The sequence below is a fragment of the Fructobacillus evanidus genome (assembly GCF_963580165.1).
In the GTDB taxonomy this organism is placed as follows: domain Bacteria; phylum Bacillota; class Bacilli; order Lactobacillales; family Lactobacillaceae; genus Fructobacillus; species Fructobacillus evanidus.
On sequence record NZ_CAUZLM010000004.1, the window covers coordinates 1 to 111566 of the forward strand.

Sequence of the window (111566 nt, forward strand, 5' to 3'; positions counted from 1 at the left end):
CTATTTGAATAACCGCTTGAATAAGTAACGGAAGTATTTGGACAATTGCGTTAACTAGCGCTATAGCAATTTGAACGATGGCTTGAATAATCGTTGGTAGATTCTGAATTATTGCTCCAGCTAAAGCAATAACTATTTGAATAACCGCTTGAATAAGTAACGGAAGTATTTGGACAATTGCGTTAACTAGCGCTATAGCAATTTGAACGATGGCTTGAATAATCGTTGGTAGATTCTGAATTAATGCCATCGACACTGCAATAATAATTTGAACAATTGCCTGAATGATGATTGGCAAATTCTGGATTAATGCTTGCGTAATCTGCATAATCAGTGGAACTAATGCTTGCAACAAGAGAGGTATTGCTACAACAAGTCCTTCAATCAAAGTGATGATAATTTTCATGCCTACTTCAATCAATTGCGGTAACATTTGAGTAAACGCCTGTACTAGCGAATTAATAGCTGGAATAATAGCATTGATAATCTGTGGAAGAGCACTGACAATCCCGTTTAATATACTTAAGATAATCTGAACACCAGCCATCAATAATTGCGGAATCGATTGCGAAATTGCATCAACTATCTTAGGAATCATTGGAACAATAGCGTTGACTACATCCGGTATCTTTTCGGACAAGCTAGTAATTAATTTAGTAATAACATCAGTAAATTTAGTAATTAAGATAGGAAGATTGTTAGAAATAACATCCGCCATCTTAGTAATAATATTTACCATTACATCAGTTATCTGATCAATGTGTCCTGAAATGTAGTCAGCAATTGAATTAATAACATTAACGATAATGTCACTGAACTTACTGATGTAGATAGTCGCATTATCAACCATTGACACCATATCGTTCGACACAATATCAACGGCTTGAGAAAAGTTACCAGTTTGAGCAAATGCAATTCCAAGCTTTGAAAGCAGGCCGATAACAATCGAAATTGGCAATGATATTCCCATCAATGATGTGGCAATTCCTACAAAAATAGAAGCAACAGCTCGAAATCCTTGAGCAGTCGATAAGAAGTTTGTCAACGATTCAATAGCTGGAGTTAGATAAATAACAACTTTTCCAATCGCTTCACCAATTTTTTCGAAAACTCCTGAACTTGATTGTCTAATCGAATCAAATGCATTACCTACATTATTCTTCATTTGTTCGAAACTGTTAGCAATTGAAGAACCGCTTGACTGGGCTGAATTCTTCATTGAATCCATCACTGTTCCCATTGATGTACCAGCATTAGACAACGTTTTTGAAATTGAATTTTTAACAGAGTCGAATGATTTTTTAGCAAATGAATCAATTGCTGAAAAAGCAGATGTAGTTACACTAGCCATTTTAGAAAAGATAGGTGCAACTGCTGAAGCAATTTTTTCCATTTCAGAAGCAATTTTTCCAGTCACTTTTGAAACGGTTTCACTTAATTTTTCCCATGCTTTTCGACCTGTTTCTGTTTTTGTAAAAAACAGTGTAAGAGCAACAATAATTGCCTGTAGAGCAAGTATTCCTGCGCCAATTAAGTTACCTCCAGTAGCTACATTGAAAGCAACCATCGCTGCTTTAGCAGTTCCAGCTTCCTTTCTAACGTTGCTAAATGCGAATGCAATAATTGACAATTCCTTTGATATATTGCCTGTTAACGCTACTAAATTAGCTGCAATAATGTATGCTTTGTAAGCTGCAGTAGCTGATGCAATACCTGCTGTCAACGGTAGCATCCAATCTTTATTGTCATCAATAAATTTAAATAGGCCAGAAGTTACAGATATAATTTGGGGAATGTATGTCTCAACAACACCGTTAATTTTTTGAAATCCATCATTAATGATATTCTTTGCATCATTAAATAATTCTGCAATACCGCCCTTTATACCAGCAGACTTAATACCATTATCAATAGCTGTAATTGTATTAGCCAGACCGTTGACAACAGCGTTTCGCATGTTGGTAAACGATGTTCCAATTCCACCAGTAGCAGTACGGGCAGTATTAGCAAAGCCATTGACACCACCATCTAATTCAATGAATTTCTGATTCAATTGGTCAGTAGTTATCTTGCCAGACTCCAAAGCATTATATAGGTCTTTCTGAGCAGATTTACCAGTAAATCCAAACGCCTTGGCCACTTCATTCAACGCATATGGCATTGTTTCAGTCAACGTTCGCCATGACTGCATATCAACCTTACCAGCCGCTAACATTTGACTATACTGTTGCACGCCTCGACTAGCATCAGCCGCACTCGCTCCAGATGCCAAGAACGCATCGTTCAATGCATTGGCGGTTTTAGCTCCATCTTTCGCTGAACCAGTTAATATCGCAAAGCTCTGGGAATTTTTCGTAATGTCTTGCAGTGACGTTGGCAGACCATCAATACCTTTTTTCAAAAGTTTAATCGACTCTTGCGTGTCTTGGGTAGAATAGCCCATTTGTTTCATCACTTTGGGATACGCATTCAACGTATCGAATCGGCCAACAGCACTCGATACACTGTCTTTAACAGCATCTAATCCCTTACTAATGACAGCAAAAGCACCAGCACCTTTAGCAATATCCATCAAGCTTGCCGTGAGCTTCTTAGGCTGTTCAGCAGTCTCTTGCATGTTCCGCTTAATCTTGTCCAATGGAGCTGAGAACATGTCCTTCAAACTAAATGTAGCGTTGATTGAATAGCTATCTGCCATTAATTACCTCCTTTCTTTAATTCTCTTATCGCTTCTTCTCGTGCCCTTTTAGCACGATCAGAAAGCTCTTTTAATTGATTAACCTTGGCCTCGTCTTTCTCAATTTCGCCAGTAATCTTCTTACGAATTTTTCTGAAATCAACAATTTGAGAAGGGTTCTTAACAACGTAATTACCATCTTTGTCAGCACCCTGTACTTTTCGATTTTCAAAAGCAAAATTAGTCAGCAACTCATGTTCATCAATAGAACGCAAATCATGTGCTTGCTCTCGTAAGCGAAGCTCTTCCATGGTCATCATTTCAACTTGTTCCATGGTGGCAGTAGGCCACACATAGAAAGCCCTGCGAATTAAGCTGGAGTATTTGAGCTTGCTGGCAGGCTCTTGTCTGCCATTGCTTCTTCCATCTTCTTGTCCATGTTGTCGAACGTGTCCTTGATTGGCTTGATAATCTTGGATACTGTCGTCTTCGTCAACGGACTTGTTACTAATAAATTTTCGACTGATTCAAAAGCTTGGTCTAAATCATCAGCGTTTTCAATATCAGATTGAACTGTTTCTTCATCTTTGCCAGACATGGCAGACAACGCCTTAACCAAAGCGTATGGATCACCACCGACAATACCCATCACAATGTTCCCCATTGTTTCGATGTTGTTTTCGAAATCATTCTTAACGATTCCAAATGCGGACAAGAACTTGAACGTTACTTTCAAATCGTATTGATTTCCGTTAATAGTGATAGTTGTTTGTGACATAATAAATCCCTTTCATATAGGCCGCCCCATAAGGTACTGTGCATTTACTTGGCGACATTTAGTTATTTTACTTAGATGGTGTAGTAGTTGATGAATTGGATGAAGAACCGTAATCAGGAGCTTCATCAATGGGGGCAACTTCTGTTGGATTCTTAACCGTGTCACGGAAGAAGTTCTTAACGGTAGCAACATCAATGGCCGATACCGTAGCGAGTCCCTTAACCAATTCGCCAGAAACTGTCAAAGTCGTCTTAATTGTCGTGTTGCTGTCAACTTCTGCTGGTACTTCCCAATCAGACAAATAACCAACTCCGTATTGAGACACATATTTGCCGTTTTGAGGTGCTTGAGAGAAGTCGATTTCCCATACTTCAACAGCAAGTCCCTTCTTCTGCGCATAGGCCAATACTTGGTTTGTCAAATCATCAGATGCAATAGCCTCAATGTCGATGCTAGTTTCCAACGCGCCGACAGAGACAATGTTCCCATCTTTAGTTGATGTTGAGTCATTCTTACGACTATTCTTAATAGAATGAGTCGTTTGCAAAGCCAATCGTGTTGCATCCGCCTTATCCTTGTCCTGAAACAAGCGGAACATTAAGACCTTGTCTTTACCCTTAAGTGGTGTATTCATTCTTGTATCTCCTTCTTATAAATACTGAATATCCAGTTCCAAAACACCGTGCCACAACGGGATGTCCGTTGATTGGTCAGCAATCATTTGTTGATTGGTATTAGTCACTTGATACTTGAAATTCTCTGTACGTTGGCAATCAATAACCGCAGCTTGCAAATCGTCCATGATATTCATTACTTCCGATCGATAGTTAAACTCGGCATACACATCGACTTGAATGTGTGTAGTGCCAAGTGTTCGACCCTTAGTAGGAATATCTGTGTTTTGCTGATTGCCGACAAAAACAAAAGGATATGACTGGTTTTCATCCGGCAAATAGTCGAATGTGTCATATCCTTTCTTCCTAGACAGTTTAATGACCGTCTGAAATATTTCGTTGTATGGGTTGTTCATTTTGCCAACCTCTTTAGCTTTGAAATAAAGCTATTTCTTTCTTTGATGAATGGCGTACCAAGATACTTACGTGCCGTTTGATAACGTGTTCCGTATTCCTGATAGGCTGCGTAGTCAGTATTGAACGAAATCATGCCAGTGTAGTCAGTAATCGTTATTTTTTGGCTACGCTTCAATGTTCCACCTACATATCCAGCAGGCTTCTTTGACTTAACAGGGTAGCGTTCTCCATATCCAACAGGGACAAGTTCTTGGCTCTTTCGTGCAACATTGACTGTTGACTCTTTGACAGCTTCTTTGGCGTCTTTCATCTTGCCAACTTCATCAATTCGCTTAATCAAATCATCAAAACCATCAAATTTTACTTCAAAGTCTGCCACGATATTCCACCCCATAAATGGTTGATGAGCGATCAGTATAGGTACTGTTCTCAATCTTAAAATTATCGCCATCGATTACCATGTATCCTGACCGGACATTCACCCTATTTTGGAAACGAACCGCAATTCGCCCCTGCTTGAACGACCCAAACACTAGATTCTGGGCTTTAACACCCATACTCGTGACGTTAACTGGATATACTTCCTGTTGCTTGATTAACTTGTCATCAATGAACTGTAGACGCTTGTTATACCGCATATAATCACCACATGATAATCTTTCCACGGTTTTGTTCGGCCATATAACGAGAGATTGTTGAGGAATACTCATCAAAGTCACTGCTTGGATATCTGATTGACTCTCCCTCTTGTGAATACGAAGAATAGCCCTCGTTACCTAATCGATTGAACCGAGCAAGCACTACATTCTTAACAATTGGTTCCAGCTTATCAGGAACAGACTGTTCATCTACCATCATTGCCAATTGATCACGGGTCATCAATTCTAGCGTTTGGATTACGTCATCTTGTAAATTGTCCTTAATGCCCGCCAATGTCTTGACTGTATCAAGGACACTTGGCTTATCAGTCATTTAAGGCCTCCTTACTTTGATTCAGTAGCGGGCTTTGCCTTAGTGTTAGCCTTTGCGTTCTTGTCATTAGAGTCTGTTCCTTCTCCAGGAACGGCACCAAGCACATCATCACCAGTGGTTACATTCAATGTTGCAAATGCATCCTGACGTACTGGCAATACGGCAACGTCCATTGTCACCTTCATGGCAACCATTTCTTGTTCGAACAAGTTGATAGGTGTACCATCTTCGTTCGTCAACGTAGACAACTGAGCTGACTTGTCAATTTCAACTTCCAAGTTACCTGGCAAGCCATAGTACAAATAGTCGAAGTTACCAAATACCAAATCGCCCTTGTTCAATACACCTGGCTGAGTGTCAACAACAGGCATACCATCTAATGTCTTGGCTGCTGAGTCATACAACTTGTCAGGGTACAATCCTGCATCCTTTTGGATAGCAGTACGTAAAGCTGGGTTGTTCGTCAAAGTTGACAAGAATGCGTTACCTTGCAATCCCTTGTCGTAGAGCTTGTTTTCCAAAGCCAAGATATTGTCATAGTTAATATCACCAGACAATACTGAACCGTTGGTCTTGGCAGCGTTAGTCAATGAATCAGCATAAGGAGTGTTAATTCCCTTGATAACAGCCAAGTCAATTGCCTTGTCCATTTGTTCAACGATCAATGGTGTTACTTCTGAGAAGAAGTTAGAGTATGAGTAGTTCAAGAATTCCTTAGACACAGGAATAATAACGGCCAACTTCTGGGCTTCCAACTTGGCTTGCAAGAAAGTAGGCTTTGAAGTAGCAATGCGTTGTGTTTCGCCTGTCCAGTAAGCACCGCCTACACCAGTCATGAATGAAAACTTCTTCGTCTTCTGCCCTTGCATTTCGACATTCTTAGCGACTTGCAAGATAGCTGATTGCCCCATGATTCGGTCAATGATAGTTGTGGCCACATCTGATGGAACAGATTGAGTGGTCATCACGTTGTTCGGGTTAAATTGTTGTACCATGTTTTATTCTCCTTTATTTAATTACACGGTTTTTTTGTGCCAATTCAGCAATTGAAACAGCACCACTTAGCTGGGTAGATGAAGCGTTAGGCGTCTTTTGCTTAGAAAGATCATCAACTCGCTTGTTAACAGAATCAGCAATAACCTTCTTGAGATAGTTGATGTTATTGTTCGTTGTCTCAACGTCATCGCTTAGAATCAACGACACCAATTCATCTTCGTTAGGTAATCCAGCTTCAGCCAATGTAGACTTGGCTTGAATTGAATATTCGAGTCGCTTCAATTCCTGCTCACGCTTCGACAATTCCTTATCTCGGTCAGCTTGTTCTGCCTTAATTCGATCGGCCTCTGTCATGCGGGCTAACTTCTTAGCCTTGTCTTCACGCTCTTTTGCTTCTTCTTCCCACTTGCTACGGGCCGTTTCAATTGCCTTGGCAACCTTCTTGTCCATGAAGCTGTCTAGTTCAGATTGTGATTCAAAGCTAATGCCTTCCGTCTTGACATCTTCTTGCTTTGATTCGTTCTGTTCTTCTACAACTTCGTTTTGCGGTTCATTGTTTTCCATGTTTTACTCCTCCCATACACACCTAATCGAAAGCAAAATAAAAAGACCCATACACGGCTCATTGAGCCCCATACACGTCTTTAAATTCTTATTGCTATCAAATACTAGTCCGTACACGATAATTGTTATTTAAACAGTTTTAGGACGTATTCAGGTCACATTTTAATCAATTAATGCTGGCATAATTGAACACATACAATTCGGGTGGAACGGATACATATTTTTCCCAACTTCTGCTTTTGACAGTTCATACGGTCCAGCTTTCGCTATACTAATGCAGGTCTGGCAAGCTCTTCGTTCATACACAATGTCGTACTTATCAATTCCTGACTGCTTGTAAGAATCACGCTGAACGTCACCTTGAACTCTGGCCGTCTCAGTGATTAACAAGCGCCCTGATTGTGATGGCTGAACATCGAATAAATCTCGAAATTCCTTGTTGAATTGGTTAGGATTCTTGCCCTGCAAAATAACCTTATTCAACGTCTCATTTAGCTTATTCTTAAGCTGTTCTGTGTTCTTCCAGATATTTGTGCTAAACGTGTAAGAACCTTCTCCAGCAAGCGAATAAGCTGTATTAACTAGTTGAGATGCAGATGCAGTTGTGTAGGCAATACCTTGCCCCAGTATTGTTGACTGGCGCTTGTATTCATCAATAGCTTGTTGCGTTAAATAATCTTCTGTACTGCTTGTTATTTGTCCATTTAATCTGTCAATTTCAAGTGACATCTCAAGCTGAAGTAGCTTAAGACGACTAACACGAATCTTAAGATTATAGATTTTCAAATCAGCATTGGCTTGTTCTGAGAAGTCTTTGTCAGCAACATATTGCTTCACTTTATCAACGAATCGATCCACGTCAGTCTTATCGGCTAACTTCATCGCTTCTTCCATCGTCATTCCTTGGCCTTTGGCGTACCGAATGAAGTTGCGGTTGATGTCATCAGTAATATCATTAAGTGCTTGTTCATATAGCTTGCTCAGCACTTTAAGCTGTTCCCCAGAAGACTTCTTGATATCGTCAGCGTGATCTAACTCACGTTGAACCCAATATGATTTACTCTTCTTGTCCGCCATCTACTTCATCTCCTTTGTCGGAGTCGAATTTTATATCATTCATTGGCTCTGACTGGTCTAGCTGTTCTTCTTTTTCGTTGGCTAGATTGTTCTCTTCGGTAGTAGCATCTGTGAAGTGTGTCTGGTCATACATTGTCTTTCGTGACAACGGAATACCAGCATTTGTAAGCATTTGAACCTCTTCGCTTACTGCATAAGGCAAGTTAGGTGTAAATGTGACATTGACTGGAACATAGTTAGACAAGCCACCCTTCAAGTTAGAAGTTAGTGTTCCTAACAATTCATACCGCCGACCAAGTGACCGCTTGAATGAGTTCATCGTCTGGGCAATTGCCTGTTCAAAGCCAAAAATCTTATATCTCATTGCGACACCACTCGCATTGCCACCAAATGATTCATCAGCCAGATTAGGCACATTGGACATCATGAAGATATCCTTGAACAGCCGTTGCTGATAATTCTCACTAGCCGTGGAATTAAATTCTGGATTAATGTATTTGGCATCAATACTGGTGCTGTTACCTTCTCGGTCAGTTCCTGACTGCAATGCCAACACACCATACTGCTTAATGTTGTTGATGAGTTGACTTACACCATCTTTTCCATTTGGTGCTTGGAAGTCACCGCTGATGACCAGCAACGAATTAACCACATCAGTCATATAGTTTGATGTGTCAGAATTAACAGCATCATAGGCATCAATCAGACTGATTACGTCCTCATACCAACCTGTGCGGTAACGATTGCTTGAATACTCAATAATTGGCACTTGATTGTAGAAGTGAGGCGTGCTGTCTGTTTCCTTCAACGAACCAACAGCCTGTGTAATGTTAGCGAACGTGATAATCTCATTATCTGTGTACAAGCTAACACTGTACTGTGTCTGGTTATTATCAAGCGTATCGATTTCAACCAGTCGAACGGCAGCTAATGGATTTCGTTCAATCGTGTTGTCATAGATAACAAAAGTTTCGAATACATTAGATAACTTAACGTTGTTGTTCGAGTTTTCATCACGATATTGCAATTCATATGCTCGTCCATACTTGGCTACGTCATACATCAGCTCATTATCAAGTGTCGCTACATCGTTATACTCATTGAATGTATCAATTAATTTCTGTTCGCTGTCATCGCCAACGGTGTACTTAACAGGAACTGACGTTGTATAACCAGCAACGAACTGGGCAATAATTTTGCCAAAGTTGTGTGCTCTACGATAATCAGCCTTGTTCTCTTCCTGGCGCTTAGGTCGGCTATAAATTGTTGAATTAAGTCCTTTTGAGTACTCATCTAGTACTTGCAACCGTGGAACTTGGTAATCTAAAAAATGCTTGATAATCTTACCAAGCATTAGATAGTTATTATTAGTTAGGTCATCTAACGAACTGACCAGATAATTGATATTGCTTGCCGTATCGAACGGGAATGATTCACCGTTCATAATCGACTTAATATCTCTTTCGAAATTGTTAACTACTGCCATTACATATATCCTTTCAGCTTGGCCAAATCAGTAATATCCATTGTGTTCTGTTCCATGGCTAGCTTGTCGTTGTAAATCACATAGCGGATAGCATCCATTAAGTGGTCATTTTCTTTCACCACATCACCGTTCTTACCCCAAACATAGCGGTATATTTCGCTCCTGAACGTTGGGCAGTCGTCATAGACAACGTTGAACTGATTGTTGTGAATCTTATCAGCCACCACTTCGATACCGTTAGCAACATTCTTGTTTGCCTTAACAGCCCTGATGCCATTCTGCTTCAGGTCATAGATATGTTCTGGGTTGGCAGTATCGCAATAGAAGATAATATCTCCATAGCGTTCTTGGACATCTTTAGCAACGTTGATCCAATGGTCAATCGATTTCTTACTATCAACATGCTCTTCCATCAGCGTGTATTTGCCGTCTTTGAATCCAATAACAGCAAACGCTGTTGGGTGATTGAACCCCCAATCGACGCCAACCATAAATCGTTCATAGCTTTGTTCAAACGCCTTATCACGAGTAACAATCATGGTGTCTTTGTTAAATTCAGGATAAACAGCGCCTTCTCCGCTGACCCACAAGCCCTTGATATAACGGTCATAGAACATGCCAGGTGGAACAGTCGCTTTGTAATTATTCTTGTATCCTTCATCTAGCATCTCATTGTCATCAAATTCAAAGTGATATGCCTGAATACCATCGTGTCCAGATTTCTCAATGTAGTCTTTCAACAACCAATGTTCTGGATTGTCAGGGTTTGTGTCGCAGATAACAACAGCACCTTTACCAGAACAACGGGAACGAATTTCATCAAAGACAACCTTATTGCAAAGGCTTGCTTCGTTAATGTAAGCACCAAATGCTGTCATACCACGAATGCGACCAATACCTGAAATTGAACCAGTAGATGTTTGTACGATACGAACACCCATCAATTCAAACTCGTTATACTTGTTCATTTGAATCTTGATACCCATGTTCTGCAATTCAGCAATGATGTTGCGCTGGATGTTAGCCATGGTATAACCAGCTAGAATGTACTGCGGGTGCGTTACGCCTACTTCATCAGCGTTCTTCTTGGCATTGGCGACTAGCATGATAAACAGAAGATTATCTAAGAATGTCTTGCCACTTCTCTTAGCGCCGTACAAAATTAGCAACTTTAATTCGCCTAAAGTACGGTTCACATCAGCAATTACTTGGTGCTGTTTGGTTGTCAACTTCATTCAACACCTCCTAGACTGTCTGCAATTCCTCGCAGCATGTCATCTTGATTGTCACCGCCTCCTTGCAACTCCTTAGCCTTTGCTTCCATCAAATCTGCTTCAGCTTTGTCTTTGCGTTGCTTATTTGTTTCGGCAGAAATCTTACCATCAGCTAATAGATACTCTAGCAACTTGTCACGAGCCTTATTGCGGTCATGTAGTTCAACAATAGGGCCATCTTTTCCGACTGTAACCTTCTTAATAGCCTTAGTATCGACCTTTGACTTATCTTTTAAGGCAACCCAAGACTTGTGTCCTATTAGCTCTTTTCCGGTCGCTTCATCAGTATATTGAAACTCATCAGAACCCCAATCGGCATACGTTCCAATATCAGCTTTGGCCTCTTTGGCCATATCGTCAACCAACGAAAAAACGTCTATGCCTAGCTCTGCTAATCGAGCCTGACGTAGACGTTTGATTTCGGTTTGAATGTTAGCATTTGTTAGCAATCTAGAAGCATTTACTTTTGCCGTATCGTAGTCAACATCATAGGCATTTATATATGCTTGTGTTTGATTGGCAAGTCTCACAACCTCACTAGCAAAGGCTTTTTGCTTGTCAGTAAGGTCGCTATCTTCCAACTCTTGAATAGCTGGATGTAGCTCTTTTTTGGTTGCAACCTTTTGCGACTTGGTTGCAACTTTTTTATCAGAGGTTGCAACCTTTTTTTCGTTAGACCAATATCGAGACTTCCATGACTTAACGGTACTTAGGCTAACATCATACTTGTCTGCTATTTCTTTGTACTTCATACCTGCTAAGTAATCATGCTTAGCTTCATCACGTTTTGTCATGTCATTGCAACTCCTCCTTTCTTCTTAATTTTATGTACTAAAAAAGACAGCCTAAGCACCTTTTTTAATGCTTTTTAACGTTATTAAATGTTAAAATCTAATAAAAATATTAAGGATGTCCAGTATGTTAATTACAGATGCGAAAATTGAGTTTTCTGACCAACCAGCAATTATCCAACATGTATCTATCCCTGAAAAATGCCCTCATTGTGGTAAAAATATGTCTCCGAGAATTTACTCAGGATTTTCTGAAGATAGCTATGACTATTGGGACAAAAACCACAATCATCATAACGGAACCAAACAAAAATTTTGTATAGTATTACAATGTGTTTTGTGTAACTCGTTCTATCTAGGAAATTTCAAAGCAGATCAATTCGATTCATATGGCAAGATACTTAATTATGGTTACATAGAAGTATCTTACATACCGCCAATATCAAACGACATTCCTGAAAACGTTAGTGAAATTTCTGAAAGATTTAGTGGAATATATAACCAATCTCTAAAAGCGAAAGAATACGGCCTGACTGAAATATACGGAATGGGTTTGAGAAAATCTCTTGAATTTTTAGTAAAAGACTTTGCCATCTATCTATCCAAACTAAATAGTGATGATTCTGCCAAAATTGATTCAATCAAGGCTCAATCACTTGGACAAGTAATATCAAGTAATTTTAGAGAATTTTCAAACTTTAGTAAGCTATTCCAGTCTGCCTCTTGGATTGGAAACGATGAAACTCACTATGTAAGAAAACATCCAGAAAAAGATGCTGAATTTTTGAACAGTCTAATTAAGGTATTAGCAAATAACGTCAGTAATACAGTAATTGAACAGGAAGCAATGAAACTAGTGGATGATAACTAATCATCATCTAGTTTCTTTTTTATTTCTTCAATAGCTTCAATAATATAATTCTGGTTCTTTAATATTTCGTTTAAAGTTACCATGATTAGCTCATTCTGCATCCATCCACCTCATATGTTTACCATAATTGATCGCACCATATCGAAATCCAGCCCGCATGTTAGCATGTCGATATTCACGCTTGTCAGGCTGTTCATCCGTTACAATAGCAAATTGTTTATTGACAGCAGTAGCCTGTTCTTTGTGCCGTCGTATTCTCGTATCTTTATCTTCATACACCATTAGAACGTTGCTCCAAACCAGGCAATCTTAATGCCTAAAGTAATAATACCGATTGCTCCAGTACATAAACCTACTGCTGTCATGTACAACGCACCTACACACAACCACTCAAACGTTCGACCTACATGATTCATAATTTTATTTTTCATAATTAACTCCAAAATAAAAACCACCGTTAGAATGAACTAACTAGTGGTTTATTATTTATTATTCAACTTTACTTATTAACGAACGATAGCAACATGTACCAGTTTAACTATACCAACTACTAGTAGCATAATTCCGAAGAACTCCCACAAGAACAGCCCACCAAATAATGGACTAAACACCAACGTTACTCCGGCAAGCAAACTGATTAAGGCAGAAATGAATGTCCATACTCGGTTACTTCCCCAGCGATTGATGATTGTCATTTGAATAATACCTTCAATAGCCCATGTCAAACCAGTTAATATTCCTACTACAACAAGAAGTGATAAGGTCGCCGTTTCGATATCAAGGAAGATAAACAGACCAGCTACCATGTAAAGAATTGACATGATAATACCGATAATACGGTTCGACTTTCCTTGGTCAGTATCACGAAGAGAAACTAGTAACTTCGACACCCCAATTGCCAAAAAAGCAAATCCAATCATACCCGCTACAAAACTGGCACTCTTTTCAGGCCACACAGTAATAAAAGTGCCCATGATTGTAGAAATCAAGCCATCAATCCCAATTGTGCGTCGAACTCGTGATGTAAAAGCATCCATTTCAAATATCTCCTAAACAATAATTTTTATTCACAATTATTATATATCAAATAATAAATCATTGTTATTTAATATCAAAAATGACCATTGCATGATTTGCAACAGTCATTATGTACCGCAGACATCTTCCGCCAGGAGATGACTACTACTCGCTACCAATTTCTTGGGTCTCGGCGAGCTATGGTTCTGGCTGGAGTCGAACCAACAACAGCGTCAGCATAATTGCTGATGTGCTCTACCAGTTGAGCTACAGAACCATCTGCCAACCATTCCAGGCTGACTATTTAAAGGAGCGTAGGTGTTTCCGCACCCCGCAGAAATTCTTTTACAAAATTTCTATACTACAAATATACCACCTTTTTTTAGGTCAAAAGTCGCATGATAGTCGCATGTTTTCAGAGGGTCAAGTTTTCCACAGGCCTTGACCAATGAGACTTGTAATACTTCTCTTTAGCATGTTGTACATCACGAATGCACTGGCTCTTCGACTTATAGACCATCTCGGCAATCTTAGGCCACACATAATTCTTTTGTTCGTCGTAATGATAATCCAACATCGTGACGAGCTGTTGGTCAATTGTTTGCATAAATTGCTTAACCGATTCATAGCGAATGGTAAGCTGAATCATTTCCGGATCAGACTCTTCCCTAATAATCTGATTATCAAGGGCCCGATTGATTTCATTTTGCTTTTTACCGCCACCAACATTTTCATCACGAACAGGGTTGTCAAATCGCAATTCAAATCGTCGCCAAGAAATCTGTTTCTTGATTGTTCCCGAGAAGTAATCAGTAAATAGCTGATCAACTGTGTATTTCAAATTTATTCCCCCCTAGAAACTAAATCACCGTATAACAATACATCGAATGAATACAAATCATCACTGAGTTCTTCAATCATTATCAATTGCCCTTTTGCATAACTGTCGCTTGCCTTGTCATCATAGATAATCCAAATTTCAAATACATTTTTTTCAAACAGTGTATTTTTAAACTTATTTAAAATATATTTATTATTCGGAACAACTGTAAAACTTAATACCTTACCATAAGAATCGATTCTTATTTTTTTTACACAGTCAGTTAGCAATTCAGCATCATTAGCCTCTTCGCCTTCTTTTCTAAAATATATTTTTTTCATCTTTTCACCCTAATCTCTACCCTTGGGTTGTTCTTATCAATCTCAAATGACTCATGAAATCCCGTCACATAATTCAGACTGTCATTGGGCAAGAATGTTTTTCCTCGCACGTTCGCCTTCTGCATGCCGTCTAGAATGAATTTCTTCATAAACGCCCAGTTGTCTGAATCAGTGCGCTTATCAGGTACATACCACCGCAATTCCAACATACATGGCCACTCGAATCGAACACCGTCTACCATGGCCTGCTGGACGACTAACTGGCAGTAATTGGTTGCCTGCTTCTTCATCTTTGAGCCAATGTAACGATTCTGTCTCTCAGCCCGAATGTATTTATTGAGCGTATATGATTTAAGAACGTTTAGATTGAACTCAATCATGGCCATTAAATTTAAAATCACGAAGATACTTAAACATCAAATAGATAAACGCCCATACTACGCTTCCTGCTAATACCGTTAGTACTGCTGCAAATAGCACCAACAAATAAATTCCAATCGTACTAATCATCTACATCACCCGTTTCATATCTACTGATTCCTAATACGACATAGCCATCTTTTTGTTCGTAATCAGTCATAAAGATGATTTCCCTTAAAATCGTTTCTGCTCGATGAATCGAACTAGTTTCAATCGTTGACCGTGACGAATAAGCTTTCCTTTTATAACTTTTGTTTTCTCTGTCATATCTTGAGAGAGCCAACAAATCTCCAACTTGATAGTCTCGGTCATTCTTACGAATTTCAAATGTTTTCACGCCGGTATCAACTAAATCGAAATATTTTTCGTCTAATTTAAGTTCATGTACTTTCATCATTTGCTCCAAACTGACACAAAACGTCCATACAGTGCAGTCATCAGGTAGAATGCCATCGTCAACAACATTGGTAGTGAACTTGCTGAGTACCCAGCAGACAATGCAGTAAACCATAGCGCGATATTGACAACGTCAGCCATCAACCAAAGCGTGTAACTGTCACCATAACCCAAGAATACATAAATAGATGCAAAAGCCCCAATAACCAACGTCAGCGAGTCCCAAGCTGGGTTCGTGTCGCCTAACCATGTGTAGACGATGATGAGTGGAATCCAGATAATTAACATCAATGCCACTGTTGACATCCAATTCCCGATACTCAAATGCTTCACACCGTTTTTAATTCGATGTCCCCAATTCTTCCACGTCACAATCAGTGGAATATCAATCAAAGTCACGAATACTAATTGATCTAACACACTGGCATAGTGTCCAGCCGTCCAATTGACGTAGATGAATCCCAGTGCGCTAATAAATCCAAGCAAACCATTGATAGGCTTTCCAATCATCATGTATACCGTACATGCTGACCCAACCAACGTTGCTACTAGCGTGATAATTGATAATCCTGTAATAGGTGCGACCATGAACAATGCCAACTGCACGCCGACCATAAATGCCAGCATAACTGCGCCAGCAGTGTTCAGTGACTTAATTTCTTGTCCTAACCATTTAATGTAATTACTCATTGTTCTTCCTCCAACAGTTCCGGGTTCTCGTGAACGTTGCCGATGATAGTTAGATATTCTTTTGTATCCTGGTAAGCAAAATCGCCAAAATTGTAATCATGATTGGCGGTTACAAACTGAATGTCTGGACAGAATGTAACGTATCCAACTCTTTTATTGCCGAAATCATCCCACTCGGCAATGTCCCCCTCATAGATTTCTTTTCCATTCTTGTCATGCAGGCCTGTGTATTGTTCCAAAATACGTTTATTTTTAAATTCTTCAGTTCCCTCGTAATCAATCGACTCTGTATGAGCAAATCTAAAACCAACCATGTCATCAAAGTCTTCTCGGTTCCCATAACTCATACCTGGAATATCTCCACCGTAAATTTCATGTCTGTTTTGATCCCATTCTCTAAACTTAATCTCTCTCATCACTTCTCCTCTTCTAATGCAACTGCTTTAAGCTTTATTCCATAATCTTTTTCCAAGAATAAAACTGCATTTTTAACAGATTCAATATCATCTGTTCCATCAGCGTATTCCTTTTTGCAAGTCAAAATAAATTTGCCTGTCGTTGAATCCTGACAACGAATGTACAGATTTTTTAATTCGGAATCAGCCTTTACAGCATCTGAAAATTGAAATTCCATAACTTTCATTCCGTATTTTTCCATCACTCAACCTCTTCCCGATAAAACATGTCTGGGTTATAGCCCCATTCACGGATTTCTGATTCAGTAAAAGCACCCGGTCTTGCGTTGATAAAATAACTATCTGTCGGATAACCAATGGGATGTTCAATAATCGTCTTACGAAGACCATTTCTGTCCGTCTTCTTTGATTTCCAGTAATACTTTTTCTCTTTCTCAACGAACTGGTCATGTGCCCAGTCACGATATTTTGGAAGGGCGATTAACAAAAGTTCTTGGTTTAGGTCTTTAATTTTTTCGCTTTCTACAGTTTCGTTGTAAAAAATATAATCATAAATATTTTTAAGATTAACGATTACAGCCTCTGATTTGTGTTGTTCAAAATATAAGTCAGCAATTTCAGCAATCTTCCGATATTCTTCTTCAGTAAATTTTTTATTCATCACTCCACCTCTTCATCAAGTGTGACTATTGCCACGTAATCATCTGAATAATTACCAGCTTCGTCATAAGCCTCTTCATAAGTTAAATCTCTGTATTCAAAAGTTTCAAAATCTCCATAAACTGTAACTTTATATTTTTCCATTTATTCCACCTCTTCTCGTTCAAACATGTCTGGGTTGTAACACCCTTCCCGTACTTCTGTTTCAGTAAATGAATCACATGGTTTAGATGATGGGTGGTACATATCAATTGGATGCCCATCTGAACTTTTCACCAAAACTTTATATTCACCATTGTTAAAACGTTTTTTAGAAATCCAGTGATACTTCTTCTCTTTCTCAACGTACTTTTCCTTAGCTTCTTCACGAGTAGCTGGGTTAGCAATCGCCATAATTTCTTGATTTTGCAAATTAAAATCTGGATAAAAAACGTTATCCTGATCTGGCGCTTCCATTCAACCACCTCAATCACCGTAATAGGCAAACCGCCACAGCTTCTGGCAATTCGTGTTTAACAATGCCCTTTTCAATCCGTCCTAAATCTTTTTCGTCAATTCCAATAATCTCGCTGGCATCAGCCAACTTTAACTTGGCACGCAAGCGTGCTTTTTTGTATGTCGTTGTCATTTTAAAAATTCCTTTAAATGTGTTTTCCTGAAGAGCAATATAGCCATCAATTCTTCTTTGCTGTCGTGCGGTTGCTTTTTGGCCATCTCCTGCAATTCAGCATTTTTGGCCAATTTTGGCTCTTTCATTCTCGTAAGTCCTCCATTCCGCCAAATATCAATTGATTCGATTCCTTCTTAGCAATTAGTCGGCTGATAATCTTGGGATTATACGAGCGGTCAAGACTGTTAGCATCTCCGCTAATCTTTTGGTTAGTCGTGACAATGTTTGTTTTGGTTCGTTTGCCAAACTCGTCCTTAGCTTGCCTTGCCTCCGCTAACTCATACATAAACTTCTGCATTGGCTCACTGGCCTGCTTGCCACTGTTGCCCATTCCGCCAGCTTCACTGCCGAAATCATCTAGTACCAGTACATCGACCTTTTTCATCAGTTCCTTGGCGTAACGCAATCGTTCTTGTTGCTGATAGTCGTTGAAGTTGTGTACTTTGTCTGATAGCGCCACGGTGCTGACAAACATAACGGTCTTGTCTGAATGTTCTTTTAAAGCCTGTATCATGGACAATGTTAGTGCTGTCTTACCTGTTCCAGCATTTCCTGCCATTAGAATATTAATACCTGGGCCATCAATCACTCGCTTGGTTAGCTTCCTAGCCTTTAGCTTTAATTCCTCTGCCTTGGACACATTCTCTTGTTGCTGTGGATCCCAGTGGTTGAAATCAAACTTCTGTCGGCCACCGCCACCCCAAATGCTCCAGGTTTCAAACTTCTTGTGTTCTGATGCCTTTAGCTTTTGATACGCTTCCTGGTCAGCCTTAGCCTCTCGCATCTTGATGTAAGTCTTCATCTCTTCGTCATTTAGTCCGCTTAGTTTCTGCTTAGCCCGCTTGTAAGCAGGAACCGTTTCAAAGCTTGATTCAATCCCTTTCATAGCATTAGCTAAACTTTCCATCTATCCTCCTAAAAGTCCCAATCACCATAGGCCTTGGTTAAGTCTTGGTTTCCAATTGTTCCTGATGATTGAGTCGTATACTCGTCTTCCCAACCAGCTTGATTGAACCAAGTATCAGCATTCTTGATGTACTTATTATCAGTTCCTTGAGCTTTTAGCTGTCTAATATAGCTGTTAAGTCCTGACTTAATGTCTTCGTGTTTAACTCCGTCTTTGATTGCCTTCTTGTATTTTGTAAATGAGGTCTTTTTATTTCCTCTTGGTCGTTTTGGATAGAGCGACCAAATATCTGAAAATTGATTTTTTAATTCAATCTCACTGTCAGCCTTCGGCTGACTGTTAGTGTTTTTAGTATTAGTATTATTAGTATTGGTATTAGTATTAGTTAAATTAGTATTAGTAGTTGCGGGTTTTCCGTTAACGGTTTTCCAGTTACTGGTTTCCCGTTGACGGGTTTCCAGTAACCGGTTATCAGTAAACGGTTCATCGTATACCGTGATGATTAAACTAGTAAATTTTCCTAATTCTCCATGTTCTTGCTTCGTTTCAACATATCCAGCATCCTCTAACTCTTTAAACGCTTTGTTAGTAGCATCACGCCCATTAGTTGCCCAATCTACTATGTTTGATTTATAAAATACCCAATCATCGGGCTTAGAAAGCATTTCTACTAACAATCCTTTGGCCTGTAATGAAAGATTTTTATTGTCAATAGCGCTATTACTTACCTGGGTAAAATTCCGCTTATTGCCACGTCTTAAAATTGATTTCTGCATCTACCGACTCCTAAAATGGCAGGTCATCAGCACTAATATCAATTTCGCCATTGTTTGCTGATTGGCCAGCAAACGGATTGAATCCAGTCTGCTCTGGTTGCTTACTTGCAAATGCGTTGCTTGATGGTGCTTGCGCATTTGGCGAACTATTCTTGGCCTCAAACATGTCACGAGTAATTCCATCTGGCTTTGATCCATCACTATCAATATGGGTCTTAGCTCGAACAGTCAGGTTAGTTTTACCAGTGTAATCACTTGTCTGCCATTCAACTTTGATGTTGATTGTCTTACCAATCATTGATTTCACGTATTGAGCAAGTGAACTGAATTGAACACCGCTCTTAGCTCCTGCAGCAATAGCCATGTTGTTGAAATTCTTGGTTGAGCGTTCAGCTTCTTCTGCTGTTCCGTCTTTCCAAACCATGTTGTCATAGCGGACTTTTCCGCCCTGATATTCGCCATCAATCACTTCATAATCAAAGACTGCCATTTCACTTCCAGTTGATGACGTTTTGGCCTCTGATGAATCCAAAATCTTCACGTTGTAAGTACCTGATTCTTGTACTGATTGACCAAATACGTTGTTCTCGTCTGTTGTAAATCCAAATGCCATAGTCTTATGCTCTCTTTCCTAATTCGTTAGCTACTTCTGCTACTTGTTCATCGAATGTTTTGTCGGCCTTTTTAGGCGCTTTCTGTGGCTTTTCAGTTGGTATCTCTTTCTTTTCAGCAGGTTCTACCAATTCGTTTGCCTTAATCAATATTCGCTCATCAATTCGGTTCTTACCGTGGTTTCCTTGTTCTGGATCAAAGTCGATAAATCGTTGACCATCTTGCTTGTAGATACGACCAACAATGTCGAATGGGGCTGACAAAGCATTAAAAGTCTTTTGGTTCATGTCAGCCTCAAAGCGTCCCTTGCCGTCTAATCCGCTTGCACCATTGTCAATCTGGTGGGCAGTTACAAGAACTGTCTTTCGGCTCTTGCGCAATTTCATTCCCAAATTTCTGAACCACGACTGCAACTTTTGATAATTCTGACGACCGTCTTTGCTTCTTCCATCAATGTTATCTAGCACCCAATTTTGAAGTGCAGTCACGTTGTCCAAGATGATGATGTCAAAGTTTGGACTACTAATTGCTGAATCCACATAGTAGTCAACCTGTGACTGTATATTCGGCGCATCAGAATCATCAAATGCAAATACGAATGTGTCTGTTGTGTCTGATAAAGCGTTGTATGATCCATCAAAAATGAAGCTTACTTTGTTACCTTTAAATAGCTTTGAAAGGCTTGTTTTACCAGTCCCACCATCTCCATAGATGAAATACATGTTCCCTGATGGAATAATCTTCCCTGGTTTGAACTCAATCATGGTTAGTCTCCTTTCTTACTTTTTGAAATTAACTTTTTCAGTCTTTTTGATAACTGTTACCTCATCAAATTCTTCTTCGTTGAGAATCTTTTTGAGTTCTGTCACGCCCTTGAATTGAAGCACATCTAATCCATATGCTTTCAAATACTTGAGCATAAGTTCAGGGTCATTAACTGTTACTCTTCGACTACCTTCATCCATCTCAATGTCATCAATGTGGCCACCGTCAATCATGAATTCTCGTGCGTACTTCTTGAATTTCTTGATGTTTCCTTCCATTTCTTGAATTTTGAAGTACACTTCGCTTTTCTGACTGGGCGACAATGATTTGAAAAAGTCTTCATTGCCCAAATCAACTGCTGATGTGATTTCTCCGTATGGATCTACAATTGATACGTCTCTCATAATTGAACCCCTAATTCTTCTAAGTAAGTCTCGAGCTCTTCCACTTCTTCGCTTACTTCAGACCGCTTGATATATAGTTTTTCCAACTTGTCTTGCACTCGTTCAATCTCGTCAGCGTTTCGATCAGCAATGTGGTATAACGCCATATCGTCTGCAACTCTATTACCTGTTGTTGCCATGCTTAGTCCTCCGTTTTTGAAAAACCTGAAACAACCACATCTGTGGCTACTTTATCTGTTAAATCATGTACCAATTCGCTAAGCGTATTAATTAACCCTGATTGATTGCTGATAACTTCTGCCTGTGATTTAATGGTTTTGATATATTGTTCTTCGTTCATTAGTCCTCCCACCCCACTAGATATGCTGGTGTGACTCCATAGAACTTGGCTAACTTTTCCCATGTTTCTAGTTTTGGCTCTCTTGAGCCGTATTCGTAATTTGTATATGTCTGTCTTTTCATACCCAGCTTTCTATGAACCTGTGATAGAGTTAGACCCTTGCTTTTCCTTAATTCGTTTAATCTGTTTTTACTCATGTGCCCTCCGTGGTATACTAGAGGCATAAATTATTTTTAGTTGGATAAATTTATGCCTAAGCTCGCTCTGCTAAGCGGGCTTTTTTTGCGCGCTTTAAATCTCGTTTTGCCAGCCGCTTACCCTGATGAGCAAGATCGTTGGTAATATCGTTCTCAATGTCATAGGCATCAAACAACGGTGCTCGCTTGTAGTATTTGTATGCCATGATTGACAGCGTTGTAACTCCTGTTCCAATCACAACCATAAATAAATCATTGAATTGCATTAGTGCCATGTTGTCGCCTCCTACATAACCTGTTCCGTTTCTAGGTTTTCAGCAATCCATTCGACTACCTTGTATTCCAGATAATATTTCCGTTTCTTTCCTGGTAGTCGGAAGTATTGAAAACCTGGTTGGTTAACCATTTCCTCAACTCCATCTCGTGACATTGACTCGATTTCATTTGTTAACTGAGCCACGTTTAGCAAACGTGCCCCATCTTTCATGAGCATATAACCACCCCCTTTCTGTTATCCTTTAACTACTGGCATTGCAGTGCCTAGTAAATTGAAAGGAGAATATTTATGAATAAATTTATTGTGTATTTTAATATGCCTTTGAATGGGTCTGATGAAAAAAGCATTGAGTCTCGTGGTTTACTTGAAGACTTGGTCGGACAAGGAAATTGGCTTCAGCTAACCGGTGAACTAATCGTTATCAAAACAAAAATGTCATTAAATGATTTTTCTCATGAATTTTTAGAGATGAATCCTCCCCGTGATTTTTTTGTACTTGATGTCCACGACTTTTATTCAAGTTATGATTCAGATTACAAGCGCAACTTGTTTAACGACTTGTAATTCGCTTAGCCAATTCATTCAGAATCGAAGCTAGTTCAGGGTCACCATTAAAGTTCATACCTCTAAAGTAGTTTTCCTGAATAACATTTGAGTCAGCCTTATCGTCTGTCTCTTTTGCATCTATCTCTAGTTGGTATTCTGTAACTTTGTTTGCTAAATGAATAATTCTTGCAGAAGTGGAGAGTAGTGTATCAGCACTGCTCTTTTTATTTACATCGATAATGTCGAACATATTTTTAATGTTCTCTAATTCTTGAGAGAGTTCTTGTTTTTCGTTCATGCTTTCTCCTTTAAGCCGTCTGCTCTTGGTTAGCTCCACGAATCGCTAATTCAAGCAAATTATTCGGTTCCCAATTAATCAAGAAGCGCTTGCCATCTTCAAAATACTTGCGTGGCAGTGCGTTATAACGTGGAACACTGAACTGTTGCTTGAAATCTTTGGCAATCGCATGAAATACTTCGCTAGAAAGTTCTTTGTATGCTTGGCTGTACTTTCCACCCAAGATTGCAAATACTCGATTGCGGCGCAACTGCAACAGTTCTGATTGTTCCCAACTGCGAATTTCCTGATCGTCTTCAAACTTGTCTAAGCGTTGTTCCAACTGATTCTGCTTATCTTCCTGCTGTTTCAATGCTTCGAAAGTTGTTGCTAAGATAGCCATTGGGTCTTTTTGAACTGAATAGCTACCAGTCTTGCGAATGCTTGGCAGGACTTCTGATGTGACCCACTTTTTAAAACGCTTAGCACTATTTAGCTTGCTACCAAAGATAAGAGCATAAACACCAGATTCATTAATCATTACCATTTCGCGTGTTTGACCTGAGTCGGTGAAACGCCGACCCAGCTTGTCATCTTCATCAACATGAGAACTGATAGCGTCCGCTGTTCTCTTATACCCGAGGGTTGTTGCTACATCTTTCCCTACGAACCATGGTTCGTTATCAATAAGCACCGTTCGCACTTCATTACTTTCGAAGTTGAAAGCTTTTACTTCGTTTGCCATGTTGGCCTCCTTTATGCTGGTTGATTTTGTTCTCTATTGGGAACGTTTGTTGTAAAAAAAATACCAAGTGTTCCTGAATCATAACCAAGAATTTCAGCAGCCTTAGCTAACTCATCTGCTCCAATTGGAATAATTCCTGATTCTCGTTTAGCATACGGTGAACGGGTTTTCCATCCCATTCGTTCTGCCATTTCGTCTTGCGTGAATCCTGCTGCTACTCGCTCAGCCTTCAAACGATTAAGATTAACAATCATATCTATCCTCCTTTCCGTTCCCTTTCGGGTACACTAATATATTATTATGTCCGTTCTCGTTTGTCAACAATTTTGTCAAAAAAAAATATTTTTGCTTTTTTTATCAATATTATTGTATCCAAACGGGAACGGTGCTATAATTTGGTTATTGATTCGAGAGGTACATATAATGAGAACTAATCAAGAAATCATTTCTATTTTAAAAGATAGAACAAATGAAAAAAATATATCTATGAGTGAATTAGCTCGCCAAGTAGACATGGCTAAATCAGCAATTTCAAGATATTTCAATGGAACAAGAGAGTTTCCTCTTAATAGAGTTAATGATTTTGCAAGAGTTCTTGGACTTACTCCTGAATATATATTGGGAGTTGGCGTTAGTCATAATGAGTTAATATCCGTTTATGAAAAGTTGAATCCAAATCGTCAGACAAATGTATATAATTACGCTAACGACCAATTAGAAGAACAAAACAAAGTTGTTCAAATGCCAACGACCAACACTGTTGAAGTGTATGGTGCTGTATCTGCCGGTACGGGTGAATACATGGTCGATAATCAACCTGAAGAAGTTGACTACAGTGGCACTGTTCCAGAACACGACTTCGCCGTTACTGTTAATGGTGACTCGATGACTCCCCTGTTCGATGATAAACAAATCATCTTCGTTAAGAAGGCACAGGAAGCTCGTTCAGGGCAGATTGTCATTGCTGACTATGATGGTCAAGCATATGTTAAGAAGTTTGTGCATGACAACAACGGTTGCCGTCTTGTATCTTTAAACAAGAAGTACAATGACATGCCAGTTAATGAACAGCACGAGTTCTCAATTTTTGGAATTGTCATTCTTTAAACCGCACAAGCGGTGTACATATTACGTGCAAGGCTGAACCACGTTAAACGGTATATTTTTTGGAGGTAATTTATATGAATTGTGCAATTTGTGGCAATAAATTAAAAATTTTTCGTAGTTATAAAGTAAATAAAGTTAGACTTGATTACATCAGGAGGATTTGTATTGATTGTGTCAAAAAACTAGGTATAACTAAAATTGATTCAGAAACAAAGCAATCATTATTGCTGTCTCACATTGAAGATTTAAAAAGACTAATTGAAAATAAAGAAAAGTTTAGTACACGTATTCAGTTAGAGAGGGCTTCAGTCGAAAAAGAAAATGAAATACAAATTAAAAATGAACAAGAAGAAAAATTTAAAGATGTAAAAAATGAATTTACTATTCACGGATCAATATATTCAAATGTATTTTTACGTGATGATAATAAACAAATTCTTTTAACAAAAAACAATCAAAATTGGTATAAAATTTTTAAATACTCTGAACTTGAAACGTTTGAACGTAATATTGATGAAGATGTTTCTTATAAAACAAATAAAAAACACGGTATCACAAGAGCAATTGCAGGTAATGCTATTGCTGGTCCAGTTGGAGCTATTATTGGTTCTGGGACTGCAAAAAGTAATTCAGTTGAAAATCATCGAATAAAATCAATTACTTTTTCAATTAGGTTCACATCAGGATATTTATATACAATCATTTTTTCAGGAATAGATAGTCAAATAAAAATTGCTGATTCGTTATATTTGCATCTAAACGGAATTATCAGTTCAAATCAAAGAGACAATAAAAAAACTATCATGTCTAACAACAACGAATTAAATAATTTAACTAAACTAAAAGAACTACTAGATGATGGTGTCATTACTGAAGAAGAGTTTACAGCTAAAAAGAAGCAAATATTAGGTATCTAATAAACGCCCTCTTGGGCATACATACACTTATAAGGCGCAAGCCTTTTTCTTTGTGCCAATTTTCAGAAAGGAGCAAAAATATGGCAGGAAGTATTGAAAAAACATCCACTGGAAGATACTGGGCACGTGTTCGAGTCAAGATTGATGGCAAATCTGTCCAACTTTCAAAAACGAAAGACACTAAAAAAGAAGCTCAATTATGGATAGCGCAACAGCTAACAACTAACCACGATTCAAAAGAAAATAAATATAAAAAAATGCTGTTAGCTGACTACTTTGAACAGTGGTATACCAGTTACAAATTTGATAAAGAATTTTCAACTGTGCACCAATACAAGTCAACGTTATCAGTAATTAAAAAATTAATTCCTAAAATGAAATTGGTTGACTTTGATCGCACCGAATTTCAAAAGTTCATTAACATTTACGGAGCTGACCACAGCAAGCAAACCGTTGCCAAGCGAAAAAACCACTTAACTCAGTGTCTTAAAAATGCCTATGCTGATGGCGCTATTAAAAAAGACCCTACCATCCTGATTAATTTAGTGGGCCAAAAAGGGCGTCCTTCCGATTCAAAATACTTAGAGGCAGATGATTTTTTGAAATTGGAACACTTTGTTGAAAATAAATTGGATAAAAACGCCTATTTAGCAATTTACATTGGCATTCATACAGGCGCACGAATTGGCGAAATAATGGCTCTAAATTATGAGGATTTCAATCAAGAAACAAAAGAGCTAACGATTAACAAATCAATTGACCCTAATGGACGTATCAAGAGCACCAAGACAGAATCCAGTAGACGAGTGATAGCAGTAGATGACAAATTATTAAATGTGGTACAAGGTAAGTCTGGGCGAATTATTACTGCTAGTAACAACTGGATAAATCGAACTTTGAAAAAGATAGCCAAAGAAATCAATATAAAGCCAATCACGTTCCACGCTCTTCGGCATTCTCATGGCTCATTTTTGATCAGTAATGGCGTATCAATTAATTATGTATCTCAACGACTTGGCCACCGTGATATTTCAATCACGCAGAAAATTTACACCCACCTTTTGATTTTGGAGAAAAAACCTCAAGAGCAAAAAACCGTTGCTCTTTTTGATTGATAGAATTTATCACACTTTTATCACACTTTATTTATAATTATTGGTAATTATTAGTATTTTTATATTAAAACGAAATAAACAAAAACCGCTACCTAATCACGTTAATGCGACTAGATAGCGGTTTTTAATTTTGTGTGATATTTTATGAAAATGCCGACGAAAGGATTTGAACCTTCGACCCCAGGTTTACGATACCCGTGCTCTACCAACTGAGCTACATCGGCATAACTCCGACTGCCGGGCTCGAACCGGCGACAACCTGATTAACAGTCAGGTGCTCTACCAACTGAGCTAAGTCGGAATGATTTGTCGTTTAAAACAACTATTACATTATGCCATTTACAGCGGGGGCTGTCAATCATTTTCACACATTATTTTACTAATTTTTTTAAAAATCAGGCTAAGCCTAGACCAGCATTCAAGGCCATCCTTTGACACTGACAAAGTGCCGCCTTACAATGTAGGCATAACCGGATAGAAAAGGAGACTTCACATGAATGTTACTGTTTTTGGTAAAGGAAATATTGGTTCAGCCGTTGGTGCCCAATTAGAAAAAGCCGGCAACCAAGTCGACTATGTGACAACCGAACATAAGGCGGACACGGTAGCCGATTTAGTTATCTTGGCTGTCCCCTATGTTGCTTTGGCAAGCATCGCCAAAGAATACCAGCAAAAATTTGCCGGAAAAACAATTGTTGAAACCACTAACCCTGTTAATTTTAAAACTTTTGACAGCCTGGATGTCCCAGCTGACTCTTCAGCGACTGCTCAATTACAGGCTGATTTACCAGACAGTCATGTCTTAAAGGCCTTTAATACCATCTTTGCAGCCAACATCACAACCGGTAAGGTCGGCAGCAATCCCACTGAAGTTTTGACCGCCGGTGATAACAAAGATAGTAAGGAATTGTTGCAAAAAGCCTTTGAGGGCAGCGACCTCGATGTTGTCGATGCCGGATCTTTGCGTCGCGCCCGTGAATTGGAATCGATTGGTTTCTTGCAAATGACCTTAGCCGTGACGAAGCAAATTGCTTGGACTGGTGGCTTTGCCGTTGTAAAATAACCTTATTCAAAAATTGTTTTTGCGGAGCTGGATACTAATCCAGCTCTTTTTTGTTGATGACTGAAAGACGCATTTACAATAAAAATCAGAACAACTTTCAATTCAAAAAAGACCAGACATTTCTGTCTGGTCTTTTTAATACTCCGACTGCCGGGCTCGAACCGGCGACAACCTGATTAACAGTCAGGTGCTCTACCAACTGAGCTAAGTCGGAATAAAGCGCTTGGCTCAACTATATTAGTATACAAAATTGGGCCAAGCGTGTCAACTATTTATTAGTAAAATAAAAAATTATTCTGGACGCATTGTTGGGAACAAGACAACGTCGCGAATCGAAGCTGCATCCGTTAAGAGCATGACCAAACGGTCAATTCCAATTCCCAAACCACCTGTAGGTGGCATACCGTATTCCAAGGCCTCTAAGAAGTCTTCATCAATCCCTTCGGCTTCGTCATTACCGTTATCGCGTTCAGCTGCTTGTGCTTCAAAACGAGCTCGCTGGTCGATGGGATCGTTCAATTCGGTAAAGGCATTGGCAAATTCAGAACCAACGATATACAGCTCAAATCGGTCCGTAAAGCGTGGGTCATCAGCATTCTTCTTGGCCAATGGTGAAACTTCCACTGGGTGGCCATAGACGAAAGTTGGCTGTTCCAACGTATCTTCAACAAAGTTGTCAAAGAATTCGTTGATGATGTGACCAACCTGCCAGTACTGTTCGTACTTGACATGGTGCTCGTCCGCCAATTGACGAGCTTCTTCAACCGTCATTTCTGGCCAGAAATCAACACCAGTCTTTTCCTTGATCAAGTCAACCATATGCTTACGAGCAAATGGCTTTGACAAATCAATATCAGTGCCTTGATAGTTCACTTGCAAATCAGGATGAACGACCTTAGCGGCCGCGCGGAAGATGCCTTCCGTTTCGTCCATTACGTCTGTGAAATCCCAATAAGCGGCATATGATTCCAAGGTTGTAAATTCAGGATTGTGCTTTGGATCCATTCCTTCATTTCGGAAAATCCGACCGATCTCATAAACCCGTTCCATACCCCCAACAACCAAACGCTTCAAATACAATTCAGTTGCAATTCGCATGTACATATCAATGTTCAAGGCATTGTGGTGGGTAATAAATGGCTTAGCGGCGGCACCACCGGCTTGCGTTTGCAAGATTGGTGTTTCCACTTCCAAGAAGTCATGACCATCCATAAAGGCCCGGATTGCCGAAACAATCTTTGAACGGTTTTGGAACCGAGTCAAAGATTCCTTGTTGGCAATCAAATCGAGGTAACGCTTACGGTAACGAGTTTCAACATCTGAAATACCGTGGAACTTATCGGGCATTGGACGCAAGGCCTTTGACAAGTGAGTCAAGTGCGTTACCAAGATGGTTAATTCACCAGCCTCAGTCTTCATCATCTGACCCTTAATTCCTAAGAAGTCACCCAAATCAGCACGCTTAATGATTGGATAGTTATCACCCAAGTCATCACGGCGAGCATAAACTTGAATTTCACCTGAGCGGTCACGGACGTCGGCAAAGATAACCTTTCCGGCGCCACGCTTGGCTACCATGCGGCCAGCAATGATGACCTCTACAGGGTTTGCTTCTAACTCTTCTTGTGTTTTCCCATCGTATTGTTCGTGGAGGTCCGCTGCAAGAGCGTCTCGGTCAAAACGATGTCCAAATGGATCAATGTTCAAATCATCAACCAGCGCCTTCATCTTTTGGCGGCGGGCGACCATTTGATCATTTAAGGCTTTTTCTTCAGCCATGTCTATCTACCTTCCTGTCGGCGAATATTCGCTCATTTATCTTGTTCCAGTATAACAAAACAACGGCCAAGACAAAAGGGCAAACCGCCTGGTTTGCCCGTCTCATCGTCTTTTTCCGCTTTTTAAAAACCGTTAGTCTTTATTTTTTTCGTTATCGGAAGCTGATTTTTCATCATCTTTTTCTTCTGCTTCGGCTTCGCGCTTTAAAATCTTACTTAAGATTCCTTCTAGTTCATTAGCTTCAAAATAGTGCTTCTTGCCTGAGAAACGACCCACGACTTCAGCCCCACCATCTTCATCAATCATTGCCTGCACTTCATGAGATGGCAACGTCGCTAACATTTCACCATAGGCTTCCTTTGGTGGCTCAGCGGCGATACCAACCGCGACAGAAGCCAAGGACGTATAGTTATCCTTACCCAAAAGGTCATCCAAAACTGCTAGAGGACCCTTCTTTTCAGACAATAACTTCGAAAGTGGTGTCATCTGCTTCAAATGCTCATCCAATTGATCCAACTGGGCATCTGTTGCTCCTGGCAATGCCTGGACCAAAAAACCACCGGCAGAAGCGACCGTGTCGTCCGGATTCATCGTCACACCGACGCCAATTACGGATGGAATCTGTTCAGATTGTGTCAAATAATAGGTGAAATCATCACCGATTTCACCTGAAACAATAATTGATTGACCGAGGTAAGGCTTCGAATAGGGTGCTAATTTCGTCACTTGGAAAGAACCGTGGTTGCCGACAGCACCAGCTACGTTCAACTTGTCGTCATCGTTGACGATTGGTTCCAATTGAGGGTTGGTTACGTAACCGCGAACCGCCCCATGGGCGTCCGCTTCCGTCACCACGTTACCAATCGGTCCCTTACCGTCCATCTTCACACCAAGACGCTCTTCACCCTTCAGGGTTGCCTGAGCCAAGATTTCAGTGGCTAGTAAAGCCCGGCCGAGGACAACCGTCGCAATCCGTGAGGCATGGTGCGCACTTGCTGCTTCCTGGACTAATTTTGTCCCGTCAATGGCAAAGGCACGGAAAGCCTCATCTTTTGTAATAACCTTAATTAATTGATCTGACATAAGAATTCCTTTATTTGTTCTTGTCTTTATTGTAAAAGAAAAAGCCGGCCTAAGCCAACTTTTTTAAAAAAACTTATTTATCTGAATCGGTCGTATCGTCTGCAGATTCTGCTTGGTCATCATTTTGATCAAGAGGCTTTGTTGGGTTGTCATCACCCTTTTGCTCTTCATCTTCCACTTCGTCTTCTTTGTGGTCCAAAGAAGCCTTGGTTTCATCAAATGACTTAGCATCATCTTCGTCTTCTTCACCCTTCTTGGTGAAGTGACCAGTTTCGTAGATGTCCTTGATTTGCTTTTCATCCAATGATTCAACATCCAACAAGGCATTAGCAATCGCTGCCAACTTATCCTTGTGTTCCGTCAAAATCTTGGTTGCTTCCTCAAAGGCTTCCTTAGTAATACGACGAACTTCTTCATCAATTAATGCAGCTGTTTCGTCTGAATATGACTGTGCACCGCCTTGTTCGCTATAACCAACAGAAGCATTTCCTTCAAGCTGAACCATGCCCAACTTTTCAGACATTCCATAGGCCGTCACCATTTGACGGGCCAAGTTCGTTGCCTGCTGGAAATCGTTCGCAGCACCAGATGAAGCTTCGTTAAATGTTACCAATTCGGCTGCACGTCCACCCATCAAACCAGCCAATTGTTCCTTGGCCTCTGAATAACGGATGTTGTAACGGTCCGTCTTTGGCGTCATCAAAGCATAACCACCAATGCGTCCACGTGGCACAATCGTGACCTTCCGAACAACAGAAGCGTTCGAACTAACCAAACCAACCAAGGCGTGACCGGCTTCGTGGAAGGCAGTTGTCTTCCGTTCCAAATCAGACATTGCCCGGTTTGCCTTAGCAGGTCCCTGGAAGATTCGATCTTCAGCTTCATCCAAGTCAGCAGAGTCGATTAACTTCTTGTCGCGACGAGCAGCCAACAAAGCAGCTTCGTTCAACAAGTTTTCCAAATCAGCCCCGACATAGCCAGGTGTTTGGTGGGCAATCGCCTTCAAATCAACGGCTGGTGCCAATGGCTTGTTCTTGGCGTGAACCTTCAAGATTGCTTCACGACCCTTAACGTCAGGAGCGCCAACTAAAATCTTTCGGTCAAAACGACCTGAACGAAGCAAGGCTGGATCCAAAACGTCAGAACGGTTGGTTGATGCCAAGATGATAACGCCTTCAGAGTTTTCAAATCCATCCATTTCGATCAGGATTTGGTTCAACGTCTGTTCACGTTCATCGTTGCCACCGCCAACGCCAGAACCACGACGGCGGCCAACGGCATCAATTTCATCAATAAAGATAATGGCAGGAGCAGCCTTCTTTGCTTGTTCGAACAAGTCACGAACACGTGAAGCCCCAACACCAACGAACATTTCAACGAAGTCTGAACCAGACATTGAGAAGAATGGTACAGAAGCTTCACCGGCAACAGCCTTTGCTAGCAATGTCTTACCAGTTCCGGGAGGGCCCTCAAGTAAGACACCCTTTGGAATGCGGGCACCCATGTCCACAAACTTCTTTGGTGACTTCAAGAATTCAACCACTTCAACCAGTTCTTCCTTTTCTTCGTCAGAACCAGCGACGTTTTCAAAGCGAATCTTGTTGTCCTTCGGATCAGAAGGCTTAGCCTTTGACTTACCGAAGTTCCCCATCATGCCGCCTTGACCACCCTTACCGCTTGATTGGGACATCATCAAGTAAAAGACACCAACAATCAAAAGTAATGGCACGATTGAAATAATCAAGTTCAACCAGAAGCCTGAAGATGGTGCTGGCTTCGTCGTCATATCCGTGTTGGTCTTCTTGGCCAAATCAGTAATCTGCTTCAATGATGAATCATTTTCCAAGACAGAAGTTGAGAACTTCGTTGTCGTCGTCTGATTTGCCAAAAGGCTATTCAAGCCTTGACCAGTCGATGAAGACTTTTGGCTATTCTTATAAGTTCCAGTCACTGTGTAAACATCGTTACCAGGCTGGATTGTGAAAGAGTCAATCTCTTTGTCGGACAATTGCTTAACGAAGTCAGACGATGATAGCGTCTTTGTTCCGCCATTTGACCCACCAACTAGTGAGTAAATTCCAGCAATAACCGCCAAGAAGATGATGACATATAGAAAGGAGCTTCTAAAGAAGCCACCGTTATTTTTTTTCATCGGGAGTCCTCAATCTTGATAAAAGTTGCTATGAATTATACGGGTTTGAGATTAAATGGATGTTAACTATAAATATCCTTCTTCAGGATACCAACATATGGCAAGTTGCGATACACACCTGCGTAGTCTAAACCATAGCCGACAACGAATTCGTTGCGGACATCGAAGCCAACGTAATCGGCATCGATTTCAATCTTTCTTCCACCCTTTTTGTCTAAGAACGTAGCGACTTGCACGGAGTTAGCACCACGATCTTTAAGTAAGTCCTTCAAAAATCGCAAGGACTGACCAGTATCAACAATGTCTTCTAAAATCAGGACATCGCGGCCAGCGACGTCTGATTGAACGTCCGTTACCAACTGAATTTCATTAGATGATGTCACCCCACCATGGTAGGAAGAAATCTTAATAAATTCTAAGTCGACGTACAAATCAATTTCACGGACCAAATCCGCCGTCCAAAGGTAAGCCCCTTTGAGCACTGACAAAACAAGGGGCTTTCTCCCCGCATAGTCTTTGGTAATAGTTTGACCAAGTCTGACCGCTGCTTCGTGGATCTGTTCTTGGTCAAATAATACTTCTTCGATATCGTTATTCACTAATTTTCCTCAATTCGCCATACTAACCATTGCTTAGCTACATTCGGACGATCACGTCCGGCGGGCAGGTACCAGCTTTGTTGACCTAACCAAACAGCCAAAACTGTCTGACTTTGATCTTTTAGCAACCAGGTCCTTTCCCGTAATGTGACCGGAATTTTTTTGTCAATCAAAAGCCGTCGCACTGATTTTGTTCCACTTTTCAGAGGGATACGGTCATCTTTTTTTGCCAAAGATAACGTCAAGTCACCCACTAGATGTTCGGGTAAAATCAGGGCCTGATCAGCTTTTTGCGGGATTTTTTGGGTCCACAAAAGCTGGCTACGGTCAAAAAATTGCCATTGGTCTAATTTTAACACAAGTTCTTCGGGCTTTCGGTCATTTTTTGCAGTTTTTTCTTCTTTTATAAGTTGAACCTGCGAATAAGCCTTCACCATTATCCAGCCATCCCCCAAATCAACCTGGCCATTTGGTTTTTGATCATTAGCTAATAGGGATAAAATGGCGACCATTTGTCCGTTTTTAACTTGATAGATACCCTGCTTTTGCAACCACAGTAAGATTGTTTTCTTCCACCAAGGTTTTGGCACCTGGTGAAAATCGGCTTGGAAAGTTGGAAGAAATGCCTTTGTCTGTTCTTGCAGTAATGCCTGGTCAGAAGCTTCCTGCTTAGCAAAATCAGCTAAATGGTCTTTTGCTTTGGCATTAATGGCCGTTAAGGCTGGAATAATTTCATGACGTAGCTGGTTACGGCCCGTATAACTAGGGTCTGCATTCGTCGCATCTTCCCGCCAATCAATCTGGTTATCCTGAGCGTAGTTTTTCAACTCCTTCTTGGCAACATCAAGAAAGGGCCGCAAGTAATACTGAGACCGGCCCATTATCCCCGACTTCTGCTGGGCTAAACCACCTCGAATTAATTGTAATAGCAGCGTTTCCACCTGGTCATCCTGGTGCTGGGCCAAAACAACAGCCTGGGAACTCGTTTCCTGGGCAACTTGATCAAAAAATTCATAGCGCACCTTTCGCGCCCAAGCCTCCACGCCGCTTTTTCCGGGCGCGGTCACCTTTTTAACGTAACAGGGAATTTGACGGTCTTGACACTGATTTTTCACAAAAGCCTCATCGCCATCGGAAGCGGCACCGCGCAGTTGATAATTAACATGGGCAACGACCAGGTCGATATCCGGCCGAAACCGATGCAATGAATCCAGGAGCGTCATGGAATCAAGGCCACCAGAAACGGCTACCACTACCTTTTGGGGCCACTCTTTTTCTTTAATTGTCTGCGCAATCGTTTTCTTCATCGTCTTATTTTACCCATTGTCACCAAAAAAAAGCCACCCTTATCCAGGGTGGCTTTAGACAAACAATCAAGATTTGTCTGGTAAATTATAAATGGTTTCGTCCTTACGCGAGTAACCATACTTATCACGCAAAATTTGTTGCAAATAAGTTGGGTCCTTCAATTGATTGGACGTCTTTTTCAAGGACTTATTTTCCTTTTGAACGGCTTGAAGCGAAAGTTCCGACTTCGTCAGCGTCTGGTTAGCAGCGTGCAACCGCACCTGCCCCAGTACCAGCTGGACCATAAAGACCGCCGCCACGGCAAGGCCAACTAAAACAATCCGGCGCTCACGCAAGTGGTGAGCCTTGGCATAGTGCCTACGACTCGCTTCACGACGGGCATCAGAAGCAGCAATCTGCTGGGCAATCCGGGCATTTAACGGTCGAATATTTGATTGTCGGTGCTCGTTTTCTACCATCGCCCCACTCCTTATCAGTATTATTTTGACATACTCGCAACAAACTTGCAAGGCGAATTAGCGGACTTTAGACAAAATTAATCTTCCTTGTCATCTTGCTCATAGGACTCGGAAACAACTTCATACATGTCCTGTGCTTCGTCTTTTTTAACGATTTCGGCCAACTTCAAAACCTTGACCACCAAAGTCTTATTCCCGAAATGAATCGTGATTAGATCATTTGTCGAAACATTAGCAGCCGACTTAGCCCTTTTATCGTTGATTTCAATCCGCCCTTGGTCAGCCAAATCCTTGGCAACGGCCCGACGCTTAATAATCCGTGAGAGCTTTAAAAACTTATCAATTCGCATCAATTTCATCCTTTTTTGTCAGTTGCAAAACAACCAAGAGGAAGTTTCGCAGGTTATTGAGCCAGTATGCTGACTCCTCTTTTAAATTAATGGTTAACGTAACGGCCAGCTGAGCCTGCTTGCCATCGACCACCGCCTTGTAAGGGACGTCCTGCAAGGCTTGAAAAATCGTTTCTCCAGCTAATTTGCTGGTCATCGATTCAGCAAAGCGCACCGTGACCTGATTTTGCTGGCGACGGATTTGCGTCACCTCTGCCAAATCAGCCAAGTTCTTGATTCGAGAAACCAGTAATAGGCGACCAACCTCATCCGGGAAGTCACCGAAGCGGTCAATCAAATCCGACTCAACATTCTCAAAGTCTTCATCCGACTTTGCCTGACGAATTTGACGGTAAAGGTCAATCTTTTCGGCCGAATCCGCCACATAGTCATCCGGCAAGAAGGCCAATACACCCAAAATGAGTTCGGCATCCGTTTGCGTTGTCGTTGCTGGCTTGGCCTGGCCCTGCTTTGCAGCAACAGCCTCTTTGAGCATCTGAGTATACAAATCATAACCGACCGAATCGATAAAGCCGTGTTGCTGCTTCCCAAGCAGGTCACCGGCACCTCGAATCGATAGGTCCCGCATTGCAATTTTAAAACCAGAACCTAATTCCGTAAAGTCCCGAATAGCTTCCAGCCGCTTTTGCCCCTCTTCACTTGGTGTTCGTGTGAATGGATAAGTAAAGTAGGCATAGGCTAGTCGGGCTGACCGTCCGACTCGACCACGAAGCTGATAAAGCTGTGACAGACCCATATGATCGGCGTTATCAACAATTAACGTGTTTGCATTAGGAATATCAACCCCGGTTTCAATAATCGTGGTTGTTACCAGGACATCGAATTCCTGATTTAAGAAGGAATAGAGAATCCCTTCCAATTGGACTTCTGACATTTGGCCGTGGATAACTGCAACCCGAGCATCGGGCACCAAGTCCTGAATCTGGTCCGCAATCCGTTCCAGGTCAGCCACTCGGTTATGCAGGTAGAAAACCTGGCCATTACGGGCCAATTCCTTGCCGATTACATCGCGCACCAAGGTCCAATCAAGTTCCACAACGTAGGTCTGAATGGGGTAACGGTTCAATGGTGGCGTTTCAATCACGGACAAATCGCGGGCACCAACCATCGCCATGTTCAGCGTCCGCGGAATTGGCGTGGCCGTTAGCGTCAAGACATCGACGTTGGTCCTGATTTGCTTTAACTTTTCCTTGTGCTTAACACCAAAGCGCTGTTCCTCATCGATGACCAGTAGGCCAAGGTCGGCAAAGGCCACGTCGGCACTCAACAGACGGTGTGTGCCAACGACGATATCCAGTTCATGGTCCTTTAACGCCTGGATGGTCTGCTTGTTTTCGGCTGCCGTTTGAAAGCGGGACAAGTGGCCAATCCGAATCTCTGGGAAATCAGCAAAGCGTTCGACCATGGTCTCATAGTGCTGTTGAACCAAAATCGTCGTTGGTGCCAAAAAGGCAACCTGCTTGCCTGCGTGGGCCGCCTTGAAGACCGCTCGCAGTGCCACTTCGGTTTTACCGAAACCAACATCCCCAACTAATAGTCGGTCCATTGGTCGCAAGCGCTGCATGTCAGCCTTAATTTCTTCGATACTGCGAACCTGATCGGGCGTTTCCGGATAAGGAAAGGCCGTATCAAACTTTAATTGAGCAGTATCATCGGGTGGAAAGGCATAACCTTGCTTGGCTTCCCGTTCGGCATAGAGCTCCAACAGCTCGTCGGCAATATCTTCAATTTTATTTTGAACTTGTTTCTTGGTCTTTTGCCATTCGGTCCCGCCCAATTTGTTAATCTTGGGTTTCTTACCAGCATCTGATCCACCAATATACTTTTGAATCAGGTTTAACTGAGTGACTGGCAAAAAGATTTTAGCATTCTTTTGGTACAAAATGACCAAATAGTCCTGCTTACCACCATCGGCCTCGAGGCTTTGCAAGCCCTGATACTGACCGATTCCATGGTTGATATGGACAACATAGTCACCAACCTGAAGCTCATTATAGGACTTCAAGCGTTCGGCATTTGCCATCTTCCGGGACCGACGGGCCACTGGCTTCCGCGCCTTATCAAACAATTCGCGTTCGGTTAAGACCGTTAAATGACTCTTAGGCCACTCAAAGCCGGCCCCCAAGTTACCAATAATAATTTGGACCTGGTTGGCCTGAATTTCGCGATTAATGGGTACCGTCAAATCATGGTCCTTCAGTGTTGCCACAAAGTTTTGCGCCCGGTCACGGTCACTAATTAAGAGCACCATCGTCATCCCGCGGTCTTGGGCAAACTGCAAATCCGGTAAAAGAGCGGGAATTTGACCATAATATTGGTTTGCTGGCCTGGAAGTAATTTCTTCCAGGTGGGCAAACGTTAACTTATTCAAACCGCGCTGAAAGTTGGCCAGATAAAGTTCGGCCTGGTGAACCCGACCCAAAATGGCCTCCAGGTCATCCTTGATGGCCAGTGGCGGCACAATCTGGTAAGTCTCAACCTGCTGGTCAAGCCATTCCTGGTCAAGGGTATTTTGCGATAAGGCACTTTCCTGCAGGCGAGCAAAGTCATCAACAACAAATAATCCTTCTTGACCCAAATAATCAATCAGCGTTGTCTTCTCTTGAAAAAAATACTGAGCATAAGGCAGAATCGATTGATCCCGGCGGCCCTCATTAAGTGCCGTCTGCGTGCTATCAAAGCCCTCCGTGGCGTGTTTTTTCTCCACTCCCGGCAAACCCTTCCGATAAGTCGAAAAGGCCTCCTCCAGGCGTTCTTTACCAGCCTGATAGCGCTCTTGATCAATCACCAAATCAGTCGCCGGCAAGACCGTCACCCCCGTCACCGAATCGGCACTCTTTTGACTGGATGGATTAAAGGTCTTAATCATATCCAATTCATCGTCAAAAAAATCAAGACGGTAGGGATTGTCGGCCGTTGGTGGGAAGACATCAAAGATAGAACCCCGCTGGGCGTATTCTCCTGGATTTTCCACCCGGACAACCAAGCGGTAACCCAGAGTCACCAACCGTGCCTTCAAATCCTGAAAGTCATAACTTTCCCCAACCTTCAAGCGCATTTGTGCATTCGTGAAATCAGCCACCTGCGGCTCATAACGAACAAAGGCTGCCAAATTCGTCAGATAAATTCCTGGCTGTCCAATGGCCAAACCCGTTAAAGCCTCCACCCGGTCAGTCACAAAGGAATTAGACGAAACGGCAAGTTCGGTCGCCAGTGCCTCTTCAGCCGAAAACCGATAAAGATCCTCTTCTGCTACTAAATCAGCCAGGTCATTCGCCAAATCCTCTAAGTGAGCCTGGGTATCAGTCAGTACCAAAATTGGCTGTGGTCGCCGTTCATAAATCGCTGCCAACGAGGCCGCCTTTGCTGCCCCATTCACACCCAAAAAAAGCTGGCGCTCGCCAGACTTTTGTTGTTCGGTTAATTTTGTAATTGTTTCATTGTTCGTTAAATATTTTGTTAACGTCATGCTTACCCGTTATATTGATTGCTCAATTCAGCCACCTTTGCCCCGTGAACCCAATCCACGAGGGCCTGGTCGACCTTTTTAAAGGTATCATCCCAGGTGGCTAAATCGTCTTTTGAAAATTTACCCAAAACGTAATTAACGACCGACTGATGGTCATGGTCTGGATGGCCAATGCCAAACTTTAAGCGCAAGAAGCCTTGCGTTTTTGTATGGGCCATAATTGATTTTAATCCGTTATGCCCGCCAGCCGAACCCTTTGCCCGGAAGCGAATCTTGCCAAAGGATTGGTCCATATCATCGGCCAACACAAGAATATCATCGACATCCCCACCGTAAAAATCCAAAAAGGCTCGGACCGCTTGGCCAGAATCGTTCATGTAAGTACTTGGTTTGACCAACCAAACCGTTTCCCCATCAATCACAACCTTGGCGGCCGATGCATAAAGTTTCGTTGGTACAAATTCGACCCCCTGACTAGCAGCGAAGTGGTCTAAGGCCATAAAACCAATGTTATGTCTTGTCAAATCATAGCTTTCACCAATATTTCCAAGGCCAAAAATAAATTTCATCAGGGTTTCCTTTCAAACATTTCTACTAACATCCTAATCTTATCATTATAACACGCAAGTTTGACACATAAATATGTTAGGATAGAGCAAAGAAAGAACTTTTATAAAGGCAGGCAATCTATGTTTCCAAAGTCTTTGATCGTCCCTAAAAATCAATTACTTACCATCAGCGAAGACACCACTATCCAAGAAGTCTACGACCTGTTTGAAAGTAAAGAAGCCGATCACGTCCGCACAATTCCAATTTTAGATACCACTGGTCACCTCTTCCGTGGTAATGTTTACCGCCAACACGTTTATGAGTACATTGCTCGTGGTGGTGATACAAGTAAGCGGGCAACCTCGATCATGCGCAACTCAACCAAGTTTATCTCAACTTCGGCTGATTTCTATGAACTTTTCTTCGCTATTCGTGACTTACCACACATTGCCGTGGTTGATGACGCCCACCACTTTATCGGCGTCCTGACCCACGCCTCTTTAATGGACTTACTGTCACAGTCGTGGTCACTGCAAAAGGGTGGCGTTTCACTAGCAGTCAAGACCAAGCAAGAAGAACGGGGAAATCTACAACAAATTACCCGAGTTATCACCCGCTATACTAATATCGAGTCCGTTCTTTCCATTCAAAACGAGAAAAACGAACCAAAATCCATCCTCTTTACCCTGCCACTAACGGAAGACTCCCCCATCCTGCGCAAGATTATCACAAAACTTGAACGCAAGCGATTCCAAGTCCAATCCGTTGAAAATCTAAATGAATTTGTTTAGACACTAAAAAACCGATGACAGTAGAGATATGAAGCCCAAATTTCAGGGTGCATATCTCACTGTCATCGGTTTTCTTTTTTAATAAAATCAAGCACCCGCGATTACCAACACTAAGACAAGGGCAAGTCCCGTCAAAAAGAGGTTACGCGCTGGTAAATCAGCCGACTTATCCAAGTCGGACTCCAAGCCAACCGCCAAGGCCTGAGCAAAAACTAATGGGAACAAAACAATCATTGCCCACGCAAGCAGTGGTAGGTAACCTGACAGCGTTAACAATAAAATTTCTGCATAGGCAAGAACCGGCAAAAGCAAGAAGATTGGGCGGACCCAACTAGCCCGACTTTGAGCATGCTTGAACTCCTTGGCACTGATTTCTTCTGCGCGAATTTTGCGAACATCCTTGGCAATTGAAATCGACAGCGAAAAGGCAATTAAGGGAAAGGCAATCCCAAACCAAACAGTTAACAGTCCCGCAGTTGGCTTGAACTTCGTATTCAAGAGCAACATTAAAACAATTAAGAAGTATGGCAAAATAACATCAATGCCCCGCTTCAGCCGCAAAATCCAAATCGAATGGCTGAAAACAAAAATCGCTGGTAACGCCACCACGAATAAGCAACGCCAACGAGCATTGGGACCACAATGGTCCAAACTCGACTAGTGCGAGCGCGATGATAGATTTCTTTAAGAGTCAATGAAAAATCCTTTCTACGCTCACCTTGACAACAAGCGCTTACTTCTTCTGATCACTTTGATTATAAGGGGTTAACCGAATCTTTCCCTGAATGTACTCCCCAACGAAAATATCATTGATACTGGCATAGCCTTCAGCAATCACCTGATTTTCCAACCAATCCTCGTCCTGATCAATGGCATCCAACACATCAAAGTTCGCCTGGCCATCATAAATAATCGGATACTTAGGGTTTTGATCGCCGTATTCAATCACGGTCAGCTGGCCGTTTTGCTCAATCACGGCCCGCTTTACTTTGGAAATATCATAAACTTCTTGTTCCCGGAGCTTAAACATCAAATCAGAAGCCGATTGACCGGCCATCACGACAGCATCAACGTCAATTTTACCACGGTCAATCACGACCTTCGGTGTGCCATCAATAATCTTTTTGGCTAAGTGATTGTGTTCCTTTAAGAACTTCAAAATCATCACCAAAAGCGTCCAAATGACCAGCACGATAATGAACTGAAAAACGGTCACCGTTGTACTATAAATGGTTCCTCCAATGATACCACCTAAAACATAGTTTTGGACTTGGTCTAAGGCATTTGATGGCGCCAAATTTCCTTTTCCAAAAATATTAATTTGAACGATCAAGGCAATCAGGCCAATACCCAACTTTAAAATAATCGGTAAGTAAAAACTCATCGTTGTACCTCCACATTCGCATTAACCAAATAAACCTGGGTCCTAGTGTAGGACTGGCCATCTTTTGAAAGGCCAATTTGGTAATAATTCTTGCCTTCTTTAGCAATCATGCCATCAGCAAGCGAAGTCGAATTAAAGTAAACGTCGTCGGTTTTGACATGCTGTGCCTTGACGTAGTTTTTAACAAAGGCCGTCATCTGACTTTGCTGTGAATTTCTGATATTTGTGTTTTGCAAATCAGTAAACTGAACGCCTGCGAAAAAAACAAAAAATAAAAAGGCAATAATCGTCAAGTCGCGATAACGCGTATTAAAGCGATGGCGAAAAGTTGCAATCAAGCCAACAGCCAAAAGAACAAAGGTCAAGGCCACTAGTAAAATCACAACGGTATTGGTTAAGTTATTTTGTTTGGTTAAATAATCAACACTATAAAACGTCATAAGTTCCCTCCGTTACTTTATTCTAGCACAAGGGAGCCATTGGTCCAGCTGATTTTTTTAGAAAAAAAGAAAGAAGTAATCCAAATTGGACTACTTCAATCTTTAGTACTTATTTCAAAACATTTTTAACAGAAATGCCCTCAGTTTACATCATGCCGGGCATGCCTTGGGCACCAGCTGCTGGCATTGGTGCGTCTTCCTTTGGCAATTCGGCCACAACTGCTTCCGTCGTCAACAACAAGGCTGAAACAGAGGCGGCATTTTGCAAGGCAGAACGTGTAACCTTGGTTGGATCAACGATACCGGCCTTGACCATATCAACCCATTCATCAGTCTTGGCGTTGTAACCAGTTCCTTCAGGTTGTTCCTTCAACTTGTTGACAATCACAGAACCTTCCAAGCCCGCGTTCTCAGCAATTTGACGGACAGGGGCTTCAAGAGCGGCCACAACGGTCTTAACACCCGTGGCCACGTCACCTGTTACTTCAACAGCCGCAGCGGCAGCCATGGCGTTGACCAAAGCAGTTCCACCACCAGCGACAAAGCCTTCTTCAACGGCAGCTCGCGTGGCGTTCAAAGCATCCTCGATTCGGTACTTACGTTCCTTCAATTCCGTTTCAGTGGCGGCCCCAACGTTAATCACGGCCACACCGCCAGCCAACTTAGCCAAACGTTCCTGTAACTTTTCCTTGTCAAATTCTGAAGTGCTATCAGCGATTTGTTGCTTAATCAAGTCAACCCGTTCCTTCACGGCCGCCTTGTCACCAGCACCCTCGACAACGGTCGTGTTGTCCTTGGTGATGTTGACCTTATTGGCTTGACCCAATTGTTCAATGGTTACGTCCTTCAAATTCAAGCCAAGGTCATCCGTAACAACCGTACCACCAGTTAAGATGGCGATATCTTCCAAAATGGCCTTGCGACGGTCACCAAAGCCAGGTGCCTTCACCGCAACAACGTTAAAGGTTCCGCGCATCTTGTTCAAAACCAAAGTTGGCAAAGCTTCACCAGTAATGTCGTCGGCGATAATCAACATTGACCGACCCTGTTCCACAACTTGTTGCAAGACAGGCAAGATATCTTGGATATTACCAATCTTCTTGTCCGTAATCAAGATGTAAGGGTTGTCCAAATTAGCTTCCATCTTCTCATTGTCAGTAACCATGTACTGTGACATGTAGCCACGGTCAAACTGCATTCCTTCGACAACGTTCAAAGTGGTTTCAATTCCCTTTGACTCTTCGATGGTAATCACGCCATCGTTGCCAACCTTTTCCATTGCTTCAGCAATCAAAGAACCAACTTCATCACTGGCTGCAGAAATCGATGCGATTTGGGCAATTTCGTCCTTCGTTGAAACCGTATGAGACATTTCATGCAGCTTAGCAACAGCGGCTGCCGTTGCCTTTTCGATACCCGTCCGAATACCAACTGGGTTAGCACCAGCCGTTACATTCTTGAGTCCTTCGCCAACAATTGCCTGAGTCAAAACGGTAGCAGTTGTGGTTCCATCACCAGCAATGTCATTGGTCTTTGAAGCTACTTCAGCAACCAACTTAGCACCCATGTTTTCAAAGTGATCCTCTAGTTCAATCGCCTTAGCAATTGTGACCCCGTCATTGGTAATAATTGGTGAGCCATAAGATTCTTCCAAAACAACGTTACGACCCTTTGGTCCAATCGTTGTTTTCACAGTGTCAGCCAGCTTATCAACTCCGACCTTCATCTTTGAGCGAGCGTCTTCCGCAAACTTCAATTCCTTTGCCATTTTCCCTACTCCTTTAACCAAAACTGATTGAAATCATCATTATTCGTGTTAATTGTCTTGTAATTGTTGCTTAATCAACGATGGCGATAATATCTTTTTCATGGAGAGCCAAGTATGATTGACCATCATAGGTCAATTCTTGACCAGCAAACTTGTCAAACAATACCTGGTCTCCTTCTTTAACTGTCATGTCCAGCTTCTGGCCTGAATCGGCTACCAAGCCACTCCCTGTTGCCACAACCTTACCGGTTACCGGCTTTTCTTGCGTATTAGCGGCTAAGACAATGCCACCAACTGTCTTTTCGCTTTGTTCTGCAACACTAACGACCACGCGGTCTCCTAAGGGCTTTAACATGAATCACAACCTCCGTTTGTATTTTTAGCACTCATGTACATCGAGTGCTAATCTGACTTTAGTATAGCACCTAAGCCCTATTTGTCAACACGGTGAAATTCGTTTTGTTCAAAATAAAAAGCCTGCCAAGGCCTCCATCAATGGAGCTCGCACGACTTTTTATACATCTTTATTTTATTTTAAATCGAATCCCTTATCATGAGGGTATTGAGACAGGGCAGTGTTGGCAGCACCCTTCGTTAACAAAGAGGCGTTATGCTTCGTCCAATTGGAATCGATATCCCGACCCTTAAAGTAAGTGGCCATCGTTTGGTCATATTCGCTAATGGCAGCCTTCATTTGTTCGTCATCGTAATGGCCCTTCATTAAAGAACCAGCCAATGGCAACTTAGGTTTGATGCCCGGCTTTTGATCAGGATAGCCCAGTGAAAAGCCCATAATTGGCTTGACGTACTTTGGCAAGTCCAATTCCTTTTCATAAAGTTCAAAGGCCCCCATGGCGCCCGCCATGGTCACAGAACCAATTCCAAGTGACTCCGCCGCCACTTGAGCACGGCCCAAGGCAATTGAGGCCGAAACAATCCCACCTTCCAAGTATTGGTAGTGCTGGATTCGTTCTTCCATAATCGCCCGGGTTTCAGCATCCTGATTTAACAAAACCTTGTGCCAATCGACGGTAACAACAAAGTACCGAGTAGCATTTTCGATATACTTCATCTTCACCTTTTCGGTGATTTTCTTTTTGAGGTCTTGGTCGGTGATTTCGATGAAAGTGACTGGCTGAAAATTTTGCATATTTGGTCCGGCAAGAGCCGCAGAGAAAATCGCCTCGACTTCCTCATCGGTGACTGGCCGATTGGAGAAGGAGCGAATTGATTGGTGGTCGTGTAATTGATCAAGTACTGTATTTTTAATCATGTTTTACCTCACTGATTGGACAATCATTACCTTTATCTTACTAACTATGATACGCTAAATACTATCAATAAAATAGGAGCTCCCCATGAAAAAGTTACAGATCCACGTCGGCATGCGGACCGTGAAGACCGCAATTGTTGTGATGTTGGTCTTACTCGTTTATCACTTTGTCGACCGACCAGCGTCGGTTCCCGCCCTTGCGGCCGTCTTCGCCCTACGAGAAGACTGGGACAATACCATTCAATTTGCTAAAATTCGTTTAGTATCAAATAGTGTCGGTGGTTTCTTCTCGCTACTTTACTTTTTGATTCGTGAATTTACACACCACAATAGCTGGATGCCAATCATCATTATTCCGATTTTTGTTATTTGCACGATTGTGATTCTCAATGCCTTGAATTGTAGTCTTGGAATTGTCGGTGGTCTCGCCGCCCTCCTGTTGATTTCTTTAACAATTCCAATGGATGCCACCATCGACTACGTTTTTTTGCGAATTGTTGATACCTTTATCGGCGTTCTGTTTGCTATCGGTGTTAATTATTTTGGTATCCCTGAACAGGAAACCAATTAAAAATCAGCTTCATCCTAAAAATTAGTCGGTAACAAATCTAATTTTATAGGCAAGAAAAAAAGACTCAGCCGAGTCTTTTTTTAATCCATTTCAACTTGGTTATCAAGCTTCAATTCGCTTTCAATGGTTGCTAACACACCATCCTGGACGTTTGTTTTTAAGGCCAAACGTTTATGAGCATCGTGCATCAATGGCATGGCATTTGGCATTAAATAAGAATTATCGTACTTGGCCAACATTTCCAAATCATTGGTATTATCACCAAAGACCATGACTTCATTGTCCGTAACATCGTAATAATCTTGAAGAACTTCCAAGGCTGCCGCCTTATCGACACCCTTTGGCAAAACGTCAACGGATCCAAAGCCAGAACCGGTCACGTGAACTTCTTCGCCAAAAACATCTTCCAATTGCTGAACGTGTTCTTGCACCTCTTCATGAGGCCAAACAAAAGAAACGCCCAAAATTTTGTCGTCAATCTGTAAAAGCTTTTCGACCTGAACGACATTCGGATAAAACATCGACAGCATTTCCTTAAATTCTTGGCTGACGTGATTGGAAATATAGGTGCCATTGACACCAGCCAAAACAATCACATTGTCGGCTGATTGCGGATTCAAGGCATTCCAATCAATCACCTTGCGAATCTGTTCTGGTGTCAAATAAACCGCATATAACTCCTGTCCCGGTGTCGTGACTACCGATCCATTGGAACCGACAAAATCAATTTGGTCCAACAAACCGTAAGCGGCCATCGGCTCAAAAAGCTCCTTTAAATTGGCCACTTGTCGACCGGAGGCCGCGACAAAGCGCACGCCTTTTTCCTTTAATTGTGACAAAACCCGGGCAAAGTGTTCTTGATCGTAACTATCTTCACCGGATAAAAACGTACCATCCATATCGGATGCAATCATTTTAATGGTCATTGGATGCCTTTCTTGTCTTGCTTGCTAGTCGACTAGTTCACACAACTAGTGGCTACCATCATCGGCTAGGCAAATTGTTCTAAGTATTTCTGATAGGCTGCCTGGTCAACAACCCAATCCAGTTCCCCAATATAGGCAACCTGTGGGTCGTGGTAGGCAAAGCCGTGCTTAAACTTATAAAGTCCGTCAGTATGGTCAAATTCGCCAACACCACCGAAATCATAAGCAACCTTCCCTAAGGAAAGCCCCCACTTCAACATTTCCCACTGCACAAGATAGGGACCATAGTGCTTGGCAAATTCACGGTTTGATCCGGCATACATATACCAAATCTTTTCCCCGTAACCAAAGCCAATTCCAGCTGCAATCACTTGACCATCATAATGTGCCAAGAAAACCCGGAACAAATCAGAATCAGCCCAGAGTTCTTGCATGCGGTAGAAGTATTCGATTGGCCGGCGGGTAATCCCCTGAGCCTTCGCCATCATCGTGTAAGTCTTAAAGAAGGCCTCGATGTCTTCCTTACTACGACCTGAGGTAACGGTGACCCCATCCTTGATGGCACGACGGATTTGGTTCCGATAATCGCTTTTGAAGTGTTTCATCAAACTGGCTTCATCAGTGATTGGTTGTGCCCCTTCACCTCGACCATCATAGAACAAAACCACGTTTTTACGTGGTTGAATGTTGCCATGCATATTCTCGATTTTAACATTCCGGGTCACAAAACCAGCATCTTGATAGGCCTGATCCAAGTCTTGATTGTAGAGCACTTCCGGATCCATTCGAACCAAAAAGACGTTTTCTGGCAAATTAGCCAATGCTTCTTGAACTAATTCCTTGACCAGGGCGACGTTGGTCACGTCAGCAACGGGTCCCTTTGGGCAATATGCCAACAATTTTCCAGGCACGGCTTCAACAGTCAAGACCGCCATTGCGGCATCAATGTCGCCGCCCTGATTTTCATGGTAGAGGTATAAGTGGCCCCAATTGGCCTTCAAGTCACCCCAGAGTGGGTCCTGGGTAACTTGTCCCTTGGCCGCTGTCTTGACAAAGTCTTGGTACCTTTGAACCTGACTTGGCTGTGTTAAATCTAAGACCGTCATATCCTTACTTTCCCGTCGTGATTGAGGCGTAGTTCTGAATAAAGTAAACCAACGTTTGGAGTTCATTGGTCAAATCAACGTTTTGGACTCGAACGCCCTTTGGTACAGAAACCCGCAATGGCGTAAAGTTCATAATCCCTTTAACCCCAGCAGCTACCAAAGTATCTGTAATTTCTTGGGCAACGCCTTGTGGCACCGTCAAGATGGCGATGTTAATCCGTTGAGCCTTGATTTGTTCTTCCAATTCACTCATGTCATAAATTGGCACCCCGGACAAAATCTTGCCCCGGTTTTCATTAATATCAAAGGCAGCGGCAATCCGCATATTTGATGATTGGTGAAAGTTGAAGTTCAAAAGAGCCTGGCCCAAATGGCCAACCCCAATCAAAGCCACGTTAATCAATGAGTTTTGGTCCAAAACCTTGGCAAAAAATTCTAGCAAGGCCTCAACATCGTACCCATAGCCACGCTTGCCTAAAGCGCCAAAATATGAAAAATCACGGCGAATCGTTGCCGCATCAAACTTGGTTGCTTCAGCCAATTCAGCAGAAGAAATCCGGTTGGTGCCGGCATCATTTAAAAACGTTAAATAACGGTAGTAGATGGGCAACCGCTTAGCGGTTGCTCGTGGAATCTTTGCTTGCTCGTCCATGGCGTCTCCATTTCACTTTGTGAACTAAATTATATTTATTATAGCATAGATTGTGGGTTTTCCTATCTATTCGCTCATTTTTCACAAATATTTTTATTCATTGTCCTGCTGTTTAAGGTCTGCTAATGGAAAATCAAGGCCAGGATTTGTGTTCAAATCAAGATCGGCAAAAATCTTGTCTTGGTAGTTCCAATAGCCCGCTGCGCCAATCATGGCTGCGTTATCACCGGTATACTGCTTGGGCACTGGGATAAAGTCAATGTTTGGAAAATCGGCCATTAAATCAGTTAATGCCGCACGCAAACCGCTGTTGGCAGCGACGCCACCAGCTAACACGAGCGACTTCACTGGAAAATCAGTCAAGGCCCGTTTTGTCCGACCGACTAGGGCCTTAATCACCGCAGCCTGGAAAGAAGCCGCGAGGTCCTCTTCCTTGATGGTTTCACCACGCTGCTCGGCGTTGTGGACCTGGTTGATGACCGCTGATTTTAAACCAGAAAAGGAAAAGTCATAGCCAGCCTCTTTGGCCATCGCCTGTGGAAAGTCGATGGTAACTTGCCCCTGATGGGCCAATTCATCGATTGCCTTCCCGGCTGGGTATGGCAAGTTCAGCAACCGGCCGACCTTATCATAGGACTCACCGGCGGCATCATCAAAGGTTTCACCCAAGATGTGAAAATCATTGGGCTCCTTCATCAAGACCAATTCCGTATGGCCGCCGGAAACCATCAATGCCAAAGCCGGAAAAACAATTGGCCGGTTAAAATTAGCGGCCGCAATGTGACCAGCCAAGTGATTGACTGGAATCAACGGCAGATTGTGGGCCATCGCAAAGGTTTTCGCCCCCATTAAGCCGACTAACAGGGAGCCAACCAATCCTGGTCCGTAGGTCACGGCCACACCGTCAAGGTCTTCTGGTTGAACCTGAGCATCTTCTAAAGCGATGTCTAAGGTTTTCGTAATCCATTCAAGGTGGTGGCGGGAAGCAACCTCGGGCACGATGCCACCAAAACGTTGGTGTGAATTAATCTGGGTCGCCACCGCATTGCTCAAGACGGTTTTGCCGTCCTTAACAACGGCCACTGAGGTCTCGTCAGCACTTGATTCAAAGGCAATTAAAGTTGTCATAAATTCTTCTCCATTAGGATGGCTGTTTGACCATCATGGTAATAACCATCACGCCGGGCATAAATTTCAAAGCCAAACTTTTCATACAGCCGCCGGGCAGAAACATTGTTTTCGGCCACTTCTAGGAAGGCCGTTCGATCGTTATTTTGTTCACAGAAAGCCTGCATTAATTCGCGAGCCATTCCCTGCCCCTGGAAAGCCGGATCAACGGCCAAAAAAGAGAGGTCCACCTCATCCAAGATGGCACGGTAAGATAAAAACCCGATAATTCGGGTGTCTTCAACAGCCCCATCATTAAAATCAGCTTTGGCGGGCGCCTGTGCATCGATTTCTGCTAATAAATAGGTCACTCGCCCAGCAGCCAATTGCTCATCAATTAACCGCTTTGGTACCTGGTCCCTTGAAAAAGCCGCCAAAGCGATTTGGTGGATTCTTGGGCTATCATCAATTGTTGCTCTTTTAATGTTCAAGGTCGAGCACCATTGAAATTGCATCTTCCTGGTTATCAATATAGTAATGTTCCACCACATCCACAACCGTAAAACCATGACGATCGTAAAGTGCCAAGGCACCGGTGTTCGACCGCCTTGCTTCCAAGGAAAGCTCCTTTAAGCCGATTTCACGAGCAACTGCCTTGGCCGTGTTAATTAAATACGAACCAACCTGTTGCCCCTGCCAAACCGGCAAGACGGCAATATTGGCAATATGTAAATCAGAAACCAAATCACGCTTGACCAGGGCAATAAAGGCAATGACCTGGTCCTTTCGCAAGGCGACCAAGTATAGCCGATCTTTTTCCTGGGTTAATTCATGGTAAAAGTCACGAGAAACCCAGGGTGCATAGCCATTATAGACTGCTTCTTGGATGGCAACGAGTCCGGGAATATCAGAAACGGTTGCCACGCGTAGCACTAACTCTTCTTCAGCGGCTTCAAAAATCTCTTCCGGAAAGTCAACCAAGGTCTGAGCGACCGGTCGCTCTTTTTGTTTTCTTTTAAACTTTAAAAACATAGGGTTTGTCCTGCCCATCGTCTTGATGATTTTGTTCCCAGTTTAATTCCGCCTGGGTTTTTCTTAAGTACGACGGCGTCAAGTCATCGATATTTTCAACAGGGGCAGTTGTTTTCGCCAAAGCCAAAAGCCCGGTCCCCGTTGGTAATGACTGGTCATGATCCAAAATCGTCAGGGGCTGATTTGCTAAAGCTTCTTCAATCGTATCCTGAAAATGTAAACCATCCCCAACCACAACCACCGGCTCGGCCACCTGACTGACAAGGTCCAAGACCTCTTCCAATGGATAATGGCCATCCTCCAAGACGACCGTATCGCCCAAATAAGCGCCGGCGAAAACATTTTGATTGCGGGCATCAAAAAGAGCCAGCACAACCGTATCCTTGGTTAACTTACCCGGATGAGGATTTTGTACAGTAGAATCCTCAGCTGCTAGAGCACCAGATTGTTGCTTTAGTTGAACCTGCTTGGCCAAACTTTGCAAAGATGAAATGGCTAGAAGTGGCTTTTGCAGTGTGTCCGCTAAGACCTTACCAACCGTCAGGCCAATGCGCAGACCCGTAAAGGATCCCGGTCCTTTGGCAACAGCGATTTGGTCGATATCCTGTACCGTTAATTCCTGAGCTGCCAGCAGCGACTTAATGGCTGGCAAAAGATCAATCGAATGATTTTTTGGCTTATCCGTTTGGAATGTGTCAATTAATTGGCCGTCCTGGCCTAAGCCGACGAGCAGTGGTTGGTTACTTGTATCAATCACCAAAATATTCATGAAAGCCCTCCCGTGTCATCGACGCCAATTAACATCGATACTTTTCTTCATTTTACTAAAAATCATTCTTAATTCAAATAAAAAAAGCCGCCAAAGTGCGACCTTTCGTCGAAAATAATCTAAAATCAGTTCTGGTTATTTAACCAAACCTTCATCCTTCATGACCTTTGCCACTGCTGCCAAGGCATCCTTTGCATCGTCGCCATCAGCCTTGATGGTCACGTCTGCACCATGGCCAACACCAAGTGACATCACACCCATGATTGACTTCAAGTTAACTTCCTTGCCTTGGTATGACAAGGTAACTTCTGAAACAAACTTTGAAGCTGCCTGTACTAATAAAGTAGCTGGACGGGCATGAATCCCTGTCTCTGAAATGATGTTGAACTCTTGTGTTTCTGCCATAATAATTCTCCTTTTTGGAAAAGTCTTTTATTCAGTTTTAGTTTATCAAAGCGCTTACAAAATAGCAAGGTAAATCTCTTTTATTACAGAGTAAATCGCTGGCCACCACTGGCTTTGCCTAAACGATTGTTATATGCCTTACCCAAATCAATGTCTGGCATTGCTTGAGCATAAATTTTGTTCACTTCGCCTTGGTCATCAAAGTAGCGTAACCCAGCAAAGAGATTTTCACTCGCACTGGCCAAATCGGCCCCTAAAGACCACGAAGGAATGGTTTTTGACAAGTCTGCCAACAGCTCCTCTGAAGCCATAATGGCGTCGCCTTCTTGCAGGCTTTCCTTCAGGTCATTGAAGTCCAATGGGTCAAAGACAATGACGGGCTTATCCGGTGCATAATGCCGGTATTTCATTCCCGGAGCCTTTGGGGTTTCATCGGCCGCTAAGGACTTTTGACTGGTTCCATCAATGACTTGCTTCCCCAAGACCACCGTCAACATCTTTTGACTAACGGCTCCAGTCCGTAGGATGGTTGGTTCGGCCGCCGTCAAATCGATGACCGTTGATTCCAAACCGACTTGGGTTGGGCCATCATCCAAAACGGCAGCAATCTTCCCATCCATATCATGGTGGACATGAGCAGCCGTCGTTGGTGATGGCTTACCCGAAAGGTTGGCAGATGGGCCAACAATTGGCGTCCCCGCCTGGCGAATCATTGCCCGCGTTGCTTGGTTATCCGGCATGCGAACAGCCGCCGTTTGCAAACCACCTGTCACTAGCATCGAAACCGCATTTTCCTTAATCGGTAAAATGATAGTCAATGAGCCCGGCCAAAAAGTGTTCATCAACTGTCTGGCTTGGTGAGAAACCTCGACGTAAGCAGACAATTGACTCGCATCCCCAACCGTCATGATTAGAGGATTATCCGCTGGCCGGCCCTTTGCCGTAAAGACTGCTTGCACAGCTTCATCATTGGTGGCATCCGCACCCAACCCATAAACCGTTTCAGTTGGAAAGGCAACGACCTCACCAGCCTGAATCAATGCCGCTGCTTCTGCTATATCTATACTATTATTTTGTAGATCTTTCGTTTTCATTTTTCTAACTGTACCCGAATCATCCGGTCAAGACCGGCTAAATCCTGCTTCAATGTCACTGTTGCTGTTGGTAATTGGTCTTGGAAGACCTTGGTTAACGCTTCTCCTTGGTCATAGCCGATTTCAAAGTAGGCGACCCCGCCTGGCGTGAGTTGTTTCTCTAAACCATGCGCCATTCGTTCATAAAGAGCCTTACCACCATTTGGGGCATACAAGGCCAAATCAGGTTCGAAGGCGACCACTGATTTATCCATTTCTTCCTGTCCATCCGGCCGGATATAAGGCGGGTTGGAAACGATAACATCAAAGCGCTGGTTAGCCACCGCTGTAAAGAGGTCGGAATGCATCAAGCCAACGCGACTCGCCAATTCGAATTGGTGACGGTTCTTCTTGGCCACCGCCAAAGCATCCAGCGAAATATCAAGACCAATCCCGCGGGCATCTGGTAGTTCCTGAGCCAACGTCAAGATAATCGCACCAGACCCGGTCCCAACGTCTAGAATGGTTGGTGCCTGTTCACCCTTGGCCTTCAAATCAGCCAAAACCCAGTCGACCAATAGCTCCGTTTCCGGACGGGGAATCAAGACCCGGTCATCAACTAAGAATTCTCGCCCATAAAACGGTGCTTGCCCGAGAACATACTGGGCGGGAACACCCTTTAATAGCTGGGCAATCCATGTTGGCCAGCGCTTGGCCAGCCAGGGGTGCATTTGCCGGGCCAAGTTGGCCCGCAACATGCCATAGTTCACTTTCAAAGCACCCGTTAAAAGAAAGTCAACGTTATCACTCGCCTCGTCTGCATCCAGGCCGGCTGCCGTCAGTTCCTTCAGCGCCCACTTGCGCGCTTCTAAAAGTGAAATCTGAACCGGTTTTTCTGAGCTCGCCTGATTTGAACGCTGTGACTGTTGCCAGTCAGTTTTTTCTTGTGTCATTATTGCTGATTTAACTCCGCCAGCTTAGCTGTTTGTTCGGCTAAGACCAAAGCATCAATGATTTCATCTAAGTCACCGGCAATAATCCGGTCCAACTTATTCAAAGTCAAGCCAATGCGGTGGTCTGTCACCCGGTTTTGTGGGTAGTTATACGTTCGAATTCGTTCGGATCGCGCCCCAGAGCCAACAGCAGTTTTTCGCTGTTCGGCATACTCTGCTTCGTTTTCCTGGGCAAAGTGGTCATAAACACGGGCGTTCAAAATCTTCCAGGCCCGTGCCCGGTTTTGTTGCTGGGACCGTTCGTCTTGCATGGCAACCGTAATCCCCGTTGGTTCGTGGGTCAAACGAATCGCCGAAGACGTCTTGTTAACGTGCTGGCCACCGGCACCAGATGACCGATAAACATCCTCACGAACATCCTTTGGATCAATTAATCCTTCTGCATCGACTTCTTCGAACTCCGGCATCACACCGACCGTAGCGGTTGAGGTGTGGATTCGGCCTTGCGTTTCTGTTGATGGCACTCGTTGCACGCGGTGGGCGCCCGATTCAAACTTTAACTTTGAATAAACGTTGTTACCAACGATCATCACGACCACTTCCTTGTAGCCACCGACTTCAGTTGTCGTTTCATCAACGATTTGTAATGACCAACCCTGATTTTCAGCGTAACGGCGGTACATGCCTAACAAATCAGCTGCAAACAAGGACGACTCGTCCCCACCAGCAGCACCCCGAATTTCCATAATGATGTTTTTATCATCGTTAGGGTCAGTAGGCAGCATCAAAACTTTCAGTTTTTCCTCAAGTTCGGCCTTTTCGGGTTTGAGTGTCGCCAAGTCTTCCTTGGCCAACTCACCCATTTCAGCATCCCCTAAAAGCTCTTCCGCTTCCAGCAAGTCGTTGACAACCTGTTGGTAACGTTTAAAGGTCTCCACCGTTTCGCGAATTCCCCCGGCTTCTTTTGAGAGCGCCATATAATTCTTTGAATCACTCATGACTTCGGGGTCAGCTAGCATTTGATTCAATTCATCGTAACGGTCCACGACCGCTTGTAATTGTGAAAATATCGGATCCATCGTGTCTCCTTAATTCTTTGGAATCATTTCTAAAATTGGGTGGTACCAATGCTTGCGGCAGGTTGGCAAATAAGACTCATCCCCACCGATTTGTACCTGGTTACCAGAATACTGCGGTTGACCATTGGCAATTCGCAGTTGGGTCGTTGCCTTTTTACCACAAAAAGAGCAAATTGTCTTCATTTCTTCGAGCTTGTCGGCAATCTCCAACAAGCGGCGTGACCCTTCAAACAGGTGGTTAAAGGCATCTTGTTTCAGGCCAAAGGCCATCACAGGCAAGTTTAAATCATCGACTACGTAGGCCAATTGGTCAACCTGGGCAGCCGTTAAAAATTGCGCCTCATCAACCAAGACAGCCGCTAATTTATCGTTCTTGCGGGCCTTAATCATTTTATAGAGATTTTCATCCTCGGCCACAACCGTCGCTGGTCGCTTTAACCCAATTCGTGAGGCAATCACGCCAATCCCATCGCGGTCATCCACTAAGGGCGTTAGCAACAAGACCTCTTTGTCTTGAGATTCATAATTATGAGCAACTTTCAAAATTTCAATTGACTTACCAGAGCCCATCGCCCCATATTCAAAGTACAGTTGTGCCACGTTTTCGCCTCACTCGTTCCATCTATTCTATTAATCCATTATAGCAATTTTTTACCCATAACTCGACTGCCTAGACCATTTTAGGGAAAATTCGCAAGGTGCATGGTAAAATAAGAGTTTAGAAAAAGGGGGACTTTTTTATGTCAGTAAAAAGTCAGTTAGCCAAATTTACGGCCAAAAGTAGTCATTTTTTGCTCCGCAACATCTTAAAGCGCGGTGGCACTTCTTTGCCCGGCAAACTAGCCGTTAAGATTGATCCAGAAGTTTTGCAGACCATTGAAAAAGAATTCGACCTGGTCATTGTCACGGGAACAAATGGCAAAACGTTGACGACCGCTTTGATTACACGGGTCTTACGGGCCGGCGGTTACACTGTGGTGACCAACCCATCTGGTTCCAACATGGTCCAGGGAATTGTTGGTACGCTTCTAACGACAAAGGTGAAGCCATCACCCAATGGAAAAAAGCCGGTTGCCGTTTTGGAAGTTGATGAGGCTAACGTCTTGTCACTGGCAAAGGCCATTGAACCAAAATACTTTGTTCTCACTAATCTTTTCCGCGACCAACTCGACCGCTATGGTGAAATCTACTCCACTTACGATAAGATTATCGCCGGCATTAACCAGGCACCAAACGCAACGGTGATTACCAACGCTGATTCGCCCATCTTTGCTCGCGGTTCTTACGCAAATCAGCGCATTTACTATGGCTTTGACAACGTCAAGGAAGCTGATTTTAAAGACTTGAAGGCGCCAACCAACACGGATGGCATCCTTTCCCCAACGGACAATTCCGTCCTCCACTATGACTTCATTACTTACGCCAACCTCGGCCGCTATTTCTCAACAACCGACGGGTTCAAGCGCCCTAAGCTGGACTATGCGGTAACGGCATTAAACGAGTTAACACCAAAGTCTTCTGCCTTTGACCTCGATGGCACCTCTTACAAGATTGCCATTGGCGGCCTTTATAACATTTATAATGCCCTGGCCGCCTACGCTGTCGGCCGGACCTTTGATGTCAGCCCTGAAGATATTAAGAAGGCCTTTGAAGAAGATAAGCAGGTCTTCGGCCGCCAGGAATCACTTGATGTCGATGGCAAGGACGTCACAATCCTGCTCATCAAAAATCCCGTTGGGACGAACTCCGTTATCGATATGATGGAAACGGAAAAAGATCCCTTCACTTTGATTGCCCTGCTCAATGCCAATTATGCGGATGGAATTGATACTTCCTGGATTTGGGACGCCGAATTTGAGCGCCTCCATGACTCAAAATTAGCCTCCTTATCAACCGGTGGCGAGCGCTACAAAGACGTCACTGTTCGCTTGAAGATGGCTGGCTTTGACCTCGATGGTACCTACCAAAAGACGGAAGATATCTTAAAAGCAATCGACCAAGCGCCCACGAAAAAGGTTTATTTGGCCGCTACCTACACGGCCATGCTCCAAATTCGAGCCGTCTTAAAAAACCATGGTTACATTCAGGAGGAATATTAATGGCTGACTACACACTTGAACTAGCCCACCTCTACGGTGATTTAATGAATACCTACGGTGACTACGGCAACATCATTGCCCTACGTTACTATGCTAAGCAAATCGGCGTTGACGTGGACGACCGTCTGGTTTCTCTCGATGATAATTTTGATCCAAAAGCTTACGACTTTGTCCTCTTTGGCGGTGGCCAAGACTACGAAGAAACCATTGTGGCCAACGATTTGAAATCAAAGGCCGACGGCCTAAAAGAATACATCGAAAACGATGGACCGCTCTTAGCTGTCTGCGGTGGTTTCCAGCTTCTAGGTCATTATATGGAAATGGCCGATGGCACCAAAGTTGATGGTATCGGGGTCATGGACCACTACACGACCAATATGACCGACGACCAGGTGAAAACCCTTAAGGGTAGTCGTTTAACCGGTGACATCGTCATCAAAAATAACGAAACCGGCGAAGAATACCACGGCTTTGAAAACCACCAAGGTCGGACATTCTTGGGTAAGGGTGAAAAGGCCTTGGGTACCGTTACAACCGGCCAAGGCAATAATGGGATGGACAAGACCGAAGGCGTTATTTATCACAACGTTTACGGTTCTTACTTCCACGGCCCAATCTTCACCCGTAATGGTAACCTGGCCAAGCGCGTCTTGGCGACAGCCCTGTCTCGCAAGTATCCAGACGTTAACTGGCAAGCCAAGTTAGACCAAGTCCCCGCCGAAACTTTCTAAAAATCAGTAACACAAAAGCCTCCAAAAATGTTGGAGGCTTTTTTTGAACCAATCATAGCGATGGATGACTGACTGATTTTTATTCTGAAAGATGGTAATAATAGGTTGAAATCGAGATATTATCCATGGCCGATAAGGCTGCCCGTAGTCGCAACGAGGACTGGTTATGCAAAATATTTTGCCAAGGCTTCTTCGGCACGAACTGTGGAATAATGACCGTGACAGAATGGTTAATCTTTTCAGATTGATGGGAAACCTTGGTCACAAAACCAACCACTGGCTTAACAATCGACCGGTAAGAAGAATGGACGTCGACATAACGGACGTCTGGGAAATTAGCCGCAAACTGCTTAGCAATCTTTTCTTCCTTAGCCGGATTAATATCAAAGGAAACGTGCATGGCCACCACCTTGGTCGCAACGGATTGCGCATAGTCGATGGCCTCAGCCGTGACCTGCGTTAAGTTGGAGACAAGGACAATCGCCGTTGAACCCGCATATTCTTGGCGCTTTTGTTCCTTTTGATCGAGGTACTGTAAGCGCAATTGCTTGGAAACGGCATCGTAGTGCTTCTTAATTTTAAAGAAGATGGTCAAGACCGCTGGCATAATAATCAAGTATGGCCATACATGCGCTAATCGAGTCGCAAATAGCACGATGACCAAGGCGGCCGACATAAAGGCACCCAGGAAGTTAATAGCCGCCTTCCCCCACCAGAACTTGGGCTTCAACCGCCACCAATGAATAATCATCCCCGACTGAGACAGCGTAAAGGGCACGAAAACCCCAACTGCATACAAGGGAATCAAGGCATCGGTCGATCTATGGAAAATCACGGTCAAAATCATGGCCCCAAAGGACAACGACAAAATACCATTTGAGTAACCAAGTCGATCACCCTGATCCATAAAGAGGTGTGGCAAATACTTATCCTTGGCCAAGTTCACGGCCAGGACAGGAAAGGCCGAAAAGCCGGTATTGGCCGCCACTGCTAAAATCAGCGTCGTCGCTAACTGCACTAGATAGAAGCCCAAACCATGACCGCCATAGGTAATGGCAGCAATTTGCGACAAAACCGTCGAGTGACTGTTTGGCACAATGCCATACCAGTAGGACAAAAAGGTGATGCCCAAAAAGAAGCTAGCCAAGATTAGGGCCATCATCGTCAAAGTGGTAGCAGCGTGCTTTTCCTTGGGTGCCTTAAAGTTTGGCACTGCATTCGAGATGGCTTCGACCCCTGTCAATGAGGACGAACCAGATGAAAAGGCACGCAAAAAGAAGATGAGCGATAAAGCCGAAAAATCAGTGCCGATTTTTGCGGCAGCATGGTAGGCAATCGCCCCGGTTGCAGCCTGAAAAAGACCATAGCCAACCGTCACCGCCATAATGACGATAAAGAAATAAACCGGCACCATCAAGAAATTAGCCGATTCACGTAAACCACGCAGGTTTAGGCCCGTTAAAATCAGGATAATCCCCAACGAAAGCGGCACGGCAAAGGGTAGCAAACCCGGAATAGCGGCCGTCATCGCATCGGCCGCTGCCGAAGCCGACACCGCAACCGTTAACATATAGTCAACTAGCAATGAGCCACCGGCCACTAGCCCAACCTTTGGGCCCCAATTCTTACTAGCGACCGTGTAAGCGCCACCGCCATTCGGATAGGCATGAATAATTTGTCGGTAAGACAAAACAATGGCTGCCAAAAGTAGCAAAATTAAGAGTGCAATCGGCAATTGTAACCACAGGGCCACTGCACCACCAGCCAGTAAGACGGCCGTAATCGACTCCGTCCCGTAAGCGACGGAGGAAAGGGCGTCAGATGATAAAAGGGCCAAGGCCTTGGACTTTGATAAGGCTTGGTCGGACGCTTCTAATGTTTTCAACGGCTTGCCAATTACAAACCGCTTCACGTTTCTTAACATGGTGATCTCCAAATCATTGTAATCAAACCATTGTACCTTGGAATGACGCAGAAAAATAGCCACTCACCGTCTTTTTTTCGGCGACTCGGCCAATTGTGTCCTATCCAACTCCTATTGCTTAAAAATTAGCAAAATAGTGAATGCCCGCAGCCTGGCCGTCGGTCAAATCAGCAATTAAACGCGCGCTGGCCAAATCAGGATTTTTTCGCCAGTCATCAGGAACAGTCAGGCGTAATACTCGTTGAACCCAGTCGAGCTGATTTTGGCTGGGATAATGAAGGACGCCGGCTACTAAAATCAAGTTTGATCCGGCCATTTTCAAACCCTCCTGAACAGCCAAAAAGTTATCAACGTCAAAGAAAATCTGACTAATCAAAACTTGTGCCCCAGCCCTTTCCTTAGCCAAGGCCTGGTTGACAACCCAGGCAACGCCTTGGTTAGCGACTTGGTTGACATCCAGAGTTGTCGCCAAACTTAATTCTGCTAAATTTGTTTGATGAACGGCCAAAAGCAAGTCTTGGGCTGATGAAAACCCAGAAGCATCGGCTCGTTTATCCCCAGTTACCAGTAGAAAATTGTTCAATTCCAGGTCTTCCAGTTGGTGAAAAGCTGCCCCCACTTGGTCTGGTTGCACATCTTTGGCCCGAACATGGACCATTACCGGTTTTTTCGTTGTTAACTGAATTTTCGTTGCGGTCTTCAAAAGCGTCTGCCAATCATGGTCTGTCTTGCCTTGGTTCGCCAGGCTATAATACTGCGCCTGATTACGGTCGCAGGCGCCTTTTAAACCGTTTTTAATGGTTAATTCCTGTGAAATAACCGGTCCTTGGTGGTCTTGGTAAAAATCAGTTACTGAGTGCATTTGTTTTCCTTATTTTGCTTTCAAATAACAACACGATTACAACTAGGCCAATTTCCAAAATTCGGATTTTCATGCTATAATTGATGAAAAATAACGGAGGTCAATCCCATGTACCAACCTGAAAAACACACAAACGAAGAAATTCAAACCTTTATCGACCAACCCGGTCGGCAGCTCATGTTCTTATCTGCCGACTGGTGTGGCGACTGCAAGGTCATCAAACCTTTCGTTCAAGGAATTAAGGATGAGGTTTCTAAGACAGCTGGTTGGATTGACGCCGACCGCGATGACAACTTGGACCTAGCCACAAGCTATGGTTTGCGTGGTATTCCTTCCTTTGTCCTCTTCGTTGATGGCAAGAAGGTCGACCAAATTGGTCACGGGGAACGCCTAACACCAAAGCAAGTAACTGACTGGTATGAAGGAACCCTTCAATAAGTCAACTTCATTCTAACAAAAAACCAAGCCAAAAGGCTTGGTTTTCTTTTTAAATCATTTTTAACTGTTCAAAGCTAACTGGTGTTGGGCAGTTTTCTCTACCAGAAGTTAAGCCTATCAAAGGTTTTAACTTCTTTTCTTTTTATTTAATAAAGGCGGCCACCGTATTAGCCGGAATGGCAAAGCCCATTCCTTCAATATTGGTATCTGCGGCACCAGCCGAAATCTTGGCTGAACTAATACCAATCACTTCCCCATCCAAATTAATCAAGGCTCCACCCGAATTACCAGGATTAATGGCCGCATCCGTCTGAATGACTTGAACGTTTTGGTTATTGGTTTGCGAAATTGCTAGCATCCGGTTTGGTGATGAAATAATGCCCTTTGTCATTGTTGAGGCGTAGGCTGCTCCCAATGGCGACCCAAGGGCCATCACTTGTTCACCAGACTTCAGAGACGAACTATCCGCTAGTTTAGCAACTTGCTTGAAGGCCGTTGATTTCACCCGAATCAAAGCCAAATCCTTGGCTGAATCCGTTTTCACAACCGTCGCCTCAGCTTTTTGACCGTTAGCATCAACAACTTGAATAGCTGCTGAACCTTCAATCACATGGTTGTTGGTCACGATGTCGGCAGTATCCTTTCCAATCTTGACGACAACACCAGATCCCTGGGCCGCTGTTTCATAATCGGTCTGTTGCTTATCCTTTGTTTGGTCATCAAAGGCTGATGCACCATCGCTCAGCGAAGCTGATTTTTGTAGATTTTGCACCGTCACGACGGCGTCTTTAACCTGGTTGTACGCATTAGTCGCCTGATCCTTGCTCGTATAGGCAGTCTTTGCTACCGTAGCCGTTCCAGCAGCATTAGTATGAGTGGCTTGTGCCAACTGACTTTGATACCAAGATCCCGGCGAGGAGCTAAACCACACCAGCAATCCTCCAATTACAAAGGCAGCCACAATCATGGCAGTAAAAGCGTGTACTCTTTTACGAATCATCCGGCAACTTTCCTTTCCACATCTTTCTCATCACCACACTTAAAGCGGTAAGGTGACTTTAAAAATGGTTCCTTTTGGTTCATTATCACTTACGGTTATCTTACCATTATGGGCAGCAACTATCCATTCGGCAATGGAAAGGCCAAGCCCGGTCCCACCAGTTTCTCGGTTTCCTGTTTTATCCTCACGATAAAAACGATCAAAAATATGCTTCTTCGCATCAGCAGAAATCCCACGACCGGTATCGGCGACTGACAATGCTAAACGTTTCTTTTCAATCGCAGCAGAGACCGTCACGATCGCACCATCGTCTGAGTACTTCAGGGCGTTGTCCATTAGCAAGACCAGCAGTTGGTGAATTCGCTTTTGATCAATGTCGACTTCCTGACGGACGGCATTGTGGATAACCACCTTTTTATCGGAGATTTCCCCCATTTCAACGTAGGGTGACAAAATTTGCTTCAAGAACTGCCCAACATCGGTTTTTTCCTTTTCAATCTTGGTCATGTTTGACCCAGTTTTCGCCAAGGTTAACATATTATTGGTCAAGGAATTCAACCGTCTGACTTCGGATAACGACAGAATAATGGCTTCCGACTGCTGACGGATTGTATTATCCGGCTTGGTTAGCATCGTTTCCAGCTTCCCTTGAATAACCGACATTGGCGTCCGCAACTCGTGGGCAGCATTATTAACGAAGTCTTGTTGCTGGTCCCAAGCCTTTAAAATCGGCTTCATACTCTGTCGTGCAATAAAGAAGGCAAAGAACAAGGCAAAGATAAAGGCCGAAACGAATGACCAGACCATCACGTCCTGGAACTTTTTCAAATTCAAAACGGTGTCGGTGACATCAACAAAGACGTAACCATAGGTTGCTGATTTCAAGCCTTGGCCATCTGGTACTAAGACCGTATTCGGCTTGAATTTAACGGCTTGAATTCGCAGGTAAGTCTTATTAACGTGAACTGTTCTGGGTGCTAAGTTCAAATCACTGGTATCAAACTTCAGACCAAAACGCCTCGTTAAAACATTTTTAGAACCATTATTATTTGTCTGATTTTCAATTTCCTTCCCCTTGTCATCATAGTACAAGAAGTTTCCACGAAAATCTTCTGGCATATGGCGCATGGAGTCAGCCGTCAGCATCTTTTGCTTAGCAGAGGCGCCTTCATCCAACCAATTATTCCGTTGATAGTACTCCACATACTGGTTAATGACCTTGTCAGAGCTATCGTAAATCGTGAAGGTATAAACCCAAAAAATGACCCCGGCCAAAAAGCCAAAAATGACCATTAGACCCAGGGCCAACGTTGAGAAATTATCAATTTGTTGTTTGCGATTAATCAGTCTTGGCATCCGGTACCTCGAGTATAAAACCAATGTTACGGAGCGTCTTAATTAGCCCGCCCTGGCCAACTGCCTCAAGTTTTCGGCGCAAATTATTTAAATAGATATTAACTACATTAATGGTGGTGTCGGAATCGATTCCCCAAACGCGATCAAAAATTTGGTCACGGGTCACGATGATATTCTTATTTTGACCCAAATAGGTCAAAATATCGAATTCCTTCCCGACTAATTTAACACTCTGACCGTGCACCTGAACGCCACGATTTTCTAAGTTAATCGTTAGTTCGCCGACCGTAATCGTGTTATCTTCGGAATAAACACCGGTTCGACGCAAAAGCGCTTTCACTCGAACCAATAATTCTTCTCGGTGGAAAGGCTTGGTCAAATAGTCATCGGCACCAACATTGAAGCCTTCAATTTTATCGTCCAACGATGCCTTCGCCGTCAAAATCAGAACAGGCGTATCAACCTTGTCATCTCGCAGGTTCTTGATGATTTCCAGGCCGTTTTCACCCGGCAACATCAAATCAGAAATAATTAAATCGTAAGGAACTTCTTTTCCTTCATATTCACCGTCTTGGCCATCCGTCACCGCTGTGACATCGGCAAAGTCTTCCAAAAAGCCGACAATATTATCGGCCAGATTCTTATCATCTTCAATTAACAAGATTTTAATTGCTTTGGCCATAGTCCTTCTCCTTTGGGGCAGTCAGTGCCCGTTAAAATGTCTTATCAGTAATGTTACTTTAACAACAACAGATTAAGGTCATATTAAAAGGCCTTTACCGTGGCTTGGCGACGACGATGTCTCGTTAAGCAGGCTAACCCAGCGATAACAATCGCTAACGGTGGTTAGCGCCAACTTGTGGGCTTTCAGCTCAAAATTTTAGGCCAAGCCAATACTAATTTTCAGGGCCTTTGCCACCGCCTTCATCAAGCCATCTTGCTGGTCAATGTGAGCAATGCGGTCACGCAAGCGATGCTTATCAATGGTTCTGATTTGCTCTGCTAAAATAATAGAATCTCGTTTAATCCCACTAATGGCCGCTGGTAGTGAAATATGTGTTGGCAACTTGGGCTTGGCCATCTTAGAAGTAATCGCCACTACAATCGTAGTTGGGGCGTTCATGTTGCCCATATCATTTTGCACCACTAAAACCGGGCGCAAACCGGACTGTTCGGAGCCGATTCCCTGTTTTAAATCGGCATAAAAAACATCGCCGCGGCGAACGTTTTCGTAATCTGCTGTCATGTCTATCCTCTTATGTATTGGGCTAATGCCCTTTTTTGCCACTTAATGTACTGCTTGTCACGCCTGTTAGTCTTCAATAATGCGTGGAATTCGTGACCCAATTCCAGTTAAGACTTCATGGGGAATGCTTTGACCGTATTCTGCTAGTTCCTCGATACTGATTTTTTCCTGGCCATCTTGACCAAATAAAGTCACATCCGTATTGATTGGAACAGGCTTACTCAATGAAACAATAATTTGGTCCATCGTAACCCGACCTAAAACTTTCTCTCTTCGGCCATTGACCAAAACGGTCATGCCGGCCAGTGTCCGATGATAGCCGTCGGCATAGCCAATCGGCACCGTGCCAACCCATTGGTCTTCCTGTGCCACATAGGTTGCACCATAGGAAACTGCCTCACCAGCCAACAGCTGATGGACACCCCAAATTTTGGCCTTAAAGGTCGCCACTGGTTGCAATGGCAGGTCAGTTTTCTTGGCTGGATAGGCCGGGTTATAACCATAAAGCGCTGAGCCGACGCGAATCGTTTCGGTTGGAATTTCATCAAAATGGAAGAGTGCCGAACCAGAGTTCGCAACATGCCAGTACTTGGAATCGATATCCAAAGCTCTAACCAGTGCTAAGAAATCAGCCTTCTGCTGGTCATAGTAAGCCTGGTTTTGATCGTCTGCCGTAGCAAAATGAGTGAAAACACCGGCTAACTCAAAGGCATCCTCGCCCATGACAAACTGATACATCGACGACAAATCAGCCTTCGTCTTGGCACCCATTCGACCCATGCCAGTATCAATCGCCAGATGGACCCGCAAAGGTGGTAGCGGGCTCTCGCTCGCCTGCAACAGGTCTCTGGCGGCCAATAACCAATCCAGGTTGCCAACAGCCGGTGCCAGATAGTTTTCCGCCATCACTGGTGCCAAGTCAACGTTTTGCACACCAAGGAGGACAATCTGGTCACTTTTTTCCGGCAAGACCTGGCGGACTAAAAGCCCTTCATCGACCGTTGCCACGGCAAAATCGTGGACGTCCGCTTGACTCGCCAAAACTGTCGCAGCCCACTGGGCACCATGGCCATAGGCATTGGCCTTAATTACGGCGATTAAGCGCTTCGCTTTTGCGTGGGCCATAATCGTTTTGGCATTGTGAACCAGCGCTGATGCTGAAACGAAGAGTGCTGCTCCCCGCCTAGAAAATGGATCATCATTCATATCTATTTCTCTTTTCTACCAATAAAATGAGCCGTGAGGCGGTGTAACCAACCAACTCTTTCAATCGTCACAACCGTGCTAACATAGTCACCACTATGGGTAATGGCGACCTCAATCCGATTTTTTTGCCCAACAACCTTCATGATTGGCCGACCTGATTTGGCATTGAGGATTGAAATATCCTGCCAAGATACATCGTGGCCAATCCCAGTTCCCAATGCCTTAGCATAGGCTTCTTTGGCTGAAAAACGGCCCGCTACAAACTCTAAGTAGTGCTTGCCCGTCCGCTTTTGCAGCGCTTCCTGCTCGGCTGGCGTTAAGATTGTCGACAAGAAGTTTGGTCGTCTAGACAATACGCCTTCAATTCGGCTAATGGACTCCATGTCGTTTCCGATTCCGATAATCATACCTTCATTTTATCAAAAAAAAAAGAGGAGCAACACAGAATGTGTCAATCCTCTAACTTTTTATGAAAATGTTTGTGGTGCTTGATCTTGTGGCTTGAAATTTTGCCATTCTTCTGACAAGAAGTCATTGTTAATCTTGTAGTCATTATTCTGGTACTTACCAGACAAGAATGGGTTCAAGTACTGATCTAATGCCAGCCAACCACGCCAACCGATGTGAATGGTATCCTGCATAAAGAAGTCCTCACCACCACGATGTGACAAATCAGCAATGTTGTTAAAGCCTTGGCTTTGCAACTGATACTTAATCTTATCAACCGCCTGGTAGTACATCTTATCAGACAAACCAGTGTAAGCAACCCAACGTTGGTTAACCGGTGTAATAACGAATTCGACATCCGTATGGTTCTTGGCAAAGTTTTCCAAAACAGCTTGCAGGTATGCGTATTCAACGGATTGACGGTAGTCATAGTTGACCTGAGCATCCTTGAGCATCTTTTGGTCAGCCCAAACACGAGTACGATAGAACGAGTTCTTGATCCTAAAGCGGTTTGAACCGGTGTTCTTTTCACCCTGTTCGAAACCAATTTGGTTCAAAGTTTGCTCTTGATACTGGTTAGGCAAGTCCTTAGCATACTTCATCACTTCGTTCTTGTAGTTATGACTTGTTTCAAAGTTTGAGAACAAGGCATCCTGTCGTGACAAAACCTTATGCTGGAAGCGCAAAGCTGATTTATCAGCTGAAGTTGGACCCTGGCCATCTTCCACGTTGTGCAACATCCGATTAAACATCGGCTTGTCACGCACCAACGACTGCTTCAACAAAGCCTGGGCCATAAACTGGTCTGTTTGGCTTGGCTTGTCCATGTTCAACAACCAGTCAACCACTTGTAGTGGTGAGTAGAAAATTGAAAATGCACCCGTTGAACCCGTCTTTGTAAACCACTGTGGTGAAATCACAAAGACCGCCTTCTTGTGGTCCAAGGCCTTTGGCATCTCTTGCATATTCAAGAACTGAACCATTGATTCAGATCCCGCCTTACCAAGCATAAATGGTCGGTAAGAACGGTTATACTTTTCAGCCAAAACAGATGGATGCAAAGAATCAAAACGAGACAATTCCGATGAACCAAAGAAAGGAATATAATTTACTTTTTTGTCACTAAAGGCAGCGTCTTTAACCGCTTCCCCCTTGACGATTTGGCTTGAGAAGGAAACAGAAGCTTCTCTCAAGTCCTGCTGGCTATAATGATCCAACGGGAATGGCAGAAAAAAGACCAGGCCGATAAGTGCCAGCGCCGCAAGCACCGGGCCAAAGATCTGCCACAATTTTTTCTTGTTAGTCATGAGGTTTTATCCCAACAATGATTCTACTTTAGCAATAATCTTGTTTGCTGTGTCCCAGTCTTCACGATTAAATTCTGAAACGGGTGCTTGAATACCAAACTTGTTTTCCAAGTCCAACAACAATTCAACAGTAGCCATTGAATCCAACAACCCTGAATCAAATAAGTTTTCGTCCATTTGTGAAGACAAGTCTTCCCCAATGATGTTGTTCAAAACTTCTAATACGCCTGCTTTTACGTCCATTATATTTCTCCTCTATTAGTGGTGGAACCAGAATTTATCTAAGAATCCACAGAATACCAAGAATGTTAACATCACGAAGTTGAAGGTCAAGAAGATGGCGAACACTTCCGTGAATTTGTTATGTGGGATTTGGTCGCGGTGCTTCTTTTTAAAACGCAACCAGGCGTCGTTGACAATCATTCCCGTTCCATGCAACAAGGCATAAACGATGTAATACCATGTCAATCCGTGCCAAAGACCCATGACCATCATGTTGACCAAATAGCCAAGGTTCGAAACTGTCGTCCGGTTCTTGATCCACTTCTTACGCATCACCATGAAGGAGAAGCGCATGAAGACGAAGTCTCGGAACCAAAATGACAACGACATATGCCAACGATTCCAAAAGTCCTTGATGTTATGGGCCCGGTAAGGTTGGTTAAAGTTTATTGGTGATTTAATCCCCATAACATATGATGTCGCTATGGCGAAACGAGAATAACCCGCAAAGTCAAAGAACAAATACATACCATAGGAATAGGCCACACCAATCAACCACCAGGAGAAGCCATGATGGTTGTCGCCCATTGCCAAACTCTGAAAGAATGGATAGACGATTTGACCGAAGTAATAAGACAAGATGAACTTGTAGACGAAGCCTAAGAAGAAAGACTTGACTGCATAGCCCAACATGTCAATGTAGTCCGTTCTCTCTGGCACTGAACCAGCATCACCGGCAAAGCGCGTGTAGCGATCGATTGGACCTGATGACAGGGTTGGCATAAAGAGCATAAAGCGCAAAAACATGATTGGCTTAAACTCTTTGATGGCACCATCCCGCGTCTCAATAATCATCCCTGTTGACCGGAAAGTCAAATAAGAAATTCCTAAGAAACCAAGCAGCGTGAATTCAGGCTTGAAAACACCGATGGCACCAAAGCGCACCATTGTAATCGGCAAGATGGATAATGCGACCATTAGGTAGAAAACCCAGTTAGCATTCTTTGTTTTGCGATAAGCCGAATAAAAGGACACGAGACAGAACTGCCAGATACTATAAACTAATATCGCAATCCCCTGGTTCACATAGTGACCAGTATCGAAAATTAAAAAGATAAAAGCCAAAGAGACCAAAATCTCATACCAGACAAAGCGCTTACCAAAGTAAAGGCCAATTGCCAGTGGCGCCAAAGCCACTAGGAGGTAAAAGAAATAGGTCGGATCGGCGTAGGGTTGTAGATTAGGCATTGCCATTCACCTCAGCAATCAGGCCCTTCAAGTTTACCTTACCATTTGGTGTCAAAGGCATAGCATCACGGTAGATAAATCGTGATGGCATCATGTATGGCATGATGATATCCTTCAAATCAGCCTTGATGGCGTTGGTCAAATCCATTGGCTTTTCAAAGTCGTTCTTCTTTGGAACAACAATGGCCAACAACTGCTTAACTTCGCCATCTGCATCGTAGCGAGGGACGGCAGCGGCCTGTTCAACCCATTGAGACTTCAAGAAGTGCTGAGCGACTTCTTCCAATTCAATTCGGAAACCGTGCAACTTAATTTGGAAGTCCACACGACCCTTGTAATGCAAGAGGCCGTCTTTATCCATGTAACCCAAGTCACCAGTCTTGTATCCTGGTTGACCGTCTACCGTTAAGAAAGCAGCCTTGGTCTTTTCGGGGTTGTTTAAGTAACCCTTTGAAACGGCTGCACCAGACAAAACAATTTCCCCTGGTTCATCAATTGGCAAGACCGTGCCGTCTTGATCCATGATAGTTGCCTTCATTTCAGGTTGCATGTAACCGATTGGCAACTTGTCGTACTTGGCCAAGACATCGTCCGTGATTTCAATTGCTGATACGGCAACGGTTGCTTCCGTTGGGCCGTAGGTATTAAAGATGCGAGCATCTGGGAAACGTTCGCGCAACTTCTTAGAAGTTGTTGCTGTCAAAACTTCACCACAGAACAAGAACTTCTTCAAGCGAGGGTAATTCTCTTGCTTAAAATCAGGACTCAACAAGGCAACGTTAGCAAATGAAGGTGTTGAAACCCACAAATCCAGGTCCATTTCAGGCAAAACAGTAAAGAGTTGCTTGAAGTCATCGGCAATTTCCTTTGACAATGGCTTCATGACGCCCCCCATCAACAGTGAGCCACCCCATGACATGACAGAAACGTCAAATGAGAATGGTGTCTGTGTCAAGACATTGTCACCATGATGCAAGTCAAATTCATCAGAGAAGAGCCAGTTCAAGTAAGACAAGGCGTTCTTATGTGAAATCTGAACACCCTTTGGCTTACCAGTCGTACCAGAAGTAAAGATAATGTAGTAATTATCATCGCCCAAGACTGGGTGAGTTAACTCGTAGGACTTCTTAGCAGTAAAGGCCGCTTGCAATTCTTCACCCTGGAAAACAGGGACGGAATCGATTGGCAATGGCAATTCATCCAAAGCAATCACTGCTGAAGGTTGACCAATTTCCAAGATGTTTTCAATCCGGTCCTTGGCAGAATCCTTGTCGACCGGTGCATAGGCGTGACCTGATTTCACAGCGGCTAAGAAGGCAGCGACCATTTCAAACTGGTGGCCACCAAAAACCATAATTGGTGACTTGTCAGGTAAGTTTTGCTCATCTAAGTAGGCAGCCAATGAGTCAGAGTATGACTTCAAATCGCCGTAGGTATAAGTATGGCCCAAACCATCGTAGGCAATCGCATCAGGATTTTCTACTGCATAGGCATCAATATTTTTGTAAATGTTATCAATCATTTGTCGCTTCCTCTTTATTTTAGAATTCGTTATAAATGAAGTGGCCCCCAGTGATACCGGAATAGCCGTACAGATAAATCAAGGCTAAAATGATTAAAAAATAAGCCAGGGTTCTGACAATAAATGTCACCCAGGGCTTGCTTAGAAAACGCTTGAACATCGCTTGACGCCCCCAAAATTGTTCGGTTAGTGTTATAATTATTGGCATATTACCAGTGATATCTAGTAAAACACTTTTACTATTATAGCACAATACCTTTTCTTGTAATACCACCCCAAATTGGGGGGGCAGTCTGGAGGCATCGTTATATGTTTGCAAAGATCCTAGCAAAGATTCAACAATGGGATCGAGCTTGGGTAGGTCTTTCACCTATCAAAAATCTTTTTTCTTCCTTTAAACACGTATTACCTTTGGTAATTATCGATGTTTATTGGCGTTTGATTACTCGATTATTCTTAGACCCTGGCGCATTATTCGCCACGATTTTTCATTATAAAATTCACTTTTTTAATAATCCACAGATTTCCCAGGGAATCAGCAATGTCTTAGACTATCTGGTCGTCGCTTTCACAATCGCGCTTTGGACCAAAAAGTATTTAACGGAAAAGCTTTCCGACAAGCGCGATCCAATCTTGCCAGTCACCGTCAACTTTGGACTGGTCTTAGTTCAGACCTTCTCGACTGTTTCCAACCAAGGTCAATTAACCATTCACCTCGGGCTATGCCTACTCGTGGCCTATCTGATTAACCTCACTTATTTGGGGTTAACCAAGATTACAAAAGATCGATTGCAAGACATGGGCTTCACTTATCTGAGTTGGGCGGCCATCGTCTCGGTCATTGTCGTGACAGCCACCTCATTCATGCCCAATATCGTGACCCAAGGAACCTACACCACCTTCTTCTCGTCTGATTTTTTCGCTCATTTCTATTCATTGGCGCTAGTAGCTGTATTGGCGCCCGTCCTGCTCGTCTTAGGAATCAGCATTCCCTTGGACTTATCAACTAGCGCAACCGATTTAGCCCAGGTGAACACAAACCTCAATGCCGTTTACCAATCAGTGATGGCCACCCTCCCACAGCCACAAAACCCTTATTCTGTTTTGACCGCTTCGGCCATGATTGGTGGCGTTGGGGCAACCTTGGGATTGGCACTTATCCTTATTTTTGCTAAAAGTAAACAGAACCGTCGCCTTGGCTTTTGGTCATTACTCCCAGCCTTGTTTGACAGCAATCGTATTTTAGCCTACGGCGTCCCTCTTTACTTCCGGCCACTAACATTGGTACCAATGATTTTAAGCTCCCTCTTTGGTTCACTTTCAGCCAGTGTGGCCATTAAACTTGATTTCGTCCGGCCGACTGTCTTTAGTGCCCCCAGTGGTACACCCCACTTATTGCTTGGCTTTATGGCCAGTCAAACGCCCTGGCGGTCATTAGTCTTAGCCATCTTTGTCCTAATTGGTTCAATCTTGATTTATTGGCCATTTGTAAAGGACATGGTTAAAAAGGAGGCTAAGCATGGCTAAAAGTACAAAATTCATGCTGTTCTTAACGGTATTGTTGACCGTTGTCATCGCCCTCTTTGGTCGTGTCTGGATGCTCTCCGAGCACCAAAATGACCGGGCCATTCAAAAATCGCGGATGGAACCCGTTATCTTTGTCCCCGGTTCGAGTGCGACTGTCAGACGGTTTGACGACCTCTTTGCTACCATTAATTCAGAAGACCGTGATAAGGGCACCCACTCTGTTTTGAAGGTCCAGGTCAATTACGATGGTAGCCTCACTTATTCCGGCCACGTTGATGGTTCTAACCGGCGACCCTTTATTGTTGTTGGCTTTGAACGTAACCAGGATGATTATCCAACCATTCAAGCCGATTCTGAGTCCCTCTCAAAGGTCATGACCGACCTGCAATCCCGCTACCATTTCCGGAATTTCTCGGCCGTCGGTCATTCAAACGGTGGACTGATTTGGACCGATTATTTGGAAAACTATTATAGTTCAACCAACTTCCATATTCGGACGTTAATGACTCTAGGGACACCCTTCAACTTCTCAGAAACATCAACAACACGACAGACAACTATGCTTTCGGATATGATTGATGGCGCAAGTAGCCTACCAAGCGACTTGGTTGTCTACTCGGTTGCCGGTTCTGAGGATTACACGGATGATGGGACGGTCCCTGTTCAATCCGTTCTTTCTGGTAAGTACATTTTCCAAAAGAATGTTGCTAAATATACCCAAACGACTGTTTCAGGTGATAATGCTGGCCATTCAAAGTTGCCGGAAAACCCTGAAGTCATTAACCTCATTCGTGAACTTGTCTTACAGAATCCAAATGATGGGTCCAAACTAACACCAAAAAACGCCAAGAGTATTAGCGACGGCTTTAGCCGCTAATCGCTCATCAACTATTTTGCTTCATGAAATCGGAGGTCTCGTGATGGCTTTGCTAAAAAATAAAATCGGGCTGGCCACCATTAGCTTACTGGCCCTCTTCTTCCTAGGATTTCACTTTCAAACAGCTCAGGCAGAAGACCCAAACAAAATTGAACCCAGCTCGAACTTTGTTGTGACTGATAATGCCAATGTGCTCTCAGAGCAAACCAAGCAGGTCATCTTAAAGCAAGAGCAAACGTTTAAGAAAACCAAAGAACAGCCCCAAGTGGCGGTTCTAACCGTCAACAATACCGATGGCCAATCAATCCGCGACTTTACCAATGATTTAACTATGCGCTCGGTCTGGCACGCTGGTAAAAAGGGGCAAGACAATGGTGTCATTATTGTCTTTGCTAAGAACAACGGCCAAAATAACGTGCGTGTCGTGACCGGAACCGGCGTTGAATCCGTTTTGCCCGATGGTAAAATTTATCAGCTCCTGCAGGCTAACCAACAAGAGTTGAAATCTTCGGATCCGGCAGCCATCGATCGAGGGATTCGCAACCTCTTTTTACAAGTTGAAAAAACACTGCCAGCGACACCAACAAGTGGTAAGCAAAGTACCTCAACAACCAGTGCGGTGGTTGCTTTTGGCTTAGTCGCTATCCTGGCCCTCGTTATTTTCTTAGTTTGGTCTAAAATGCGTCGCTTTCAGGGTGGCAACACGTCTTATTATCGCGGTGGTACTGGCAATACAAGCTACTTCAATCAATCACCAAACGGCCCACACCGCGGGCACAGTTCAGGTCTAAATTGGTTCTTGGGAGGATTGTTGCTTTCAAACCTCTTCTCCGACCAAAGACGCCATTATGACGATGACCACTACGATGATTTCGGTGGTGGCTTTGGTGGCGGATCCGATTTTGATGGATCTGACTTTGGCGGTTCGGACTTCGGTGGTGGGTCTGATTCCGGCGGCGGTGGCGACTTTGGCGGCGGCGGATCTGATTTTTAAAAATCAGCTGCTCTTGTTTCAAAGTCTATTCCCCGCTACAATATTTCTAATAGCGTCAAGCTAAACAACGATAAAGGATACGAATCATGACAATCATTAATGAACAGACGCCCTTTTACAAGAAACGCGGTTGGCAAATTACGGCGGTCATCGCCCTTGTCTTCATCATTCTCATTGGTGGCTTTATTTCTTCTGCCAACGGCCTGTCCCGCAAGGAACAGGATGTTGACGCCGCCACTGGTGGCATCCAAACTGCGTTGCAAAACCGCGCCGATTTAATTCCAAATCTGGTCAATGCTGTGAAGGGAGCCCAGGGACAAGAATCTGCCATTTACGGTAAGATTGCTGATGCCAGAACCCAGTACAATCAAGCAAAGCAAAGCTATGCGAATGCCAATGATCAAGACCAAAAGACAACGGCCATGCAAAATCAGGACAAGGCTTTCAATCTGATGGTGTCGACGATTAACGAAAACTATCCAGATCTGAAGTCTTCTGACCAAATCCAAACTCTGATGGTGCAACTAGAAGGTGTCAACAACCGTGTGACTTACGAACGTAAGGTTTATAACAAGGCTGTCCAAGAATACAATAACAAAGTTGTGTCATTCCCTAGTTCTTTGGTGGCATCTATGACAAATCATCATAAGTTCAACTACTTCACCGCAGACAGTTCTGCCCAACAGAATCCAACTGTGAACTTCAGCAAATAAGATTAATTAAAATTGAAGAAGACAGCAGAAAGCCCCAACCAGTAATGGTTGGGGCTATTTTGTCTCTCATAAAGAATACTATTATTATACAAGAACTTCGATAATCGAACAATCTTTTTGGCCATTTCTTTTATTTCATTTTCTTACATCTTTGTAAGTCAGTTTTTTTAACAGGAGAATTGTTCTAATCTAATTTTAATGATAGACTAATAAATAAATCATTTGTCGCCACAAGTTGGCACTGGGAGGTATAAATGTCGATTAGCTCTGCTCTTGAAAAAACGCTTACCAACACTTCGATTATCGCTGCGATTATTGAAACCCTAGGAACCATTCTCTTAGGATTTTGGCTGCGCAAGCGGCAAACCCTTAGTCAGGATGCCGTCAAAACTTTGACGAGCATTACGATGACTGTGGCCCTCCCGCTCTTAGCTTTTACGGCCTTTCTAACCCCATTAAATCATCAAACCCTCGTCCAAAGTATGGACGTGCTGATTTGGGGCTTGATTATTTATGTCATTTTGATTGTCACGATGCCCTTTTTATACGGTCGCTATGATAAAGATCAACGCGACGTTTTGGGTGTGTTAACAGCTTTTGGATCAACAACCTTTTTCGGGATGCCAATCGCCGGTGCCGTTTATGGTGCAAAAGGGATTATGTATGCCTCTGTTTTCAACATCGGCTATCGTGTCTTCTTATATTCTTACGCCTACATCAAAATGTCTGGCGAACAGCTACGCGGTGAGCATATTAAAAAAATGCTTGTTAATCCGATTGTCATTGCCACCTTTCTTGGTCTGATCCTCTGGATTAGTCAAAACTGGATGCCACAAATCAGCGTCCACAGTGCTGGTCAAACCAGCCAGGTGGCCTTCTACCGCCTCGATGTGACGGTTCCTTGGCTCTTTGCCTGGATGAAACTATTAGCCGGTCTCGCTTCGCCACTAGCCTGGTTAGCCATTGGGGCTAACTTGGCTCAGATGCCCTTTACGGATGCCATTAAAAACCATACCGCTTGGTACTACTCCTTCAATAAGGTCATCATCGTCCCAATCATCATGGCTGCCATCGCCCTCTTGGCAAATGCTCTCCATGTCTTACCCGTAGACCAAGTGGCCATGGCGACAATGGTCATTATGATGGCGACGCCCGTTGCCACCGTGGCGGTCAACTACGCCATGGCTTTCAACCATCAAAGTTTGTTAGCAGCCAACACCTCGCTGATTTCAACGATTTCAGCCACCGTGGTCTTACCACTTTGGATTATTATCGTGCAACTTTTGGGTGAATTGCCCGTCTTTAAATAGCACATCGATATAGGTGAACAATCATAGTCGGTCACCGAACGAATTTGCTTTGGCCATTGCCCCTACCAGAGGATTGCAAGACCTGACCAGCAATAACCAGGCTGATTTTTCTAATTAAAATAAAAACAACAGGTTGGCCAGATTGTCTCTTTTTCAATCGACCATTAGTCGGTATAATGGTCATTATTGAGGAGTTGAAAGGAGCCAAATCATGGCCATTGTTGGATTACTCGTCGTTGCCTTTGCTTTATTAATTATCTTATTTGCGGCCGCTCACGGCTGGAAGCTGTTCCGTCAGGGAGATGCCAGCATGCTCCCGCTACTTGGAATTGCTGCCTTTCTTTTTCTAATCGGGCTCGTCTTTATTATTTATAACCTGATGACCCTTCATTAATTTAGGAAAATCAGATTCGAACTCGCTACGACCATCATACCTACTAAAAACGATAGTCACTGACCATTTGTCAGCGACTATCGTTTTTTAAAAGGCAATCATATACGCAAGAAAGGCTTCAACAACCAAAAGCAAAAAGGTAATTAAGCGGTAGTAAGAAAGGATGCCAACGTATTCTCGAATCAAGGCCGTTGGCAAAAAATACAAGGAAGTTGGAGCGCCAATTCCCTGGGCGGAAAAGCCAATTCGCTTGGAATAAAGACTGGCCCGCATAACATGGTAATTACTGGTAGAAAAAAGAATCTGTGGCTGGCCAGTGTGGCCTGATTTTTGCCAGTCTGTCAAAATCTTTTCCTTTGAAAACATAAAGTTCTCAAAGGTATTGCGCGACTGGTCCTCTAAGATAATATCTTCCACCGGCACACCAACTTCAAGCAGGTACGTTCTCATAGCATCGGCTTCAGATGTGCTTTCGTCAGATCCTCGTCCGCCGGAAACCACAAACTTTGGGCGTTTTCCTTCTGCGGCCTGACGATAATAGGTCAAGGCTCGATCCACCCGACTCTGGAGCAACGGCGTGACCCGACCATTATGGATATAGCTACCAAGGACAATGATGTAATCAGCCTTTTTCGTGGCCGGCAATACTTGGTACAAAAGCGAATAACCAAGATAGCTGAGAAAAAGCAAGAAGAATGTGTTGTAGACGAGCAGGCCAAGCACATAACAGAAGAACAGCCAGCGACCATGGACTTCCCCAGTTAAAAAGAGTAGATAAAAATCAATACCCATCGTCACCGCCAAGAACAGGGCTAATTTAGCCGTAAAACTCTTTCCTTCCTTGTGAGAGATAATATTAGTGTTCCGTACCAACCAAAAAATAGCGAAGGCAATCACCACAATTGGCAACAAGATAACTAGAACATTCATCACTGGTATCTGCTTGTCTAAGACATAACCGGCCAGTTTCAAATAAAGCGCCATCACCGTCAGCAGTAATGAAAAAATCAATAAACTCCCAAAGATAAAGTTCCGCTTATCAATCACAACCGCCGCAATGGCAACGACCACAAGTGCTAATAATAAATAAATTAATGGTGTCAGCATCAGCATTCCAGCCACCCTCTTTACGGTTTTGTTTCAATTATAACAGAAATTAACGATAAAATAGAAAAAGCACCCGGAAAGCAGAATCCGGGTGCTTGGAGAGAAGAATAAATTAAGCAGAAATGTATTTTTAAACGTAAGTTAACTTTAAGCGTAAGTTACTTGAGGACAACTTGCCAGTTAGCTGGCACTTCTAGAGTGTGAACTTCCTTGACCAAGTTATCTTCTTTATTTTGTTTGAACAACCACTTGTAAGTATCGTTCTTATAAACCCACTTTGTCGTTGTTGTCTTGACTTGGGCAGTTTGCACATCAGCCTTCCTGTAAGTAGCTGATTGCTTAACTGTTTTAACAATGTCACTCGTATCAGGAGCAAAGTGAGCAGATGCTTCCTTGTCCGTTGCTTGATCCTTATAAACCAGTACGTAGTCATCAGTACCAATCTTCTTTGCAGCAGCCATACCGATTGGCATTTGAGCTGGTGCAGCGGAATAAACTTGCTTTGTAGCCACAGTCGTTTCCTTCTTCATCCCGTAATGAGAATCCATGTTAGCAGATAACAAGCCAATTGAAGCAATCATTGCTAACGTAAAGATTGTGCCGAAAATGGCCTTCAAAGCTTTGGATGAAATCAGGAACCAACTAGCAGCAGCTAAGGCAACAAAAATCGGAATAATTACCAAAATCATGATTAAGCTTCCTCCTTGTCTTGCTTAACAAAGAATGCCAAGATGAAGCCAAGAACAGCAAAACCAAGACTGATCAAAAAGGCAATCTTGAAACCATCCAAAGATGCATCCAACATCTTGCTTGCGTAACGCAATGGTTCTGTAACCTTCAAATGGTTACTTGGTGTGTTGTTGTTGATGACGTTTTGAACAACTGATGTCAACAAGGCAACCACAACAGAGTTGGCAACCTGACGCAAAGTGTTGTTAGCGGCAGTACCGTGAGACGTCTTTTCATCAGGCAAAGCGGCCATAGCCTTGGTTGTCATTGGCATCATGGCCATGGCAATTCCGGCCATTCGAACACCGTACAAGACACTAATAATAATTGTTGGTGTTTCAGGAGTTAAGAACAAGAATGGGAAAGTTCCCAAACCAAGGATGGCAAAACCAACCATTCCTAAGACCTTTGCACCAACCTTGTTATACAAGGCACCAGAGATGGCACTGAAGACACCCATTAACAAAGCTCCCCAGAGCAAAGTCAAACCTGAATCAAAGGCTGACAAACCACGCACGTTTTGCAAGTACGTTGGCAACATCATTTCGACACCGAACATGGCCATCATAGCCAAGATTCCAACAACAGTCGGAATCGTAAAGTTCTTGTTCAAGAAGACCTTGACGTCCAAGAAGGGGTTCGACAAGTTCCACTGACGCCAAACGAAGATTACTAAGAGCAAAACGCCGGCGAATATTGGCACAAGCACGTTTGGCACATTGCCCCAACCGTGTGAACCAACGTTGGTGAAGCCCCACAAGAAGAGACCAAAACCAACTGTTGAGAGAATCAATGACAAGAAATCCAACTTAACCTTCTTAGTTGGAATGACATTCTTCATCAAGAATGGTGTCAAGACCAAAGCAATTCCAGTGATAACCAAAGGAATCAAGAAAGTAGAGCGCCAGCTATCAGACAAAGTGAAGCCCAAAATTGTATGGTCTTGCTTCAAAATCCAACCTGACAAGGTTGGACCAATGGCTGGGACCATTCCAATAACCAATCCCATCGCACCCATGGCTGCGCCTCGTTCTTCGGGGGCATACATGTTCAAGATGACGATTTGCATCATTGGCATCATGATTCCAAAGGCCATGGCTGAAATAATCCGGCCAACAATGAAAATCCACCAAGAACCACTATTTTCGGGTGTTGACATTGTGACCAGGACACCGATAAAGAGTAATCCATAGGCAATAATGTGTAAAATCTTGGTTGGAATTCGGTTAGCTAAGTAAGCTGACAATGGTACCATCATCCCGTTAAAGAGAAGGAACCATGTCGTTGCTTGTTGGGCTGTTGACAAGTTAATGTCGAAAGCCTTCATTAGGGAAGGAATGGCCGTCCCCAATGATGTCTGCATCAATGCACCGGCTGCCATGGCAATCATCATGACCACAACAACAAGTGTTCGATTGTAAGTTCGAGTATTTGTTTGAACTGCTTCCATCGTTATTTCCTTTCGTGGTACAATGTGTACCAGTTACTTTATGGAACATAGTGTAACAGTTAAATTTAACTGAGTCAACCTGTTTCACTAAATTCATTTATTTGCTATACTATTCTTAGAAATAAAGGAATTTAATCACAAAACGACACTTGTCGTGGAGGAACCTAGATGAAATTTGGCCAACAAGAAAACATCCGAGTAAAGCAACAAATTGTTGATGGCTTTTTTGAGCAATTAAAGGAACAACCCTTTTCAGAAATTCGCGTTGCTCAGCTAATCAAATCAGCTGATGTCGCGCGCGTGAGCTATTACCGCAACTTTGATAGCATTGAAGATATTTTGACCTTTTACTTAACGTGTTTGGTTACTGAACACCATGAAGAAGAAAGACAAAAGCCAATTCCCCATAACCGTACCCGGGAAACCATGAAAATACGCCTCACCAGTTCTTTTATCGCATTTAAAAGCCAGGAGGAGCGCTTTATGCTGCTCATCGACCGGGGGCTTTCCAGCCATATTTATGAATTTTTTGTCAACTTTGGCGAAATTATCAAGGCTATACATCCTGAAAAAAAGCATGGCTTTAATTACAAGCACATCTTTGTTTTCGGTGCTTCCTTTCACGTGATGATGGCCTGGTTACAAAATGGAGCTAAGGAAAGCCCTGAAGAAATGGCTGATTTTTTGGTCAATACGATGCCAGATAGTTTTTTTGACAAAGAGCAACCCGTAAAAGAATAGACCAATGCTTTTTCTTTCAGAAGCCAAACTTATTAAAAGTTTTGGCTTCTTTTTTGCGTCTTTCATCCAAAAATAGCCGACAAAAAAGCACCCGGAAAGCAGGACCCGAGTGCTGATAGAGATGTATTCGAAGAAATATTGTGAAGAATAATGCTAATTTAATGAGAATAACTTATTTTAAAGTAACTTGCCAATTTTCAGGTACTTGAAGAGTATGGCGAACTTTGACCAAGTTATCTTCCTTGTGTTGCTTGAAGAGCCACTCATTAAAGTCGTTCTTGTAAACCCACTTCGTCGTGACCGTCTTAACCTGAGCAGACGTCACATTCGCCTTTTCATAAGTGGCTGATTGCTTAACAGTTTTCACAATGTCGCTCTTATCGGGAGCAAAGTGAACACTGGCTTGTTGGTCACTGGCGTGATTTTTATAAACCAAAACATAATTATCAGCACCAATTTTCTTGGCTGCGACCATGCCAACTGGCACTTGTGCAGGAGCAGCTGAATAAACTTCCGTCGTTGTTGTGACTGTCTTCTTTTCCATGCCAAGGTGATCGTGCATGTTCAGAGTCAAGACAATTGTCAAAGCTAAGACTCCCAACCACAAGATGCCACCGACGATATTGCGAACAGCAGCATTCTTAATCACAAAAATGACAGCACTGGCAAGGATTGCTAATAGCATAATAATCCAAAGAATCATTTATTTGACTCCTTTCCGCTCTTCAAGAAAATCAGTAAGAAGATACCAATAACAGCAAAGATAAAGCTCAAGATGAAGGCGATTTGGAAACCATCCATCGAAGCGTTCAGAGCCTTACTTGCATACAAAATTGGGTCAGTCGTCTTCAAAGAACTACTTGGCAAGTGGTTACTTGTCACATTTTGCACGACAGAAGTCATCAATGCAACTACCACAGAACTAGCAACCTGGCGAACTGTATTATTTGCAGCCGTTCCGTGTGACCCCATTGAATCGGGCAACGCACTCATTGCAGCCGTTGTCAGTGGCATCATTGTTAAAGCAACACCGGCCATTCGCATTGTATACAGGACAGTAATTAATAGTGTTGGCGTCTCTGGTGTCAAATAGATATAAGGCAGTGTTCCCAACGCCAACATGGAAAAGCCAACAAATGATAAACGTTTTGTACCAACCTTGTTATACAAGATACCAGCAATTGGGCTAATAAGGCCCAAGCACAAAGCTCCCCACATCAACGTCAAGCCTGAATCAAATGGATTTAAGCCACGTACATTTTGCAGATACGTTGGCAACATCATTTCAACACCATACATCGCCATCGTCAGCAAAATAATTTGTGCTGAGGCAATTGTAAATTCCTTGTTCATAAAAACTCGAATGTCCAAGAATGGCTTGTCGAGCTTGAGTTGCCGCCATCCAAAAAGAATGACAACAATAATACCAGCTGAAATTGGCAAAATGACCTGACTCCAGTCACCCCAACCCTGAGTACTTACATTGGTGAAGCCCCACAAGAAGAGACCAAAGCCAACCGTTGACAAGACAACTGAGAAATAATCCATCTTGATTTTTGATGTTTGGATGAAATTCTTTACGAAAATAGGTGTTAAAATCGTTGCAATGGCAATAATAATAAATGGAATCACAAAGATTGATTGCCAATGATCAGACAAAGTTATGCCAAGAATCGTATGATTTTCCTTCAAAATCCAACCAGTTAACGTGGGGCCGATAGCCGGCCCCATTCCTACAACCAGCCCCATCATACCCATGGCTGTGCCCCGTTCCTCTGGCGCATACATGTTGATAATGACGATTTGGAGCAATGGCATAATGACACCAACACCAAGTGCAGTGACGATTCGTCCGGCCACAAATATCCACCAAGAATTACTATTTTCAGGTGTTAGCATGCTGATGGCAATTCCAATCAACAATGCAAAAGAAGCAAATAGTTGCAAATATTTTGTTGGTACTCGGTTAGCCAAATAGGCTGAAAGAGGCACCATAATTCCGTTTGTTAGCAAGAACCAAGTGGTTGCTTGTTGCGCTGTTGAGATACTAATGTCAAAGGCCTTCATCAGACTTGGCAAAGCCGTTCCCAATGAAGTTTGCATCAGTGATCCAGAAATTGCAGCAAGCATCATAATGGTAAACGCTAATGTTCGATTGTAGCCCTTTCCGTTTTGTGTTACAGACATTTTCTTTTTCCTTTCGACGATTTTTAACCCGTCCCTTTATGAGACATAGTGTATCATCAACTTCAAAATGAGTCAATATGTCTCATAATTTTTCATTTATTTGCTATAATGATTTTATATATGCTACGTTACATGGAGAAAATTATGCATCAACCACCAGAAGACAGTCATTTAAAAAACCAAATTGTAGATGGCTTTTTTATCGAACTCAGCGAACATCCCTTCTCAGAAATCCGCGTTGCCCAATTAATTAAATCAGCCGGTGTTGCTCGTGCCAGCTATTATCGCAATTTTGAGAATATTGAAGATATTTTAAACTACTACTTAGACCGCTTACTTGTAAAACACCGCTCGCATTCAGACAAAATTGCCAATGCCCGCTCTTGGACAAAACTGAGTATCAAAGATCAACTGCTCGACCTGTTCACCGTTTTTGGTGCTGAACAGAAACGGTTTAAGCTCTTGATTCAGGGTGAATTATCCAGCCACATTTACGAATTTTTCCAAGCAGTATCAGAAGAAAGAAGTACTGAGCGACCAGCTAATTGGCTAACCGGTTATCCGCGAGACGTCATTTCTGGTGCCGTCTTCCAGGTGATTATGTCCTGGCTACAAAAAGGTGCCCAAGAAAGTCCAGAAGAAATGGCTAATTTTTTAATTGAATACCTGCCCGAAAAATTATTTGAACAATAAAAAGATCAGAAGCCCTCGAGGCTCCTGATCTTTTTTCATTTCTATTTTCGCCTCGACACAGCACTTTCAAATCAGTTCTTGCTGGTTGGCCGTTAAAAAATCCATAAAATACTGACTGGCAATTGGCAAGGCTTCTTTCTCCCGATAAGCAATCGCCACCGGGCGCTTAACCTTGGGCTCAACTGATTTTGCCAGCACGTTAAAGTTGGTCCGACTAGCCACTAGCTCCGATAATATGCTAATACCCAAGCCGGCCTCGACCATGGCCATAATCGTGTAATCATCTTGAATGCGATAGCGGACATTTGGGGTTAGACCAGCCTTGCGAAAGGCCTCGAGTGGTTCGCTATAGCCCCCACCTTCGACCAAAATAAAGGGTTCTGCTGTCAAAGACGCAATCGGTACTTGGTCTAATTTTGCTAGTGGGTGATCCACCGGCAAAAAGGCCTTCATCTCGGTGGTGTGAATGATTTGCTTTGCCAGGCCATCCCCATAATCAGCCGTCATGAGACCAAAATCAACGGTCCCATCCTGAATCCAATTCACAATGGTCCCGTAATCGCCTTGGTGCAAAATAAATTCGATTGCCGGGTAGCGTTCTTGAAACCGTTTGAAGAGGTCTGGCAGCCAGTAACAACTAACACTCGTAATCGCACCGATTCGGACAGTCCCTGTTTCAAGGCCCCGAATGGCCCCCGCCGTTTCTTGCAAGATTTGGTATTGGCGCAATGACCGTTCGATATAGGGATACAATTTTTCGCCTTCCGGGGTCAGTTGAACCCCCTGACGCGAACGCTTTAACAATTGAATGCCAAATTCCCTTTCAAGGCCGGCCACCATCTGACTCACTGAAGACTGCGTGTAGCCCAGCGCCTGCGCGGCCTTGGTAAAGCTATTCATCTGGAGAATCTTTTCTAAAACTAGTAAATGGTTCATCAATCGTTTTTCCTAATACAACTATGTAATTTATTAATTGTACTTATCATATCATTTCTTCTATAGTAAGGGAGCTAGAAAGAAACATTTGAGGTATCAATATGAACATTTTCAAAAAAGAGTCAGTCGCTAATTTTCTAAGCGCTGATGCTCGTCTTCAAAAGACATTAACTGCCAAGGACTTAATTGCCCTTGGAATCGGTGCCGTGATCGGTACCGGTATTTTCATCCTACCCGGTCACGAGGCTGCCAGCCATGCTGGTCCGGCTGTCGCAATTGCCTTTTTAATTGCTGCCCTCGTCTCTGGATTGGTCGGCATGGCCTACGCGGAGTTTTCTTCCGCTATGCCGATTGCCGGTTCAGCCTACTCCTTTGGATCCGTTATCTACGGGGAATTTGTTGGCTGGATTTTAGGATGGTCGCTGATTTTAGAGTATTTTTTGGCGGTTTCAGCTGAAGCAACCGGCTTTGCGGCCTACTTTAACCACAACATTTTAGCGAGCTTTGGCCTTAACCTGCCGAAAGCCCTGCAAGCTAGCCCAATGGAGGGTGGCCTGATTAACTTCACTGCCGTCGTGATTGTCTTAATCATCGCCGGCATCCTCATAATGGGAACCGAATTATCAAAGAAAGTTGAAAACTTTGCCGTCATTGTCAAAGTAGCCATTATCATCCTCTTTATTATCGTTGGCTTCTTTTATGTTAAGACCAGCAACTACGTGCCTTTTTATCCAAAAGAATTCCACAGCGTACCCTTTGGGATGGGTGGTATCTTCACAGCAGCAGCAACGGTTTTCTTCGCCTTTATTGGCTTTGATGCCCTGGCTTCCAATTCCGCCGAAACCATCAACCCCGGCAAAAACGTCATTAAGGGGATTTTGGGAACCGTTATTATTGCCGTGATCCTTTACGTGGCCTTTTCCCTTGTTTTGACCGGTATCGTCAACTACAAAGATTTAAACGTCGATGATCCTGCTGCTTATGCGCTGCAGGTGATTCATTTGACTGCTTGGAATAAGCTTATTACGATTGGCGCACTCTTCGGGATTTTTACAGCGATGGTCACGATGTTTATTGGTGGCTCTCGCCTCGTTTATGCCCTTGGGCGCGATGGCCTTTTGCCGCAAAAATTAGGTCAGGTAAGCCAAAAGCATGCCGTACCAACCAATGCCGTCTTAATTGCGACTGTCGTCCAGGCCATTTTTGCCGGGCTCGTACCACTGACCCAATTGGCTTCACTAATTAACGCCGGAACTTTGATTGCCTTTACCTTTATTTCCTTTGGTATTTTGAAGCTCCGTCGTCGATCAGACATTCAAAATACCGGTTTCAAGATGCCTTGGTACCCCTTCCTGCCAATTTTGGCCGGCCTTTGCAGTATTTTCTTTATCATCATGCTGCCAAATATCACCAAGATTTCCGTTGGCATTTGGCTCTTGATTGGCGTTGCTGTCTATTTCACCTACAGTATCCGTCATTCCAAATTACAAAATCAGTAACAGAAAAGGATTTGCGCCCATCATCAACGCAAATCCTTTTTTAATTTAATCAATTGTTGCCGCACACTTTTCAATGTACGCTTGTCGATCTTCTTGTGTCACACCTGAATCCATGTGACCCAAAACATAAGCTTTGTTCAATTTAATTCCTGTGTAAGCAAAAATTCCTAACTTGTAACGGCTGACGACGTTACCAAACATCTTGTAGTACCAGCCCCCAAAATTAGAACTCGTAAAGACGTCCGCCTTCTTACCCGTCAAATGCTTAACGATTTTACCGTTACGACGGTTATAAGCAAAGCCTGGCGTGAAGACGCGGTCAATCATCCCCTTCAAAACGGATGGTTCTGCCGACCACCAAACGGGGAAGAAAAATGAAATTCGGTCCGCCCAGGCAATCTTTTCTTGGACTGCCTTCGGGAAGCTTTCATCTGCCATATGTTGGCGATAGCCATAGCGTAAGACACTGTCAAAATCAGCAGTTGCTAGGTCCACAATTTGGACCTCATGGCCCTTTTCTTTTGCCACCGCTGCGAAATTCATCGCATTGGCGTGAGTGAATGATTCTTGGTCAGGGTGACCCTGAATAATCAGCATTTTCATGGTGTTTTTCCTTTTCGGTTGGGATACCCACTCGGGTATTCGTTATTGCGCCATATAACTCGTATTATACCATCTTTTCAGCAAGTGATTTTTATTAAATACAATCATCACGGTCGCTTCCTTACTGATTTTTAAAAGAATTTTGGACTGTACGGACACATCTTGACAATTTTTGGTCAAAAGTCCATACTTCTTTACAAGAATACCGGAGGCGTAAAAAATGACTCAAACATGGTTTCTCAACCACTTGACTACTCTTGTTAGTGGCCGTCTGATGACCAATGCAAAACGGCCATCTGCTGTACCTGTTTCTGCTATTTCCAAGACAAAAACGCCTGCAAACTGCCTTTTGATGGTGTTTGCTGCCGTGTTCCCATTTCCTTTTATTCAGCTTAATCAAGGCCAAACTGTGGGCTTTTGCTATCGGTGTTAGAGACTGTCAATTTTTTGATGGTCTTTTTATTTTTTCATTTATCCAACAGTGGATTTAAATCCGTTGGATATTTTAATATTCACTTGATGCTCACTTAATCTTGATATAGCGCTTTAGGCCTACACTATTTTTATTCGAACGAAGGAGGTCCTCGCTTTTGCGATCAAAAAGGATACACAAACTTGATTGGTACCTTGTCGGCATTTTGATCCTCAGCGCCATTTTATATGGCTGGGGTATCTGGGATGCGGGCAGTGCCAACAGTTTCTACACTGCAGCCATCACTTCCATGACAAAGTCATGGTCAAATTTCTGGTACGGGGCATTTGACCCAGCCGGTTTCATCACGGTGGATAAGCCACCTGTAGCGCTTTGGTTCATGGCCATTTCCGCTAAGATCTTCGGCGTTCACGGTTGGTCCGTTGTCCTCCCAAGTGTCTTGGCTGGAATTGCCTCCGTTTACCTGATGTACCGTCTCTTAGAGCCAAAGTTTGGTGTCTGGGCTGGACGAACAGCCGCATTATTCATGACGTTGACGCCCACTGTTGTTGCCAACAGCCGGACAAACAACATGGATGCCATCTTAGTACTTTTCCTTCTGTTAGCGGTCTTCACATTGCAAAAGGCTGTTAACAAGAGGAATGTCTGGTTAGTCATGTTGAGCTTTGCTCTGATTGGTGTTTCCTTTAACATCAAGATGCTCCAAGCCTTCATGATTTTGCCAGCCATGTTCGCCTACTACATTGTCGCCATCAAGATTCCTTGGAAAAAGAAGATTGGCTGGTTGGGACTCGCCCTCGTTTCCCTTTCCGTCTTCACCTTGGCCTACCCAATGGCAGTTGATTCAGCAAGCAAGAGTTCGCGTCCTTATATTGGTAGTTCCCAGACGAACTCCTTAATGGAATTAGCCTTTGGCTACAACGGGACCCAGCGTTTACTTGGGCAATCAACTGGTACTGGTGGTACCTTCTCTGGTATGGGCACAAAGAAGACTTCGAAGTCTTCAAAATCAGCAACTGGAACGAACCAAATGGGTCAGGCTCCGACTACAGGAACTGGTACAACTGGTCAGACCACTAATGGTCAAAATCAAACTGGTACGCAAACCGGCCAGACAACAAACGGTACTGCACCAACTGGCCAAGCACCAACAGGTACTAACGGCCAAAATCAAACGCCACCAACAGGAAAAACTGGCCAAGCTCCTACCGGCATGAACGGCAAAAAGCCAACCGGTAAGATGGGCAAGATGACTGGTCAGCCTGGTGGCAAGACTGGTAAGCGTGGCGGTATGGGTGGCGCTGGAAGTGCCTTTGCCATCGGTTCTATCGGACCATTCCGTCTCTTCCAATCAGACCTTGGTTCTCAAATCGGTTGGTACCTCCCATTAGCCTTCCTTGGCCTTATCGCTGGTTGGCTTGGCTTCCGCAAGCGCGGTAGCAAGTGGTACCACGTTTCAAGTGAACAAGAAGAAGTTCTCCTCTGGGCCGGCTGGTTCGTCCCTGTTTACGGCTTCTTCTCAGTCGCTTCATTCTTCCACCCTTACTACACCATCATGTTGGCCCCAGCCATTGCAGCCTTGACGGCTATCGGTGTCGCGGCCGTTGCCAAGATGATGAAGGTCGATGTCAACAGTGAAGATGAAACCGTTGACAAGACGCAACCATTCGTTGCTCGTATTATGCTTAGTGTCGCCGTGATTGCCACGCTACTCCTACAAGCTTATTACGTTTCTTCTTATTACCCAGTGATTACCGGTATCTTGATTGTCCTGGCCGTTGGCCTTGGTGTCTGGTGGCTCTTCCCACAAAAGACAGCAATCAAAGCCAAGATTATTGCCACAGCTGTTTCAGTCTTGGCAATGGGTGCCTTCTGGTCAGCCACACCAACCATCACCCATACTTCAGCAGCTATTCCAGCTGCCGGTCCATCCCTCTTCAGTCGTGGTGGTACCGATATGGGTGGCACTGTGAACAAGAAGCTCTTAGCCTATACTGAAAAGCACCAAGGTTCCGCTAAGTACCTCTTTGCCACAACCGATTCAAACTCCGCTTCTGGTTACATTATCAAATCAGGAAAGGCTGTCATGGCCCTTGGTGGTTATAATGGTACCGATCCAACGATGACCTTTAAGCAATTTAAGCAACTCGTCAAGGATGGTAAGTTGAAGTACTTCGTCCTTGGTTCCCGTAGCAAGAGTTCCGATGGTCAAATCAAAAAGATTCTGGCCTGGGTAAAGGAAAAGGGTACAGTTGTTAATTATGACTCAAGTTCAAAGTCAACAACGACAGCTGCTAGCCAAACAGCAGCAGGAACCACTGCAACAACGACAACTACTGGTACAACTGCCGGTGGCATGACTACTGGTGGTATGACAGGTGGCCCAACAGGAATGGGTGGCTCTTCAAGCTCTACTCTGTATGATTTGTCCTCAATTTATTAAGACGAAAGGAGTCCAATTATGTTGACACGTTCAAAGATCCCACGGTTAGGATTAATCCTACCAGCTTATAACGAAGAAGAAGTTCTTCCAACCACGCTGAACGTCCTTCAAGGGATTAAAGCAAGTTTGGTTGAGCAGATGCTCGTCAGCGAAGACAGCTTTATTATGATTGTTGATGACGGTTCAGCTGATAAGACCTGGTCCATTATCCAACAGCAAGAACGACAAAATGCCGATATTATCGGCGTCAAGTTGTCCAAAAACTTTGGCCACCAACCAGCCCTCTTGGCCGGTATGACCGAAAGCAGCAAGCTGGCGGATATCATGATTACCCTTGATGCCGACATGCAGGACAATCCAGACGTCATTAAACAAATGGTCGAAAAGTACCTAGAAGGCAATGAAGTTGTCTATGCTGTTCGCTCCAGCCGTCAAACTGATACCTGGTTCAAGCGTAATTCTGCTTTAGCCTTCTATAAGCTGGCTGGTTGGTTAGGGGTCAAAATGGTCCCCAACCACGCTGATTTCCGCTTAATGAGTAAGGTTGCCGTGAAAGCCCTCCTCAAAATGCCCGAGCGCAACGTCTTTCTCAGAGCAATGGTTCCCTTGGTTGGTTTCCAATCCGCTAAGGTCTACTACGAGCGTGGTGAACGTCAGGCCGGTGAGTCCAAGTACCCACTGAAAAAGATGCTCTCCTTTGCCATCGATGGGATTACCAGTTTCAGTATCCAACCGATTCGCTTGCTCCTCCACCTCGGAATCCTCGTCCTCGGCATCGCCGGTGTCGAAATTGCCTACACGGTTTTTGAAAAAATTGTCGGTAATCCAACGGCTGGCTGGTCATCATTGATGATTTCCATCTGGTTGCTCGGTGGTTTGAACCTGATTGCTTTGGGTGTTGTCGGCACCTACATCGGTAAAATCTTTACCGAAGTCAAGCACCGCCCACTCTTCCAGATTGAGCGTGAGGACGGCTACCCGGTGGCAGAAGATCAACTTACAAAAGTGAGTCCAATGTCCCAATCAGAAGAGGCACAAGACTATGAAACTGATTACCAGGTTGTTCACCAAGTGATTAGTCGCTAAGATTGGTTCATCTGGGTGCTGCTTAATTAATAAGCCAAAAGAAAATGAAATTGTCAAATATTTTTAACGATTAAAAGACAATTCAATATATAGTACTGAGCCCCAAAATTTGGTTAAAATTTTGGGGCTTTTTATTTATCTTTAGTAGTTATCGATTAGGCCGAAGTACTTGGTGGCTATCATCTTAGCTCAATTTTTCAGTGGCATAATTAACTATTCCAGAATAAATATTTGCTACTAAATATTAAACCCATTCAAATTTTTCTTCATAGCCACACGGTTCACAAAATGGCCCTTTCTTTGTTATCCTAATTAATGATAGTTACACCGACAAGTACAAAGTTATTATTAGAAAAAATAAAGTTATTCATTGTTTAAGGATATATCCATGCATCATTCAAAGAAGAAATTGCCTAGCGGTAAAACCCCATTTATTTTAGCGTTTCTCCTATTTGCCCTTTATGCCTATACCAAAAATATTGTTTTCTTTTTGGGAACCATTATTTTTCTATTGTTGATTCGTATTCCTCAATATTTCTATACCATCAAGCGTTTTTATCTCTCTTTTATGCTTGAAGTTCGTCACAAAGAAAAATATCGTGATGCCCTATCTCGGCCACATATAGCATCTCGGTGGATAAATTATTTCTCGCTTTTAATCTTAATCATTCTGTTTGTTTTAAGTAAGTCTTGGTACTTTTTAATCCTTTTGCTTATCCCAGCAATCGATCAAATTCGCCTTATCATTAATCAACAAAAATTACGATAAGCATTGCTACACCTCCTTTTTTCGCTTCATCAAAATTTAGCCACTTTTAATATTAAAAGCAGATGTTTTAGGATCTTTTAGTTATAAAATTAAAAAAAGTGTTGACAAATGAGAAAAACGTCCGTAAACTCTAATAAAAAGTTGATGTTGAAGAGATAAGTAAACTTTAGCGGCAAATGATAGAGAGCTGACATTTGGTGAAAGTCGGTTTTGCTTAGAAGTTGAAAATGGTCTTGGAGTCGTGTAACGTGGTGAGTTTTGTCAAAATCAGCCGCGTTCGGGTGCGCCCGTTACCGCGTTAGAGTATCTCATTTTTTGACGTACTTGTTGAGTGACTAGCAGCAATGCTAGCCAGAATCCGGGTGGTAACACGATTGAATCGTCCCGTAGTCTTGTATGACTACGGGACTTTTTTATTGTCCTGTATTGAAAACAGCAACGAATACTAAGAAGTCCCGTTTTATCAAAGGAGAAAAAACAAATGGCAGAAGTTGAAAGTTTTACATTAGATCACACAGCAGTTAAGGCCCCTTACGTCCGTTTGATTGCCACCGAGCGCGGCAACCAAGGCGACACGATTTCTAATTTTGATTTACGTTTGGTCCAGCCAAACGTAAATGCTATCCCAACGGCTGGCCTGCATACGATTGAACACCTCCTCGCTGGTCTTTTGCGCGACCGCTTAGCCGGTGTCATCGACTGTTCCCCATTTGGTTGCCGGACTGGTTTCCACTTGATTACCTGGGGAGAACCATCAACGGAGGACGTCGCCATCGCCCTCAAGGAGTCCCTAGCAGAAATCAGAGATACGATCGAATGGCAAGACGTTCAGGGCACGGACAAGTTTAGCTGTGGTAACTACAAGGACCACTCCCTCTTCTCAGCCAAAGAGTGGTCCGCTGAAATCTTGGACCAAGGGATTAGCTCCGACCCAGATGTTCGCCAAGTTGTCTAAGAAGCTGATTAGAGGTCAGCCCACAAAACCGCTGACACCAAAAAATCAGCCCCATCTCAGCTAGCAAATTCGGATGGCCCCCAGTGGCCAGTCAGGAGGACAAGATGAGTCAAAAAATTGCCATTATCACGGGCGCCGGACGCGGTATCGGTGCTGCCATTGCCAAGCGACTAGCACAGGAAAACTTTAAGGTTGCGGTTGCCGACATTAACCAGCAAACAGCCGAAAAAACGGCGGCCGAAATCAATCAAGAACAGGCGGATAGCGCTAAGGCTTATGTTTTAGATGTCGCCCAGCGTGACCAAGTTTTCGCCCTCGTTCATGAAGTCGTTCAAGACCTGGGTGAGAATGATGTTTTCGTTAATAATGCCGGCGTCGCCTATATCGAAACGATTGTCGACAGCGACCCAAAGGAAGTCGAACGGCTCTTCGACGTCAACCTCAAGGGCACCTACTGGGGCATCCAAGCTGCAGCCAGCCAATTCCAACTTCAGGGGCACGGGGGCAAGATTATCAATGCCGCTTCCCTGGCGGCCGTTGAAGGGTCAGCCCTGCAAGGTGCCTACTCAGCATCGAAGTTTGCGATTCGCGGACTCGGTCAATCAGCAGCCAAAGAGTTAGCCAAAGATAACATCACGGTTAACGCCTATGATCCCGGCATCGTCATTACCCCCTTACGTGATTACATCGACACCAAAACAGCCAGTATCAAAGGAACCACGCCCACAGAGCAACGGCAAAGCGTGGTTGATGAAATTGCCTTGGGGCGGGCAGCCACACCGGAAGATGTGGCCAATATCGTCTCCTTCCTGGCATCCGACCAGGCCAATTACATCACCGGGCAATCAATTTTGATTGATGGCGGCATGCGCTACCACTGATTTCATTGAAAAATCAGTTCGTTGAACCCAACAAGGAGTGAATAAATGTCTAGAAAATCAAAGTTTATCACCAGTTTCGGCATCTTAATCTTGGCTTTACTGGCCGCCTTTTCTTTCTTCCACGCTTCCCCCCAAGATAAAAGCAGTAAGAATATTACTGTTGGTGCAGTTGGATCCGATGCCAAGGCCTGGCAATACATCGCCAAGTCTGATGCAGCCAAGAAAACCAAGTTAAAAATCACCGTCAAAACTTTTACCGATGGCGTTTCCCTCAACCAAGCCACCGCCGATGGCACCATTGATGTCAACGCCTTCCAATCCTATGCCTACTATGTCGCTTATAACCAGACACATAAGTCAAGTAAGCTGGCGGTCCTCGGCAATACCTATTTGGAACCAATGGGCATTTACTCCGGCCAATATCACAAGTTAAGTGAGTTGCCAGATGGCGCCACCATCGCCATTCCAAACGACCCCGCCAACACATCACGGGCTCTCAAGTTGTTGGCCAGCGTCAATCTGATTACTTTGAAATCAGGATTCGGTAGCCTATCCGGTACGAACGAAATCAAGGACAACCCACACAACTTCAAGTTTAAGGAGATTGATTCCAAAACCGGTCCACGAGTTGAAAAGGATAGCAATATTGATGCCGTTTTGATTGGTAACACAACGGCCCTGGAGGCTGGCCTCAATGTTTTGAAGGACTCGCTTGCTCACGAAAAGATTGACCAAACCACCAAGGACAACATCAACATCCTGGCCACCGCCAACAAGAACAAGGACAATAGTGACTACAAGAAATTAGTAACGCTCTACCATGACAAGGACGTCCAAGCCTACATTAAGAAGGCCTTCGACGGTACCAAGGTCGAGGTTAACAAGCCCGTGAGCTATCTAACGAACTAAGGCTTCATCATCAATAAAAGCAGGTTGCAAACCCAAATTGGATTTGCAACCTGCTTTTTTAGTTCACAACGCGCACATTGGTTGGCTGATCAATACTGATTTTTGGGTGCCGTTGTAGATAATCAACAATTAACTGGGCAACGTCCGTTTGTCCCTCACGGACAATTTTATCGTGGCTAAAGACACTGTTTCCTGCGCCACCAGCTCGATAATTGTTCACCACTACCTCGTATTTCGCTTGCAGGTCGATGGCCTGTCCGCCGACCGTCACAGCGCTAATTCGCTGACCACGTGGCTGCTTTAAATCCATCGTATACGCGACCCCGCTCCAAATATCTTCATTGAAGTGAGCTGGTTTTGGATAAAGGTAGTCCGAGCTAACCGTTGGCTGGCCGTCCTGCCAATCAAAATAGTTAGCATTTTGCTCCAAGGCTGACACAACCTCTGCGCCCGTTAGCGCAACAACTGCCAGGGTATTCGGGTAAATATAATTGGTCATCACATCTCGAATCGTGACCGTGTTGTCAAAACCTCGCATCTCATCATTAAAAATGGCATTAGCGGAAATTTTTGCTCCGGTTGCTGCCATCTGAACCCGGTTGATCAACTCCGTAAAGGGATGGCCATGGAGACGGGCGGAAAAATGATCCGTGATTCGCATGTTATCCCCAACATGGCCAACGGGTTGGTCCAGCCACTGATTGACCTGATCCAATAATGGCTGTGCCAACGCCACAATCGCCGAGTCTTCAGCGGCCGTTGCCGTTGCCAGCGTTTCGGCCGTGACCTGTTGATCAGACAGAGTGATGATTCCCACGTGGTCGCCACGATAGCCGGGCTGTGTGATGGGCTTGCCGTTAACCACTTCCGCCAGTGTTCGGTGCTGGTGTCCCGTCACCAGGGCATCCACTCCTTCAATCGCCAGTAAATCAGTTCCCTGATTTTCCTGAGTAAGCGGTTCGATAGCTTGTCCTGATTTTAAATCGCGGTTGAAGCCGCCGTGATAAGCAACCACAATTTTGTCCACTTGAGGACGGAGGTCAGCAACCAGGTTCGAAACAACCTTGACCGGGTCTTCAAAGAGTAAATCCTTAATGTTCTCCGGCTTTTCCCAGTGCGGAATATACTGGGTGGTGACACCGATGACTGCGACTTTCAGGTTATCTTTTTCAAAGATTTGGTACAGACGTCCAATAAAGGGGCGCTTCGTATTTTTGTCCAAGATATTCGCATTTAAGAGTGTCTGATCATCATCGAAAACCTTTTCCAAATAGGTTCGACCGTAGTTAAATTCATGATTGCCTAAAATGCGGACATCATAACCAACCGTTTGCGCCAAATATTGGTACAAGCCCACCTCGTCACTCGCCTGTTTTTCAATGTAGTCAGTCAGCGGAGAACCTTGGATAAAGTCACCATTTTCGATGGTAATCACCAGGTCCTCGGTCGCTGCTTTCTTTTCTTGCTCGATGACCGTTGCCACTCGAGCCAGACCAAAGCCGGTATTTTTCAATGGCCGCCGAAAGTCATCGCCGGTAAAATACCCATGCACATCTGAAGTCGATAAAATTTTAACCTGCACCATGTAATAACCCCTTCTGACAAAAGAAAGGGCGATATGACCAGCATATCCCCTTCTCGAATTTTATTTTTTTACACTAATCGCTTGCGGATTTGGCCGGAAATAAAGTCAATGGCCGTCACCATGACGACAATTCCAATCAAGATAATCCCAACACGAGGCCAAGACCGAGTTGATAGGGCAAAAATCAGTGGTGCCCCGACACCACCAGCGCCAACAATTCCCAAAATGGAAGCTGACCGAACAGAAATCTCAAAGCGGTAGAGCGTATAGTTCATAAACTCTGGCAAAACTGCAGGGAAGGTGGCCATCGTTAAGCCATCCAAGGAAGACCCACCAGCTGCTGCAATCGCCTCATTGGGACCACGGTCGATGTTTTCAATCGCTTCAGAAAAGAGCTTGCCCATCATCCCGACGGAATGAAAACCAAGAGCCAAGACGCCGGCATAGGCCCCCGGACCGACGGCCTTCGTGAACATAATCGCCAACACGAGTTCTGGGAAAACACGAATAACCGTTAACAACAATTTTCCAGAAGCTGATTTTGCTGAGAAAAATTTTTTCTTCGTTTTCGCAGCCCAAAAAGCCAGGGGAACCGCCAAGACGGCCGAAATAAAGGTCCCCAAAAAGGCGATGGCCAGGGTTTCGAGCAAGGCCGTTACCAGGTCTTCCCCATCACCTGAATAAACATAGGACCAGTCAGGGTGAATCAGTCCATTAACAATTGATCCTAGGACCTGACCAGCGGTACTTTTAATCCCGTTAATTGGGACGCCTGAAAAGCCCCAGGCAAAAATGGCAATGACCACGGCAACAATCACCCACGGTTGAATTTTTTGCCAACTACTTCTTTTTTCAATCATTAAGCCAACGCCTCCCGCAACTGATTTGAAATGGTATCAACAATCACCACCACAACCAGAATTGACAAAATCACCACAGCAGTGCGGTCATAACGGAACATCTCCAAGGTAGTATTCAGATAAAGTCCAATTCCACCGGCACCCAAGTATCCCAGAACGGTTGAGGCTCGGACATTAATTTCAAGCGTGTAAAGGAAAAAGCTCAAAAATTGATTGAAGACCTGTGGAAAAACTGCAAAGACAATGATTTGGATGCTATTGGCACCAGCAGCCTTCATTGCATCAAGTGGCCCTTCATCGATCGTTTCGATTGCTTCGTATAGTAGCTTAAAGACCATTCCAAAGGAAAAGACTGCTAAGGCGCAGACCCCAGAAAAGGCCCCAATACCAACGACCGCAACAAACAAAGCAGCCAAGAGCATTTCGGGTAGTGACCGCGTCAAGTTCATCAAAAAGCGGACCAAACCACGGACATAGGGATTTTTTACGATATTGCCCGCTGCTAATAGTGAGACTGGAATAGCCGCCACACCACCAATCAAAGTTCCGACTAACGCCATCTGAATCGTTTGCGCAATCGGTGACATAATGGCTGGCAAGTAAGACCAGTCAGGATTGGACATCTTAACCCACAAATCAAAGAATTGATCCCAGGAAAAATTTTGCCCTGCACCCGTCATCATCCCCGACATTAGTGTGAGCAAAATAAAGAGGATAAATAGACCAAAGCCAACCAGGTGCCATTCCTGGGCAAAACTGCGTTTTGGTAAGTTTTCCATCATCAGTCACCCACTTCCGCATAAATCTTTTGGAAATCAGAAGCCTGCACTTCGGCGATTGGCTTATCATAGACTAATTTTCCAGCCTTTAAGCCAACAATCCGAGTGGCGTAATCCATGGCTAATTCCATCGAGTGCAAGTTGGCCACAATCGTCAAACCGTCCTCTTCATTGAGCCGCTTCAAGTCATCCATCACGACCTTGGTGGTCTTCGGATCCAAACCAGAGACCGGTTCGTCGGCTAAGAACACAGCCGGTTCCTGCATCAAAGCCCGGGCAATCCCCACTCGTTGCTGTTGACCACCAGATAGGTCACGCGCCTTCGTATAATACTTATCGAGCAAGTTAACTCGTTCCAAACTTTTGACAGCTCGATCTTGGTCTTCCTTCGTAAAGAGGCCCAAAGTCGATTGCCAAGTTGGATAGTAACCAACACGTCCAGAAAGGACATTGCGGGCAACCGTTGACTGCTTAACCAAATTATAATTTTGGAAAATCATGGCAATATTGCGTCGCAGCGTCCGCAATTCTTTACCAGATGCCTTCGTAATGTCTTCACCATCAATCAAGATATGGCCATCTGTCACGTCATGCAGGCGATTGATAGCTCGCAATAGCGTTGATTTACCGGCTCCCGATAAACCAACAATGACAACAAATTCACCCGCTTCAATATCGAGATTAATATTATCGAGGCCAACAACTCCGTTAGGGTACACCTTGGAAACGCCTTCTACTTTAATCGTGCCCTTTTTTGACATGTAAACTTCCTTTTTTCCTGTCTTGGAACCAATTTAAATTATTATGAAAAAAAGTCGCCACCATCCAAGATGGCAGCGACTTTTCTCACAAAATTATCTTACTTAATTTTGTTCATCGTCTGATCATAATTACGGATTTCATCAAAGTTTGAATCCTTTGAGTCGGTCACACCGGCCCATGAATAAACATCGTTAAAGACTTTCTTTCCTTCGTCCGTCTTTGAAACCGCAACAATCGCAGCCTTAATCTTATCTGAATCAGAGCTTGAAATATCCTTACGCAAAGTAATGGTATCGTTTGGAATACCCTTTGTGTAGTAAAGAACACGTGTGTTCTTAAAGACGTCTGGCTGATCCTTCTTGACCACATTTCGTGCGTCGTCGAAGATAAAGGCAGCGTCGGTATCACCGTTCAAGACAGACATAACACCTTGATCATGTCCCTTGACTTGAACAAGCGTTGAATCCTTGACAACGTTGACACCCTTCTTATAGAGCTCAACTGTTGGGTAAATATACCCAGCTGATGAGGTAGCGCCCTGGACAGCAATCTTCTTACCCTTCAAATCGTCAATTGACTTGATTGATGAGTTTGCCTTGACCAGAACCATTGACTTATAGCTATTCACTAATTTATCAGTTGTTGCACCAGTATTGTCATCCTTCATACCCAAGCGAGTTGATTGCAAGATAACCTTTGCACCATACTGCTTGTGAGCTGTGACATAACCATCAGGTGGCAAGAAGCCCATGTCCACCTTCTTTGAACCCATTGCTTCAATCACGGTGTTGTAATCCGTTGAAATTGAAACGTGAACCGGAATACCTAATTGCTTACTGAGCAAGCTTTCCAATGGCTTAGCCTTAGCCAAAATGGTATCGGCCTGTGATGAAGGAACAAACTGAATGTTTAATTCCTTCAAGGACATCTTTTTGCTACTGCTTGATGAGTCAGTCGATGAACTTGAATGCTTTGACCCTGTAAAGGCAAAAAATCCTCCAACGACGACCACTAAGACAGCAATTGCTGCAATGATCTTCTTTGTAGCGCTATTCTGCATGATGCGATTCTCACTCCTCTATTTCCATAGGTGCTGACAAACTGTGCAACTGCTTGATTGTGTGTTGACGATTAAGTAACTGAGCCAAAGCTCAAATCTGCTTTCCGTAACACCTAAATTATCACGTAGATTAAATGAATATTCAAGTAAATTCATCCTAAAAGTAGAAATATTTTTACTTTTTTCTTGTTATTTTAATTACAAAGACAACTATTGTCTACAAAATCCGAATATTAATGGAAATAAAATCATTTTAGTGTTTCTCGGAAGCGTTGTGTGCAAAAAATCGTTGTGTAAAACACAACGCTTTTGCTTCAAATTTAAAAATTAGACAAGACGCTTTCTGATTTGCCCTGAAAGAAAATCAATGGCCGTGACCGTGACCACAATGCCGATTAGAATCATCCCAACCCGTGGCCAGGCCCTAGTTGAGAGCGCAAAAATCAGTGGTGCCCCAACCCCACCGGCACCGACAATCCCCAAAATGGAGGCAGAGCGAACGGCAATTTCAAACCGGTAGAGCGTGTAATTCATGAACTCTGGTAGAACCGCCGGGAAGGTCGCCATGGTTAAGCCATCGAGAGTAGAACCACCCGCCGCCGCAATGGCTTCGTTTGGTCCACGGTCAATATTTTCAACTGCTTCGGAGAATAACTTCCCCATCATCCCCACCGAGTGAAAACCAAGGGCCAAGACCCCGGCGAAAGCCCCCGGACCAACTGCCTTAATAAACATAATGGCTAAAACTAGTTCGGGAAAAACACGAACGACGGTCAGAACAAACTTACCCGAAGCTGATTTTGGTGAAAAAAACTTGCGACTTGTCTTTGCCGCCCAGAATCCAAATGGTACGGCTAACACGGCCGACATAAAGGTGCCCAAGAAAGCGATGGCCAATGTTTGCAACAGAGCGGTGACTAAATCTTCGCCATCCCCACTGTATAGGTAGGGCCAGTCCGGGTGCATCAAGCCATCAAGAATCGAGCCAAAAACCTGCCCAGCCGTTGACTTAATACCCGTCAGCGGCACACCAGTAAAGCCCCAAATAAAGATGGCGGCCACCACAACGGTGATGAACCACGGTTGGCTTTTTTGCCATAAAGTCTTTTGCTGTATCATCATTTAAGCACCTCCCGGAGTTGGTTGGAAACAAAATCAACCAAGACAACGACTAGCAAAATCGCTAAGATAACCACGGCCGTCCGGTCATAGCGGAACATTTCCAAGGTAGTATTTAAGTACAAACCAATACCACCGGCTCCTAAATAACCCAAAACCGTTGAGGCTCGCACGTTGATTTCTAACGTATACAAGAAGAAGCTCAAATACTGGTTAAACACCTGGGGCACAACCGCAAAGCAAATAATTTGAATGCTATTGGCACCTGCCGCCCGCAAGGCTTCAATTGGCCCTTCATCAATCGTTTCGATTGCTTCATAGAGAAGCTTAAAAATCATCCCAAAGGAGAAAATCGCCAAGGCGAGCACCCCAGACAAAGCGCCAATACCGACCACGGCCACAAAGAGCGCTGCCAAAAGCATTTCTGGCAATGAGCGAATCAGGTTCATCAACAGACGCACCAGGCCACGGATAAACTGATTTTTAACAATATTTTCAGCCGATAAAAGTGCCGCCGGAATGGCCGCTACCCCGCCTAGGAAGGTTCCAACCAAAGCCATTTGAATCGTTTCAATCAAAGGCTTCGTCACCGATGACAGGTAGGACCAGTCTGGATTGGACATCTTAATCCACAAATCAAAGAATTGATCCCAGGAAAAGTCTTGTCCAGCACCGGTTGCATGGGCGGAAATCATCAACAAGACCACCATCAGTAAGAAAATAGTAAAGCCGATAACATGCCATTCCTGGTTGAAGGTCCGCTTAGGCAGGCTCGTATTCATCGACTCACCTCCGCTTCACGGTAAATATCTGCAAAATCAGTTTCCTTCACGTTCTCAATTGGCTGGTCGTATACTAATTTTCCTCCGCGCAGGCCGACAATTCGAGTGGCATAGGCCAAGGCCAGGTCAATCGAATGCAGGTTGGCGATAACTGTTAGGCCATCCTCCTCGTTCAATCGCTTTAGATCGTCCATGACAACCTTGGTGGTCTTAGGATCCAAACCGGAAACCGGTTCGTCCGCCAGGAAGACCGCCGGTTCTTGCATCAAGGCGCGGGCAATCCCGACACGTTGTTGTTGACCTCCGGACAGGTCACGGGCTTTTGTATAATATTTATCTAAAAGATTGACCCTGGTCAGGCTTTCTGCCGCCCGCTCCTGGTCTTCCTTCGTGAAGAGACCAAAAGCCGACTGCCAAGTGCCATAATAACCCACTCGACCGGAAAGAACATTCCGAGAAACCGTTGCTCGCTTGACCAAATTATAATTTTGGAAAATCATGGCCACGTTACGACGCATGTTCCGTAATTCTTTCCCAGAAGCCTTGGTAATATCTTGACCATCAATTTCGATGCTTCCCTCGGTCACATCATGCAAGCGGTTCAATGACCGCAGTAAAGTTGACTTTCCTGCTCCGGATAGGCCGACAATCACCACAAATTCGCCAGCTGCAATATCTAAATTAATGTTGTCTAAACCGACAACGCCATTATCATAAATTTTTGAAACGCCAGTAACCTTAATCGTACCCTTATTTGACATCTGCAATCCTTTTTCTAAACTGATTTTCCAAAAGTGGTTCTTTATCAAAAAAACCGCCGCCATCCTAGATGGTGGCGATTTCTTGCTCAAAAATAACCTTACTGAATCTTCTTAATCGTTTCTTCGTACTGACGAACGTTATCGAAGCTTGATTCCTTCGCTTCTGTCACACCTTGCCATGAGTAACCATCGGCCAAGGCCTTCTTACCTTCGTCAGTCTTAGCGATTTCCATCATTGCCTTTTGAATCTTCTTGGCATCTGATGACGTAACACCCTTACGCAATGAAATCGTATCGTTTGGAATTGGGTTTGAGTAGTAAATGACGCGGGTATCCTTAAAGACGTCCGGCTGATCCTTTTGCACGTTTGTCCGGACATCGTCGTAGACAAAGGCTGCATCAGTATCGCCATTCAGAACAGACATCACACCTTGGTCGTGGCCCTTCACTTGAACAAGTGTTGAGTCCTTGACGACGTTAATGCCCTTCTTGTACAACTCAACAACTGGGAAAAGGTAACCAGAAGTTGAGATGGCACTTTGCGTCGCAATCTTCTTCCCCTTCAAGTCTTCGATGGACTTGATTGGCGAATTAGACTTGACAATAATCATTGATTTGTATGTGTTAACGACTTTATCAGTTGTTTCACCTGTGTTGTTATCCTTCATGGCCAACTTAGTTGACTGAAGAATGGCTTTGACGCCATACTGCTTTTGGGCAGTGACGTATGAATCAGGAGGTAGGAAGCCCATGTCAACTTTCTTTGACCCCATCGCTTCAACCGCCGTGTTATAACTCGTGGCAACCGAAACGTGGACGGGAATTCCCAATTTTTTACTTAATAGATTTTCCAATGGCTTGGCCTTGGCCAACATTGTTTCAGCATTTGTTGAAGGCACGAACTGAACGTTCAATTCCTTCAACGACATCTTTGAATCACTACTTGTCGACTTTCCTGTCGAATCCGAATGCTTACCTGAGGTAAAAGCGAAGAACCCACCGACAACGACCAACAATACCGCAAGGGCTGTTATGATCTTTTTCATGATATATTTCTCTCTCCTATTTGTTCGCTAACAATTCTACGTGCTGCTGACAATAAATAAACGAGTAAATGCTGTTTTTTCTTCTACAACTGAATTAAAAGTCCTCCTTTTGTTCTGTTAACTTTTACGATTTAGTAAATAAATCAAAAAAATTTAAATCACTAGCACGCAACACGGATATTATTACGTAGATTAAATGAATATTCAACCCCACCCTAAAATTAGAATTGTTCCATTTTATAACTTTATTTCATTTTTCTGTTAAAAATTATGACAAATACAAACACAAAAATGAATTTTACGACAGATTGTTGTTTAATTACTTTTTAAAATCAGCAAATATATTGTTTTTTTAGACATATTTAACTTAAAAATCAGTGAAATTAGTGTTAATATTTTTCATCTTGTTTTTTTTATCAACAAAACCTTTCTTCTAATTCATACTTTATTTTTTAAAATTACCCCTTTCTGGATTACCCATTTAGTTGCTTGTCATAAAAATTGTTAATTTTTCTGACAGTAATTTGGATTGATTATTCAAAGAAAATAGACAAACAAAAGACCCCCGAACTTAAAATTCGGAGGTCTTGTTATTTTTTCTGCGGAATCACAGAGAAATTACTTTTCTTTTTTCTTTTTCTGTATAACCAGAACCAGCGAACCAAGAAGTGCCACAAGGCCGATACCCACAGAGGTCGACTGATTTTTGGCTGCTTTCTCAGCCGTCTTCGGTAAGACGGTGGTTAATTGATCCGAATTAGCAGGTGTTATTGCTTGTACGGCTGGCTCAGTTATGCCGGCATCCATCATCCGCAACTTAGCACTTGTTGTCTGCGCTAGTGAATCCTCTGACATAGTAGTTGTTGCTGGCATTGCTACTGTTCCAACAGAATTAGCCGTTGATAAAGCAGCGCCTGTTCCCGCTGTCATCTCTGTACTAGCACTGGCTGAAGAAGATGGGTCACTCGTTGAATTCGTAGCCAGTAAGTCATTCGTGATCGTTGAACTTGACGCAGCTGACTTGGCACCAGTTGATGTTGCTGAAGTGTTTATTGCTGGCATTTCGCTAGTGCGTGTCGATTCATCGTTGGATGATGCCGACGAAGCGCTATTTGCTGTAGACGAGCCACTGGCAGACGACGAAGCGCTGGTACTTGCACTCGTTGCTGGCATTCCGTTTGCAGTGGTAGAGCCTGCGCCTGACGTCGACATTGCTGTTCCACTTGTCGCTGCTGAACTATTCGCTGTAGTCGACCCACTCGTAGTTGCCGATTCTTTTGTTGACGGTGATGTACTGGTTGCAGTTGAACTTGGTGTCGACGTTGGCGTTCCACTTGTCGCAGTTGAACTATTCGTTGCCGGTGACCCACTCGTAGTTGCCGATTCTTTTGCTGACGGTGATGTACTGGTTGCAGTTGAACTTGGTGTCGACGTTGGCGTTCCACTTGTCGCAGTTGAGCTATTCGTTGCAGTCGACTCACTCGTTGTTGTCGATCCCTTAGTCGAAACCGACGTACTGGTTGAGGTCGAACTATTCGTCGACGCTGGGTTTCCGCTTGTCGCAGCGGAACTATTCGTTGCAGTCGATTCACTCGTCGCTGTTGATTCCTGCGTCGATGTCGACGTACTTGAGGACGTTGTACTTGGTGCCGTCACCGTAATCGTTGCCGTCGAACCAAAGTTATTTCCCGCAGCGTCCGTATATGAATAGTGAACCGAATACGTACCAGCCTTAGTCAAATCAGCCTGTCCGTCTACCGTCAACTGGCGCACATCCATTGTTTGACCACTATCATCCACAGCACTAACTAAATTATCTTGAGGTATCCACTTAGCAGTCGGACTGGCCATCGCAGTGCTATCTCTAGTTGTAACGCTACCATGACTAGCAAGAACCGTCACCTGAGCAGTACTTGAATGCTGCTGGCCCAACTGATCTGTATAGGTATAAGTAACAGGATAAACACCTGCCGTGTGAGGGTCTACCTGTTCAGCGACCTTTAGCTGACTAACTGAAAAAGGATTGCCATCTTCATCAAATGCTGTCACCAAATCATCAGTCGCTGACCAATGGGCTTTTGGACCGGCAATCAAAGTATCCCCCTTCGTTGTCAGCTGCGTTTGATTCTTCTTAACAGTCACTGTAGCTTGAGCCTGGACCATTTTTCCTTGCCCGTCCGTGTATTGGTAAGTCACAGGATAAGTCCCTACCTTGTTCACGTCAACGTTTTCACTAACTGTCACTTGGTTGAGAGGCACCGAGTGGCCGTACTCATCCGTCGCACTCACGAAACTATTAGCTGTTGACCACGGTTCACCGAGATAGACCGTGCTAGCCTTGGCAGCAATTGAACTCTGGTCGGCTAGTACCTTAATGGTAATCGTTTGACTGTATGGGTTTCCAGAGGCGTCGGTATAGCTATATGTAATGGGATAGTTGCCGGCTGTCGTGGTGTCAACGCTGCCTGACACTTGAATATCCTTGGATTCCAATGGATTGCCATTAGCATCGGTTGCGCTCACCAAATTGTCAATCGCTTGCCACTGTGAACCAGCCCAAATCGTGCTGCTCTGGGCTTGCAAACTACTTTTAGCCGATACAACGGTCACGGTTGCTGATTTTGTAATGGTTTGTCCATTACTATCCTTGTAAGAATAAGTGACTGGGTACGTTCCGGGTGTCGTAGCATCCACCTTTCCGGTAACCGTCATTTGTGACAAATCAGCTTGCTGGCCATTCGCATTAACAGCACTCAAAAAGCTTTGGGCTGGCGACCAGCTGGCAGTTTTTCCCGCCACCACAGTTGAATCCTGGACATTCAAAGTTGCTTGTGCCGGATTCTTGGTATAAATCACATGTTCTACGATTTGACCAGAATCTTCGTTAACAGTCATCCCCCCAAAAGTAGTCGTTTGACCACTTTGGACTGTATAGCCCTCGATGGTTGGTGCCGTCACCGCACTAAAATTGTTACTGTTTGGGTCACTCGCTAACTGCCAATCGGTATAGGTCGGTTGCCCGTTGACTAACATTCCTTGCCGCCGATAAGTAGCTGACTGGACGGTGGCAGGTGCAATTTCATTCCCATTTTGGTCAACATAATCAATCGTTCGAGAAGCAGTATTTTTTTGAGCCGGGTCAAACGTAAACGAATCCACGGAAACTGCCTGCAAATTTGTCACTGAGCCCGTCGAAGCACCGATTGAAAGGGCCAAGGGGTCCTGATAATCCGTCACCGGAATCGTGATGGCTTGACCGAGGTATTCCATGCTCATATGGCCATTTCCATCATAACGAAGCGTAAAGGGAACATTCACATTTGATACATTTTCCTTGCTCGCATCGATATTCACGAAACCACCATCATAACGGAATGGTTGATCAGAGTTTGTTTGGTCGATGTCACTATGGAAACCAGACAAATAAGGCATCCCCGATCCACCCTGAATTGGATTGTTATGGTCACCGGCATTATAAACCCATGTATCAAAAACAAAGCCAGATGATGTCGGCAAACCCTTCACGCTCAGGCCACCACCCAAAAAGCCGATTTGCCCTTGGGTACCGTGATGGAAGGCAATTCCAATGCCATCGGCACCCTGATTGTCACGCACCTTACTTCCCAGGTTAATCGTGCCGTTCAACAGAAAGGCATCATTGGCATTAATCTTGGTTTTCAGCGTGATGTTTCCCTCAACCATCTGACTATCCGTTGTTAGAATGGCGGTATTAGTATCTGCATCATAGGTTGTATTACCACCTAATTTAAACCACTGTAAGAAATTCTCTTTGGTAACCGTTACCGACAACTGATCATTGATGACTGAGTTATTGTTTGGTGTGCTAGTACCACCAAGCGCTGTCGCGCTGCCACTCTTACTCGATGGCGCACTCTGGCTAGCGTTGGTTGCAGCACTCTTAGTGTTTGACTGACTTTCTTGGCTATCACTATTGGTCTGTTGGTTGTTAGATTGGCTCAGTTGATTAGCTGATTCCACCGGTGTCTCCGACTGTGAACCTTGTGCACTAGGCGAACCATTAGTTGCACTGTTAGTAGTCGAACTCGGCTGTTGGCTCTGACTAGCGCTTGCTGACGATCCAAGTTGACTGGTCTGGGAGTTTGTCGTTGTATCAGCATGAACTTCCTGCTTTGCGCCGGTCACTGCTAAAAGTGAAAAGCCAGCCAAGGCTGTCACCCACATTTTCTTCGCTTTATATAATTTGTAAGTTTCCTTTTCATTCATGGTACAAATCTCCCTTACGGGAGAAAGAATACCACCTTTATACTTTTATTGCAATGTAGTTTCTGTTGTATTACTTTAAAGTCTGACGTAAAGAAAATTTTTAAAAAATCAGGACAGTAAAAAGGGCGTGTTTGCACGCAACCCTTCAAGAAAACACCAATGGATTGAGGAGAGTTGAACCCTGTCCAAACCGCCCGCCACACTTTTTTGATATAATTAAGAATAAGTCAAAGAAAGGAGAAACCTTTTGTACAATCTATTTCGCAAGCATCATACTTTGATTTTGACGGTCATTGTATTAGTAATGGTCGCAAATATATTTATTAGCATTCATACTCATAATAAATATGAATTTTTAAGCGTTCTTGTTTGGCTGTTTACGGCAATCATAGCGGGCATTAACGCAAGAGCCCAACGCTCTCAGAAAGATTCTCAGAAATGAGTTTTTCACAATCAGAGAATGGCACTCTAACAACTTTCTGAGAACTGTACCAATTCTTTTTAGCTAAATTCACAAAACTTAATCTCACAAAGCGCCCACGATCCTGATTTTCATCAGGTTGTGGGCTTTTGCTTTGCATACTCGGACATTATGTTAAGAGTACTAATAGACACAAACAAACCATTGATATATAATCTAGAAATTCATAGGGCTATAAAAAATAATTGAGAGGTGTTGATGGGATGATTCGATATCGTAGTTTCAAAAATTCAGATGCAGAAGAAGTTTCTAGGTTGGTTAAAGAAACCATGTTAACCACCAACATAAAAGATTATTCTAAAGAGTATGTAGAAAATGATTTAAAAAGGCTCACTGCTCAAGATTTTAAAGAGAGAGCAAAATATTTTCACTGTTATGTATTTATTGATGACGCTGTAAATAAAATCATCGCTGTTGGTTCAATTGGTGCGTATTGGGGCAAAAAAGATGAAGGTAGTTTGTTCAACATTTTTGTATCTCCTGAATATCAAGGACAAGGAATTGGCAAACGTGTAATCCAAGTATTAGAACAAGACGAGTATTTTAACAGGGCTAAGCGTATCGAAATTCCTTCTTCAATTACTGGCTTGGGTTTTTATCAAAAAATGGGTTATTCTTTTAAAAATGGACAAGATGCACTTGATGACGAACAACTGTATCGCTTAGAAAAATTCAACAAAAAAGCTTACGATGTAGAATCGTAAGCTTTTTCTGTCGTTTACTACAATTTTCTTTCTAAAAAAAGTACCAAAAAAGTACCATTTTCGTAAATCACTCTTGATTTCTCTTGGTACTAAAGTGGTACTTTTCAAGGTTTTTAACCTCTAATGCCTGCTATTGCAGGTCTCAATGGACTCGAGGGGAGTCGAACCCCTGTCCAAACCGCCCGCCACACTAGCGTCTACATTCATAGGGCAATGATTAATACCACAGCCAAAGCAGTCATTGTCCAGAACTTGACTCTGACTGGGAACCTAATTGATTTAAACTTAACCGTGCAGGCATCACCGTTAAGCCGATCTGACCATTTATTAAACCAAGACCACCATGTCAGACTAACAATCTTGGCTACGAATCACTGGTTTTTAGGCAGCGACAGCGTAAGAGTTATTGTTTTTTGCAGTTAAATGTCTGCCCGCTTTACGCCCGGATGGCGGAATGCAGCTAATGCTCGTAACAGCCTGTCGAATTCCAAGACGAGCCCAAAACAAAAAGCCGAGGAAAATTCCTCAGCTTCCATTATAACAAATTTTTTCTGGTTACGGATTATGCTTTTAGAAAGCCCGAAAACGCTTCCGACGTTGTTGAATCAACTCATCATCAGACAATGTCTGCAATTCCTGAATTTCATCTGACAACTTTTCCTTCATGCCATTAAAAATCTTACTGTGATTATGGCCTTCTGGAATCACCAAGTCAACCACGTTTTCTTTCATCAAATCAGCAGCCGTCAAACCCATGATGCCAGCGGCTTCGTTTGCTCGCTTGGCATCCTTCCACAAAATCGATGCAAAGCCTTCGGGTGACAAAATTGAGTAAGTGGCGTTCTCAAACATCCATACTTGGTCAGCTGTGGCCAAAGCCAAGGCACCACCGGAACCACCTTCACCGTAAATGATAGAGATGATTGGGACTGGTAACTTCATTGACTTCAGAATTGACTGAGCAATCGCTTCCCCTTGACCCAAGGCTTCAGCATCCTTACCAGGAAAGGCACCTGGCGTGTTGACAAAGGTCACGATTGGACGGTGGAACTTTGCTGCTTGTTCCATCAACCGCTGTGCCTTCCGGTACCCCCAAGGCTGTGGTGAACCATTTCGCTTGGACAGCTTATCGTTGATGTCCGTTCCTTTATCAATAGCAATCACAGTAACGGGTTGACCATTTAATCGTGCCAAACCACCGATAACTGATTTGTCATCGCCATAAAGACGGTCGCCATGTAATTCAATGAAATCGTCAAAGATGCCATTGATCAATTCGCGCGCCATAAAGCGGTCTTCACGGGACTTCTTCACCACTTCAGCTGGATCGATTTCTTTTTTAAACAATGTTTTGATAAATTCGAACATTATTCAGCCTCCTGTTGGTGTAATGAAACGATATTGGCAATCATGTCAGCCATGTCTTGACGAGGAACAATCTTGTCAACAAAGCCGTTTTCCAAGAGCGTTTCCACTCGTTGGAAGTCCTTTGGCAACTTTTCATGAATCGTTGATTCGATAACACGAGCACCAGCGAAACCAACCAAAGCATGTGGTTCAGCCAACGTGACATCCCCCTGCATCGCAAAGGAAGCAGTCACGCCACCAGTTGTTGGGTCGGTCAGCACAACTAAGTACAACAGACCAGCTTCCTGGTGTGCGGCAACCGCAGCTGATACCTTAGCCATCTGCATCAAGGAATTGATTCCTTCTTGCATTCGCGCCCCGCCAGAAGCCGTAAACATCACGACTGGCAAGCGGTTTTCTGTGGCGTACTCGAAGAGACGGGTAATCTTTTCGCCGGTCATTGAGCCCAGTGAGGCCATCATAAAGTACGCGTCCATGATGCCCAGGGCAACCTTTTCGCCTTCAATGGTGGCAGTTCCAGTCAAAACAGATTCGTTCATCTCGGTCTGCTTCTTAGCCCGGGCTAATTTTTCCTCATAGCCAGGAAAATCAGAATGCTCAATCGTCAAATCAGCATTCATCTCGACAAAGTCTTCCGTTAACAAGGCAACCCGTTCGTGTGCCTGCAAACGGAAACCGTAATTACACTTTGGACAAACGCGGTATGCCCCCAGCTCCTTGTTGTAAATCTGTTCACCACAGTATGGGCAAGCCAGAAAAAGGCCGTCAGGAATCCGATCCTTAATGGCATCGGTCACCTTAATCTTATTTTGTTCAGGTTTTTTTGAATTAAATAAATCCATATTATTTTGGGCTCTGCCCTCTCCCCCTCATCACTGTTTGGGTCTAAAGTTTCTTAAGCAAGTGAAAGCCGCTCAAAGGCGGCTTTCGTCAAGAAATTTATTCACCAGCCTGTTCAGCCAGTTTTTCTTCCCACTTTGGCATAAATGTATCTTCAAGATACTTCGTTCCAAAGTTATCTGTCAAGACGTTTTCATCCAACAACAAGGCCTTTTGGAAAGACTGCGATGTGGAAACGCCCACTAAGGAAGTTTCGTCAACCATTCGTTCCAACTTAGCTAAGGCTTCCCCACGCGTTTCATCATGGGCAATCAGCTTCGCAATCATCGAATCGTAGAACGGTTGGATGGTGTCACCATTGTAAAGGGCTGAATCGATTCGAACCCCTGGTCCACCAGTTGGCAAGAAGACAAAGTCAACCTTTCCAGCACTAGGGGCAAAATTAGCTTCTGGCTTTTCAGCCGTCAAACGCATTTCAACGGCATGGCCGCTGATTTGAACGTCAGCTTGCTTTAACTTTAATTCTTCACCTGCAGCAACTTCAACCTGCAAGCGAACCAAATCCAAGCCCGTCACCATTTCAGTGACCGGGTGTTCAACCTGAATTCGGGTATTCATTTCCATGAAGTAGAACTTACCTTCTTGGTCTTGAAGGAATTCAATCGTTCCAGTATTTTCATAGTCAATCGCGTTCACGGCTTTCGTGACAATGTCCATCAATTCTTCACGCATTGTTGGTGTCACGGAAGCGGCTGGTGATTCTTCCATCACCTTTTGGTTGCGACGTTGCAAAGAACAGTTTCGTTCTGGCAAGCAAATCACGTTGCCAAATTGGTCGCGAATCACTTGCATTTCGATATGGCGGACATCCGTCATCACCTTTTCGATGTACATATGGTCATCGCCATATGACAACTGAGCTTCGCTTTGAGCGTTGATAAAGTTTTCTGCCAGTTCACCTTCTGAGTAAACAAAGCGCATTCCTTTACCACCACCACCGGCAGCAGCCTTCAGCAACAATGGGAATCCCGTCTTTTTTGAAACCTCAATGGCTTCGTCGACGTTATGAATATAGCCGTCAGAACCAGGGATTACCGGAACGCCTGCCTTGGTCATTTCTGCTCGGGCATGTTCCTTGTTTCCCATCAAATCGATTGTTTCTGGACGAGGACCAATCCACTTAATGTTGACATCACCAA

At 43.7% G+C, this 111566-nt stretch carries 128 protein-coding genes, 3 tRNA genes, 1 other RNA gene, 1 pseudogene and 1 other annotated feature (1 of these 134 running past the window's edge); of the genes and pseudogenes, 28 read left to right on the plus strand and 105 right to left on the minus strand.

All coding sequences use genetic code 11. The features are described 5' to 3' along the window. The 13 genes from AABI08_RS03445 to AABI08_RS03505 form a co-directional block, all read right to left on the minus strand. Positions 1 to 2698 (minus strand): tape measure protein (locus AABI08_RS03445; RefSeq protein ID WP_338344246.1); only part of this gene is annotated, 2698 nt, incomplete at its 3' end. Then, entirely contained in the window at positions 2698 to 3012 is a 315-nt protein-coding gene (locus tag AABI08_RS03450) for a hypothetical protein (protein WP_338344248.1), read from the minus strand. The genes AABI08_RS03450 and AABI08_RS03445, both read right to left, overlap by 1 nt. A gap of 35 nt (positions 3013 to 3047) precedes the next feature. Then, a complete protein-coding gene (locus AABI08_RS03455; RefSeq protein ID WP_047975465.1) occupies positions 3048 to 3455 on the minus strand; it encodes a tail assembly chaperone in 408 nt (135 codons plus the stop codon). A gap of 67 nt (positions 3456 to 3522) precedes the next feature. Continuing rightward, positions 3523 to 4089 carry a phage major tail protein, TP901-1 family gene (locus tag AABI08_RS03460; protein WP_338344250.1) on the minus strand — a complete coding sequence of 189 codons (567 nt, stop codon included), beginning with the start codon at positions 4087 to 4089 and terminating at the stop codon, positions 3523 to 3525. A gap of 15 nt (positions 4090 to 4104) precedes the next feature. Beyond that, positions 4105 to 4485, minus strand: a complete 381-nt coding sequence (locus AABI08_RS03465; RefSeq protein WP_338344253.1) for a gp17 family tail completion protein — start codon at positions 4483 to 4485, stop codon at positions 4105 to 4107. Continuing rightward, a complete protein-coding gene (locus AABI08_RS03470) occupies positions 4482 to 4865 on the minus strand; it encodes an HK97-gp10 family putative phage morphogenesis protein (RefSeq protein WP_338344255.1) in 384 nt (127 codons plus the stop codon). Before AABI08_RS03470 ends, AABI08_RS03465 begins: the two co-directional genes overlap by 4 nt. A 263-nt stretch (positions 4866 to 5128) precedes the next feature. Continuing rightward, positions 5129 to 5458 (minus strand): phage head-tail connector protein, encoded by a 330-nt coding sequence (locus AABI08_RS03475; RefSeq protein WP_338344257.1) that lies wholly within the window; start codon positions 5456 to 5458, stop codon positions 5129 to 5131. An 11-nt stretch (positions 5459 to 5469) separates the two neighbouring features. Beyond that, on the minus strand, positions 5470 to 6453 hold the full coding sequence (locus AABI08_RS03480) for a phage major capsid protein (protein ID WP_338344259.1): 984 nt from the start codon (positions 6451 to 6453) through the stop codon (positions 5470 to 5472). A gap of 13 nt (positions 6454 to 6466) precedes the next feature. Next, complete coding sequence (locus AABI08_RS03485; protein ID WP_338344261.1) at positions 6467 to 7018, minus strand: DUF4355 domain-containing protein; 552 nt, start codon at positions 7016 to 7018, stop codon at positions 6467 to 6469. Between the two features lie 162 nt (positions 7019 to 7180). Beyond that, the gene (locus AABI08_RS03490; protein ID WP_338344263.1) at positions 7181 to 8095 is read right to left on the minus strand and encodes a minor capsid protein; all 915 of its coding nucleotides are present in this window, start codon (positions 8093 to 8095) and stop codon (positions 7181 to 7183) included. Further along, positions 8076 to 9581 carry a phage portal protein gene (locus AABI08_RS03495; protein WP_338344265.1) on the minus strand — a complete coding sequence of 502 codons (1506 nt, stop codon included), beginning with the start codon at positions 9579 to 9581 and terminating at the stop codon, positions 8076 to 8078. Before AABI08_RS03495 ends, AABI08_RS03490 begins: the two co-directional genes overlap by 20 nt. Continuing rightward, positions 9581 to 10816 carry a PBSX family phage terminase large subunit gene (locus tag AABI08_RS03500; protein WP_338344267.1) on the minus strand — a complete coding sequence of 412 codons (1236 nt, stop codon included), beginning with the start codon at positions 10814 to 10816 and terminating at the stop codon, positions 9581 to 9583. Before AABI08_RS03500 ends, AABI08_RS03495 begins: the two co-directional genes overlap by 1 nt. Continuing rightward, entirely contained in the window at positions 10813 to 11649 is an 837-nt protein-coding gene (locus tag AABI08_RS03505) for a terminase small subunit (RefSeq protein WP_338344269.1), read from the minus strand. The genes AABI08_RS03500 and AABI08_RS03505 overlap by 4 nt, the downstream gene beginning before the upstream one ends. Positions 11650 to 11773: 124 nt before the next feature. Here AABI08_RS03505 and AABI08_RS03510 point away from each other — a divergent pair, with 124 nt between their 5' ends. Continuing rightward, positions 11774 to 12517, plus strand: a complete 744-nt coding sequence (locus AABI08_RS03510; RefSeq protein ID WP_338344271.1) for a hypothetical protein — start codon at positions 11774 to 11776, stop codon at positions 12515 to 12517. 90 nt (positions 12518 to 12607) lie between these two features. Here the strand turns inward: AABI08_RS03510 and AABI08_RS03515 are convergent, their stop codons facing one another. The 25 genes and pseudogenes from AABI08_RS03515 to AABI08_RS03635 all read right to left on the minus strand — a co-directional run bounded on the left by AABI08_RS03515 (position 12608) and on the right by AABI08_RS03635 (position 22441). After that, on the minus strand, positions 12608 to 12799 hold the full coding sequence (locus AABI08_RS03515; protein WP_338344273.1) for a hypothetical protein: 192 nt from the start codon (positions 12797 to 12799) through the stop codon (positions 12608 to 12610). After that, on the minus strand, positions 12799 to 12948 hold the full coding sequence (locus AABI08_RS03520) for a hypothetical protein (RefSeq protein ID WP_338344275.1): 150 nt from the start codon (positions 12946 to 12948) through the stop codon (positions 12799 to 12801). Before AABI08_RS03520 ends, AABI08_RS03515 begins: the two co-directional genes overlap by 1 nt. A gap of 75 nt (positions 12949 to 13023) precedes the next feature. Beyond that, positions 13024 to 13554 (minus strand): HdeD family acid-resistance protein, encoded by a 531-nt coding sequence (locus AABI08_RS03525; RefSeq protein ID WP_338344277.1) that lies wholly within the window; start codon positions 13552 to 13554, stop codon positions 13024 to 13026. A 181-nt stretch (positions 13555 to 13735) separates the two neighbouring features. After that, positions 13736 to 13811 (minus strand): annotated as a pseudogene (locus AABI08_RS03530). A 138-nt stretch (positions 13812 to 13949) separates the two neighbouring features. After that, the gene (locus AABI08_RS03535; RefSeq protein ID WP_338344279.1) at positions 13950 to 14375 is read right to left on the minus strand and encodes a transcriptional regulator; all 426 of its coding nucleotides are present in this window, start codon (positions 14373 to 14375) and stop codon (positions 13950 to 13952) included. A gap of 2 nt (positions 14376 to 14377) precedes the next feature. After that, positions 14378 to 14695 (minus strand): hypothetical protein, encoded by a 318-nt coding sequence (locus tag AABI08_RS03540; RefSeq protein WP_338344280.1) that lies wholly within the window; start codon positions 14693 to 14695, stop codon positions 14378 to 14380. Between the two features lie 502 nt (positions 14696 to 15197). Next, positions 15198 to 15509 (minus strand): DUF3850 domain-containing protein, encoded by a 312-nt coding sequence (locus AABI08_RS03545; RefSeq protein ID WP_203619181.1) that lies wholly within the window; start codon positions 15507 to 15509, stop codon positions 15198 to 15200. Beyond that, complete coding sequence (pnuC, locus tag AABI08_RS03550) at positions 15509 to 16201, minus strand: nicotinamide riboside transporter PnuC (protein WP_338344281.1); 693 nt, start codon at positions 16199 to 16201, stop codon at positions 15509 to 15511. The genes AABI08_RS03545 and pnuC overlap by 1 nt, the downstream gene beginning before the upstream one ends. Further along, entirely contained in the window at positions 16198 to 16617 is a 420-nt protein-coding gene (locus tag AABI08_RS03555; protein ID WP_338344282.1) for a YopX family protein, read from the minus strand. Before AABI08_RS03555 ends, pnuC begins: the two co-directional genes overlap by 4 nt. Then, positions 16617 to 16859 (minus strand): hypothetical protein, encoded by a 243-nt coding sequence (locus AABI08_RS03560; protein ID WP_338344284.1) that lies wholly within the window; start codon positions 16857 to 16859, stop codon positions 16617 to 16619. Before AABI08_RS03560 ends, AABI08_RS03555 begins: the two co-directional genes overlap by 1 nt. Then, positions 16859 to 17278 carry a hypothetical protein gene (locus AABI08_RS03565; protein ID WP_338344286.1) on the minus strand — a complete coding sequence of 140 codons (420 nt, stop codon included), beginning with the start codon at positions 17276 to 17278 and terminating at the stop codon, positions 16859 to 16861. Before AABI08_RS03565 ends, AABI08_RS03560 begins: the two co-directional genes overlap by 1 nt. Beyond that, on the minus strand, positions 17278 to 17421 hold the full coding sequence (locus AABI08_RS03570) for a hypothetical protein (RefSeq protein ID WP_338344288.1): 144 nt from the start codon (positions 17419 to 17421) through the stop codon (positions 17278 to 17280). The genes AABI08_RS03565 and AABI08_RS03570 overlap by 1 nt, the downstream gene beginning before the upstream one ends. Next, positions 17422 to 17733, minus strand: a complete 312-nt coding sequence (locus AABI08_RS03575; RefSeq protein WP_338344289.1) for a hypothetical protein — start codon at positions 17731 to 17733, stop codon at positions 17422 to 17424. It lies immediately after the preceding gene. A gap of 13 nt (positions 17734 to 17746) precedes the next feature. Then, positions 17747 to 17905 (minus strand): hypothetical protein, encoded by a 159-nt coding sequence (locus AABI08_RS03580; RefSeq protein WP_338344291.1) that lies wholly within the window; start codon positions 17903 to 17905, stop codon positions 17747 to 17749. Beyond that, positions 17902 to 18033 (minus strand): hypothetical protein, encoded by a 132-nt coding sequence (locus tag AABI08_RS03585; protein ID WP_338344292.1) that lies wholly within the window; start codon positions 18031 to 18033, stop codon positions 17902 to 17904. The genes AABI08_RS03580 and AABI08_RS03585 overlap by 4 nt, the downstream gene beginning before the upstream one ends. After that, a complete protein-coding gene (locus AABI08_RS03590) occupies positions 18030 to 18854 on the minus strand; it encodes an AAA family ATPase (RefSeq protein WP_338344295.1) in 825 nt (274 codons plus the stop codon). The genes AABI08_RS03585 and AABI08_RS03590 overlap by 4 nt, the downstream gene beginning before the upstream one ends. 8 nt (positions 18855 to 18862) lie before the next feature. Beyond that, positions 18863 to 19630, minus strand: a complete 768-nt coding sequence (locus AABI08_RS03595) for a hypothetical protein (RefSeq protein WP_338344296.1) — start codon at positions 19628 to 19630, stop codon at positions 18863 to 18865. Positions 19631 to 19640: 10 nt separating this feature from the next. Continuing rightward, positions 19641 to 20243, minus strand: coding sequence for a DUF669 domain-containing protein (locus tag AABI08_RS03600; RefSeq protein WP_338344298.1), 603 nt, complete (start codon positions 20241 to 20243; stop codon positions 19641 to 19643). Positions 20244 to 20247: 4 nt separating this feature from the next. After that, positions 20248 to 21006 carry an AAA family ATPase gene (locus AABI08_RS03605; protein WP_338344300.1) on the minus strand — a complete coding sequence of 253 codons (759 nt, stop codon included), beginning with the start codon at positions 21004 to 21006 and terminating at the stop codon, positions 20248 to 20250. 15 nt (positions 21007 to 21021) lie between these two features. Further along, positions 21022 to 21411, minus strand: a complete 390-nt coding sequence (locus AABI08_RS03610; protein WP_338344302.1) for a hypothetical protein — start codon at positions 21409 to 21411, stop codon at positions 21022 to 21024. Next, positions 21408 to 21590 (minus strand): hypothetical protein, encoded by a 183-nt coding sequence (locus AABI08_RS03615; protein ID WP_338344304.1) that lies wholly within the window; start codon positions 21588 to 21590, stop codon positions 21408 to 21410. The genes AABI08_RS03610 and AABI08_RS03615 overlap by 4 nt, the downstream gene beginning before the upstream one ends. A gap of 2 nt (positions 21591 to 21592) precedes the next feature. After that, a complete protein-coding gene (locus AABI08_RS03620) occupies positions 21593 to 21751 on the minus strand; it encodes a hypothetical protein (RefSeq protein ID WP_338344305.1) in 159 nt (52 codons plus the stop codon). Continuing rightward, positions 21751 to 21975 carry a helix-turn-helix domain-containing protein gene (locus AABI08_RS03625; protein WP_338344307.1) on the minus strand — a complete coding sequence of 75 codons (225 nt, stop codon included), beginning with the start codon at positions 21973 to 21975 and terminating at the stop codon, positions 21751 to 21753. The genes AABI08_RS03620 and AABI08_RS03625 overlap by 1 nt, the downstream gene beginning before the upstream one ends. 29 nt (positions 21976 to 22004) lie before the next feature. Beyond that, a complete protein-coding gene (locus tag AABI08_RS03630; protein ID WP_338344310.1) occupies positions 22005 to 22223 on the minus strand; it encodes a hypothetical protein in 219 nt (72 codons plus the stop codon). Between the two features lie 11 nt (positions 22224 to 22234). Then, positions 22235 to 22441 carry a hypothetical protein gene (locus tag AABI08_RS03635; RefSeq protein WP_338344312.1) on the minus strand — a complete coding sequence of 69 codons (207 nt, stop codon included), beginning with the start codon at positions 22439 to 22441 and terminating at the stop codon, positions 22235 to 22237. Between the two features lie 72 nt (positions 22442 to 22513). On the opposite strand from AABI08_RS03635, the gene AABI08_RS03640 reads away from it, so the two are divergent. Continuing rightward, the gene (locus AABI08_RS03640) at positions 22514 to 22789 is read left to right on the plus strand and encodes a hypothetical protein (RefSeq protein WP_047975602.1); all 276 of its coding nucleotides are present in this window, start codon (positions 22514 to 22516) and stop codon (positions 22787 to 22789) included. Here the strand turns inward: AABI08_RS03640 and AABI08_RS03645 are convergent. From AABI08_RS03645 to AABI08_RS03655, 3 genes are read right to left on the minus strand one after another with little or no spacing between them, the layout of a single operon-like run. Beyond that, complete coding sequence (locus AABI08_RS03645) at positions 22776 to 23069, minus strand: hypothetical protein (protein WP_338344314.1); 294 nt, start codon at positions 23067 to 23069, stop codon at positions 22776 to 22778. The genes AABI08_RS03640 and AABI08_RS03645 overlap by 14 nt on opposite strands. Before the next feature lie 10 nt (positions 23070 to 23079). Beyond that, positions 23080 to 23793, minus strand: coding sequence for an ORF6C domain-containing protein (locus tag AABI08_RS03650; protein ID WP_338344316.1), 714 nt, complete (start codon positions 23791 to 23793; stop codon positions 23080 to 23082). An 11-nt stretch (positions 23794 to 23804) separates the two neighbouring features. Then, positions 23805 to 24047 carry a helix-turn-helix domain-containing protein gene (locus AABI08_RS03655; protein ID WP_338344318.1) on the minus strand — a complete coding sequence of 81 codons (243 nt, stop codon included), beginning with the start codon at positions 24045 to 24047 and terminating at the stop codon, positions 23805 to 23807. A gap of 169 nt (positions 24048 to 24216) precedes the next feature. On the opposite strand from AABI08_RS03655, the gene AABI08_RS03660 reads away from it, so the two are divergent. The 3 genes from AABI08_RS03660 to AABI08_RS03670 all read left to right on the plus strand — a co-directional run bounded on the left by AABI08_RS03660 (position 24217) and on the right by AABI08_RS03670 (position 26932). Continuing rightward, on the plus strand, positions 24217 to 24900 hold the full coding sequence (locus AABI08_RS03660) for a LexA family transcriptional regulator (protein WP_338344320.1): 684 nt from the start codon (positions 24217 to 24219) through the stop codon (positions 24898 to 24900). A 74-nt stretch (positions 24901 to 24974) separates the two neighbouring features. After that, positions 24975 to 25817: an SHOCT domain-containing protein gene (locus AABI08_RS03665; protein WP_338344321.1), complete on the plus strand. Its 843-nt coding sequence runs from the start codon at positions 24975 to 24977 to the stop codon at positions 25815 to 25817. 80 nt (positions 25818 to 25897) lie between these two features. After that, complete coding sequence (locus AABI08_RS03670) at positions 25898 to 26932, plus strand: tyrosine-type recombinase/integrase (RefSeq protein WP_338344322.1); 1035 nt, start codon at positions 25898 to 25900, stop codon at positions 26930 to 26932. A gap of 151 nt (positions 26933 to 27083) precedes the next feature. Here AABI08_RS03670 and AABI08_RS03675 read toward each other — a convergent pair. Together AABI08_RS03675 and AABI08_RS03680 are read right to left on the minus strand one after the other, a co-directional pair. Beyond that, a tRNA-Thr gene (locus AABI08_RS03675) sits at positions 27084 to 27156 on the minus strand. A 4-nt stretch (positions 27157 to 27160) separates the two neighbouring features. Then, positions 27161 to 27233, minus strand: a tRNA-Asn gene (locus tag AABI08_RS03680). A 192-nt stretch (positions 27234 to 27425) separates the two neighbouring features. On the opposite strand from AABI08_RS03680, the gene AABI08_RS03685 reads away from it, so the two are divergent. Further along, positions 27426 to 27995: an NADPH-dependent F420 reductase gene (locus AABI08_RS03685; RefSeq protein ID WP_338343545.1), complete on the plus strand. Its 570-nt coding sequence runs from the start codon at positions 27426 to 27428 to the stop codon at positions 27993 to 27995. Positions 27996 to 28136: 141 nt separating this feature from the next. On the opposite strand, the gene AABI08_RS03690 is transcribed toward AABI08_RS03685, so the two are convergent. The 10 genes from AABI08_RS03690 to pth form a co-directional block, all read right to left on the minus strand. Then, positions 28137 to 28209, minus strand: a tRNA-Asn gene (locus AABI08_RS03690). 77 nt (positions 28210 to 28286) lie between these two features. Further along, complete coding sequence (lysS, locus tag AABI08_RS03695; protein WP_338343546.1) at positions 28287 to 29774, minus strand: lysine--tRNA ligase; 1488 nt, start codon at positions 29772 to 29774, stop codon at positions 28287 to 28289. A gap of 132 nt (positions 29775 to 29906) precedes the next feature. After that, entirely contained in the window at positions 29907 to 30857 is a 951-nt protein-coding gene (hslO, locus tag AABI08_RS03700; protein WP_338343547.1) for an Hsp33 family molecular chaperone HslO, read from the minus strand. Positions 30858 to 30930: 73 nt separating this feature from the next. Further along, positions 30931 to 33009 carry an ATP-dependent zinc metalloprotease FtsH gene (gene ftsH / locus AABI08_RS03705; RefSeq protein WP_338343548.1) on the minus strand — a complete coding sequence of 693 codons (2079 nt, stop codon included), beginning with the start codon at positions 33007 to 33009 and terminating at the stop codon, positions 30931 to 30933. A gap of 62 nt (positions 33010 to 33071) precedes the next feature. Continuing rightward, entirely contained in the window at positions 33072 to 33608 is a 537-nt protein-coding gene (gene hpt, locus AABI08_RS03710; protein WP_338343549.1) for a hypoxanthine phosphoribosyltransferase, read from the minus strand. Then, positions 33608 to 34915 carry a tRNA lysidine(34) synthetase TilS gene (tilS, locus tag AABI08_RS03715; RefSeq protein ID WP_338343550.1) on the minus strand — a complete coding sequence of 436 codons (1308 nt, stop codon included), beginning with the start codon at positions 34913 to 34915 and terminating at the stop codon, positions 33608 to 33610. The genes hpt and tilS overlap by 1 nt, the downstream gene beginning before the upstream one ends. A gap of 66 nt (positions 34916 to 34981) precedes the next feature. Beyond that, complete coding sequence (locus AABI08_RS03720) at positions 34982 to 35374, minus strand: FtsB family cell division protein (protein ID WP_338343551.1); 393 nt, start codon at positions 35372 to 35374, stop codon at positions 34982 to 34984. Positions 35375 to 35451: 77 nt separating this feature from the next. Further along, positions 35452 to 35724, minus strand: coding sequence for an RNA-binding S4 domain-containing protein (locus AABI08_RS03725; protein WP_338343552.1), 273 nt, complete (start codon positions 35722 to 35724; stop codon positions 35452 to 35454). After that, positions 35714 to 39253 (minus strand): transcription-repair coupling factor, encoded by a 3540-nt coding sequence (gene mfd / locus AABI08_RS03730; protein WP_338343553.1) that lies wholly within the window; start codon positions 39251 to 39253, stop codon positions 35714 to 35716. Before mfd ends, AABI08_RS03725 begins: the two co-directional genes overlap by 11 nt. A gap of 2 nt (positions 39254 to 39255) precedes the next feature. Further along, positions 39256 to 39822 carry an aminoacyl-tRNA hydrolase gene (gene pth, locus AABI08_RS03735; protein WP_338343554.1) on the minus strand — a complete coding sequence of 189 codons (567 nt, stop codon included), beginning with the start codon at positions 39820 to 39822 and terminating at the stop codon, positions 39256 to 39258. Positions 39823 to 39942: 120 nt separating this feature from the next. Between pth and cbpA the strand changes: the two genes are divergently transcribed. Next, positions 39943 to 40593, plus strand: a complete 651-nt coding sequence (gene cbpA / locus AABI08_RS03740) for a cyclic di-AMP binding protein CbpA (RefSeq protein ID WP_338343555.1) — start codon at positions 39943 to 39945, stop codon at positions 40591 to 40593. Between the two features lie 87 nt (positions 40594 to 40680). On the opposite strand, the gene AABI08_RS03745 is transcribed toward cbpA, so the two are convergent. The 6 genes from AABI08_RS03745 to AABI08_RS03770 form a co-directional block, all read right to left on the minus strand. Beyond that, positions 40681 to 41202 carry a hypothetical protein gene (locus tag AABI08_RS03745; RefSeq protein WP_338343556.1) on the minus strand — a complete coding sequence of 174 codons (522 nt, stop codon included), beginning with the start codon at positions 41200 to 41202 and terminating at the stop codon, positions 40681 to 40683. A 124-nt stretch (positions 41203 to 41326) separates the two neighbouring features. Further along, positions 41327 to 41977, minus strand: coding sequence for a DUF421 domain-containing protein (locus tag AABI08_RS03750; RefSeq protein ID WP_338343557.1), 651 nt, complete (start codon positions 41975 to 41977; stop codon positions 41327 to 41329). Further along, a complete protein-coding gene (locus AABI08_RS03755; RefSeq protein ID WP_338343558.1) occupies positions 41974 to 42417 on the minus strand; it encodes a DUF3290 domain-containing protein in 444 nt (147 codons plus the stop codon). Before AABI08_RS03755 ends, AABI08_RS03750 begins: the two co-directional genes overlap by 4 nt. 145 nt (positions 42418 to 42562) lie before the next feature. Next, entirely contained in the window at positions 42563 to 44185 is a 1623-nt protein-coding gene (gene groL / locus AABI08_RS03760; RefSeq protein WP_338343559.1) for a chaperonin GroEL, read from the minus strand. Positions 44186 to 44255: 70 nt separating this feature from the next. Continuing rightward, a complete protein-coding gene (gene groES, locus AABI08_RS03765; RefSeq protein WP_059393743.1) occupies positions 44256 to 44540 on the minus strand; it encodes a co-chaperone GroES in 285 nt (94 codons plus the stop codon). Positions 44541 to 44714: 174 nt separating this feature from the next. Beyond that, positions 44715 to 45455 carry a nitroreductase family protein gene (locus tag AABI08_RS03770; protein WP_338343723.1) on the minus strand — a complete coding sequence of 247 codons (741 nt, stop codon included), beginning with the start codon at positions 45453 to 45455 and terminating at the stop codon, positions 44715 to 44717. Positions 45456 to 45543: 88 nt separating this feature from the next. On the opposite strand from AABI08_RS03770, the gene AABI08_RS03775 reads away from it, so the two are divergent. Continuing rightward, complete coding sequence (locus AABI08_RS03775) at positions 45544 to 46029, plus strand: FUSC family protein (protein WP_338343560.1); 486 nt, start codon at positions 45544 to 45546, stop codon at positions 46027 to 46029. Between the two features lie 80 nt (positions 46030 to 46109). Here the strand turns inward: AABI08_RS03775 and AABI08_RS03780 are convergent, their stop codons facing one another. From AABI08_RS03780 to AABI08_RS03835, 12 genes are all read right to left on the minus strand, one after another. Further along, positions 46110 to 46955, minus strand: a complete 846-nt coding sequence (locus AABI08_RS03780; protein ID WP_338343561.1) for a Cof-type HAD-IIB family hydrolase — start codon at positions 46953 to 46955, stop codon at positions 46110 to 46112. Positions 46956 to 47020: 65 nt separating this feature from the next. Continuing rightward, complete coding sequence (locus tag AABI08_RS03785) at positions 47021 to 48061, minus strand: lipid II:glycine glycyltransferase FemX (protein ID WP_338343562.1); 1041 nt, start codon at positions 48059 to 48061, stop codon at positions 47021 to 47023. Positions 48062 to 48065: 4 nt separating this feature from the next. Further along, positions 48066 to 48713, minus strand: a complete 648-nt coding sequence (locus AABI08_RS03790) for a redox-sensing transcriptional repressor Rex (RefSeq protein WP_047974671.1) — start codon at positions 48711 to 48713, stop codon at positions 48066 to 48068. A 93-nt stretch (positions 48714 to 48806) separates the two neighbouring features. Further along, positions 48807 to 49841 carry a tRNA (adenosine(37)-N6)-threonylcarbamoyltransferase complex transferase subunit TsaD gene (gene tsaD / locus AABI08_RS03795; protein ID WP_338343563.1) on the minus strand — a complete coding sequence of 345 codons (1035 nt, stop codon included), beginning with the start codon at positions 49839 to 49841 and terminating at the stop codon, positions 48807 to 48809. Continuing rightward, positions 49838 to 50311, minus strand: a complete 474-nt coding sequence (locus tag AABI08_RS03800; RefSeq protein ID WP_338344328.1) for a GNAT family N-acetyltransferase — start codon at positions 50309 to 50311, stop codon at positions 49838 to 49840. The genes tsaD and AABI08_RS03800 overlap by 4 nt, the downstream gene beginning before the upstream one ends. Further along, entirely contained in the window at positions 50301 to 50852 is a 552-nt protein-coding gene (gene rimI, locus AABI08_RS03805) for a ribosomal protein S18-alanine N-acetyltransferase (RefSeq protein WP_338343565.1), read from the minus strand. The genes AABI08_RS03800 and rimI overlap by 11 nt, the downstream gene beginning before the upstream one ends. Next, the gene (gene tsaB, locus AABI08_RS03810; protein ID WP_338343566.1) at positions 50836 to 51621 is read right to left on the minus strand and encodes a tRNA (adenosine(37)-N6)-threonylcarbamoyltransferase complex dimerization subunit type 1 TsaB; all 786 of its coding nucleotides are present in this window, start codon (positions 51619 to 51621) and stop codon (positions 50836 to 50838) included. The genes rimI and tsaB overlap by 17 nt, the downstream gene beginning before the upstream one ends. 135 nt (positions 51622 to 51756) lie before the next feature. Further along, positions 51757 to 52026: a phosphocarrier protein HPr gene (locus AABI08_RS03815; protein WP_047974667.1), complete on the minus strand. Its 270-nt coding sequence runs from the start codon at positions 52024 to 52026 to the stop codon at positions 51757 to 51759. A gap of 83 nt (positions 52027 to 52109) precedes the next feature. Beyond that, the gene (locus AABI08_RS03820) at positions 52110 to 53120 is read right to left on the minus strand and encodes an L-threonylcarbamoyladenylate synthase (RefSeq protein ID WP_338343567.1); all 1011 of its coding nucleotides are present in this window, start codon (positions 53118 to 53120) and stop codon (positions 52110 to 52112) included. Further along, on the minus strand, positions 53117 to 54052 hold the full coding sequence (gene prmC / locus AABI08_RS03825; protein WP_338343568.1) for a peptide chain release factor N(5)-glutamine methyltransferase: 936 nt from the start codon (positions 54050 to 54052) through the stop codon (positions 53117 to 53119). The genes AABI08_RS03820 and prmC overlap by 4 nt, the downstream gene beginning before the upstream one ends. After that, positions 54052 to 55131, minus strand: a complete 1080-nt coding sequence (gene prfA, locus AABI08_RS03830) for a peptide chain release factor 1 (protein WP_338343569.1) — start codon at positions 55129 to 55131, stop codon at positions 54052 to 54054. Before prfA ends, prmC begins: the two co-directional genes overlap by 1 nt. A 9-nt stretch (positions 55132 to 55140) precedes the next feature. After that, the gene (locus AABI08_RS03835) at positions 55141 to 55731 is read right to left on the minus strand and encodes a thymidine kinase (protein WP_338343570.1); all 591 of its coding nucleotides are present in this window, start codon (positions 55729 to 55731) and stop codon (positions 55141 to 55143) included. Positions 55732 to 55871: 140 nt separating this feature from the next. On the opposite strand from AABI08_RS03835, the gene AABI08_RS03840 reads away from it, so the two are divergent. Beyond that, positions 55872 to 57230 carry a MurT ligase domain-containing protein gene (locus AABI08_RS03840; RefSeq protein ID WP_338343571.1) on the plus strand — a complete coding sequence of 453 codons (1359 nt, stop codon included), beginning with the start codon at positions 55872 to 55874 and terminating at the stop codon, positions 57228 to 57230. Then, complete coding sequence (locus AABI08_RS03845; RefSeq protein WP_338343572.1) at positions 57230 to 57961, plus strand: type 1 glutamine amidotransferase; 732 nt, start codon at positions 57230 to 57232, stop codon at positions 57959 to 57961. The genes AABI08_RS03840 and AABI08_RS03845 overlap by 1 nt, the downstream gene beginning before the upstream one ends. A gap of 79 nt (positions 57962 to 58040) precedes the next feature. On the opposite strand, the gene AABI08_RS03850 is transcribed toward AABI08_RS03845, so the two are convergent. Continuing rightward, positions 58041 to 59885: an APC family permease gene (locus tag AABI08_RS03850; RefSeq protein ID WP_338343573.1), complete on the minus strand. Its 1845-nt coding sequence runs from the start codon at positions 59883 to 59885 to the stop codon at positions 58041 to 58043. A 118-nt stretch (positions 59886 to 60003) separates the two neighbouring features. Further along, complete coding sequence (locus AABI08_RS03855) at positions 60004 to 60747, minus strand: methylenetetrahydrofolate reductase (protein ID WP_338344332.1); 744 nt, start codon at positions 60745 to 60747, stop codon at positions 60004 to 60006. A gap of 108 nt (positions 60748 to 60855) precedes the next feature. Between AABI08_RS03855 and AABI08_RS03860 the strand changes: the two genes are divergently transcribed. Beyond that, positions 60856 to 61185, plus strand: coding sequence for a thioredoxin family protein (locus AABI08_RS03860; protein ID WP_047974658.1), 330 nt, complete (start codon positions 60856 to 60858; stop codon positions 61183 to 61185). Positions 61186 to 61327: 142 nt separating this feature from the next. Here the strand turns inward: AABI08_RS03860 and AABI08_RS03865 are convergent, their stop codons facing one another. From AABI08_RS03865 to AABI08_RS03915, 11 genes are all read right to left on the minus strand, one after another. Beyond that, positions 61328 to 62185 carry a S1C family serine protease gene (locus tag AABI08_RS03865; protein ID WP_338343575.1) on the minus strand — a complete coding sequence of 286 codons (858 nt, stop codon included), beginning with the start codon at positions 62183 to 62185 and terminating at the stop codon, positions 61328 to 61330. A 39-nt stretch (positions 62186 to 62224) separates the two neighbouring features. Then, the gene (locus tag AABI08_RS03870; protein WP_338343576.1) at positions 62225 to 63541 is read right to left on the minus strand and encodes a sensor histidine kinase; all 1317 of its coding nucleotides are present in this window, start codon (positions 63539 to 63541) and stop codon (positions 62225 to 62227) included. Continuing rightward, the gene (locus AABI08_RS03875) at positions 63525 to 64223 is read right to left on the minus strand and encodes a response regulator transcription factor (protein ID WP_047974655.1); all 699 of its coding nucleotides are present in this window, start codon (positions 64221 to 64223) and stop codon (positions 63525 to 63527) included. The genes AABI08_RS03870 and AABI08_RS03875 overlap by 17 nt, the downstream gene beginning before the upstream one ends. 198 nt (positions 64224 to 64421) lie before the next feature. Continuing rightward, positions 64422 to 64787: a type II toxin-antitoxin system PemK/MazF family toxin gene (locus tag AABI08_RS03880; RefSeq protein ID WP_047974654.1), complete on the minus strand. Its 366-nt coding sequence runs from the start codon at positions 64785 to 64787 to the stop codon at positions 64422 to 64424. Positions 64788 to 64853: 66 nt separating this feature from the next. Then, positions 64854 to 65993: an alanine racemase gene (gene alr, locus AABI08_RS03885; RefSeq protein WP_338344334.1), complete on the minus strand. Its 1140-nt coding sequence runs from the start codon at positions 65991 to 65993 to the stop codon at positions 64854 to 64856. Positions 65994 to 65995: 2 nt separating this feature from the next. Further along, positions 65996 to 66400, minus strand: coding sequence for a holo-ACP synthase (gene acpS, locus AABI08_RS03890; RefSeq protein ID WP_338343578.1), 405 nt, complete (start codon positions 66398 to 66400; stop codon positions 65996 to 65998). A gap of 60 nt (positions 66401 to 66460) precedes the next feature. Continuing rightward, positions 66461 to 67747, minus strand: coding sequence for a D-alanyl-lipoteichoic acid biosynthesis protein DltD (gene dltD / locus AABI08_RS03895; protein ID WP_338343579.1), 1287 nt, complete (start codon positions 67745 to 67747; stop codon positions 66461 to 66463). A gap of 6 nt (positions 67748 to 67753) precedes the next feature. Then, positions 67754 to 67990: a D-alanine--poly(phosphoribitol) ligase subunit DltC gene (dltC, locus tag AABI08_RS03900; protein ID WP_047974650.1), complete on the minus strand. Its 237-nt coding sequence runs from the start codon at positions 67988 to 67990 to the stop codon at positions 67754 to 67756. Positions 67991 to 68005: 15 nt separating this feature from the next. Further along, positions 68006 to 69217: a D-alanyl-lipoteichoic acid biosynthesis protein DltB gene (gene dltB / locus AABI08_RS03905; RefSeq protein ID WP_338343580.1), complete on the minus strand. Its 1212-nt coding sequence runs from the start codon at positions 69215 to 69217 to the stop codon at positions 68006 to 68008. Beyond that, a complete protein-coding gene (gene dltA / locus AABI08_RS03910) occupies positions 69210 to 70739 on the minus strand; it encodes a D-alanine--poly(phosphoribitol) ligase subunit DltA (protein ID WP_338343581.1) in 1530 nt (509 codons plus the stop codon). The genes dltB and dltA overlap by 8 nt, the downstream gene beginning before the upstream one ends. A 19-nt stretch (positions 70740 to 70758) precedes the next feature. After that, complete coding sequence (locus AABI08_RS03915; protein ID WP_421823501.1) at positions 70759 to 70947, minus strand: teichoic acid D-Ala incorporation-associated protein DltX; 189 nt, start codon at positions 70945 to 70947, stop codon at positions 70759 to 70761. Positions 70948 to 71048: 101 nt separating this feature from the next. On the opposite strand from AABI08_RS03915, the gene AABI08_RS03920 reads away from it, so the two are divergent. The 6 genes from AABI08_RS03920 to AABI08_RS03945 all read left to right on the plus strand — a co-directional run bounded on the left by AABI08_RS03920 (position 71049) and on the right by AABI08_RS03945 (position 76554). Further along, complete coding sequence (locus AABI08_RS03920; RefSeq protein WP_338343583.1) at positions 71049 to 72266, plus strand: PTS transporter subunit EIIC; 1218 nt, start codon at positions 71049 to 71051, stop codon at positions 72264 to 72266. Further along, positions 72259 to 73143, plus strand: a complete 885-nt coding sequence (locus AABI08_RS03925) for an alpha/beta hydrolase (RefSeq protein WP_338343584.1) — start codon at positions 72259 to 72261, stop codon at positions 73141 to 73143. The genes AABI08_RS03920 and AABI08_RS03925 overlap by 8 nt, the downstream gene beginning before the upstream one ends. Before the next feature lie 43 nt (positions 73144 to 73186). Then, positions 73187 to 74137, plus strand: coding sequence for a TPM domain-containing protein (locus AABI08_RS03930; protein ID WP_338343585.1), 951 nt, complete (start codon positions 73187 to 73189; stop codon positions 74135 to 74137). Between the two features lie 86 nt (positions 74138 to 74223). Next, complete coding sequence (locus AABI08_RS03935) at positions 74224 to 74850, plus strand: LemA family protein (protein WP_338343586.1); 627 nt, start codon at positions 74224 to 74226, stop codon at positions 74848 to 74850. A 254-nt stretch (positions 74851 to 75104) separates the two neighbouring features. Continuing rightward, positions 75105 to 76160 carry an AEC family transporter gene (locus AABI08_RS03940; protein ID WP_338343587.1) on the plus strand — a complete coding sequence of 352 codons (1056 nt, stop codon included), beginning with the start codon at positions 75105 to 75107 and terminating at the stop codon, positions 76158 to 76160. Between the two features lie 211 nt (positions 76161 to 76371). Then, positions 76372 to 76554, plus strand: a complete 183-nt coding sequence (locus AABI08_RS03945) for a hypothetical protein (protein ID WP_338343588.1) — start codon at positions 76372 to 76374, stop codon at positions 76552 to 76554. A gap of 87 nt (positions 76555 to 76641) precedes the next feature. Here AABI08_RS03945 and AABI08_RS03950 read toward each other — a convergent pair whose 3' ends face one another. The 3 genes from AABI08_RS03950 to AABI08_RS03960 all read right to left on the minus strand — a co-directional run bounded on the left by AABI08_RS03950 (position 76642) and on the right by AABI08_RS03960 (position 79840). Next, positions 76642 to 77667, minus strand: coding sequence for a YdcF family protein (locus tag AABI08_RS03950; protein WP_338343589.1), 1026 nt, complete (start codon positions 77665 to 77667; stop codon positions 76642 to 76644). A 152-nt stretch (positions 77668 to 77819) separates the two neighbouring features. Beyond that, on the minus strand, positions 77820 to 78350 hold the full coding sequence (locus tag AABI08_RS03955) for a DUF4811 domain-containing protein (protein ID WP_338343590.1): 531 nt from the start codon (positions 78348 to 78350) through the stop codon (positions 77820 to 77822). Positions 78351 to 78352: 2 nt separating this feature from the next. Next, complete coding sequence (locus tag AABI08_RS03960; protein ID WP_338343591.1) at positions 78353 to 79840, minus strand: MDR family MFS transporter; 1488 nt, start codon at positions 79838 to 79840, stop codon at positions 78353 to 78355. A gap of 168 nt (positions 79841 to 80008) precedes the next feature. Between AABI08_RS03960 and AABI08_RS03965 the strand changes: the two genes are divergently transcribed. Further along, a complete protein-coding gene (locus AABI08_RS03965; protein WP_338343592.1) occupies positions 80009 to 80581 on the plus strand; it encodes a TetR/AcrR family transcriptional regulator in 573 nt (190 codons plus the stop codon). Positions 80582 to 80753: 172 nt separating this feature from the next. Here the strand turns inward: AABI08_RS03965 and AABI08_RS03970 are convergent, their stop codons facing one another. Then, entirely contained in the window at positions 80754 to 81284 is a 531-nt protein-coding gene (locus AABI08_RS03970) for a DUF4811 domain-containing protein (RefSeq protein ID WP_338343593.1), read from the minus strand. After that, positions 81281 to 82768 carry an MDR family MFS transporter gene (locus tag AABI08_RS03975; RefSeq protein ID WP_338343594.1) on the minus strand — a complete coding sequence of 496 codons (1488 nt, stop codon included), beginning with the start codon at positions 82766 to 82768 and terminating at the stop codon, positions 81281 to 81283. The genes AABI08_RS03970 and AABI08_RS03975 overlap by 4 nt, the downstream gene beginning before the upstream one ends. 144 nt (positions 82769 to 82912) lie before the next feature. Here AABI08_RS03975 and AABI08_RS03980 point away from each other — a divergent pair, with 144 nt between their 5' ends. Then, positions 82913 to 83461: a TetR/AcrR family transcriptional regulator gene (locus AABI08_RS03980; protein ID WP_338343595.1), complete on the plus strand. Its 549-nt coding sequence runs from the start codon at positions 82913 to 82915 to the stop codon at positions 83459 to 83461. 66 nt (positions 83462 to 83527) lie between these two features. Here AABI08_RS03980 and AABI08_RS03985 read toward each other — a convergent pair whose 3' ends face one another. Further along, the gene (locus tag AABI08_RS03985; protein WP_338343596.1) at positions 83528 to 84397 is read right to left on the minus strand and encodes a LysR family transcriptional regulator; all 870 of its coding nucleotides are present in this window, start codon (positions 84395 to 84397) and stop codon (positions 83528 to 83530) included. 101 nt (positions 84398 to 84498) lie between these two features. Here AABI08_RS03985 and AABI08_RS03990 point away from each other — a divergent pair, with 101 nt between their 5' ends. Further along, on the plus strand, positions 84499 to 85896 hold the full coding sequence (locus AABI08_RS03990; protein WP_338343597.1) for an APC family permease: 1398 nt from the start codon (positions 84499 to 84501) through the stop codon (positions 85894 to 85896). A 45-nt stretch (positions 85897 to 85941) separates the two neighbouring features. On the opposite strand, the gene AABI08_RS03995 is transcribed toward AABI08_RS03990, so the two are convergent. Further along, positions 85942 to 86499 carry an NAD(P)H-dependent oxidoreductase gene (locus AABI08_RS03995; protein WP_338343598.1) on the minus strand — a complete coding sequence of 186 codons (558 nt, stop codon included), beginning with the start codon at positions 86497 to 86499 and terminating at the stop codon, positions 85942 to 85944. A 220-nt stretch (positions 86500 to 86719) separates the two neighbouring features. On the opposite strand from AABI08_RS03995, the gene AABI08_RS04000 reads away from it, so the two are divergent. The 7 genes from AABI08_RS04000 (at position 86720) to AABI08_RS04030 (ending at position 93975) form a co-directional block, all read left to right on the plus strand. Beyond that, complete coding sequence (locus AABI08_RS04000; RefSeq protein ID WP_338343599.1) at positions 86720 to 86932, plus strand: hypothetical protein; 213 nt, start codon at positions 86720 to 86722, stop codon at positions 86930 to 86932. Between the two features lie 157 nt (positions 86933 to 87089). Next, positions 87090 to 89375: a glycosyltransferase family 39 protein gene (locus tag AABI08_RS04005; RefSeq protein WP_338343600.1), complete on the plus strand. Its 2286-nt coding sequence runs from the start codon at positions 87090 to 87092 to the stop codon at positions 89373 to 89375. Positions 89376 to 89393: 18 nt separating this feature from the next. Next, on the plus strand, positions 89394 to 90461 hold the full coding sequence (locus AABI08_RS04010) for a glycosyltransferase family 2 protein (RefSeq protein ID WP_338343601.1): 1068 nt from the start codon (positions 89394 to 89396) through the stop codon (positions 90459 to 90461). Positions 90462 to 90849: 388 nt separating this feature from the next. After that, positions 90850 to 91230, plus strand: a complete 381-nt coding sequence (locus AABI08_RS04015; protein WP_338343602.1) for a hypothetical protein — start codon at positions 90850 to 90852, stop codon at positions 91228 to 91230. A 138-nt stretch (positions 91231 to 91368) separates the two neighbouring features. Continuing rightward, positions 91369 to 91620: a binding site (T-box leader), on the plus strand. Positions 91621 to 91711: 91 nt separating this feature from the next. Then, on the plus strand, positions 91712 to 92185 hold the full coding sequence (locus tag AABI08_RS04020; protein ID WP_338343603.1) for an S-ribosylhomocysteine lyase: 474 nt from the start codon (positions 91712 to 91714) through the stop codon (positions 92183 to 92185). A gap of 104 nt (positions 92186 to 92289) precedes the next feature. Further along, positions 92290 to 93066: an acetoin reductase gene (locus AABI08_RS04025; RefSeq protein WP_338344337.1), complete on the plus strand. Its 777-nt coding sequence runs from the start codon at positions 92290 to 92292 to the stop codon at positions 93064 to 93066. Positions 93067 to 93111: 45 nt separating this feature from the next. Beyond that, on the plus strand, positions 93112 to 93975 hold the full coding sequence (locus AABI08_RS04030; RefSeq protein ID WP_338344339.1) for a MetQ/NlpA family ABC transporter substrate-binding protein: 864 nt from the start codon (positions 93112 to 93114) through the stop codon (positions 93973 to 93975). 58 nt (positions 93976 to 94033) lie between these two features. On the opposite strand, the gene AABI08_RS04035 is transcribed toward AABI08_RS04030, so the two are convergent. The 10 genes from AABI08_RS04035 to AABI08_RS04080 all read right to left on the minus strand — a co-directional run bounded on the left by AABI08_RS04035 (position 94034) and on the right by AABI08_RS04080 (position 106974). Next, positions 94034 to 95560: a bifunctional metallophosphatase/5'-nucleotidase gene (locus AABI08_RS04035; RefSeq protein ID WP_338343606.1), complete on the minus strand. Its 1527-nt coding sequence runs from the start codon at positions 95558 to 95560 to the stop codon at positions 94034 to 94036. Between the two features lie 68 nt (positions 95561 to 95628). Further along, positions 95629 to 96420 carry a phosphonate ABC transporter, permease protein PhnE gene (phnE, locus tag AABI08_RS04040; RefSeq protein ID WP_338343607.1) on the minus strand — a complete coding sequence of 264 codons (792 nt, stop codon included), beginning with the start codon at positions 96418 to 96420 and terminating at the stop codon, positions 95629 to 95631. Further along, positions 96420 to 97202, minus strand: coding sequence for a phosphonate ABC transporter, permease protein PhnE (gene phnE / locus AABI08_RS04045; protein WP_338343608.1), 783 nt, complete (start codon positions 97200 to 97202; stop codon positions 96420 to 96422). The genes phnE (AABI08_RS04040) and phnE (AABI08_RS04045) overlap by 1 nt, the downstream gene beginning before the upstream one ends. Next, positions 97202 to 97960 carry a phosphonate ABC transporter ATP-binding protein gene (gene phnC, locus AABI08_RS04050; RefSeq protein WP_338343609.1) on the minus strand — a complete coding sequence of 253 codons (759 nt, stop codon included), beginning with the start codon at positions 97958 to 97960 and terminating at the stop codon, positions 97202 to 97204. The genes phnE (AABI08_RS04045) and phnC (AABI08_RS04050) overlap by 1 nt, the downstream gene beginning before the upstream one ends. 98 nt (positions 97961 to 98058) lie before the next feature. After that, on the minus strand, positions 98059 to 99021 hold the full coding sequence (locus tag AABI08_RS04055; RefSeq protein WP_338343610.1) for a phosphate/phosphite/phosphonate ABC transporter substrate-binding protein: 963 nt from the start codon (positions 99019 to 99021) through the stop codon (positions 98059 to 98061). Positions 99022 to 99348: 327 nt separating this feature from the next. Continuing rightward, positions 99349 to 100143, minus strand: a complete 795-nt coding sequence (gene phnE / locus AABI08_RS04060) for a phosphonate ABC transporter, permease protein PhnE (RefSeq protein WP_338343611.1) — start codon at positions 100141 to 100143, stop codon at positions 99349 to 99351. Next, entirely contained in the window at positions 100140 to 100922 is a 783-nt protein-coding gene (gene phnE / locus AABI08_RS04065) for a phosphonate ABC transporter, permease protein PhnE (RefSeq protein ID WP_338343612.1), read from the minus strand. Before phnE (AABI08_RS04065) ends, phnE (AABI08_RS04060) begins: the two co-directional genes overlap by 4 nt. Then, positions 100919 to 101683 (minus strand): phosphonate ABC transporter ATP-binding protein, encoded by a 765-nt coding sequence (gene phnC, locus AABI08_RS04070; protein ID WP_338343613.1) that lies wholly within the window; start codon positions 101681 to 101683, stop codon positions 100919 to 100921. The genes phnE (AABI08_RS04065) and phnC (AABI08_RS04070) overlap by 4 nt, the downstream gene beginning before the upstream one ends. A gap of 98 nt (positions 101684 to 101781) precedes the next feature. Next, on the minus strand, positions 101782 to 102729 hold the full coding sequence (locus tag AABI08_RS04075) for a phosphate/phosphite/phosphonate ABC transporter substrate-binding protein (protein WP_168778798.1): 948 nt from the start codon (positions 102727 to 102729) through the stop codon (positions 101782 to 101784). 618 nt (positions 102730 to 103347) lie between these two features. Further along, the gene (locus AABI08_RS04080; protein WP_338343614.1) at positions 103348 to 106974 is read right to left on the minus strand and encodes a bacterial Ig-like domain-containing protein; all 3627 of its coding nucleotides are present in this window, start codon (positions 106972 to 106974) and stop codon (positions 103348 to 103350) included. Between the two features lie 684 nt (positions 106975 to 107658). On the opposite strand from AABI08_RS04080, the gene AABI08_RS04085 reads away from it, so the two are divergent. Then, positions 107659 to 108159: a GNAT family N-acetyltransferase gene (locus AABI08_RS04085; RefSeq protein ID WP_338343615.1), complete on the plus strand. Its 501-nt coding sequence runs from the start codon at positions 107659 to 107661 to the stop codon at positions 108157 to 108159. Between the two features lie 143 nt (positions 108160 to 108302). Here AABI08_RS04085 and ssrA read toward each other — a convergent pair. The 4 genes from ssrA to AABI08_RS04105 form a co-directional block, all read right to left on the minus strand. Continuing rightward, positions 108303 to 108659, minus strand: a transfer-messenger RNA (tmRNA) gene (gene ssrA / locus AABI08_RS04090). 70 nt (positions 108660 to 108729) lie between these two features. Then, positions 108730 to 109527, minus strand: a complete 798-nt coding sequence (accA, locus tag AABI08_RS04095; RefSeq protein WP_338343628.1) for a carboxyltransferase subunit alpha — start codon at positions 109525 to 109527, stop codon at positions 108730 to 108732. After that, the gene (gene accD / locus AABI08_RS04100) at positions 109527 to 110369 is read right to left on the minus strand and encodes an acetyl-CoA carboxylase, carboxyltransferase subunit beta (RefSeq protein ID WP_338343629.1); all 843 of its coding nucleotides are present in this window, start codon (positions 110367 to 110369) and stop codon (positions 109527 to 109529) included. Before accD ends, accA begins: the two co-directional genes overlap by 1 nt. Before the next feature lie 97 nt (positions 110370 to 110466). Continuing rightward, positions 110467 to 111566: the 3' portion of an acetyl-CoA carboxylase biotin carboxylase subunit gene (locus AABI08_RS04105; RefSeq protein WP_338343630.1), read on the minus strand. It continues 283 nt past the right edge of the window; the window shows 1100 of its 1383 coding nt (coding positions 284–1383); its start codon lies off the right edge, out of view; the stop codon is at positions 110467 to 110469.

Bases quoted from the DNA above. Each gene is read 5' to 3' on its own strand.
- AABI08_RS03450 (WP_338344248.1), bottom strand. From the start codon at position 3,012: ATGGAACAAGTTGAAATGATGACCATGGAAGAGCTTCGCTTACGAGAG.
- AABI08_RS03455 (WP_047975465.1), bottom strand. From the start codon at position 3,455: ATGTCACAAACAACTATCACTATTAACGGAAATCAATACGATTTGAAA.
- AABI08_RS03460 (WP_338344250.1), bottom strand. From the start codon at position 4,089: ATGAATACACCACTTAAGGGTAAAGACAAGGTCTTAATGTTCCGCTTG.
- AABI08_RS03465 (WP_338344253.1), bottom strand. From the start codon at position 4,485: ATGAACAACCCATACAACGAAATATTTCAGACGGTCATTAAACTGTCT.
- AABI08_RS03475 (WP_338344257.1), bottom strand. From the start codon at position 5,458: ATGACTGATAAGCCAAGTGTCCTTGATACAGTCAAGACATTGGCGGGC.
- AABI08_RS03480 (WP_338344259.1), bottom strand. From the start codon at position 6,453: ATGGTACAACAATTTAACCCGAACAACGTGATGACCACTCAATCTGTT.
- AABI08_RS03485 (WP_338344261.1), bottom strand. From the start codon at position 7,018: ATGGAAAACAATGAACCGCAAAACGAAGTTGTAGAAGAACAGAACGAA.
- AABI08_RS03490 (WP_338344263.1), bottom strand. From the start codon at position 8,095: ATGGCGGACAAGAAGAGTAAATCATATTGGGTTCAACGTGAGTTAGAT.
- AABI08_RS03495 (WP_338344265.1), bottom strand. From the start codon at position 9,581: ATGGCAGTAGTTAACAATTTCGAAAGAGATATTAAGTCGATTATGAAC.
- AABI08_RS03500 (WP_338344267.1), bottom strand. From the start codon at position 10,816: ATGAAGTTGACAACCAAACAGCACCAAGTAATTGCTGATGTGAACCGT.
- AABI08_RS03505 (WP_338344269.1), bottom strand. From the start codon at position 11,649: ATGACAAAACGTGATGAAGCTAAGCATGATTACTTAGCAGGTATGAAG.
- AABI08_RS03510 (WP_338344271.1), top strand. From the start codon at position 11,774: ATGTTAATTACAGATGCGAAAATTGAGTTTTCTGACCAACCAGCAATT.
- AABI08_RS03515 (WP_338344273.1), bottom strand. From the start codon at position 12,799: ATGGTGTATGAAGATAAAGATACGAGAATACGACGGCACAAAGAACAG.
- AABI08_RS03520 (WP_338344275.1), bottom strand. From the start codon at position 12,948: ATGAAAAATAAAATTATGAATCATGTAGGTCGAACGTTTGAGTGGTTG.
- AABI08_RS03525 (WP_338344277.1), bottom strand. From the start codon at position 13,554: ATGGATGCTTTTACATCACGAGTTCGACGCACAATTGGGATTGATGGC.
- AABI08_RS03540 (WP_338344280.1), bottom strand. From the start codon at position 14,695: ATGAAAAAAATATATTTTAGAAAAGAAGGCGAAGAGGCTAATGATGCT.
- AABI08_RS03545 (WP_203619181.1), bottom strand. From the start codon at position 15,509: ATGAAAGTACATGAACTTAAATTAGACGAAAAATATTTCGATTTAGTT.
- pnuC (WP_338344281.1), bottom strand. From the start codon at position 16,201: ATGAGTAATTACATTAAATGGTTAGGACAAGAAATTAAGTCACTGAAC.
- AABI08_RS03555 (WP_338344282.1), bottom strand. From the start codon at position 16,617: ATGAGAGAGATTAAGTTTAGAGAATGGGATCAAAACAGACATGAAATT.
- AABI08_RS03560 (WP_338344284.1), bottom strand. From the start codon at position 16,859: ATGGAAAAATACGGAATGAAAGTTATGGAATTTCAATTTTCAGATGCT.
- AABI08_RS03565 (WP_338344286.1), bottom strand. From the start codon at position 17,278: ATGAATAAAAAATTTACTGAAGAAGAATATCGGAAGATTGCTGAAATT.
- AABI08_RS03570 (WP_338344288.1), bottom strand. From the start codon at position 17,421: ATGGAAAAATATAAAGTTACAGTTTATGGAGATTTTGAAACTTTTGAA.
- AABI08_RS03575 (WP_338344289.1), bottom strand. From the start codon at position 17,733: ATGGAAGCGCCAGATCAGGATAACGTTTTTTATCCAGATTTTAATTTG.
- AABI08_RS03580 (WP_338344291.1), bottom strand. From the start codon at position 17,905: ATGACAACGACATACAAAAAAGCACGCTTGCGTGCCAAGTTAAAGTTG.
- AABI08_RS03585 (WP_338344292.1), bottom strand. From the start codon at position 18,033: ATGAAAGAGCCAAAATTGGCCAAAAATGCTGAATTGCAGGAGATGGCC.
- AABI08_RS03590 (WP_338344295.1), bottom strand. From the start codon at position 18,854: ATGGAAAGTTTAGCTAATGCTATGAAAGGGATTGAATCAAGCTTTGAA.
- AABI08_RS03595 (WP_338344296.1), bottom strand. From the start codon at position 19,630: ATGCAGAAATCAATTTTAAGACGTGGCAATAAGCGGAATTTTACCCAG.
- AABI08_RS03600 (WP_338344298.1), bottom strand. From the start codon at position 20,243: ATGGCATTTGGATTTACAACAGACGAGAACAACGTATTTGGTCAATCA.
- AABI08_RS03605 (WP_338344300.1), bottom strand. From the start codon at position 21,006: ATGATTGAGTTCAAACCAGGGAAGATTATTCCATCAGGGAACATGTAT.
- AABI08_RS03610 (WP_338344302.1), bottom strand. From the start codon at position 21,411: ATGAGAGACGTATCAATTGTAGATCCATACGGAGAAATCACATCAGCA.
- AABI08_RS03615 (WP_338344304.1), bottom strand. From the start codon at position 21,590: ATGGCAACAACAGGTAATAGAGTTGCAGACGATATGGCGTTATACCAC.
- AABI08_RS03620 (WP_338344305.1), bottom strand. From the start codon at position 21,751: ATGAACGAAGAACAATATATCAAAACCATTAAATCACAGGCAGAAGTT.
- AABI08_RS03625 (WP_338344307.1), bottom strand. From the start codon at position 21,975: ATGCCTCTAGTATACCACGGAGGGCACATGAGTAAAAACAGATTAAAC.
- AABI08_RS03630 (WP_338344310.1), bottom strand. From the start codon at position 22,223: ATGGCACTAATGCAATTCAATGATTTATTTATGGTTGTGATTGGAACA.
- AABI08_RS03635 (WP_338344312.1), bottom strand. From the start codon at position 22,441: ATGCTCATGAAAGATGGGGCACGTTTGCTAAACGTGGCTCAGTTAACA.
- AABI08_RS03640 (WP_047975602.1), top strand. From the start codon at position 22,514: ATGAATAAATTTATTGTGTATTTTAATATGCCTTTGAATGGGTCTGAT.
- AABI08_RS03645 (WP_338344314.1), bottom strand. From the start codon at position 23,069: ATGAACGAAAAACAAGAACTCTCTCAAGAATTAGAGAACATTAAAAAT.
- AABI08_RS03650 (WP_338344316.1), bottom strand. From the start codon at position 23,793: ATGGCAAACGAAGTAAAAGCTTTCAACTTCGAAAGTAATGAAGTGCGA.
- AABI08_RS03655 (WP_338344318.1), bottom strand. From the start codon at position 24,047: ATGATTGTTAATCTTAATCGTTTGAAGGCTGAGCGAGTAGCAGCAGGA.
- AABI08_RS03660 (WP_338344320.1), top strand. From the start codon at position 24,217: ATGAGAACTAATCAAGAAATCATTTCTATTTTAAAAGATAGAACAAAT.
- AABI08_RS03665 (WP_338344321.1), top strand. From the start codon at position 24,975: ATGAATTGTGCAATTTGTGGCAATAAATTAAAAATTTTTCGTAGTTAT.
- AABI08_RS03670 (WP_338344322.1), top strand. From the start codon at position 25,898: ATGGCAGGAAGTATTGAAAAAACATCCACTGGAAGATACTGGGCACGT.
- AABI08_RS03685 (WP_338343545.1), top strand. From the start codon at position 27,426: ATGAATGTTACTGTTTTTGGTAAAGGAAATATTGGTTCAGCCGTTGGT.
- lysS (WP_338343546.1), bottom strand. From the start codon at position 29,774: ATGGCTGAAGAAAAAGCCTTAAATGATCAAATGGTCGCCCGCCGCCAA.
- hslO (WP_338343547.1), bottom strand. From the start codon at position 30,857: ATGTCAGATCAATTAATTAAGGTTATTACAAAAGATGAGGCTTTCCGT.
- ftsH (WP_338343548.1), bottom strand. From the start codon at position 33,009: ATGAAAAAAAATAACGGTGGCTTCTTTAGAAGCTCCTTTCTATATGTC.
- tilS (WP_338343550.1), bottom strand. From the start codon at position 34,915: ATGAAGAAAACGATTGCGCAGACAATTAAAGAAAAAGAGTGGCCCCAA.
- AABI08_RS03720 (WP_338343551.1), bottom strand. From the start codon at position 35,374: ATGGTAGAAAACGAGCACCGACAATCAAATATTCGACCGTTAAATGCC.
- AABI08_RS03725 (WP_338343552.1), bottom strand. From the start codon at position 35,724: ATGCGAATTGATAAGTTTTTAAAGCTCTCACGGATTATTAAGCGTCGG.
- mfd (WP_338343553.1), bottom strand. From the start codon at position 39,253: ATGACGTTAACAAAATATTTAACGAACAATGAAACAATTACAAAATTA.
- pth (WP_338343554.1), bottom strand. From the start codon at position 39,822: ATGAAATTTATTTTTGGCCTTGGAAATATTGGTGAAAGCTATGATTTG.
- cbpA (WP_338343555.1), top strand. From the start codon at position 39,943: ATGTTTCCAAAGTCTTTGATCGTCCCTAAAAATCAATTACTTACCATC.
- AABI08_RS03750 (WP_338343557.1), bottom strand. From the start codon at position 41,977: ATGAGTTTTTACTTACCGATTATTTTAAAGTTGGGTATTGGCCTGATT.
- AABI08_RS03755 (WP_338343558.1), bottom strand. From the start codon at position 42,417: ATGACGTTTTATAGTGTTGATTATTTAACCAAACAAAATAACTTAACC.
- groL (WP_338343559.1), bottom strand. From the start codon at position 44,185: ATGGCAAAGGAATTGAAGTTTGCGGAAGACGCTCGCTCAAAGATGAAG.
- groES (WP_059393743.1), bottom strand. From the start codon at position 44,540: ATGTTAAAGCCCTTAGGAGACCGCGTGGTCGTTAGTGTTGCAGAACAA.
- AABI08_RS03775 (WP_338343560.1), top strand. From the start codon at position 45,544: ATGAAAAAGTTACAGATCCACGTCGGCATGCGGACCGTGAAGACCGCA.
- AABI08_RS03780 (WP_338343561.1), bottom strand. From the start codon at position 46,955: ATGACCATTAAAATGATTGCATCCGATATGGATGGTACGTTTTTATCC.
- AABI08_RS03785 (WP_338343562.1), bottom strand. From the start codon at position 48,061: ATGACGGTCTTAGATTTAACACAGCCAAGTCAGGTTCAAAGGTACCAA.
- AABI08_RS03790 (WP_047974671.1), bottom strand. From the start codon at position 48,713: ATGGACGAGCAAGCAAAGATTCCACGAGCAACCGCTAAGCGGTTGCCC.
- tsaD (WP_338343563.1), bottom strand. From the start codon at position 49,841: ATGACAACTTTAATTGCCTTTGAATCAAGTGCTGACGAGACCTCAGTG.
- rimI (WP_338343565.1), bottom strand. From the start codon at position 50,852: ATGTTTTTAAAGTTTAAAAGAAAACAAAAAGAGCGACCGGTCGCTCAG.
- tsaB (WP_338343566.1), bottom strand. From the start codon at position 51,621: ATGAATATTTTGGTGATTGATACAAGTAACCAACCACTGCTCGTCGGC.
- AABI08_RS03815 (WP_047974667.1), bottom strand. From the start codon at position 52,026: ATGGCAGAAACACAAGAGTTCAACATCATTTCAGAGACAGGGATTCAT.
- AABI08_RS03820 (WP_338343567.1), bottom strand. From the start codon at position 53,120: ATGAAAACGAAAGATCTACAAAATAATAGTATAGATATAGCAGAAGCA.
- prmC (WP_338343568.1), bottom strand. From the start codon at position 54,052: ATGACACAAGAAAAAACTGACTGGCAACAGTCACAGCGTTCAAATCAG.
- prfA (WP_338343569.1), bottom strand. From the start codon at position 55,131: ATGGATCCGATATTTTCACAATTACAAGCGGTCGTGGACCGTTACGAT.
- AABI08_RS03840 (WP_338343571.1), top strand. From the start codon at position 55,872: ATGTCAGTAAAAAGTCAGTTAGCCAAATTTACGGCCAAAAGTAGTCAT.
- AABI08_RS03845 (WP_338343572.1), top strand. From the start codon at position 57,230: ATGGCTGACTACACACTTGAACTAGCCCACCTCTACGGTGATTTAATG.
- AABI08_RS03850 (WP_338343573.1), bottom strand. From the start codon at position 59,885: ATGTTAAGAAACGTGAAGCGGTTTGTAATTGGCAAGCCGTTGAAAACA.
- AABI08_RS03855 (WP_338344332.1), bottom strand. From the start codon at position 60,747: ATGCACTCAGTAACTGATTTTTACCAAGACCACCAAGGACCGGTTATT.
- AABI08_RS03860 (WP_047974658.1), top strand. From the start codon at position 60,856: ATGTACCAACCTGAAAAACACACAAACGAAGAAATTCAAACCTTTATC.
- AABI08_RS03865 (WP_338343575.1), bottom strand. From the start codon at position 62,185: ATGATTCGTAAAAGAGTACACGCTTTTACTGCCATGATTGTGGCTGCC.
- AABI08_RS03870 (WP_338343576.1), bottom strand. From the start codon at position 63,541: ATGCCAAGACTGATTAATCGCAAACAACAAATTGATAATTTCTCAACG.
- AABI08_RS03875 (WP_047974655.1), bottom strand. From the start codon at position 64,223: ATGGCCAAAGCAATTAAAATCTTGTTAATTGAAGATGATAAGAATCTG.
- AABI08_RS03880 (WP_047974654.1), bottom strand. From the start codon at position 64,787: ATGACAGCAGATTACGAAAACGTTCGCCGCGGCGATGTTTTTTATGCC.
- alr (WP_338344334.1), bottom strand. From the start codon at position 65,993: ATGAATGATGATCCATTTTCTAGGCGGGGAGCAGCACTCTTCGTTTCA.
- acpS (WP_338343578.1), bottom strand. From the start codon at position 66,400: ATGATTATCGGAATCGGAAACGACATGGAGTCCATTAGCCGAATTGAA.
- dltD (WP_338343579.1), bottom strand. From the start codon at position 67,747: ATGACTAACAAGAAAAAATTGTGGCAGATCTTTGGCCCGGTGCTTGCG.
- dltC (WP_047974650.1), bottom strand. From the start codon at position 67,990: ATGGACGTAAAAGCAGGCGTATTAGAAGTTTTGAACAACATCATTGGG.
- dltB (WP_338343580.1), bottom strand. From the start codon at position 69,217: ATGCCTAATCTACAACCCTACGCCGATCCGACCTATTTCTTTTACCTC.
- dltA (WP_338343581.1), bottom strand. From the start codon at position 70,739: ATGATTGATAACATTTACAAAAATATTGATGCCTATGCAGTAGAAAAT.
- AABI08_RS03915 (WP_421823501.1), bottom strand. From the start codon at position 70,947: ATGCCAATAATTATAACACTAACCGAACAATTTTGGGGGCGTCAAGCG.
- AABI08_RS03920 (WP_338343583.1), top strand. From the start codon at position 71,049: ATGTTTGCAAAGATCCTAGCAAAGATTCAACAATGGGATCGAGCTTGG.
- AABI08_RS03925 (WP_338343584.1), top strand. From the start codon at position 72,259: ATGGCTAAAAGTACAAAATTCATGCTGTTCTTAACGGTATTGTTGACC.
- AABI08_RS03930 (WP_338343585.1), top strand. From the start codon at position 73,187: ATGGCTTTGCTAAAAAATAAAATCGGGCTGGCCACCATTAGCTTACTG.
- AABI08_RS03935 (WP_338343586.1), top strand. From the start codon at position 74,224: ATGACAATCATTAATGAACAGACGCCCTTTTACAAGAAACGCGGTTGG.
- AABI08_RS03940 (WP_338343587.1), top strand. From the start codon at position 75,105: ATGTCGATTAGCTCTGCTCTTGAAAAAACGCTTACCAACACTTCGATT.
- AABI08_RS03945 (WP_338343588.1), top strand. From the start codon at position 76,372: ATGGCCATTGTTGGATTACTCGTCGTTGCCTTTGCTTTATTAATTATC.
- AABI08_RS03950 (WP_338343589.1), bottom strand. From the start codon at position 77,667: ATGCTGATGCTGACACCATTAATTTATTTATTATTAGCACTTGTGGTC.
- AABI08_RS03955 (WP_338343590.1), bottom strand. From the start codon at position 78,350: ATGATTTTGGTAATTATTCCGATTTTTGTTGCCTTAGCTGCTGCTAGT.
- AABI08_RS03960 (WP_338343591.1), bottom strand. From the start codon at position 79,840: ATGGAAGCAGTTCAAACAAATACTCGAACTTACAATCGAACACTTGTT.
- AABI08_RS03965 (WP_338343592.1), top strand. From the start codon at position 80,009: ATGAAATTTGGCCAACAAGAAAACATCCGAGTAAAGCAACAAATTGTT.
- AABI08_RS03970 (WP_338343593.1), bottom strand. From the start codon at position 81,284: ATGATTCTTTGGATTATTATGCTATTAGCAATCCTTGCCAGTGCTGTC.
- AABI08_RS03975 (WP_338343594.1), bottom strand. From the start codon at position 82,768: ATGTCTGTAACACAAAACGGAAAGGGCTACAATCGAACATTAGCGTTT.
- AABI08_RS03980 (WP_338343595.1), top strand. From the start codon at position 82,913: ATGCATCAACCACCAGAAGACAGTCATTTAAAAAACCAAATTGTAGAT.
- AABI08_RS03985 (WP_338343596.1), bottom strand. From the start codon at position 84,397: ATGAACCATTTACTAGTTTTAGAAAAGATTCTCCAGATGAATAGCTTT.
- AABI08_RS03990 (WP_338343597.1), top strand. From the start codon at position 84,499: ATGAACATTTTCAAAAAAGAGTCAGTCGCTAATTTTCTAAGCGCTGAT.
- AABI08_RS03995 (WP_338343598.1), bottom strand. From the start codon at position 86,499: ATGAAAATGCTGATTATTCAGGGTCACCCTGACCAAGAATCATTCACT.
- AABI08_RS04000 (WP_338343599.1), top strand. From the start codon at position 86,720: ATGACTCAAACATGGTTTCTCAACCACTTGACTACTCTTGTTAGTGGC.
- AABI08_RS04010 (WP_338343601.1), top strand. From the start codon at position 89,394: ATGTTGACACGTTCAAAGATCCCACGGTTAGGATTAATCCTACCAGCT.
- AABI08_RS04015 (WP_338343602.1), top strand. From the start codon at position 90,850: ATGCATCATTCAAAGAAGAAATTGCCTAGCGGTAAAACCCCATTTATT.
- AABI08_RS04020 (WP_338343603.1), top strand. From the start codon at position 91,712: ATGGCAGAAGTTGAAAGTTTTACATTAGATCACACAGCAGTTAAGGCC.
- AABI08_RS04025 (WP_338344337.1), top strand. From the start codon at position 92,290: ATGAGTCAAAAAATTGCCATTATCACGGGCGCCGGACGCGGTATCGGT.
- AABI08_RS04030 (WP_338344339.1), top strand. From the start codon at position 93,112: ATGTCTAGAAAATCAAAGTTTATCACCAGTTTCGGCATCTTAATCTTG.
- AABI08_RS04035 (WP_338343606.1), bottom strand. From the start codon at position 95,560: ATGGTGCAGGTTAAAATTTTATCGACTTCAGATGTGCATGGGTATTTT.
- phnE (WP_338343607.1), bottom strand. From the start codon at position 96,420: ATGATTGAAAAAAGAAGTAGTTGGCAAAAAATTCAACCGTGGGTGATT.
- phnE (WP_338343608.1), bottom strand. From the start codon at position 97,202: ATGATGGAAAACTTACCAAAACGCAGTTTTGCCCAGGAATGGCACCTG.
- phnC (WP_338343609.1), bottom strand. From the start codon at position 97,960: ATGTCAAAAAAGGGCACGATTAAAGTAGAAGGCGTTTCCAAGGTGTAC.
- AABI08_RS04055 (WP_338343610.1), bottom strand. From the start codon at position 99,021: ATGCAGAATAGCGCTACAAAGAAGATCATTGCAGCAATTGCTGTCTTA.
- phnE (WP_338343611.1), bottom strand. From the start codon at position 100,143: ATGATGATACAGCAAAAGACTTTATGGCAAAAAAGCCAACCGTGGTTC.
- phnE (WP_338343612.1), bottom strand. From the start codon at position 100,922: ATGAATACGAGCCTGCCTAAGCGGACCTTCAACCAGGAATGGCATGTT.
- phnC (WP_338343613.1), bottom strand. From the start codon at position 101,683: ATGTCAAATAAGGGTACGATTAAGGTTACTGGCGTTTCAAAAATTTAT.
- AABI08_RS04075 (WP_168778798.1), bottom strand. From the start codon at position 102,729: ATGAAAAAGATCATAACAGCCCTTGCGGTATTGTTGGTCGTTGTCGGT.
- AABI08_RS04080 (WP_338343614.1), bottom strand. From the start codon at position 106,974: ATGAATGAAAAGGAAACTTACAAATTATATAAAGCGAAGAAAATGTGG.
- AABI08_RS04085 (WP_338343615.1), top strand. From the start codon at position 107,659: ATGATTCGATATCGTAGTTTCAAAAATTCAGATGCAGAAGAAGTTTCT.
- accA (WP_338343628.1), bottom strand. From the start codon at position 109,527: ATGTTCGAATTTATCAAAACATTGTTTAAAAAAGAAATCGATCCAGCT.
- accD (WP_338343629.1), bottom strand. From the start codon at position 110,369: ATGGATTTATTTAATTCAAAAAAACCTGAACAAAATAAGATTAAGGTG.